We start from the raw sequence: 115,343 nt of genomic DNA on the forward strand, positions 1-115,343 counted from the left end.
AGCTCAATATAATAGGTTTCCAATCTGGACAAAGCTGCTTTCAAACGGGATTCATCATTAACGGAGACAATGGTCCAGTTGAATTTCTCCGTTGGTTTCTTCAAAAGAGAGACGGGAATACCATCCTTCGTATGCAGTTGAAGATTTGTTTCTGACGTATCCAAAATTTCTTCCGCTGACGTCTCCCCGATCGAAAACGTATGATCTTGAATACTCAGGGGTCCTTTATTTTCAGAAAATCCGGCAATGATCTTACCTGAGGCGGTGATCAGAGCCAGATTCATTTGTTCCTGTTTATTAATCTTGAACAAGGTTTCTTCAATGGCATTTAGATCCAGATCAACCGCAATGGCCATAGGAAACGGAGCACCGTTCAGATAACGAACCATCGTAACAGTCCAGCCGGAGTACTTTGATTTGTATGGTTCACTAACAAAGGTAGTCCTTCTATTTTTGTCAGCCGCATCATATAAAGATTCTCTTTCCGATAAAGGTTCATCGAATATTCGTGTAGGTGCACTTCCGCCCAGAATGGATAAATCGCTTTTGATCAAATAAATATTACTAACATAATTACTGTTGAGTTCATACAGTTCTCTTAATTGCTCTTTAATCACTTCGGTATGGTTAATATTGGCTTTCACCGAAGTTTCAACCGAGAAGAGGATCGTTTGGAAGGAGGAAAAGTTAACGGTGAAATACTGGTCCACCTTGTCTAATATTTGATTGGTGTAATAAATATCATTGGTTCGTATTTCTTTTTGGACATAGCGATAAGATAATTGGCTTATCAAGATGATGCAGCCCAATACAAACGCGAACACGATAAAAAACAATTTTAAAGGCAAGCTGATTCTTCTTCGCATCGATCATCTTCCTTTTAGTTCCGTTTTGTACTAAGAATAGCATATGCGAATAAAGAGAGGGGCTACGAATAGCCACTCTCTCTTTGTTTATTTTTACTTGATGAGGCCGGCGTCTTTAAATTGCTGGATGGCTGTTTCCTTATATTTCTGCATATCAAACTTGGTATCCAACGTTTGGAGGAAATTGTCCCAGTTGGAAAGAGGTTCTTTGCCCGTCATAAATTTGACCAAGCTTTCATTAATGAACCGTTGGCGGTCAGCATCCAAGGTGTCGCTCGGGTCTGGGGTCAATAAATTACCGGGTAACGTTGGCCCCACATATTGCTGATTGTTCTTGAAGGCTTCCGCTGTCTTCGGATTCTGGAAGCTGAAGTACTCCGCATCATCACCGCGCCGCGGCATTCTATAATGATCGACCCACAGGTACTTCTCTTTCATTTCCTTCGATAACTCGGAGGTTTTATTTTTGATTTTGCCATCCACCACATCCCAATGAATCCCTTTGATTCCGTATGCAAAATTCGGATAGGCTTCTTCATCCGTAAAGAGATAATTCAGCATGGACAAGATGCGAATGATTTTGTCCTCGTCCGCTTTTGCAGATATGGCCCATGAATTGCCCTGGAACGATTTTCTCTCTACAATCTGATCGCCGTAAGGACCTTTCATCGGAGGAATAACGATCCATTCCGGCACCTCTCCACTAATTTCTTTCATTTTCTGTTGATAATCCGGTTCCAGCCTGCGGGCATCTCTGATCATGAAGCCAACTTTACCCTTAAACATCTTTTGATCCAACAGATCAGGTGAATTCATCGTCACCCAATCCGGATCTACGACTTTGGCTGCCATCATTTTGTTAATGTAGGCAAGTGCCTCTTTCATTTTGGGATCGATAAACAGGAATACCGGTTCATTATCTTTTATCTCAACGGCCGAAGGAGGATTAACGCCAAACATCCACATCAGGCTATCAAAGCCGTAGGTTTGCAGATTGCCTTCTTTATTCATACCGCCGATGAATCCGTACGTATCGTTTTTGCCATTCCCGTCCGGATCTTTCTCTGTAAAGGCTTTCATAACTTCGAACAACTCGTCAGGTGTCGTTGGCACATCCATATTCAACTTTTTCAGCCAATCGTTACGGATGAAGAAGCTACGACTGATACCGTTTACATTATCATAGCCTGGAACTCCGATCGTTTTCCCTTGATAGGACATCGCCTCCCAGGAGTCATTGCCAAACCGTTTCTGTAATTCAGGAAACTGATCCAGATAAGGGGTCAAATCCGCAAGCACGCCTTGGTCGTAATATTGTGCAAGATCAGCACGACTCTTCAAGAAGATCAAGTCTGGAATATCCCCGCCTGCAATGAGCGTGTTCAGTTTGGTTGTTGCTTGACCCGCTTGAGGAATCATCATATCCAAGTCGATGTTCATCTCTTCTTCCAACATTTGGCGTTGAATATCTTCATCCCGTGGAGGTACTGGAGCAGCAGCATTGAACGTACCTTGGTTAAACATGGAGATCTTCATTTTGGTTGCAAACTGGCCAGACTGGTCTTGCACATTACTCGAGGTTGTCGATGTAACTTCTTCATTTCCCCCACAACCCGACAATAGCGTTCCAAGTCCTAAGATTGCCGACATAATAGCAAATGAAATCTTTTTACGCTGCATATTGACCTCTCCTTTGTTTGTATATTATCACGGTTTGCCCGTAATAAGTTAGGTTGGAACACCTTTTAACCTTTAACGGATCCCAGGAGCACACCTTTGGTAAAATGCTTTTGCAAAAATGGATAAACGATCAAAATCGGGACCGTAGTCACAACAACTGTAGCCATTTGCACAGCGAACGTACTGACAGCTCCGGAATTGGCGAGCGAATCAGCGCTTTGCGTTGCGACGTTAAGCAGGATATTGCGCAAAATCACTTGAAGTGGCATGTAGTTGGAATCATTGATATATACAATGGCATCGAAATAACTGTTCCAATGCCCGACTGCGTAAAACAAGGAAATGGTTGAAAGCACGGGTAACGACAGAGGTAAAATGATCCGCCATAACGTCTGAAGCTCACTGGCACCGTCTACCCTCGCGGATTCCTCGATTTCACCAGGTAGTTGCTCAAAAAATCCTTTAATGATCACCAGATTAAATGCACTAATGAGATTGGGAATAATCAATACCCACGGACTATTTAACAATCCGAGAGAACGAATTAGTAGATAGGTCGGAATTAACCCCCCGCTGAACATCATGGTAAATACAATGAAGAGTAAAAACGGACTTCTTCCGGGCAAATATTTTTTGGATAACGGATATGCCGCGATTACTGTAAAAAATACATTTAACGCAGTGCCTACAATCGTTCGAAACAACGTAATTTTATACGCCTGCCAGATCCCGTGAGAAACGAATACTTCTTTATAGGCCAGAAAAGTAAAGGATTCGGGTATAATCACAATCCCTCTTCTTAATACTTCCGATTCTGGCGTTACGGAGACAGCAACCACATAGAGGAAGGGCAGCACACAAAGTAGGGATAACAAAATAAGCATCACATAAACGACGGTTTGCCAGACTTTTTCACTGATTGTCATATGGATCATTCTAAAGACCACCTCACCAAATTTGCCCATCGAATTTTTTGGCGAGCTTATTCGCTGCCAACACCAAAGCAAATCCGATGACCGCTTTAAACAATCCTACAGCAGTAGCCAAGCCAATCTTGAGACGCTCCAACCCTTCCCGGTATACCCATGTGTCAATAATGTCGATCTTCTCCTGGTTAAACGTGTTGGCAAACATGAATATTTGGTCAAAACCCGCATCCAGGATATGGCTTAATTTTAGAATCAGCATCAGAATAATGACGCCTCGAATGCCAGGTAACGTGATATGCCAGAGCTGTCTCCATTTGGAAGCGCCATCCATTCGAGCAGCTTCATATAAGCTTGGATCGATTCCTGCCAAGGCGGCAAGGTACAATATCGCCCCCCATCCAATATCCTTCCATACTTCAGATAAGATGATCAGCAACCTGCCCCAGGCAGGTTCCGTTAGGAACGATATGGGTTCAAAACCAAAATCCTTCATAATCATGTTAAAGAGACCATCGCCTGGGGCCAGTAATGCCACCATAATTCCATACACAATGACCCATGACAGAAAATGGGGCAAATACGTGATGGTCTGTACGATTTTCTTAAACCATTGGCTATACACTTCATTGAGGAGTAAAGCAAGTACGATGGGAGCGGAGAAACCGAACAGTAGCTTATACAGCGATATGATGATCGTATTTTTCATGATGTCCCAGAAATAAACGCCATTCATAAAATCCGTAAAATTTTTGAATCCCACCCAGGGGCTATCCCATAGTCCCAGAGCGAGGTTGTAGTTTTTAAAAGCAATCATGATTCCCGCCATAGGAATGTATTTGAACACGGCAAAGTAAATTAAGGCTGGTAATAAGAGAGCATACATCACTTTGTGCTTTTGTATTGTCCTGATCCATGACTTTCGCTTTGTGGAGATGGGAACGGCGTCCGCTGCCAATTTTGCTTGCATTTCATCACCTCGTCTTTGTTTGTATTTGTATAATAGCACCCGTCTATCGGATAAATTTCTGAAATTTCAAGAATTTCTTATAAGATTTTAAGGAGTGTGCCAGGGTTCGTTTCAACAACTGAATCCAAGCAAGCTGGACAAGAACTTGTTCTAATAAAATAAAAAAAGCCGCTAAAATAGCGACTTTCAAATGGCGTTATATTCTTATTCCTTATTGATATGACTGGGTTTCATTAGGGGATCTATACTTCTCCCCAAAACATTTCAGTTTCATAGTCGAATGCAACAGTACCCTCTTGATTATTTTTATCAAATAAATTTCGCAGTGCTGATATCATAGGATCGTAATTTGCATGCCCTGGTGCAGGGCTATAGGAAGATGATAGCAACCTGCCTTTCAATCCTTCGAAATCGAACTCCTGACTCATTCTGAATCGCATTTCATGCATTGAACCTTCCTTGAAAAAAGAGAGCAGCATCGTTTGAGAGATATTTTTATGATTAACTTTTTGGTAGTCGGTTCCATATGTATGGAGCAGTTGATTGTATTCTTCACGAAACGGAGTACCGTGTGTAAGACGTGAATTCCAGATGAGTATTACTCTCCCGCCAGGCCGTAGGATTCTGCGAAACTCGATTTGGGCTGCGGATTGATCGAACCAGTGGAATGCCTGAGCACAGACAATAAAATCAACCGACTGATCAGGTAATCCCGTAGATTCTGCAGAACCTGCTATACTCACGAATTGCGGACTACTTTTTAACGTTTGCTCGGCGGCTTCCCGCATAGCCTGATTTGGCTCGACCGCTATTACATAGCTTCCGCGTTCCAGAAGTAGTTTTGAGATGATCCCAGTACCTGAACCGATGTCTGATATGGTACTGTTCGCACGTAAACCGACGACTTCGTACATATAGTCAATAGCCTCTTTTGGATAGCTCGGGCGGTATTTCAAGTACGAATCGACCCGACTCGTAAATCGTTCTCTATTGTTCATCGATCGTCACGCTCCCATCAATATTTTTCTGGTCCATGAGCTGCGCTTATCTTGGCTGTATTGATCATTGATTATATAATCCCTAATACATTCATCGGAATGGATTCCTCCTAAGTAGAAATAGCGGTGGCATATATGACTTTTTGATTGTGTCCATTACGTACATCTTCATATTGCCTTATGAAAAGAAAAGACCCCATATGGAGTCTTTTCTGTCGATGATTAACGCATCGCTCAAAGCATTCGTTATAAGAGACAACTACCTTACTTCTCCGATGGGAGCGGTGTAAAGAGCAGATTGACCGGCAGGTTGCTTCCTGGCGCGGCTGAGAACAGAATCGTTACGCTCTCTCCGATTGATCCGGTGCGGTAAAGAACGCTTTGTTCACTTGAATTGGCAACGGCAACGTTGCCTTCGGCAATCGATACCAACTGGTTGTTCACCAGCGCTACTCCGGAGTACTTCCCTCCACGAGGGTTAAAGGAGATAAGCGTACGCGGTGCAACATTGGTCAGCGTGATTTTGTACAATACGCCGAAATTACCCGCGTTGGATGCGTCTGTGTAAGCCATCGGATCTGTTCCTACCAGATTGGGATCGCTTGAATTGTCACCAAGTGGCAGACGAGCCGGTTTGAGTCCCACGTGCTCATCGTACTTTATGATGCGAGTTGCGTTCGGGTACGTCCCCCGGTTATGCACTCCGTCACGATCAAGCACGGGAAGCAATGGTAACGCTTCGAACGGATCTTTATTTTCTTCCACCAGGATAACGTTATAGTCTAAGGAATAATCACTATATGCATCCGAATAGAGAGAGATGACTTGTCCTTCTTTCATCGGCGTTTTATTAAGTTCGGTCAAAATCAATTTGCTTTCCCCAGGTTGAAGGTACTCTTTCTTTTGATCCGCTCCGGTCTGAATCGACTTGAACCATTTATCAATAGACAATTTCCCGGCTACAGTAGCATACGGTGTAGGTCCAGCAAAGCCCATATTCTGCTGTTCGAATAGAGCCGGATTCGGATTGTTATTGGTGGCAATCACATACATTTTTACTCGTTTGCCTGTATTGTTCACGTGGTGAATCATGAAACGGGTCTGTCCCGAAGATGATTCTTTATACACAATGCCTTCCGTATTCACCGTTTCCGGGCTGTTACTACGGATCAACAAACTTGGCTCATCCATATACGTATACGGCACTTTCTCCATTGTGGTCACTTCACCGCCGTTAAAGGTGAATTTCTGTCCTACTGGCGTGAAGAGTAAATTGAAGTCGGTAAATGAATATAAGGTCTCATTGGTTATGGTGATCACCTTGGAGTACGTGTTTGTAGCGCCATGATTATCAGTAACCGTAAGTGTTACCGTTTTTGGACCCGGTTCAAAGAAAGCAAGTGAATTGTTCTCCCACACAGCTTTGACAATATTATTTTCATCATCTGTGCTTTGGTCGGTGTATGTTATTTTTTCGCCCATTTTATATTGTTCTTTATCCGTGGCAAACATGGCTACAGGAGGAAGATTAGGAGTCATAACTTCAATGGTAATCGAGTAAGGATCACTCCATTGGCCGTTGGCATCCTGTACTTGATATGAAATCGTATATGTACCTGCTTGATCAAATGAATCCTGGCGACCTGTCCAGCGTTCGTCAACGATATCCAATCCATTGGGTGAACTGTTTGAAGTTACGTAGTCCACTGTATCGCCTGCAAAGATTTCCTTTTGGGTAATGGTGAAGCTTGCAACAGGTTTCGTATTCAGATTCAGCACAACCGTCTTGGCTGACTGATTCACTTTATAGGTGATGTTCAGGGCTTGAGTGATGGAAGTTAACGGCACCATGAACGTATTTTTTTGCTGATAAGCAGGGCCTTTCATCGTTCTGGTCTCTCCATTTACCGTGTAGTCCTTGCTGTTCGTCTTGAATCGGAGTTCATCGTCACCACTAATAATGATGGTTTCCTTGGTTTTGTTATCGTATTTGACCCCGTACCCCACACGGTCAACCAGCGCACGAATGGCAACATAGGATACACCGTTTTTGACAGCCATGGGCTGGCCAGCAAGATACGTTTTTCCATCCTGCTCCATTTTGTTGCTATTCATGTATAACGTCAGATTACCACCTGCTGCTACAGGAGACGTCCCGTCAATGGATGGTTGCTCTATTTCTGCTGGCGTAGCTGGCGTTTCAACCTTCTCAGGCACTTCCTCTTGAACCTCAGGTTTCGTGCCCGTTGCGTCAGTAGTGGCTTCTTCCCCATCCAATGCAGGTTTCTCACTATCTGTTTTAGTTGCTGCCTGATCGCCAGTCGAGGTTTTAGTTTCCTTGGCTTCAGAGGACGGAGTATTGATCGATTTGTTATTGCTCTCTGTCTTCACTTCACGCTCTGCAATCGGCTGCTCTTGTTTTAACACCTCTACGGATTCTACGTTTGCCGTGTTTACTGACGTGGTGTCACCTTGCTGTGTTGATTGCGCATTCACAGAACCAACTGCAAATGCCTGAAAAACGGCTAAAGCGGTAAAAATGGATAATTTCTTCTTCATATTCATGCGTTGTCTTTGGCTCCTTCTACTCTCTAGTTATTTATTTACAACCCCTCAAAAACTCATAGTATTAGACGCTAGATTCAGGGAAAAGTTTCTAAATCAATTGAAAATTATGGATTTTGCCAACGATCTTTCAAACTTTGGTTATAAGTTCTTGAATAAAAAGCCTCTTTTGAATAATCATCTTGATTCTGCACAACATAATCTATGTCTTTCTAGCAATCTATTGAACTATCTCACGTATGAAGCGAATATCCAACAAATTAAAAGAAAACTTACGGTTAAGGTGGAACCTGATAGCAAAATTGATGTGAGTCTCCGTCAACGCATAAAGTGCACCTCGTAGAATTTCATCGGATCAACCGTGGGTTAATTAATGTCCATTCTAATGGGTGCACTTCAAATAGTTTCGGACCTTATGATCTACTGTTCTTTAATTCCGTACTACAGGAATCCACATTTCACCATATACCAGACCGTTTTTCTGTCCCATTTCAACCGTTGTATTGGGTCCGCCAACATAGACGTAATCCTTTTCTGCGGGGAGAGCTTGACCAAAAGCAATGCCAGTAAGCATATTGCTGAGCGCTTCTGCCGTCTCTGCTTCGCCCTTCACAACCAGGTATTCTCCCTTAGGAAATTGGATCACTCTCGTTGCTTCTGGCAGAGATTCTTCTGTCATGACGCCAGCATAATGCATCATTTTGTTATTTACTGCTTCATTTACAGCAAAAATATAATCATTAGTAGCAAGGGACTTTAATGTGTCCAGGCTTCCATCCTCCCTCACGGTGGACCAAAAATCCGCCTTCTCTTTGTTGATGCCAGCATAGTCTGTGTAGTCGCTCTTAAGCTCCGTACCAATACCTAAAACGATAAAACTGTCTTTTTCTTCAAAATGATAATTACTCATTGCTACACCATCCTCTTTTAATTTTCAATTGATTTGTGTTTTCACTTGATGGGTTTATAATAACCTTAAATCATGTCAGAATATGATACTGTTTAGGGGGCCCAATGAAAAAAGTAGAACGCATTAATATCATCACGAGGTATATCAATAACCGAGCGCACTTTACCATTTCTGAAATCATGCGAGAATTTAATATTTCGCGTTCGACAGCCATTCGAGATATCAGAGAAATTGAAGCGATGGGAATGCCACTAGTCGCTGAAGTTGGGCGCGACGGGGGTTATTTTGTCATGAACAACTCCCTTCTGCCTACGGTCCGGTTTACCGATAATGAAATCAAAGCGTTATTCATTGCCTTTATGGCGACAAGAAATCAACAGCTTCCTTATCTGAAGAGTCGTCAATCTTTGGCTGAAAAATTGTTGGGCCTTATCTCAGAGAATCAGCAAGATGACCTTGTGCATCTGAATCAAATATTGCTTTTTGAGGGGACCAATCCCCATAATCCAGACTTGTTAGATCTGTCAGACCTGCCCCACCCTACCTTGGAGAAACTCATCCAAATTTTGCTTATCGAACGTTATTTGTTAGTTACTGTCCAAGAAGAGAAAAAAACAAAGTCCTATCCCATCGTGCTCTTACACCTTCATCATCAAAAAGGCCATTGGATCATTGAAGGTTTTGACTTGGAGGAAGAAAATAGACGAATCATATCTGTCGACAACCTCATCCGTGTAGAAGCATACCCAACGAAAAACAGACGGAGTACGAAAAAGATTGTAGAACAACTAAAACGAAATGCGCAGGAAGAGGTCATCAACCTTGTTCTGGAACTTGGCCCAAAGGCGATTGCCCAATATAAAAAGTACCATCCTTTAAAGTTTTCAATTGCCTATACGAATCCGTACCAAACTACAGCCCTTCTAAAGGCATTTATGAACGTTCATAACATAGACGAATTAACTGAAATCACCAATTGGTTGCTTTTTCTAGGCGAAGATATCAAAGTCAAGGAAGTTCCGGAGGAAGTCCTGAACGCTGTACAAGAGAGATTAAACCTATACCAGTTGAAGCAGTGAGCGCTCAGTACGAAAAACCAAAAAAAGCCGCTATGTTAGCGACTTGTAATGGAATCATATTCATTATGCCTCACGCCTCACGCCAATCCTTGGCGAGCTGTTCCTTCTATATTAAAAGTCAGCATTAGACTGGGCATGATTAGGTGTATGCTGCGAGATTTTTTTAACGAGTAGAAAATAAGTAACAATGGCAATGACACTGGTCATTAACAAAGTGAGTCCTAACGGGACGGCAGTGTCCTCACCTGCGATCCCGACCAGAGGAGCAACCAATGCACCCAGTAGAAAAGGAACAACGCCGAGCAGTGCTGCAGCACTTCCGGCCATCTTAGCTTGACTTTCCATAGCCAATGGGAATGCAGCTGTAGACGTAATACCGATTGAGCAAACGAAGAAGAACAATGGAATGACCAAAGCGAAAAGTGGACCATGAACCAAAGTTACCACCAAAGCCGCGACACTTGCTATTAAAGCAAGCCATAGCCCGGATAGTAGAAGCGTTTGCTCAGGGATACGTTTGGCCAATCGACCCACAATTTGAGAACCGATGATCAAGCTGATTCCATTCGAAGCAAACAATATAGCAAATACTGTGGGCGTAACACCATATATATTTTGGTAAATAAAAGGTGTTCCTGCTACATAAGCAAAGACCCCTGCCGTCATGATTCCCTGTGCGAGCATATAGCCAACAAACGTGCGGTCACGCATAAGCATTCTGTAATTACCCAATTGCTGTTTGAAGTCGGGAACCATACGTCTTTCGGCCGGGTGTGTTTCTTTTAAGCTCCACTTGGTCATGATCAATAAGAAAACTCCCAGGAATGAAAGCGAGATAAACACGCCAATCCATGTCGTGAAGGAAAGAATGCCACTTCCCGCAATCGGTGCTGCCAAAGGCCCCAAATTCCCTACAAGCAACAGCAAAGAGAAAAATTTAGTGAGTTCATGTCCACTATATAGATCTCTAGCTATCGCACGGGAAATGACAATTCCTGCTGATGCGGCAAATCCTTGCGTGAAACGAAACAAAATTAATAGTCCGATATTCGGAGCAAACGCACATGCCAAGGAACAAATAATGTAGGCTGCCATGCAGATCAACAATGGTCTCCGTCTACCGTACGCATCACTCAAAGGACCCATCACGAGTTGTCCTACACCTAGTCCTAACAAACAAGCAGTAAGACTAAATTGTACAAGTGATGCCGTTGTATTCATATTTTGTGCAATCTCCGGGAAAGCCGGTAAATACATATCAATCGTAAATGGACCTAATGTAGAAAATAAACCTAGTAGTATTGCGAGTCCAAAAACATTCCAATTCGTGCTCTTCGCCATGATAAATAAAATCTCCAATTCCTCATATAATTTTGCAAGCCTAATCGGAGTATAAGACATAGAGTTAACTGTAGGTCAAGTCTTGAGGTTACTAAAACAAAAAAAGCCGCTAATTAAGCGACTTTGGATGGAAGATTATTAAATTGTGTAACACTAATTAGAACCATTCGGAGGAATATTCCGGGATTGTTTGTTTCAGACACTATGTTTTTTTCGACAAACACTAATGATCGAAGGAGATAAAGGATTGAACGGTGTTTTATCCCAGTCCGAATATTAATGTTTGATCCAATCACGGAACGTGACCCAGTGCATAATCTTGTGACTTGTATCATACGTCTGTGTACCTGATACCTTGACTGTAATTCCATCTTTGTCAATAAACTCTCCCCAGGTGCTTTCCTCTTCGTTGGATAAATCGGTCCTTCATTATACCGGTTATTTCTAACTCTTACATAATCGCATGTACCCGATTATGTAATTTTGAATTTAAGTAGAGTATAGTAAGAGTGTTCAAAATATACTCTAGGAGGCTGCAGCCATGTCACAAAATATCTGGATTAACCTGCCGGTGAAAGACGTTGTGAAATCCACTACCTTTTTCAATGAGATTGGATTCCATGGGAAGAATGTTGGTAACGAGAGAGCCCAGCTTGTCATTGGCCAAACAACGATCATGCTGTTTCCAGATGCAGCGTTTGAGAAATTTACAGGTTCAAAAATCACAGATACTTCTCACAGCGCAGAAGTTATATTTTCCATTGGTGCTGACAGCAAAGAGGAAGTTGATGCTTTTATTCGAAAAGTAGAGATTGCCGGAGGAACCATCTTTGGCAAGCCGGGTGAAACGGATGGCTGGATGTATGGCGCAGGATTTGCCGACCTGGACGGTCACCGATGGAACCTGCTGTATATGGATGAGAGCAAAATGCCGAAGGGTAATTAAATTGTCGGTAACCTTTTTAAAATCACTGGCGTTGCAGCTTCCGATAGAATCATCATCTTGATCCTCGAACAACAAAGAATGATAACACCAACTAACCACTGTTTTAGCAGGTTGTTGTTATCATTCTTTGTTATTTTACCTATCTAATTACCACTCAGTAATCCTCGTTACTGTCTCCATTGCTTCACACACCTACTTCTCCTGCTCCTTGACCACTTGTTCGATCCCCAACAATATAAGCTTCAAGCCGAACTCGAACGCTCCGTCCGTTCCCATCACCTCAAACATACCGCTCTTATACATCCTGCTGAATATTCCAGCTTCCTTCTCACTCATGGCGTCCAGAAGGTGAATCATCTCTTCACCCTGAAGTTCCTCGTTGTCCTTAACAACAGCAGAGATATTACGCTGATGCTGGTAATTGTCCAGAACGAAGTAAAACACATAGTTCACAAGCGTGAGCACGGCCTGTAGTTTTTGTTCTTGCTCTAGTGGCGTCGATTCCATGCAGAGCAATATGCGGTTGGTGAACCGGATCATGTCCGGTTCGTGGGGTAGTGTCATCATCATGAGCTGGGTAGAACACGGGTATCGGCTGAGTACATTCCGTACAGTTATCGCAAGCCCTTCCATCTGTTCCTTCCAGTTCCCATCAGTCTGAAATTCATCCAAAATAATTTTGGATATCTGGTTGGCTAACCGTTGGTAAAGTGCCTGCTTGCTCTTGAAGTACCAATATAGAGATGGAGCCTGAATGCCCAGCTTGTCTGCCAAACGCCTCATGCTGAATTTTTCAATGCCCTCTTCTCCCAAAAGCTCCCATGAGGTTTCCAAAATCTTATCTTCCGAAATCTGAGGCTGTTGTTTTTTCATCGTTATCCGCCCTTTAATCTAACAGTGTAAGTTTATGCTTTACAGGTTCATAAGTTCATGATAACATCTAACACTGTAAGGTTCAATCTAACGGTGTCAGATTAAATCAAAAATTAATGATGAAAGTAGTGATCCACATGGATGCAGAAAACCTCCATTACTTTGAAAAAGCACCAATCGCCAAAGCTGTAGCTCACTTCGCTATCCCGATGATGCTGGGCACGTCAATGAGTGTCATCTATTCCATCTTGAATGCCTATTTCCTTGGTACATTGGGCAATACGGCCATGTTAACCGCGCTCGCCCTAACGTTGCCATTATTCGCAGTAATTATGGCGCTAGGCAACTTAATAGGCATAGGTAGCGGCACATTCATCTCTCGTTTGTTGGGTGAGAAAAAAGTGGATGATCTGAAGCATGTCTCTTCATTTGCCTTTTACAGCAGTTTAGTTCTTGGACTTATCGTACTAGCTGTTGGTCTCCCTTTGATCGGGCCTATTGTTCATGGGCTGGGGGCAACGCCCGACTCCTTCGGATTTACGAAAGAATATGTCACGATCATGCTTATCGGTTCTCCATTTGTCATCTTGTTTTTCACGTTGGAGAATATCGTGCGCTCAGAAGGTTCAGCAATCACGTCAATGATCGGCATGATGCTCAGTGTTGTGGTGAATATTATTCTTGATGCGCTATTCATCTTTGTGTTCCATTGGGGCGTGATTGGTGTCGCATCTGCAACAGTCATCTCCAACATGGTTGCAAGTGCATTCTACGCTTTCCAGATCAGTTATAAGAGCTCGTTCTTAACTGTCTCCTTGAAATGGTTCAAGGTTACCAAGGAGATTGTGAGCAATGTGTTCAAAATCGGAGTTCCCGTCTTTGTTATGAGTGTTTTCTTGGGTGCCATGTCGCTTATTCTTAACCTTTTTCTTGTCGAATATGGGGATCAGGCCATTGCAGGGTATGGGATTTCATCGCGTTTGTTGCAGTTTCCTGAGTTTATTCTGATGGGTCTGTGCGAGGGAGTCGTGCCGTTGATTGCCTTCTCATTTACAGCGAACAAATTACGCATGAAACAAACCATTGGATTCACGATTAAAACGATTCTGGCCCTGGCTGTCTTGTTCGGCGTTATCGTTTATCTGATTTCTGACCACTTGATTGGTTTATTTACGACTGATCCACAATTAATTGAAATGGGTAGCTACATTCTCCATGTGACCTTCTTATCCTTGTTTATTACAGGATTAACTTCGTTGTTTATTGGAATTTTCCAAGCTACAGCCCAAGGAACTGCCGCTTTTGTGATGTCCATCATTCAAGGAATTACGCTGATTCCTGTATTGTATATCGCGAATCAACTGAATGGATTTCATGGAGTGATCTGGTCACTTGTTATTGCGGATGCCGTCGCGTTTCTTGTAGGGGCCATCATGTTATATGCTTTGCGAACCAAATTACAGCCGGATATGGCACAATTGGTTCAGTAAATTTGCTGCTTGTATCAGAAAAAACCACGGTACCCATTTCGGTACCGTAGTTCAATAATGATCAATCTCTAATGGAGTTGTTTCATGTAAGATTTGAACTCTTCAGCGATCTCTTTATATTTCGTATGATGCAGGTAATGTGAACCTTCCATCGGGATCATCTTGCCCTGTGCAGACTGTTTCGCTTGCTCTTCGTGCAGCGGAATCCATTGTGGATTATGCTCGTTATTGGATTGAACGAATAGAAGCATTGGCATATCACGAGGGTAAGTGAGGTTTTCTCCATTTTTGAAATTGGAACCCAAGTGTTCCAGCTCATTGATCATTGTCGGATTAGTTGAGACTTGATTCGAGATCAACCTCATCTGTTCTCTGGTATGTTCGTCGTATGCAAGTGATGCATCTGAATCACCGCTTACTTTTGCAACTACTCTCATCAGCCCTGATTGTTTAAGAAATTTCATTAAGTTCAAAGGTAATTTAACATCCATCCCAGGTTGATTCGGAACACTGCTGTCGATCCCGACAAAAGCGGAAACTTCATCCGGATACGTGTTCACATACGTCGCTGCGTATAGTCCCGTGATGGAATGGCCCATCAAAATGTAGCGGTTAATCCCAAGCTGTTGTATAGCTTCATGAACTTCACTGACGATATTCTCCGTTGTTCTCTCCGAATCGGTTTGGTCACTTAATCCATAACCGAAAGGTTCGATTGCTACAACTCTGTAATCAGAAGTTAATTCATCGATTAACAATTTGAAGTCAATCACTGGTGATGGGGTTCCTTGCCCAGGCAAAAGCACAATCGTTTGTTCACCGCTGCCTTGAATGGATACATTCATTTTTTTTCCATCGACATTAACATATTGGCCATATGATTCAATTTTCTTTTTCTCAATCCCATTACTGATGGTATGAACAACAAACGTGATACCCATAAACAGCACCACTGCGCCGATAATACCACCCATTATTTTCAACCATAGCTTCCGTCTTTTACGCCCCTTAGTCCCCGTTATTGTTGTATCTTCTGTTTTTCCCACATCCATCTTCTCCTGTCTCTATATCTGTAGAGCCGCTCTTGCAGCATAGATATAGTGTAACCACGTAAGATGTCCCCTTCGTGACGGGAATATGAACGGAATATGAACTGCAAAAAAAGAGAACTGCTTGTTAGAGCAGTTCTCTTTAGGGTTTAGACCATTTTTAGTGGTCCAGGAATACAAGCTGAATGAAGAACAATACTGCAAAGATATAGAAGATTGGATGAACATCTTTACCTTTGCCACGAAGCAACTTGAGTACTGGATAGAAGATAAAGCCTACGCCAATCCCTGTTGCAATACTATGCGTGAGCGGAGTAAGGATGATAATCAGGAAGGCAGGAAATGCTTCTTCGAGATCATCCCATTTGATTTTGCTGATAACGTTAATCATAAAGTAGCCAACAATGATCAGTGCCGGAGAAGTGATCGCCGGAATGCTTGAAATTACACTTACGATCGGTGTGAAGAACAACGTCAGAGCAAGAAGCACACTTACCGTTACCGCCGTCAGTCCCGTTCTTCCTCCTGCAGCCACCCCTGTGCTCGACTCGATGTAAGCTGAGGTTGGGCTTGTTCCGAGCAAAGCGCCACTGGTTGTTCCTACGGCATCTGCCAATAGTGCGCCACGCGAGCGTGGAAATTTACCTTCCTTCAGCAATCCTGCTTGTTCGGCAACGCCGAGCATCGTGCCCGTCGTATCAAACAGTGTGATTAGCAGGAACGTAAATATGATTGTATACAAGCCATTCGAGAATACACCTGCCAGATCCAGTTGCAAAGCCGTTGACGTAAGACCTTGCGGCATGGATACAATGGATTCCGGCATTTGGAATAGTCCCATGATCCAGGAAAGTATCGCTGTAACCACCATGCCGATGAACAGGTAACCCTTCACTTTGTAAGCCATCAGCACAACGGTAATAATCAATCCGATAATAGTCAGATAAGCCATTGGCTCGGCCAGGTTGCCGATTGTAATCAAATTCGATTCCGAATCGGCAATAATGCCGGCATTTTGAAGACCTACCGTTGTAATAAACAATCCGATCCCTGCTGTTATGGCATGTTTTAAGCTTGCAGGAATGGCATCTAGCAACATGTAACGGAATGAAGTAAGTGATAAAATAATAAACAAAATCCCTGCGATAAATACCGCTCCCAGTGCAACCTGCCAAGACACGCCATACCCGGCAACGACGCTATATGCAAAGAATGCGTTCAGTCCCATACCCGGCGCGATGACGATGGGATAATTGGACCATATGCCCATAATCAGGGTTCCGACAATACTTGCCAGTACCGTTGCTATGAATACTCCGTTAAAGTCCATGCCCGTGCTGCTAAGTATACCTGGGTTTACGATCACTATGTATACCATTGTAAAGAATGTTGTAATCCCCGCGATAATCTCTGTGGGAATGCTCGTACCTCTTTCTTTTAGTTTGAACCAATTGTCCATGCTAAAGCCAGCCTCCAACTTTCAATTTATACTCCAAGCTAAAAACAAAAAATCCTAATCTTCATATAGGATTGTATTATTAACGCTCCCATATTCGTCGTTAGGATTAAAGATTTAACAGCTATGCTCTATACGAAACATAAAAACGAAACATAAAGATACTCATCTCTGTTTTAACCTGAAGTCCATTTCGTATTCTAATTAAAATAACATGCAATGTCAACGATTTGATAATTTGTTCACAGTTATTTACGAACTATATCTGCACTATATCTTATGTTCATTCGTTTTTAGGACAATGTGTATACACTTAGCACTCCATGTTTACAACGTATAAAAAGACTGCCAGCAATGTTCACTGGCAGTCTTTCGTTTAATTCGTAGTAGGTTTCTCTTCATACTCGCTGGATAATTCTTTTAGCGATTTGATTTTACCATGGGGATGCTGTTCTTGCTTTCGTGACTTCCAGGCAGCTTCTTTTCGTTTCTTCTGGTCAGCCATAAAAGAGATCCTCCTCTGGAAACTGAGATGTGTACTACCTCTTTATGATGTCACTATAAGGCAACTTTATTCTACGTTTTTAGCTACTAAGAGGATGAGAGTAGAAGCTAATTGGCAGGACCCAGATTAATCAAGCTGACATCGGACAAAGAGACAGTTGTGTTACCGTCTTCTGCGCCGTCGATGTTACCCAGATCAAATGAGATGCGAGTATTCGCATAGCTGGCTTCTGTTGCATCAAATGTAAACGTGAACTCCTGTTCTTCTGGAGTCAAATCAACTCGTGCCCCAAAGAATCCATGCCATTCATAGTTGGCAGCTGCGTCGACCCATCCAATTCCCAAACCCACTTTTCTGGACTTCTCTGCTTTGGCTTTAAACGTTAATTTGTATTTAAAACCTTGCTGTATGCCAAATCCTTCATTGATGACTTGACGATCCCAGGGGTTCTGTCCAGCATTACCAATCTTGGCAAGAAGCTGTTGATTGCTAACTTGCATCTCAAGATCAGCTGCATTACCATCCGCGTAGGTAAACCAACTGTCTTTACCTTTGGAGAAGTCTCCATTGGAAATAAGATTAACATGAGCTGGTTGCCCTCCTTGATCTGCATTCGGATTAACTTCATATAACTGAATGTTATGGATGTTAATCGAGTGTTCACCTGCAGGTAACGGATATCCTAGTCCGAATGCAAGTACGGCTGCCGAATCAGAAGTATCTCCCATGGTGACGGTATAACTATACGACTGTGGATCAGAAGTTAATTCCACTTCTTCTTCGAAATACTTCACAAAATCCCCTGCATTCTGAGAAAGGACCGCTTGCATAGATTTAGGACTGGAAGCAGATGCCTCGAAGGTAAGTCGATATGATTTATTTGCATCCAGTTCGATCTCACCTTGTTGCAGCAATGCATCCCACCAATGTTCACTTGTACCAGGCAAGTTGATCGTTAATCCTTCGCCCTCTTCATGTGAAGCTGTCAGATCATTAGGAATTAGCTCCCAATGATTCAGATCTGCTGTAAGCTGGCTGTTTTGAACTTTGTTTAGTGAGATATCCACCCAACGGGTATTATAATTTGCTCCTTCAAAATTCACATAATAGGATTTGTCTTCTGCCAAGTTGACCCCTGGGAAATACACGGTTTTGTACGTTTGCCATCCCCCTGTGTCTCCGAGATTCACTTCGGACTGAGCAACGATTGTACCTTGTTCATCCTGAATGCTGAATCGTACTTCAGAATCACTTTTACCACTGGCCATTCGGGCAGAGAGTACATATTCCCCCTCTTGGGCTACATCGATTTTATATTGCAACAGATCTCCCTGATCCATGTAGCTGACGTGTTTGCCGCCTTCGACGGAGTCCTCCAGTTGCAAACCTTGCATCATCCAGGCTTCGGTTGCAGGGATATGTGCGTAGCCATTCACGGACAGCGGTTTGCCTCGTTTGGTCAGACGCACATTGTCCACATATACCTTGCCGTTGGAACTTCCGAATAACAGTCTAAGTTCTGATTGTGCGATTGCTGGCCCATCTCCAACGATGATCTCTCCGGTATACGTTTTCATTTCTTGGCTCAATGAGAGGTTTTGTCTTTGATGAACCTGCACCGTATGCCCATTACTGCTGACAAGATCGATATCCATACTTCGTGGTGAATCTGCCTTGGCATCAAAGGAGAATCCATACGTTGAATTCGCCTCCAGTTGCAACTCCGGTTGGTTCACCGAAACCTGTTGTGGTTCACCATTTGTCTGCGTAACATCAACAACCAGTTGACGCTCCATAATCGGGAATTTCAAGAAGTTATTCACGCTGATTTTGGCTTCAGCATTTTCCTGAACACTGGTGGTCCAGAAACCGAGACGTTCCTTGCCTTGATCAAATGTACCATTGTAGATGAAATTGCCATCAGGCAGTGTATTTCGTTCTACAACTAATGAATCAGCCTCACCCACTTCAATCAGTCGAACATTGGCAAGCCAAACGGTTTTATCATCCAATCCCAAATTAAATTCGAATCTGGCATTATTATCTGATCCATCCCGCATATTGAAGGTATAGTCATAGGGTTGCCAATCAGTCGTGAGTTCAAAGGTGTTCTCACCCGAATAATTCGTCCAACTTTTTTCGAATTGGTTCACTTTGGACATAATCGTGCGGTTAGCAGAAGCCTTCGCATCAAACTGTATCTTGTACTTTTTGTTTTTCTTCATGTACATGGGCATTTGAGTAAGTTGAACCGAATAGTTCTCAGTCCCTGATGCATCAATACTAACTTGTGCTGCTTTGCCTTTCTGCTCATCCTCTACAACTTGCACACTGCCCGCTCCGTCAGCATTCGTAATAAATTTCCACTGCAGAGGCACTCCATTTTCTTCAGACCCTTCCGTAAAACGATCATTGTAGATTAGATTGCCATCGGCTTGTGGTTCACGCTGTTGTACAGGCTCGATGGGATTGGTTGTTACATCAGGCCATGTGTTGAGATTCTTATAAGAGTACACACGTACAAAATCAACATTCATCGTTTCAGAAGTGAAGTCGCTCTCGGGGGAACCCGGCCAGTCTCCGCCAATTGCCAGATTCAGAATCAGATAGAATGGACGATCGAATGGTGCAGGGAACGTATAATACTCAGGTTGGCCCGCGGCCTTGGTTTGCCAGTTAGTCACTTCATGATGCAGTTTACCGTCTACATAAAAGCGGATCATGCCCGGCAACCATTCCACCTGGAAATCATGATAATCGTCAGCAAACGTTTCTCCCTCCGGAAGAGTAAGGCTTCCCTGATCATGTCCATGGGAACCATCAGGCTTCACACTATCATAGTGCAATGTGCTATATACCTTGTTATTACTCTCATTGCCACCAATGAGCTCCATAATGTCGATCTCACCAGATGCTGGCCATCCGCCATAATGTGCTTCATCCGTAGGCATCATCCAGATGGCAGGCCACATGCCTTTTTCAATAGGAAGCTTCGCACGTACTACCACTTTCCCGTAGGTCCAGTCGCCTTTTCCCATAGAGATCAGTTTGCCGGAGCTGTAATCCTTACCATTTTTCGGACCTTTTTTCGCTTCAATCTGTAACACGCTTCGGTTCTGATCTTTCGTAATACGAGTGTTATCCGGGCTGTAATACTGCATTTCATTATTATAAACCAGACCTGTATCCTGCACGGTCCATTTGGAGGCATCAATCGCAGGCCCGTTGAACTCATCATTCCAGACCAGTTCCCATTGATCATGCGGAATCGTTGTAGCAGGCACCGGTTTTTCACCCGCAGGATTGCTTGGTGTCGATGGGTTGGATGGTGTTTGCCCTCCTGGAGCAGATTGCGTTGGCGTGTTTGCCACACTCGTAGAATCCCCAGGCTGTGACGATGCAGGTTGCTGAACTTCCCCTGCCATGGATGTACGCAAACCTTGTTTCACTTTCTCTCCATTAATAACAACATCATTCGCATCAACACTTAATTGTTGAATCGTACCTTTGGTATCCACTCGGGTCTGAGTCGCTTCTGCATGAATATTCATAGAATTAATGAGGCTGTCTGAAGAGATTTCCAGAATGGATTTTTGCATGACATGCAGATCCTGAATGTTACTTTCTCCCGCAATGGTAACTCTGACGGGTTCACCCCGTTTGTCAACGACCACTCGATTCAACTTGGAGTTGCTAATGTCGATGGAATGACTGCCTCCGCCTTTAATAATGACACTTCCTGTAACGGTTACGCCTTGGAGCACCACAGAACCCTCACCTATTCCTTCTGCCAGCAGAAGATTTCCATTGACGATCATATTTTTTAACGTGACATCCGTCGATTTAATAATCAAGTTGCCATCCACCCGGGACTCATATATACCAGGAGCACTTTTCAGATCGGTAATCATCGCCGACAACATGGCTGCTGTCTCTGCTCGAGTAATCGGAGATTTCGGATTTAATTTACCTTGGAAGCCATTTAAAATATTTTCTTTCACCAGATAGGTAAGCGCTTTCTTTGCATAACTGGAAATATCATCTGCATCCTGAAATTCCAATCGTTCATTATCTTCACTTGTAACCGTTGAAAGCTGAAACGCTCGATCTACCATAACTGCTGCATCTTGGCGGGTAATCGGTTGTTTCGGTGAGAGATGTTCACGGTCTGTGCCTTCGATGATGCCGGAACCATTCGCTCGTACCATTACGTCATAGTACCAATCGTCTGAAGTCATATCCGCATACGAATCAATCGTCGCTTTCCCCGTGAAACCAAAGGCCCGATCCAAAATCATAACGAATTCAGCTCGGCTAATTTCCTGATTAGGCTTGAATGTACCGTTCGTATAACCTTTCAATACATTCAACTCTTGCAACCGTGTAACTGCAGATTGTGACCAATGCCCGGTGAGGTCTGTATAGGGAACAGAGGAGTGCAGGCTTTTCGCCTGCACATTTCCCACCTCCGCTTGACCCTTTACACTTTCTGCTCCAGCAGTTGCTGGATAAACAAGTGAAGCCATTAAACTTGATGCGACCAACCATGCCAGTCCTCTTCTCATCGTACTTCCTCCCTCAGCTAGTTATCCTTGCATAGTCTAGCTATTCCTTGACTGCTCCAATAACAATTCCCTTTACGAAGAAACGTTGTAAAAACGGGTATACCATCAGAATCGGAAGCGCACCGATAAAGATCTGTGCTGCGCGTACGGTCCGCTGCGAGATATTCTCCAACATGGAAGGATCCACGTTGATTTTGCTGAGATCTTGCTGAACAATAATAGTCTGTAACAGAGAAGCAAGCGGATAGTTTTTAATATCAGACATGTAGATCATTCCGTCGAACCAGGAGTTCCACTGATACACCATTGTAAACAAAGACAAGGTTGCGATCGCCGGAAGCGACAGTGGAACGTAGACCAGAATCAACGTTTTGATATGACCTGCTCCATCCAGATAGGCTGCTTCTTCAAGTTCTTTCGGCAGACCACGGAAGAAGTTCATCATCAGAATGACGTTCCACACGGACAGCGCGCCGGGCAGAATAAGCGCCCAGATCGTATTCATCAGACCAAGCTTCTGAATCAGAATGTAACTGGGAATCAGACCGCCGCTGAACAAAATGGTGAATACAAAGAACCATGTATACAACGAGCGACCTTTAAAGCTGATATCTTCCTTCGACAACGGAAATGCGGTAATGAGCATGATGACCATACCGATGATCGTGGCAAGCACAGTCCGTTTAAGAGACACCAGAAGCGAGTTGATAAAATTTGAATTTCCGAAAGTTTTCACATAAGCGTCCGTTGTGAAACCAATGGGCCAGAAGCTGACCAGATTCGATGATGCCGGCGCCATACTGCTGAATGAAACAGCCAATATATGAATAATTGGTAAAATGCAGAGTAACGATAATATCCCAAGAAAAGTATAGTTAGCGATGCTAAATATGCGGTATCCTTTTGTTTTATAATACAAGCCCTTTTCTCCTCTCTAGAAAACTCGATAATTAGCCAGTTTGTAAGCCATTCTGTACGATATAACAATCAAAATGGTAGCTACCACTGATTTGAATAACCCCACTGCTGTGGCAAAACTCATCTTCCCGTTCAAGATCCCGAGTCGATATACAAAGGTGTCAATGATGTCGCCTTTGTCATACACAAGTGGATTGTACAAGTTGAACACCTGATCAAATCCGGCGTTCAGGATATTGCCGATAGAGAGCGTCATCAATACAATTGTGATTGGCATCAATGCTGGAATTGTAATGTGCAGCGTCTGTTTGAAGCGGTTGGCCCCATCCACCTCGGCAGCCTCGTAGAGCGCAGGATTGATTCCGGATAGAGAAGCCAGAAATACGATCGTACCAAAACCAAATTCTTTCCAGACATCGCTGACGATTAGCGTAATACGGAACCATGTGCCATCTCCCAGGAAGAAGATCGGTTCTCCTCCAAAGGCTACGACAAGCTGGTTCACCATGCCGCCCTGAGGAGACAGGATGTCGAGCAGAATCCCACCGAGAATAACCCATGACAGGAAATGTGGCAGATACACAAGCGTTTGACTCACTCTTTTGAATGCCGTCAAGCGAACTTCATTGAGCAAAATGGCAAACAAAAATGGGGCGAACAGTCCCGCGATGATTTTGAAAAATGCAATGACTAGTGTATTCCAGATCACCTGACCTACATCCGGATATAAGAATAAATATCTAAAATTGTCCCAACCAACCCATTTGGATTCAGAAAATCCCAAGTAAGGCTTAAAATCCTGAAAAGCAATTACAATGCCGCCCATCGGTATGTACTGAAACACCAGTGCCAGCAATACGGCTGGTACGAGCATCATATGCAAGGTCCAATTCCGTTGCATATTCCAGCGCTGTTTGACCCTGGTGGAGCGCCGTTTATGCGGCGTTTCTAACGTATGTTCCTTCACTCCTGCATCCCCCATGTTCTAAAATTTATATTTTACAAGTCATCGTGAACTTGTATATTAAAATTATAGCAATGGAAATTTGCGATCTATATCCTAATATTGCAACAACGATATCACTATTTTAATGAGATTAAGGAGGTTGAACTTTGCTCACACGCATGAATGTCTTTACCAAAATTACATTGTTGTTTGTGATGCTGCTTATTTTGGTATTGTTTCTCTACACGTACTCGAACCGGGAAAGCGTACGAGTTATCGAACATGAGATTCAGAACAACACGATGAATCATCTTTCGACATTTGCGGATTCAGTAGAATCCAATATATACCAATTGTCATTATATGGGATGTCTATTGGACAAGATTCCAGTATTCAGGAATATCAACGTCCCGACTACAAGGACATACCTTATGAACGTGTAAAAGTCGGAAGCGCCATTCTGGAGAAGATGAATCTGTATAACGCAGCGAGTAAATGGCACTCGACGATTACGCTGTACTTCCCCCGGATGAAGAAAGTGATATCAACGGATTATTATGCCTATATTCCCTATAGGGATAACGAATTCACGGAGCCGCTGTCCCAGTCGTGGACCTATGCCGATCATCAGTTTATCTGGTATACGACCGATCCAACGACAGCGATGGCGAAACCCGGCAAAGCTCGGTTAATTACCAAAATCAGTTTTCCGGATTACCATTTAACCGCACTGCTGAATCAAAACAAGTTAAACAACAAGGGTGATCCGTTTATGTTCCACCCGGATTATGGTTTAATCAGTAATAGCTCCGGAAAGGATACCTTGAAGGCCATCCTGCCCTCTCTGAAAGAAGCAGATCTGAAAACCAGTGGTGGATTCAGCACAACGTTGAACAAGACGGAATATTACGTCTCTTACATTCAATCCAAGAGCCTTGGCTGGTACTATGTTGACTATGTTCCCATGCAGCAAATATTAAAACCGATTACGAGCAGCCGGAATCTCTTTTACGCTTCAATTGCGGTTCTGATCGTGATGAGTGTTGTTGTGCTGTATACACTCTATCGCAGTGTGCAACTTCCACTTCTACAGTTAGTGAAAGGAACGAATCGTTTATCCACCGGGGATTTTTCCGTTCGGTTGCATCATACGGCGAGGAATGAATTTAGTCTTTTATTTGCACGTTTCAACATCATGGCACAACGAATTCAAGAGTTAATCGAGAATGTATACGAGGAAAAATTGAGAAGTCGCGAAGCCACGCTTAAACAGCTTCAATCGCAGATTAATCCGCATTTTCTCTATAACTGTCTCTTCTATATCAAGAACATGGCCCGAATGAAAAATGAGAAAGCTGTGGTAGCCATGGCACTTAATCTGGGAGAGTATTACCGATACATAACCAGGTCTGAAAAGGATCAAGCCACGCTTCGGGAAGAGTTGACGATGGTCAAAAATTATTTGGAAATTCAGTCACTGCGATTGGAACGAATGCATTTTACAATCGACGTCCCCCATGCTATTTTGGATAAAACAGTTCCCAGACTGACCCTTCAGCCTATTATTGAGAACGCTATTATTCATGGTTTGGAACCCAGATCCGAGAATGGTGAGATCAAAATTTATGCCGATTGCGAGAATGATGTGTACACGATTACAGTGGAGGATAGCGGGCTTGGCATGTCTGATGAACAGCTTGAACAATTAAGGAATAATCTTACCAAACCTCTGGATGAGAACATGGGATGTGGCACATGGAATGTCCACCAACGCTTGTCTTTTCTCTATGGTGATGGATCAGGACTGGCCTATGATCATTCTGAATCAGGTGGGATCAAAGTTAACATCGTATGGCACGACAATACTAACAAGTAGGTGAGCAACTCATGCTGCAATTATTACTAGTGGACGATGAACGATCAGTCGTGGAAACGCTGGCCGAGACCATTCCGTGGGAAAGCTGCGGGATTGGCACAGTACATGAAGCCTTATCCGGTTCGGTAGCGTTGGAAATCATGGAAAACCACGACATTGACATTGTCATTACAGATATACGAATGCCCGAAATGTCAGGTATAGCGCTTATTACAGCGATTCATGAAAAATGGCCCCATGTACAGACGATTCTGTTATCAGGTCATGCTGATTTTGAATATGCAAAACAGGCTATCGCCCAGGAAAGCTTTGATTACTTGCTAAAACCGGTTAGCGATGAAGATCTTATTGAAACGGTCCAACGCCTCGTTCATCGAATTAAAGAAAAGTGGGAAACGGCAGCCTCCCATCAACGAGCTTTACACGCCTTTCAGGATCACCTGCCCTTGCTTCAATCCACAATGCTGCATGAATTGCTGACTGGAAAAGTCTATGATCCGAAGACACTGGCAGACAAGCTTGATCTGCTGGAGCTTCCCTACTCCATAGGTGAAGATCTGGGTATGCTGGTTATTCGCATGGAGAAACATCTATCTGAAATGGCACACGGTGACCTGGCCCTAATGGAATATGCGATATGTAATATCATTAGTGAAGTCATGCATAATCATTTCCATATCTGGCACACACGAGACGTTCACGATTACATTGTTGTTCTGGTTAGCATGAAGCACTCCACAACGATGAGCTATAACAGGAACGAGACACCTCAGACCCTGCTTGAGCAGTATGCTGCTCAGATTCAAACGAATGTTAAGTTATACTTGAAGGGTGCGATCTCGATTTCTGTCTCTAACTGGGGCAAGTTCCCTTACGAAATAGGGGAAATCTATGAGCGGGCCGTTATGTCCATGCGTAAACGGATGGGGCAAGTTCAAGGCTTGTTTGTCACAGCTTCCGATGAAACGGACGCCAATCCGCTTCATACGATCAGGTCACTTTATCAGCCGCCAACGTTGATCAGTCTATTGGAAGCTGGGCGGTTTGAGGATGTGGAACAAAAAATCAGGCATATTTTTGAGGAATTGCTGCATTCGAGTGAACATCATGATATTGCGGAGTCAACCATTGAGGTGTATTTTGCGCTTGCTGGTGCATTTGCGTACATCATTCATAAAAATGGTAAACAAATATCATCATTGATTCCAGCAGAGTCCAATCGTTATTTTCATGCTCCTAGCTATTCTACTGCACAGCAGTTGCAGGACTGGTCCATACGTACACTTTATTACATACGAGATGATGCCGAACAAGAGCTCAAAGACAATCACAGCACTATTGTACGCAGCGTCAAGAGTTTCGTAGACCTTCATCTGGCCGGAGATGTATCACTGCCTGCCATTGCTGACCATGTGCATCTGCATCCAGTATACCTGTCCAAGGTATATAAGGCGGAGACCGGTGAAGCACTTACTGCCTATGTATACCGATTAAGGATGGAGAAAGCAGCCTATCATTTGCGAACGTCAACTGCCAAGGTATTTGAAATTGCTGAACTTGTTGGTTACAACAATACCGCCTATTTCATACGAGTTTTCAAGAAATTTTATGATCTTACTCCTCAAGAATATCGGGAAAATCTGCCGGTTTAGGCAATACTCCGACCAGATTTTACGTTTTGCCAGACTCACCGTTTTTCCCGTTTTCATAGTGCATAGCAAAAGGCATTGCCGGAGTTCATATCCAGCAATGCCTTTTGTCTGCTTATGTGAGCACGATGCATCGAAGTAATACTCGCGTCTCAGTCCTCGTACTATTTTCCGCTTTTCACGGAATCATACCACTCGTTAACTTCTTTCGTAATCTGATCTCCGCCGGAAGACTTCCATTTCTCAACAAATGAGTCGAACGCATCCACAGAGGTTTTGCCATATACAATTTGAGAGAAGGTATCTTTCTCCATCTTCGTCAAAATATCATTGTTCATCTGCATCGTCATTGAAGGTGCACCGGTAAACATCTGATTGAACACGATATCTTTTTGATCCAATACAATTTTGGCTGCATCAAGCATAGGTGTAGGTACACCTGATTTGATTTTTTTCTCAAAAGGCGTTGTTGGTTCTTCACCACTTGCCAGCTTCGCGAGTGTTGTCATGCTCAAACTCGGAATACGCGCTCCATCAAAAGTTAACGTGTACTTCTCGGGAGCGTAACCGCCCGTTAGACTTGCATCAGTTGATGGTTTCCCATCGACCATAACCCAATCGTATCCTTCGGCAAATCCATGTTCGAACTCGTCGCCTTCTTTAGGATTTGCATAGTGATCAAAGAGATAGTTCTGATAGGTGAAAAAGGCTTCCGGATTTTTCATGTCTTTGTTAATCAGAACTACGCCGTTTCCATTCGACGTACCATGTCTCCCTGCCTGACCATTCGGACCGGAAGGAATCGGGTACGCTTTGTATTCAGCCTCAGGATTGTTTTTCTTCACATCCTCCAGTGGCCAGGATGGCATCCAGTGAGGACCTACCACAATACCTGCTTTTCCAGCAGTAAATTCTTCGGCTGCCTTTGTCTCGTCATACACACCGGCTTCTTCCGGGATATATCCTTTGCTCATCCAGCTTTGTAATTTGGCTAAAGCCTGTTTCGCACCGGGTGTCACGGAGCCGTATTCAAGTTTTCCATCTTCCGTCAGATTCCATTGGTTCGGCATGGTACCATAAGCGCCAAATACCCATCCGGCTTCTGACATCCAGGTGTTAAGCCAGTTCTTGAAGCCAATGGTCAATCCGTAGGTATCCTGCTTCCCATTGCCATCTGGATCTTGGTTCGTAAACGTTTCCATAATAACTTCAAGATCATCTATGGTTTTAGGTGCTTCCAGATTGAATTTCTTCATCCAGTCTTCACGGATCCACATGACAGGATCGCCGTTATAGGCATAGTCCAGAATGGGAATACCGATTCTTTTTCCATCTTGCATGTATGGATACCATACAGAAGGATCTTCGTTTACGGCTGCTTTCCATGTATCGCTTGCATATTGGTCAAACAACTCGCCAGCATCGACAAATTTTCCAGACTCAATCAATTCACGTACCAGATTGAACTCGCCGCGATACGAAATGATGTCAGGCATTTCAGCATTGGACGCCAGTGATAGGCGCAGCTTTGTCTCAAATGCATTATTGGTGGAAGGAGATATCCACTGGTTTTTCAGCTCAATACCGAGTTTCTCCTTGGCCCATTTGGTATGCACGTTGTTATCCTGATCCTCACCCGGCTTAAACTTCACATCTGGACCCCATGGCCGTAAATATGTAATAGATACGGGTGGATCATATTTCCCATCTTTGAGCTCCAACGTTGTCGCCGGTGCACTCGTTTCTGTCTGTTTGTCGTTTCCGTTGCTGCATCCGCTCAAGGCTGCTGATAGGGCCAATACACCGATCATGACCAAGCTGCCTACGCGTCTCTTTTTACTTGTGTCCAACTTCGTTCCCCCAGTCTATGTAATGTTGCTTACACGTTAATCATAATGAATGAATGATATTTATGCCCATACTAATATTGCAACATTTATTGCATTAATTTAGGATATTGGATATTGAATATATAGATTGAATAATTACAACACACTTGAAGACAGTAAAAAAGCAGCCGCTAAGGGCTGCTTCAGTCTGCTTAATTACTTGTATACTTAACCCAATCGTACTCTGCATACAGCGGATTGGCACCGTTGTAAGGACCGAGCCAGCTATCTACACCCGTTCCATTCCAGAGATTCATCATAATTTTACCCGGTGTTTTTGGAATATTACTGGTTGCCGTATGCTTCAGGACACCATCAACATACCATTTGATATGTCCCGGCTGCCAATCGAATGCATACGTATGGAAACCTTGGGATGCATCAAAACCCAGATTGATAATCTGCTCATGATTGCCAACACCATTGGTATAATAATTAAACTGCACTTTGGTGGTGTCCTTCCCTAAAAATTCGATATCAATTTCATCCCATTGGGTGCCATGTGAGGGACCTGTGTATGTGAAAAATGAGGAAACCACACCTGTGTTCTTCGCAGGTTTCATACTGACTTCATACAAGCCGTACCCATACGTATTCGTGGATCGGTACTCTCCGCAATCGAACTTGTTTTGTGCAGAACTGGTCAACCCAAGCTTAAGCTTTCCATCACTTGTGAAATTGACATTGTTAGCCCGCCAGGTACAGTTGAACATTCCCCCATTGGAATACCCATCCGCCTTTTGCCATGTGCTCGCGTTGAAATAGGTTAGTGGTTCCCAGAACACATAACCCGCGAAAGCGCTTACCGAAAAAAACAACGAAACAATACCTGTTACCGCCAAAGTATACCAAGACTTCCTCTTCATCATACACCTCCATGAATGATTCCAACATGTAAAAGTTAATATTACTGAGTGCAGGTCAATAAGGTAAAGAGAACTGCACTGCAACTAATAGATGGCGCTTACATGGTTGGTATTTCCATTTTATCTGGAAGCAGAGTGGTACACTATAGAAAATTCCAAAGCAGAGATATTCATTTTTTAATATATTGAAGCGCCTGCCCCTCAGCATCGAAGGAAGCAGGCGCTCTATAAATACCATTTACATGTAGCTCAACATTTTGATTTCTTTATTGACACTAGATCATTTCTATTGGGCTCCAGCCCGTACCAAAATGTCTTCTATTTCCTTAAAACCTCTCTTCTTTGCATGACTGAGCGGTGACACACCATCACGATCTGTTATGTTTACGTCTGCTCCATGCTCAATAAGTAATTGAATGGTCTCCTGCTGTTGTGCATTGCCATCGTTTAATATGATCGCTTCCAGAAGCGCTGTCCATCCCAATTGATTCACATGGTCCACATTCACTGAAGTTTGGGTCAGGAGTTCCCGTACCACCCCCACATATCCATGCTCCGAAGCCGGAATAAGTGCCGTTCCTCTATATCGATTCGTTATCGCTGGGTCTGCTCCCGCCTCGATCGTCAATTTCAAAATGTCCAAGTATCCTTCAGCGCCAGCATACAGGAATGGGTTATTCTTCATATCATCTAGTACATTTACATCTGCACCAGCTTCAATCAATATTTTTGCTGAGGCTAGATCGTTGTTATAATTTGCCATCATGGTAGCCGTTCTTCCGTTCTGATCCTGAGCATTGATATGGGCGCCCGCTTGAATCCATTTTTTAATACTTTCGTTATCTCTATCCTCTACCGCCTTGAACAACTGTTCTTCCAGTGAAGTCATGTTCTTCTCCTCCACATTCGAGTCGTTTTTCAACTCAGGTACACAGCCTTGCAAGATAAACATACTACTTATTAGTATAGCGATGATCAGCGACTTACTCATACTGCCTCCTTTACTCCAGGGTCAGGGTAACCGAAGAAGAGACGCTCCAATCCCCAACTGGGTTTATTGTATAGGTCGTACCTGGAGTCAGCTTTCCGTCATTCGTAATGTCGAATACACCTGTAGATCCTTTTCGACTTGAGTATTTATAGGTGGCTGTCAGAACTTCCCCGCTAGGTGCTGTTAACGTTACACCACGACCAGAGAACAGTTCATCTCCAGGATCTTGGGCAAGTGTAACTTCAATGGAGGACTTACTCACAGCCTGAGCGCTTGCAACCTCCAGCGCATCAAACGATTTTGCAGTGAATGAAGCATTTTCAAGGTTTGCCCAGTCTGAAGAAACGGTATATGTTACACCTGGTTTCAATACTTGACCTTCAGGCAAACGGAACTTCGGTTCTTGTTTGCCGTCTGTCGATTGTGTGAATGGCACATATCTTGCAATGATGGGCTCGCCGCCTTCTGGCGTAATTACAACTTGCCTTGCCTGCATGGAAGAGATGATTTGAAACGTTTTGCCTCCGGCTTGTTCTTGATCATTCAGCACGAACGCATTCGCGCCTCGACCACCGCTGTAAGCCGAGATAATGTAACCGTAATCGACGACTCCGTTCTCTTGCAATGCTTCAATCTCGAATGTATCATTCGTGACTTGACTAGCTGTGGTCATGTTTATTTTCGTGCTACTGCCTTCAAAGGAACCAGCATCTTGACCTTTGTAAGTAAGGCTGTACACTTCACGAGCATCTTGTACGGACGTTGGAACGATGTAAGTGGCAATCGAGCCTGTTTTCAAACGGGGCATATTGGTCAAGGTCAGTCCACCACTAAACGCAAAGTCCGATTGTGCCTTGGCAAAAGCTTCATCCGTTGCTGTCAGTGGTTTGTCAAACGTGACGATTAACGTAATGGCATTCAGCGATCTAACGCTCTGGATTTGAGCTTGCTCCGAAGGAATGGCTCGGTGAGCTGTTTGCAATAGCACCGCTGCTTCGCCGCGTGTTGCCGAACCGTTCTCGGAGTAGAACTCGCTCATCCAATGCCTGACGGATTTTACGTCACGCTGCATCGCTCTGGATACAACCTGTTCGAGTTCCGCATCTGTCACTTGAGCTTGTGGCTGGAATTGTCCATTGTGTGCCTCCATGATGCCGAGTTCAACAAGCTTTGAGGCATATGGCGAATACCATGCATTGGGATTAACATCTGTTAATTCTAAGGTTTCTCCTGTTTTGCTCTCCAAATGAAACGTTTTAAAAACCAATGACGCTAACTCTGCACGGGTAATTGCTCGATGTTCACCCATGGATTGATCTGCGTACCCGTTCATGATCCCCATACTATTCAGTTCTTTGACAGCAGCATCAATCTGCTGTGGAGTAAGCTGTGCGGTTGTTGCCGCAATGGTATTAACGTATGTAGCTGCATGTACTTGATTCCCAGTTAGCGGGAATACTGCTGTACCTAATGCAGTTATGGTTAGAAATGTAGCGATTTTGCGGGTTGTCGAATTCATGGTTGAATTCCTCCTCTATAGGTTGTAGTTGCCTGTATCTATAGAATAGAGGACAAAAAGAAACTCCCAAGGATAAAGTTATTAACAAAATATAAACTGGCTCTAAATTTTTACGAAACTTATGCAGTAAACCGGTAGCCTGCGCCCCATACGGTTTCAATATACTCCGGATTTTTGGGATCTGTCTCCAGCTTGCCACGCAGTTTGCGAATATGGACGGTAACCGTTGCTATGTCTCCGGTGGAATCCATGCCCCAGATGCGCTCGAACAGATCGGATTTGCTGAATACACGATTGGGATGACTCGCAAGAAATACAAGTAACTCGAATTCCTTGGTTGTAATCGCCACCTCTTCTCCATTAACGAAAACACGGCGTGATCCTTTGTCAATGTGAAGCCCCCGAATGTGGATTTCATCCTGCTCAGCGGGTTTGTTTTTGCCAAGCAGTCTCTCGTATCGGGTCAAATGAGCCTTTGCTCGCGCAACCAATTCACTTGGGCTGAACGGTTTTGTAATAAAGTCATCCACGCCCAGATTGAATGTCCTGATCTTGTCGATTTCTTCCTTTTTCGCGGAAACGACAAGGATGGGCACCTCCTTCACCTCGCGAATACGCCTGCAACATTCGAAGCCATCGAGTCCCGGAAGCATCAGATCAACAATGATCAGATTGTAGTCCCCCTCCAATGCCTGCTTCAGACCTTCATCTCCATTGTGGCAGAGATCCACGGAAAATCCATTAAGCTCAAAATAATCCCGTTCCAGTTCCGCAATCGTTGTTTCGTCCTCAATGATCAAAATGTTTGCCATGACTCATTAGTCCCTCTCTTCATTTAGCCGTTTCAGTTTGATATATATGCTCGTGCCATTATGAGGCTTGCTTTCTGCCCAGATGAAGCCCCCATGTCCATCAATAATTTGCCGGGCAATAGCTAGCCCAAGTCCACTGCCACCCGTTGACGAGTTGCGGGATTGTTCTGCCCGATAGAAACGTTCAAATATATAAGGCAGTGCCTCTTCGGCTATCCCCTTGCCATTGTCTTTAAACGCCATCGTAATCCATTTCTCATCAGCTTGAAGTGTAATCTCGAATCGTTTGTTGTCATTCTCCATGTATTTGAGTGCATTATCCACCACATTGACAACGGTACGTTTTAACTTCTCCGGATCCACAGCAGACATAGCGGGACCAGACAACTGGTTATTCCAATGCAAGGCAACACCTTTGTCCTCCAGATCGTATCTCAACTCTTCAATGCTGTCTTCCAGGAAATCAGCGAGATCAACTGTTTTGAACAGGAAAGGTTCCTGGTTCAGGTCGAGCTTCGAATATAAAAACAGTTCATCCACCAGCTTATCCATACTAACTGCTTTGGAGTGAATGATATTAACGTAACTCTCCATTTTCTCAGGAGTATTGGCCACTCCGTCACGAATACCCTCAATATAACCTTTAATATTGGTAATCGGCGTACGGAGATCATGCGAAATGTTCGAGATAAGCTCTTTTCGGTTCGCTTCGTCCTGCTGTCGTAACGCATAGGAGCGCTGCAATTGATTCCGCATACTCTCAAATGCTTCGCTGAGTTGCCCAACCTCGTCATTGGAATTCAGCTGAATCTCAAAGGATAGATTGCCATCTTTAATATGTTCGGCTGAGCTTCGTAGTTGATTGAGCGGCTTAATAAAACTGCGCGTGATCCAGCGGAACAGTAGCAGATTGGTGATAATCAGGACACCGATTAGCAGAAGTGACATCACAGGCAGTAATTTGCGAGTAAGTTCCGCAAAGGGGCTTCGCTCCCGAATAACGAAGATACTTCCCCGTTCTCCATCCGAGTATTGAAAATCAAATTTCGCATACGCGTAGAATCGCTCACCTATATTGAAGGTGCTTCGAATCTGATAGTTGTTAAGATCGTAGGCAGGTAGAGCTTGTCTCAGTTCCGGCTGGTTGAAGGTCAGCGATTCGAAGATCTGACTATTCTCCCGTCTGACGTAGAGCCCTGACTTCTCAGCTCTCAGCTTCATGTCATATTCACGCAGCAAAACCTTGTTCTGCAGTTCGTCAGGATCATTTTTAGCCAGAAACTTCATCTCTTGAAAGATCGATTCTCCCTGGTCACTCAGTGGATTGATCTGATAATGTACCTTGTATATATCACGAAAACTCTGCAGATCCCCTGTGGCCGCAATCGTGTACAGGCTTGCTGTTAGCAGGATGAACAGCAGACTTATTACGAGCATACTCGTGAAAGATAGCAGCATTTTAATTCGAATGGACATGGGTTCCCCTTCTCAAACAAACATTTGGATTAGTTAGTGCACATGTTAACACAAGATCGATTCAATTGCCCAGATGTAAAAAAGAGGTTTCGTACTCTCGTGATTTTTGAAAAGGTCTTTGTTTAATATGTTGACATTGATAATGATTATCAATAGTGTTGTAGTAAGATCTACAGCCTTTTATCTCAACAGGACTGGCAACATTATTGAAACGAGGTACGGAATGTGAAAGTAGACGTTAATCAGTTAGCAGCGCATTTTGCACACATTCCTTTTCAAGTAGACGGAATATATCGATATGCTAGAAATCCAGGGGTTCCTCACGCTGACTATACCGATTCCTTCCCTGGATTCGTGTTCCCCCTTACAGGAAAAATACAATTTCAATTTGATGGGACGCCCTATATCTTTTCACCAGGAAAAGTTGTGCATGGGGGAGCAAAAATGAAACTGGATCAGACCGTGTTTAATAAAAATGACTGGGAGTATATCTTGGTTTTATACCGAATATGTAGTTCAGATCTGGAAGAGTCAAGCTTCTCCCATCAGCATTTTGAATTATCAACGGGCCAATCCCCTCGTATGATCGAATTAATTATGCGTCTTTGGCATGTGTATAACCAGCATGGAGGTATTTCAAGGTTTCAGACAGAAATGCTGTTTCGCGATGTGCTGAATGAAACTTTGTTATGTGTTGACCATAGGCAAAAAAGTTGTGAATCAGTTGTTTTATTTGAACGGGTCTCTGCCTATATTCAAAAATACTATGATCAAAGTCTGACGATCGCATCGCTTGCAGAACAAAATAACGTTAATCGTAATCGGCTTTCCTATGTGTTTAGAAGACATGCAGGTATGGGGCCAGCAGAATATATATTGAAATATCGTATAAAGATAGCTGAACAAATGTTATTGGCAAATGACGCTTCTGTGCAACAGATTGCTGAAACGGTGGGCATTGCCGATCCCTATTATTTTAGTAGAGTGTTCAAGAAACAAAATGGTGTCTCTCCTACTGCATATCGTCAGAGGTTCATCAATAATCCATCCTGATTTCAACAGTCATCCATGTTACGCCTAAATCTAAATCAGTATACTGAACTTAAACGAACATTACACAGGAGGAATTACGATGCACTATCAAGCTATTAAATTGAATGAGGAATTTGCTAAAATCAACGATCTGTGGTCCCCGAAACTCATTGGAGAAATGAATAATCATCAATTTAAGATCGTAAAAATTGCTGGAGATTTTGAGTGGCATGTTCATGAGGAAACCGATAAGTTGTTTTTTGTGCTCGAAGGGGAAATGATAATAGATTTTCGTGATGGGCAAGTGAAGATTCGTAAGGATGAGATGTATATCGTACCCAAGGGAGTCGAGATCAAGCCTTCCGCCGAAAAGGAATGTCATATCATGTTAATGGAGCCTGGAAGTGAAGTTGTCATGCCTAACTTATCCCCCATTGCCCCTAATTAAATGTTATCTTTGCCGCCGATCACTTTGATCAGCGGCTCTTTGAGATAATTGTTTTATTCAATAATATAAGAGCATGATAACTGGACATTATGTTATTATGACAATTCAGAATATCCGATCAGATATCGATTTAACGAGGAAGCACTTCAAGCACTTTACCACTTCCATCTTCGATAATACGTATACTGTTGTCATCAATGAGTTGAATGGTACTATCTTCATTTAAAATCTCATGCTGCCCCGTTACCCCGTGAGCAATGGATTTGCGAACCAGACCTTTGTTTTTGAATACCAACGTGTAAAGATCGTAGTCTTCCGTTTTTCGGTTGGTATGTTCTATGAGGACAATAAGTAGATTTTGAGGACTCCGCTTGAAATTGATCTTGAGATCATGGGTATTTACATTCATATCCTTAATACCTAATGGAATCAAACTCTTTTGTCCAGTAACTGCATTCGTAATCTCAAGATCACCTTTTGCAGCACGAATCATATAGATGTATCCCATGTTGCTGCCATAAAAAGTATCGGTATAATTGCTCAGCCCAGTCACGATTACCTTGTTCGTCTTCGTATCTTGATGAGTCATTTCCCCGTCCATAGCAGTTGCAAGAAAACTAATGGGTACATAAAGGTTACTAATATACCATACAGGTTCACTGCCCATATCTACTTTTTGACCATCCACTTCGGCAATTTTACTTCCCAAGTGCACTACAATATGCTTCTGACTGTTCTTCAGTACGGCCGTATTATCATCTTCCATCCCCCACGGCAGACCTGCCTTAATACCAAGTGAGAACAAGCTTCCGTAAGTGATTCCATCCTTGTTTAACGTCTCAACATGGTTAATACGGCCGTCCGCCCACTGAATTTCCAAATTAACGTATTTTTTTGCTGCTTCAGATTTTTGAGCCCCCAGTGGTAATAAGACGGACATCACGAATGCAACGACAACTACTTTTTTCAAATACTTCATTTTCACATCGACTCGCCCCATTCATGTGATTTTTAATCTTATAATAGTAACGTTAGATTCCAAATAAAGTTTGACTCCATTCTCATTATCATTTAACGAGTTAATCCGGTTCAACTAGAGTCGGAGACTTGGTTCCTGGTAACAAAAAAAGCCGCTAAAATAGCGACTTTTAAGGGGATTCATTTATAACCCGAGATCATCAGCGAGCCCTTCAACACCTGTGAAGATGGAATCTCCGTAGCCCCAGAAGTTGTTGAAATCAATAATGTAGATTTTCTTGTTTTTAACTGCATTGATGTTCTGTACCTGCTTGTTGGATAGCAGTTTTTCAATTGTCTGTTCAGGATCAATGCCACCAGCATACCTGGAAATAATCAGGGCATCCGGATTAATCTCGATTAGCTTCTCCAGACTGAGTGTGCCGGTTTCATTAATCAGCATATTATGCATATTGATTAATGACATTGCACTTTCAATAAACGTATCTCCATTTCCGTTGTAGATTCCAATCGTTCCATCACCATTATCCGAAAAAGATGCATAGTTGATCGTTTCAGCGCTAGCTCGGGCCGACAATGCAGTCTCGCGTGCTTTTAGCGTCTCAATATATGCGGCTGCATTCGCTTGTACGTTGAATATCTCACCTAATTCAGTAATATCCTGATACAGGCTATCTAACGATGCATCAGGAACACTGGTGCTTTGTACATACGTTTTGATCCCCATATCATTCAAGCTGCTTACTGTACCAACACCCCAATCCGCATCCTCAAACAATCCACCACGTCCCACAACCAGGTCAGGCGAAGCACCTATGGTCAGTTCCTTACCTACATAACCTTCAGCCAGCACAGGAATTTTTTTGAACTCATCAGCAATATCATCAGGCACACTGCCGAACAGCGCTGCTACACCTACAAGCTTGTCTGTCAAACCAAGGCGAATCATCAGTTCGGCTGCACCTTGGGTATTAGCAACTACTCGTTCAGGTGCCTTGTCAAACGTTTGATCCTTCTTCACCCATGTGCCGTTCTCTGTCGTATAATTTGAAACGGTTATCGGATACGTGGTTTGAGCTGCACCTGAAGCGTCTGCACCCGATGTCTTCTCATCTGCTGCAACCTCCTTCGTTGCTTCCTGTGAGCTATTGTTTGCCTCATTGCTTTCACCCTTACTACTGGAACAGGCTGCAAGTACAAAAACAAGTGCAGCAATAAAGCAAAATAACATTCCTTTTTTAAAGCGTGTAGACATTTGATTCTCTCCCTTTTCATTTTTATTTTTCTATTTGTGCATTATGTAAAATAGTTAATGTCAGTATACAGCAAATGTCGAATTACGTAAATGATAATCATAATCATTCTCATTTGATGACTGCACAGCTATTCTTTTCTTCGCCTTTTTGCTTGTATTTGTCAACAATAACCAAAAAGCCGATCCATTTTGTCTATGGATCGGCTTTGCTTGACACTATTCATACTCCAGCTGTTAAATCTACTCTTACCAACCGCGGTTGGACATGCGCTCTTCTGGAGCCAATTTGGAAATTTCGATCCCTTTCATAGGGGCGCCCAAGTTTTTGGATACTTCGGCAATCAGTTTGTAATCCGTGTAATGTGTTGTAGCTTCAACGATGGCACGAGCGAATTTCTCAGGGCTATCTGATTTGAAAATACCTGATCCTACAAACACACCGTCTGCTCCCAAGTGCATCATTAGTGCTGCGTCAGCTGGAGTAGCTACACCGCCTGCTGCAAAGTTTACGACAGGAAGTTTGCCATTTTCATGAATTTCGCGGAGTAACTCATAAGCTACACCCAGGTTTTTGGCTTCAGCATACAGCTCGTCCTTGGACATGTTTTGCACTTTTCGAAGCTGGCTGTTAATTAGGCGCATATGACGAACTGCCTCTACAATGTTGCCTGTTCCTGGCTCGCCTTTTGTACGAATCATGGATGCTCCCTCGCCAATACGGCGAAGAGCCTCTCCCAAATCTTTGGCTCCACATACAAATGGTACAGTGAACTCATGTTTATCAATATGGAACACTTCGTCTGCAGGAGTAAGAACTTCACTTTCATCGAGATAGTCCACACCCAGTGATTCAAGCACTTTGGCTTCTATGTAATGACCGATACGTGCTTTGGCCATAACTGGAATAGACACAACTTTCATAACTTCTTCAACGATCGTTGGATCTGCCATGCGGGCTACACCGCCGGCTGCGCGAATATCAGAAGGCACCCGCTCAAGAGCCATAACTGCTGTTGCCCCTGCCGCCTCAGCGATTTTAGCTTGCTCTGCATTCATAACGTCCATGATGACGCCACCTTTTTGCATCTCAGCCATTCCTCTTTTTACACGATCTGTACCTGTTTGCATAATTGTAGACCTCCTATTAACTTTTGGGTGATTTTCAATAAAGGCATCGCTCTAAACTATGATTTAGTATAAAATGAGAATGGTCATATAAAAAGATCCAATAATTTCGATTTTTATTGTACCACTTCAATGATAACTCTGGAGGGCATATGCAATTTCACGTAGCTTACAGTTCATATTTAAACCGAAAATATACCAAGATGAAGGCTCTTTATCATGCGATTCGTGATGCTATTCATGAAGGCCATCTTATACATGGCGAGAAGTTACCATCTACTAGAGAGTTAGCAGCGACGTATCACATTTCCCGGGGAACCGTGAATCAAGTGTATGATACGTTGACTGCGCAAGGTTACATTCTTTCTGAGCATGGAAGAGGAACCTTTGTCGCGTATCAGTTGGATTTGAACAATGATGCGTCCACCGAGAAAACGTGTACCCATCACTTATCAGCCTGGGGGAATCGTATTCAGCAGTTGGGACAGCAGACGATTCAAAGAAATGCATACACCAATAGTTCCAGTATGGAGCGCGACGAAGTGATCGACTTTAGCAAATACCAACCTGATTTCTCCAAGTTTCCTTACGATGAATGGAATAATCGATTGTATGCAGAGATAAGGCAGCGTGAGTATCACCTGGAAACAACCTCTGCTATGGTGAGTTCAACAGGTGAGCCTAGATTGAGAGAAGCCATTGCTGCCTATCTTCGGAGAATGCGGGGAATTCAAGTCGATCCGGATCATATCGCCGTGACTGCAGGTTCCATGCAAGCCATAGCTCTACTCACTCAGTTACTTGCAGATCCAGGGGATTATGTAGTAACAGAGAGTCCTTGTTATGTCGGGATATCTCAAGCTATTTGGGCTGCGGGTGCAAAGTTGATAGAAGCCAATCTTGATGGCCAGGGAGTTGTACCTCAAGACTGGGAAGCTCGCATGTTGTTTGTCACGCCGTCACGACAATTTCCTACTGGCGAGATGCTCAGCCTTGAGCGCAGACAAACCTTGCTGGACTGGGCACATCGGCATGATGCCATGATTGTCGAAGATGATTATGATAGTGAATTCCGATATCGTGGAATGCATGTTGAACCGCTAAAAACACTTGATAAAGCAGGTCGTGTTATCTACCTCGGCAGCTTCACAAAAACCTTGCCTTTAGAAGTACGACTTGGCTATGTGGTTCTTCCCCCTACCTTGGCGGATACCTTTAGAAAGGCGCAGGCATTATACGAGCCACGACCCGTCAACCTGATTGAACAACGAGCATTAGCAGCATTTATGACAAGCGGTCAATATGAGCGGCATCTGCGCAGGATGAATCGTCTGTACAGTCGTAAATTCCATCTCTTACTCAAACTGTTGAACCAGCAGCTCTCGACATGGTTTGATTGGGTAGAGAATGAAGCAGGTCTGCACGTGTTTGGCTGGTGGCGAGGTAATGTGACCACTTATGAGGCCTTTCGGGCATCAGCTAGATTACAAGGTGTGGTATACTCAGAAGTCAACAGTTCAACATCTGATGGTACGAAGTATGGGATCTATTTATCTTTTGCACATTTGTCAGATGAACAATTACAGGAAGGCGTATCCCGATTAAAAAATGCCGTGAACACTCCATTGTGAAGTAAATCGTCTCCAAAATGCAGTACAAGAAGATCATCATTCGGAAGGAGGGCGATCGTTATGAATTGGTTGAATGAACTCTATAAAAAAAATCAACGGGAACCGCAAAAGGAAATCGAACGTTCTATGGTTAACGCGATCTTCCGAATATATGACCGGTTCCCCCGAATCGGTCTTAGAGAGCGGATCGGACAGCAAGACATGTCACTCGATATCGCCGATGCTTATATCCATGGACATCATGCGATGATTGAAGCTGGTGTTGGAATCGGCAAATCTTTTGCGTACCTGATACCAAGTCTGCTCACGAATCAAATGTCTCAGAAACCTGTCATTATAGCTACATCCTCCATTCAGCTTTCGGAACAGATACATAAAGATTTAAGGATCATTGGCAGTCGGTTGGGATTCTCAACGGTTCGTTCCGTTGTGGGGAAAGGCATGGGTCAGTACGCTTGCCGAAGCAGGGCTGCGGAATTAATCAGGTCTGATGATCCCTACCCCTCCGTGTCTCCTCTTGCCCAGCGCATATTAGATTATGAGATTGATGAGCGAGCTGATATTAAAGCTGGAGTTAGTGATGCCGAATGGTCCCACGTTTCCGTGAATGATTGCAAATTTGAACGTTGCCAGCATAAAAATGCATGTTTATTTTATGATATGAGAGCAAAATTGAATGCAAAAGCTCACGAGATTGATTTTATTATCGTGAATCAGGATCTGCTCATACGGGATTTGATGAAGAAAAAAGAAGGAACCAAGAGCATCATCTCGGAACAGCCTGCTCTGATCATCATTGATGAAGCGCATAATCTGGAAGCAAAAGTTCGAGACGCCAGAACTCTGGAGTTCACTTACCGGGGAATCTGCCGCGTTCTGGATACCACAGTGCAGCTGCTCACGAAGCAGACCGGGGATAAAGAGCTCTTTTCACAATCCAATTTTATTAAAAAATGTGCCCGGCATATATTCAAACAGGTAAATGTGGATCTGCTCCACCACACCAAGCAGGATAACGACCGAATCAAAGTGTCGGAGATTATAGGAATACCGTTGAACCAAGCGTTGAGTGATTTGAAAGATTTCAGTCTACGCCTTTCCATTTTGACCTCACGCCACGAGCGGGAAATAGATGATGCTTTTGAAGCCATCAACGGGCTTATTGCCCTCATTCATGTCTTGATAGAAAAAGAAGATAACTATCTCTCATGGGCGAGTAGTCCCCTAGGTGTAGCCACGATCAGCATCTGTCCCAAAGATATAAGCCAATTTCTAAAATACGCTTTATTTAATGACAAGGTGCCCGTCATCCTAACGTCGGCGACGTTGTGCCAAGGCGGAGATACACTGGAGGAACAATACTCATATTTGACACATTCCCTCGGTTACAGAGGGGAGTTTATGGATCGCAAATCCTCCCCTTTTGACTACACCAATCATGCCATGATGTACATCTCGAACAACGTTCCATATTACGACCATGACCAGCGCGAAAACTATCTTGAAGCAGCTTATAAGGAACTGGTTGAACTCTGTAATCTGACTCACGGTAGAACCATCGTCCTTTTCTCAGCAAAGGAGGACATGAAGTACATTCACCAGAAGTTGACTTCAAGGGGAAGTGAAAATACATGGGCAGTCCATGTTCAAAAAGAGGGATCTTCCCAGGACAGTGTTATCGCTGAGTTCAGGAAAAGCAAAGGTGTACTCCTGGGTACCGGAGTATTCTGGGAAGGTGTGAATATCGAGGGTTCTGACCTGTCACAGATTATTATTTTCCGTCTGCCCTTCCCTGTTCCTTCCGATCCTGTGTATGAATATAAGGCATCTGTAACGAAGAATCCGTTCATGGAGGTGTTTGTACCGGACATGCTCCTTCGGTTAAGGCAAGGAACGGGTCGCTTGATTCGTAGTGAAACCGACCTTGGCATACTCAGCATACTTGACTCCCGTCTCAGCGCAGCGGCAAAAAAGAGTTACCGGGAACAAGTGCTGGACACGTTGCCCTTCAAAAATGTGACTGAGTCTTTGGAGGTCTTGGAGAAGTTTGTTCAGAAAAAAGGCATAGGACGTACAGATTAGACGTAGTCACCCCAACGATATATAATGTTCAAATCACATGAAACGGCCCTTCTGCCAATCAAGCGGATCGGCCTATCTTAATGCTGGTAGCAAGATATATGCTACAATATATTCCATAGTTATGAATACCGAAGGAGGCATTACCATGGTTGAACGACCTAACACAGATGAATATGGAGCTTTTTATGAAGGTTATATCCGGCTTGTGCCTGAAGGGAACATCATCGAACGCTTGGAACTGCAAGCCAATATCGTACCAACGTTGCTCTCTTCATTAACAGAGGAGCAAGCAAATTATCGTTACGACGAAGGCAAATGGAGCGTGAAGGAGGTCATCGGCCATCTTCTGGATAACGAACGCATTATGAGCAGCCGATTGCTTCGTATCGCCAGAGGTGACAAAACGAATCATCCCGGTTACGATCAGGACGTGCTTATGCAGAGCCATCCCTTCAATGCGTATACACTGGCCGATTTGAGCGAAGAATATGCCGTTACACGCCGCTCAACCATTCTGATGCTCCGTCGCCTCACGCCGGAAGCTTGGCTCTGTAGAGGACTCGTCAGTGAGAATCCTGCTTCAACTCGATCGATAGCATATGTTATGGCTGGACATGAGCTCCACCATTTATCCGTACTTCGCGATCGTTATTCGTTAGATTTGAAATTATAAAATTTGTGCAAAAGACTTTGAACCTACATTTTTCGTAGGATCAAAGTCTTTTCTTATCAGTCGTTTTATCGTGAAATTAGCGTTCAAAATGAATCAGATGTGCATCTTCTCGCAAAGATAACGTGGCATACTCCTTTAGAATGGGAATGTCCCCATTGAACTCAATGGGCAGTACCACATAGCTGGACTGAAAGTAGTCCGATCCGTTCCAGCGATCCGCAAAGTACAGGTACTCCTCTGATCGCTTCAGCACAAACGCTGGCTGCGTTCGATACGTCGTTTCATCCCCAAAGTCGCTGAGCATTCCCCATGGGCCATCCATCGTATCAGCTATCGCGAACTTCCCTTGATTGGGTTCCCAACCGGTGCAAAATGAACTCAGCATATAATACTTTCCATTCCGCTTGAATACGGCTGGCGCCTCCCGATACTCCCCCTGCCACAACGTTTCGACAAGACGTTCCACATTAAGATAATCCTCCTGTAGTCGATAGATATGAAGATCCGCATTGTCTCTTGCAGCTGAAATGAAATATGCCTTTCCGTCATCGTCCTGAAAGAGTGTGCAGTCACGCGACATATACCCATAGGGATTAAAGCTGCCATGATAAACAAAATGACTATCCGGATAATCCGAGGTGGCGATGGCGCATGCGGCATCGTTATAATTATCACCATTCTCATAGTGAACCCAAAGTACGAACTTCTTGGTCACCGCGTTGAACAGCACTTTAGGTCGTTCGAGATTGACCTTTCCGCCTTTGTCACTCATTAATCTCAGATTCGTCCGAACTCGAATGGATGCCACTGGAGTAGATATCGTAATGATATGGCTTCGAAACTCCCAGTTGAACAGATCCTTGGAACGATAACAACTCACATATATATCGTCTCTTCGATCTTCGCCATACCAGTAATAATAATCGTCATGGAATAATATATGTCCACCATGGGCGTGGATCGGCTGACCGCTTGAATCATACCAGATGCCACCATTGGTTAATTGACTATTCACACCGTTACCTCTCTTCTCTTCTTTTCTTTTCTTTTAAATACATCGTTTAATTTGTACCCGATCCAAATACCTTCACTTCCCATAACCTTGGGGTATACCAGTTGTTAGGGTTATTATGGAGCGTCGCATTTAACATATTAATCCGTACATACCTGGCGTCAGTGTTCGATATAGAATCTGAGGTGAAGCCATAAGATGTATTATTAGTTCGATCCAACGCCACGGTCCAGTTTACATTATCCGTGCTGGTTTCTATTTTATATTTGTAAAATCCTTCAGAGCCTTTTTGCATCCACCAGGAGATTTGTACATTACTCAATGCTTGAACGGAGCCAAGATCGACCTTCCACCAATGTGGCCAGGAACTGCCTGTGCCCACCCATTCGGTTTGATAGTTGCCGTCATTCGCATAACTTGCAGGGTTCGTTCCGGTAGCCGTTTGCGCTGTTGCCGGTTTACCTTGTGACAGGAGTTTTCCATTTTGGACTGGAACTAGCGTATCATCGCTTGTGTTGTACAGGACTTGATCAAAATAATCATAAAATGCATAACCATCGGAGAACCACACGGGAAGCAATCGTTCCTCTGTTGTTCCATTTTGTGTACCTGCCCAACCGAACATCCAGCGATACGCAACCATAACCACGTTGTCACCCGTGTTTGGCTTCACCCGCATAACGGAACCCGACTGCGCCGAGAAGGTTGATGTGTTGCCAATGGTCCGTAATTCAGACCAATCTCCGTCTATGTTTGCTGCGGAAGAATACAAAGGAATACTCGGATACCATCCTGCTGCTTGGGAAGAGAACAAATAATAAATGCCATCCTTTTTGATCATTTTAGGTAGTTCCCTGTGTTGATTTTCATATATAACAGATACTTGATGATCCACATCCAGCCAATCAGAGGTTAACTTATACAGAATCGTGTCCGAATTATTATTGGCGGTAGAGATCAGATAAGCTGAGTCATCGTCATCTTTGAAAATGGAGATATCTCTGGATTCGTTCCCTTCCGGCCGAAAGCTTTTGTGAAATGTAAAGTCTTCTCCAGGCGTTGCTGAAGCCACAGATACTCTGGCAAGCGTGTAGTCTGTACTGTTTTCATAGTGAGCCCAAAAAACAAATTTGTTCGTAGGCGCATGGTACAGGATGTTAATCCCTTCAAACTTGGAATTCGCCAGATCGGGGTGATCCGTGTAGGAAAGGACCACTTTGTCGTTACCGTATGTGATATCATCTGTTGACGTCTGTTGAATCATTTCGCCAAAACCGCCTGATGACTTTTGTACAAAGTTAAACCTATAGTAGGTATCCCCCACTTTAAGTTCATTCGGGAGCATTAGAGTGGATTGCGTTGTGTTATCAAAAGTTGTGAGGTTATCTGGAAGACTGTAAGGGGTGTATTCTGGCGAGATCGCAGAGGTTAACAAGGAAGTCCCACCGTATGCCTTCACTTGGTATTTATACGTGTTACCCAAGTTGAGCTCGTAATCATCCGTCGTTATACCTGTTAAGGTCTGTATTAACGTATATGGCGCATTGTTCTCGGATCTGTACAACTCGTATGCAGTCGCCCCCGATACAGGTGCCCAATGGATTTTGGCATTGGATACGTCAGATTCATTTTTCAACACAAATAGTGTTGCAGCTATCTTGGTCTCTTCACCAGCCGCATGAACGGTTTGTGCTGAGGACGTTAAATGAACAGTTAACAACATCAATGCAATGACGACAGCCATCCACGATTTACCTTTGATCATGTCTCATCATCTCCTTTTTTAGGAAACCAACCTCCCTGTTGTTGGAAGGCTGGTTCAGGTGAAAATTGACTTTATTTCAAATTCATCAGTGTCATAACATCCGTCTCGCTGGCTTGGTTGTACCATTCGTTAACTTCTTCGATAACCGTGTCTCCGCCTTTTTCGTGCCACTGTGTGACAAAGGTATCAAATGCCTCAAGCGGCTCATTGCCATATATAATTTTGGTGAAAGTTTCTTGTTCCATGGTGGTCAACTGTTCCCATACATTTTGCATCGTTGGTGTTGGTGGACCATTAAACGCATTGGGCAGCAAAACATCCTTGTTTTCATATGAAATCCGGTATCCGTCCTGGGTCGTTTGGTCCTTTGAAGCGCTTTGAATGAGGACGCCCGTGTCGGCTTTAACACCATTCGCCAGATCATAGTACGATTGGCCGGGACCATCAACACTCGGTGTGTTTTTGGTGAATGCCATCTTCCCAACGCCTTGTATAGCCTCTAATGGCTTATTAAATTTCGTTGGATCAAAAGTCACTTCGTCGTTGACGATATCGTAATCGTATCCCTGAGCGTAGCCGTATTTGAAATCTCCCGTGCTGAACGCTGCGTCGTACATTTTATCGTAGTATAGGAAGAAGGCTTCCATGTTCTGAAAGTCCTTATTAAACATGAACACACCATCGTTCAATTGGGCGGACTGATAGGTCTTATCACCGTTCACGCCTTGAATGGTCGGATAAGCACTAATTTTTGCACCCTCTACGTTCTTCTCTACGTCCTTCACACTGTCGTAAAGCCAAGGACGACCAATGATAATGCCAGCTTTCCCCTCCGTAAAATCGGACAGTGCGTCCCAAGCCCCTTGGGTGGCCAATTCTTTGTTCAAGTACCCTTTTGCATACCAATCGCGTAACTTGGCAAGTGCCTCTTTGTTGCCAGCAGCGACAGATCCATAGGTGAGTTTGCCGTTGTCATTATGCCATTGCCTTGGAAGATGTTTACCCGTGTATGCGCTGAAAATCATGACCGGATCGCTGACCCAGCCTGTGTTGTAGGAATCTTTACCCGAGAATGTAAAGCCGTATGTGTCTTTCTTGCCGTTCCCATCCGGGTCCTCATTGCTGAACGCAGCGATGACTTGCTCAAACTCCTCAATCGTTGTTGGCGCTTTCAAATTCAATTGGTCCAACCAGTCCTGGCGGATCAACATGACTTCGCCTTCCGTCAGATTGGGCGCGATGGCCATCCCGTACACCTTGCCATCCCTAACCACTGGATTGAAAGTGGTCGGGTATTGTTTGTATATTTCTTTAAGCCGGTCAGGCATGTAAGTGGAGATGTCTTCCGTAATCTCCTTGACCTGCCCCGACTCGATCAGATCATTGACCAGCATGGTATCATAGACGGGCAGAACGTCTGGCAGTTTTTCCGAACCCGTCAACGCCAGCCGCAGCTTGGTATTATACTGGCTGGCATCTCCGCCCAGCAGGGTGGTTTGGATCTTGATGCCCAGATTTTGTTCACCCCAACGGGTCAAGACATTGTCATTCAAGGTCTCCCCATTGATATACTTTCCCGCATTTTCATCCTGCTGTTTGGCGATGGTGATCGTCATTGGCGGATCATATTTTCCGTCTTTGAGTACCGATGCCGGTGCGGTCTCGGAAGCACTCTCCCCTTTGCTACAGCCAGCCACAAGCATGGTCGACAGTATGACCAGACTTACCGTTTTCCACAAATCATTTCTTTTTTTCATGAATTCATGTCCCCTTTACTCTAACTATTCTTTGACGGCTCCCAGTACGATTCCCTTCACGAAATAACGCTGCAAAAATGGATAAACCAAAATGATCGGTAGCGTGCTGACAAAAATTTGAGCTGCCTTGATACTTTGCTCCGACATGGCTGCCACCTCGGACTGGCTCATCGCCATGTTCTGCATGTTGCTCTGCACAACAACGGTTTGCAGGAACGAAGCCAACGGATACTTGCTGGCATCCGACATATACAAAATTCCGTCAAACCAGGAGTTCCAGTGCCCCACCATAATGAACAGGGATACGGTCGCTATGCCAGGCAGAGATAATGGTAAATATATTTTGCTGAGGATGACGAAGAAGGACGCTCCATCAATGAAAGCTGCTTCTTCCAAGGCTTTTGGAATCGTTTTGAAAAAATTGACGAGAAGAATCAGGTTATAAGCACCGAAAGCACCCGGCAGTACAAGAGCCCATATCGTGTCTTTTAATCCAAGGGCTGTGATTAATATGTAAGAAGGTATCAAGCCCCCCGAGAAGAGCATGGTGAAGATAAAAAACCACATGAGCACGTTGCGTCCCCGGAATTCTTTGGACAGGGCATATCCGGCACAGATTAGGATAAACATGCTGATGGTTGTACCCAACACGGTTCGAGTAATGGATGTCAGCATCGCACCGTTAAAATTGGAATTGTTGAACGTTTTGACATAGGCGTCCACGTTGAATCCGACCGGCCAAAATGACACCATATTCCCACTAATGGCCGCTTTGCTGCTGAGCGATTGTGCCAATAGATGAAGCAGTGGCAGAAAACACGCCAGACCAGCCAGTATCATAAACGCGTAATTAAAATATGAGAATACTCTATAGCCTGTCGTCTTATGGTACATGATCCCTCTCCCTCCTTGTTAGAATATTTTGTAATTGGCATATTTATAGGCCAGCCTGTAGGAGACAACGATCAAAATCAAGCTGATTCCCGATTTGAACAGTCCAACAGCGGTCCCGAACCCGTATTGCCCGTTTAACAAGGATGAACGGTAGACATAGGTGTCAATGATATCTCCTGTACTGTAGACAAGCGGGTTGTACAGATTGAATACTTGATCAAAGCCTGCGTCCAGAATATTGCCTAGACTTAGGGTAGAAATGACGATAATCATGGGCAACATGCTAGGCAAAGTGACGTATCGAATTTGCTGCCGGCGTGTGGCCCCGTCGATCTCTGCCGCTTCGTAATACGAAGGATTGATCCCGGCAATGGTAGCCAGATAAACAATCATGCCGAAGCCAAAGCTCTTCCACACGTCGCTGATGACAACCGTGAATCGAAACAGATCAGGATCACCCAAGAAGTAAATGGGATCGGTTCCGAAAATCCGGGTCAAGATGTGATTGATGCCTCCGTCTAATCCGAGAATGTCGATCATTAATCCAGCCACAGTAACCCAAGACAAGAAATGCGGCAGATACACTAGTGTCTGCACACTTTTCTTAATGCCCATATTTCGGATCTCACTCAGCAAAATAGCCATGACGATTGGAACGATAATGCCGACGATAATTTTGGAAACGGCGATAATCAGCGTATTCACGATTGCTTGTGTGGCTTCTTTGTACTGGAAAATTCGTTCAAAATTATCTAACCCGATCCATCGTGAACCTGTGATGCCAAGCCATGGTTTGTAGTCCTGAAATGCCATGAGCAATCCTACCATCGGGCCATAGGAAAAGATGCAGACAAACACAAAAGCGGGAATACACAGTACGTACAAAGGCCAGCTTTTCTTAAGTTCCTTTTTCAATGAAGATGGCTGGGGAATCTTTGTTTTTGTTTTTTTCGGGGATCTGGCGGGCACAGTTTCGTTAATGTTGCATACCTCCTCTATGATGGCTCTTCAAAAGCGATCCTTGAAGATAAGCTTAACAAAAGCGCTTTCATTCCAAAATGCCAAAATTTCAAGATCATCACCCCAACCTGAAGCAATTTAAAACCGCTTTCATGTATTGCCTATGCTGCCCTTCCGCTTTTCGAAGGTTTGGCTTATATTAAGGATAATCCGATCTGGAGTTTGCACTTCTACGTTTGGCGTTATGAAAGGAACCACATATGATCAGAAAAATGTATATGAAACGATTCATTTATTTTTTTGTTTTTTTTCTGTTGTTAACGTTGAGTTTGTTTTTCGTAATGAATCAATTGAGTTCCAAGACACTGGAAGAAAATCTGATCGGCGCTTCCAAAAACCAGCTTGATTATGTGAAAGGAATTCTTGATGGAGTGATGTACGAGGCAAATATGTACGGGGTTCAGTATGCAGCTGACAGTGATGTCCGGTTTTATCAGAGGCATGTGATCGAGCTGAGCAATTACGATTCGCAAATGAAGAAAAACGATATCGTTGATCGCTTGCGGCAAACGCTTCTATCCAGTCGCTCCATCGAGTCCATCGGCATCTATTGGAAGTCTGAAGAAACATTTCTGTCCACGAACAATACGCCAGAGGCACGAATTCCTTTCAAGGATGTTCATCAACGGGGTTGGCAAATCGTCGGCAATAGCTTGTATTACTTTGCCCTCTATCCTTACATCCAAAAATCCGGACAAAATGAACCGACTCAGTACGTTGTTGGGGTAAAGCTGAATACCGATTATTTGAAAAATCTGCTGAAAAAGGCTGTAAACAATGACAGCTCAAACGCTCTATTTCTGTTTAACACTGATCAGTTATGGAGTGAAAAAGAAGTCGATAACGAACTCTTGAAAGCGGTTACTGATATGGTTTCTCCACAGCCGGAGGTCACTTTAAAATATGATTATCACACCAATTCGGACGATTACTATGTTCTTTCCCGATATATTGAATCCATCGATGCCTATCTGATTACATATACACAGACGAATGATTTCCTGCAGCCGCTTGACCGCAATCGCAAGGTTTTTTTTGCCAGTATTTTAGCCGTTTTTACGCTTGGGCTGGTTGTGATCTTTACGTTTTACCGGAACTATTACCGTAATATTCGTTTGTTGGAGCGAAAGTTTTCACAGGTTGAACAAGGCAATCACAACACGCGTATTACCGAAAATACGGATAGAGAATTCTACAGCCTGTTTAAAAGTTTTAATCATATGGTTACCGAGATCCAGGATCTGTTCGTATCCTTGAAGACCGAAACGGAGCTCAGGCGAAGTGCGGAACTTCAACAACTCCAGGCTCAGATCAACCCTCATTTTTTGTACAATAGTTTGTTTTTCATCATGTCGGTGGCCCAGTTTTCACCTGATTCGGTCATGCGCATGAGCAAACATCTAGCTGAATATTATCGTTATTTAACCAAATTGGATCAGCATGAGGTCACGCTGGAAAGCGAGCTTCAGTTTGCAGAACATTTCCTGATTATTATGGCGCTTAGCAAAAAAATGGAGTACAGCATTGATCTTCCGCCGGAGCTGGCCTCCCTTTCTCTCACGCCGCTGATCATCCAGCCCGTAGTTGAAAATGCGATTCAACATGGGATTGAAGGACAACAAGGTGCCCATCGAGTAACTATTGATGTAAAACAGACGGAGGATGCGATAACGATCAAGGTCTCTGATGACGGGAAGGGTCTTTCACTGGACGATATCCGCAACCTGGAGACTCGGCTTGAGAGCGATTCCCCGCCTGAAGGAATCAAAGGTGTAGGGCTCTGGAATGTAAATCGACGTCTGAAAAATACGTACGGCGAATGTAGCGGGTTACATTTTACTACCAATGATTGGGGCGGCTTGTCCGTCCTGCTGCTCATCCGTATTCCCGAGATGAAAGGAGATAGCTGATATGCGTTTATTAATTGTGGATGACGGACATTATGTCGTGGAGTACATGAAGCATTTGCTCGATTGGAACACTTTCGGCATTGACCAGATCGAGACGATGACCAATTCGATTGAAGCAAGGGACATGCTGACTCAAAATCACATCGACATTCTGATTACTGACATCCGAATGCCCGAAGTCTCTGGTATAGATCTGCTTCAACATATCCACCAACATGGCTTGTCAACCAAAGTTATCATCCTCTCCGGTTACTCCGAGTTCGAATATGCGCAACAGGGAATTCGTCTGGGTGCACTCGACTATCTGCTCAAACCTGTCGATAAAGATGACGTGGAGAAAGCCATGTCCAAAGCCATTAACAATATTGCAAAGACAAGGCCCGCCCAATCTATCGTATGGGAAAACTTCGATGGATTGGCGTTTCTGCTCTCGCTGCTGGGTCATAACGGGACATTAAGTAAGGAGTATGAGGCTTATACTACATTTCTAGGGGGACGCCATTTTTGCTGTCTCAAGCTGGAGGGTTTCACACAAGAACAGGTGAGTGTTATAAAATATGCTGTCGGAGACAAATTGGATCGTCTCGTATGGGCTACTGGAACCCGACTGACTGCTTTTATTCCTGAAGAAGCTGCTGGAGAACTGACTATCAAACTGGAGCAATCGTTCGTGTCTCCTCCATTTTTGTTAACTGATCGAAACATGACCCGACAGATATTCTACAGGTTCTTCCTTAATGAAGATGTACACTCAGAAGACTTCATAGCCATATTCAACCATTCTCCATCATGTGGTGATGGGGAGTCAGCCGGACACATTATTAAAAAATATGATCATATCCGTTCCCGAAAGCAAAAAGTAATCTTTCTCATGGAGATCATTCGATATGCGTATCTGACGGATAAGGATCGTGATACCTCCGAGACCGTGGATTGGATATTCAACCAGTTACAGTATCCTGATGAACTATCGTCAACTCTCATGGAACGGGTCAGTCGGATCACAAACAACAAACAGATGTCCATTCAAACCATCATCGACAAAGTACAAACGTATATCGAAGAGCACCTGTCACATGGCCTTAGCCTGGATGAACTGGGGAAAGTTGCACATCTGCATCCGGTCTACTTTTCCAAACTGTTTAAACAGGAGACGGGCGAAAATGTGTCAAACTACATTTCCAGGAAGAGGCTGGAGAAAGCTTCTCAATTGCTTCAAGATTCGGAACTCCGGGTCCACGATATCGCGCAAATGGTCGGTTACAAAAAAAATCAATATTTTATCCAGTTGTTCAAAGTGGAATACGGAGTCACGCCTTATCAATACCGAAGAAATATGATCCATCAATGACTTCGTATGTATAGGTTGTTTTAATGATATGTGTAATGCAGTACGGAAAAAGCCCAACATCCTACTCTTGTGATTACAGAGTGAGTTGGGCCTATTTAGTGCCGTTTAACCTTGAGTTAGGTCGATCATCTTATCGAAGCAATATGAATCTCTGTCATAGCCGTTATGTTCATAAAAAGCATGGGCTTCGATTCGCTTAACTCCGCTACATAATATAATACTTGCTATTCCCCGTTCTTTAGCATAATTTTCAGTCTGCCTTAGTAATTTTGTTCCGATTCCCCTGTGTTGAACATTTCTTTTAACCGCAAGACCTTGAATATGTAGATAACCAATTAGGACGCCAACAGATAATGCTTGAACAATAGTTACAAATCCGACCACTTCATTTTCTATTAATGCGACAAATGTTTTATAATTCCCTTCTCTATTCATCTCTTCCATAGTCTCTCGAAAGTTTGCAATATTAACATTGCTCATTCCAAGCACATCGTTCCATAAAAAAACAACCTCAGCATAATCATCTGATATTATTTCTCGTATTTTAATATCCATATCTAACCCCCTCAAGATAATATAATCAAACAATCTTCCCTTTCCCTCTAATGGCGCTGTCTGTAACGGCAAGTTATAGGGCCATCCTTTGTGGGGATGACCCATACTATACGCTGAATTTATTCCGTTGTCTTCTTCGTTAATGCCTGCATTTCGCAAACATCAGTGCGTTATTTTTTCTTCACCGGTATCCAGATTTCTCCTGAAACATTTCCATGCCGTGCCATTCCATAATACATTTCGAAAGTAGGGCCCTCAACCTGTTCGTATTCAGATGTCGGAAACCACTCAGAATAGATTCGTACCCATAGTTTTTGCATATCACTTTGCGGCTCCGGGAAAACCGCCCACGTTAATGCTGGGACAGCAAGTTTTGTGAATCTCTCTGGAATCTCAAGTCCTTTAGGTGCATGATAACAGATCATGTATTTGAAAGATTCTTTCGTGTGATCATAGAGGGCGGAATGCAACATGGTATCACCAAAACGTCCCAGTAAGTCATTCATATGATCAACGCTGCCATCATCATCACATTTTATACGGAATTGAGGTACTTCAGCAAATGCTGTTTTCTGATCTGCATTGATAATCCCATATACTCCAAACATCTCAAACGAATCTCTTTGCTCAATACGGTAATTCATTTCGACATCCCCTTTGATTGAAATGTGAAAGGACATTCGAGGATAGGCTTTTAGAGAGTTGCCTGTATTGCGTGCAGATGTAGGCATAATACCATGAAGATTCTTAAAGGCTCGTGCAAACGCCTCCGGCGAATCATATCCATATTTCATAGCTACATCAATAACCTTTGATTCTGTTGTCTGCAGTTCGAATGCTGCCAATGTCAACCGTCGACGTCGAATATACTCCGATAATGATACGCCAGTAATAAATGGAAACATTCTCTGGAAATGATAGGTAGAGCAACAGGCTCTCTGTGCTATTTCATCAATTGAAATAATGTCCGCTAGATTTGATTCGATATATTCCATGGCACCATTCATCCTGTCCAACCAATCCATCGTAGTAGTCCCTCCCTTCAAGGTAAGCTTATGGGAAATACATAATGAATACCTTGCAATTTATGCACGAAAAAGTCACTCCGACAAAAGAGCAAATTTTCTAGGGATAAATCTTCAAATTATTTATTTGCCTCAATTGTAAATTTCCATTGGATATTTTCATTTTCCCAGTCACGATGCTCATCAAATTTTTTTATTCTGAAGCTAGGTGTAATTACGGAATTTATTATATCAATTAGGGTGTTTTGAAACCGCATACAAATATATGGAGTACATATGAGATTAAGCCCCATCATGTATAATCAATTCTACTCAATAACCCACAGAATTCCTTAAAATAAGAATATTCTCCTGAAGGAACATACGATTTTTTTCAATGCCTCTATTTTTACACCAAACAACTGCGCTGAAAGCATCGTACAGATCGTAAAATGGCAGCACTCTTTCCAGATCCAACATAGGTCGAATTGATTCATAGCCTTTAATATACGGGATCTTAGTTCTCGGATTGACTTTCCAAATATATCGATTCACTTTTGTGAAATCTATTTCCGAGGAACCGCTACGAGCGCTCTCGAAATCAATAATACCAGCAACCTCGTTACCATTCACCAATATATTACCTGGTCTAAAATCCATGTGAACAATGCATGGTCCGTCAGGATGCGGTAAAGCAGAGAAAACACCATCAAAGTGATGAATACATCTCTCATACAATTCAGAGTCGAGAATTTCTTTACAGGGCTCTTTCCACTTTTCAAAGTTACTTTTGATATATAATATCCAATTATTTTGGTCAAGTAACTTAAAACCATCAGTTCCATGGTAACCATACCCAGAAGTTTTAACCTCATGGAGCATAGCATGATACATGCCAATCTGATAAGAAAGACGCTCATCCATCTCTCCTGTAAAAGGCATACCTTGAAGTGCTGAAAGGAGCAACGCTCCAACAGCACTTTCATCCCCGTACCAAATGTCCAATACCTTAGGAACAGGTATTACCCCCTTTAATCGTTCGAGGATCTGAAATTCACGGTATAGTTTATCCTTATTAAATGGGATTTTCACAAATACATTTTCTCCACTGACAAGAGTAAGTTTGTATACATCAGAACTATATGACTCTGGAACATCTTCAATATGTAAGACCTTCAACTTTAGCTTTTCTATAACTTTCAAAATGGTATTCATATGTCGCCTCCTGTTTTGGAGAATACATGGCTTAAAAGGCTGATTATTTTTACTCATACTTACTGTTCTTTTCGTTTGAAAAACATCTTGCCAACCATAAGTCCCATAGCAGATGAAATGATCAGATATCCAAAGAACAAGAAAAGTAAATAAACACCATGAAGGTCTGCAGGAATCTGTTTTACACCTTCAAACCAAACCAAACGAAAAGGATAAAAAATGACTACCCAAATGATTAGCAAGAAGAGAAGAAAATTAATTATTTTTAGCACAATTACGATCCTTTCAAGTCTGAGTGGAAAAAGTTGAATGTACATGCTTCATTTTTCATTTCGCATTACCTCACCACTGCCCGCACTATAATAGTAAACATATGTATTGGAATTGCTATGTTAATCTATAAAACTACAAAATTATAACAGGAAAAATTAGGGGCATTTCTTATTTTTCATCAGATCCTAAATATACGTTAAATCCTTCCATAAATTCAACATAAATTAATAAGTTAACGTAGATATTACGATCTGCTATAACGTACAAGAAAACAAAAAAGTCGCTAAATTTAGCGACTTCAAGTTTGCACAAATTTATTGAGTAACAATAATTGGACCATTTTTAGTAAGAATAATCGTATGTTCAATTTGAGCGACATGGCTGTTTTTAGTAGCAAAGGTCCAGCCGTCTCCGGTCTGGAATACTTCTTCTTCTGAAGTTGAGACAAATGGCTCGAATGCAATAACCATGCCTTCTTTTAACAATTCATCATCCGATGGATCATTATAATTATAGATGTGGTCAGGGGCTTCGTGTATCGCACGTCCAACACCATGCCCCGTAAGGTTTTTAATAACCGTTAGTCCATGCTGTCTGGCCGTTTGGAATACCGCTTTTCCGATTCCACTTTTTTTGGAGCCCGGTTTTGCTTTCTTAAGTCCTGCTTCGAATGCCAGTTTAACAACGTCGCATATTTTCGTTAATACTTCTTCACCTTCGCCTACGACAAACGAAATTCCCGTATCTGCGAAATAGCTGTTCTTGGAGCCGGACACATCAATATTCACGATGTCCCCTTCTTGAATAACCCGCTCTCCCGGAATACCATGTGCCACTTCTTCATTAACACTGATACAAGTAAATCCCGGGAAATTATATTCACTTTTTGGAGCAGACACTGCACCAGCTTTCTCAAAAAGTGCTCCAGCTAGATCATCAAGCTCTTTAGTTGTTATGCCTGGAACTGTTTTTTGTACCAATTCATCTCGAATAGCACCAACAATTTTTCCGATTTCTTTCAAACCATTAAAGTCTTCTTCTGTTCTTGCGATCATTTTTTCTACCTCACTATCTTAATCATCAATTAATTAATCATATCCAAAGCAGCATAGCTTCGCAACTTTTTTATCAATATTGGGCTGTAGTTGCTCACTTATCGGTTTTCCTGAACTTGTTGATTATGTCTGTCAGAACTTGAATATCGCCACGGTTAGCAGCATCCAAATGTCATGAGTCATGATTGTCACATAAATTCAGTTTTATCAGAATGACTAGTCGGTGGAGTTCATCAAAACAGAAAAAAAACGAAGGTCAATGCCTTCGTTTTTTCTATTATGCTTATTTGGAAAGTGACTGCGAAAAAAGCCTCCAGTGATCCTACGTCCTCTTTAAAAACGGAGCCATACGCTCATCTCACCAGCCTGGCGATTCCCCCACAAATAATAGGGAATGGCCTTAAAACGTACAGCCTTTCTCTGATTAATATAAGAACGGTACGGTATCCCGTCTAACCATAAATTGCTGTCATCAGGCACTAGACCATCGCCTTCTATGATGACACAACCACCTAGTAGATCTGGATCAGCATACTCCGTTAATTGTGGCTCCGCAGCCAACGCGATTGTAGTGAGCGGGGCTCCATTGTCTGCTTCTTCGATGCAATACACGAGCGGGCCGCGTTGAATGGCTACTTTGCCAGCATCTGCCCGAATGGATGGGTGTGCAGCAATTAATTTTGGCTTAACCGGAAGGAACCACTCTACTATATTGCCATCTGACCAACTTCTCTTTATTTTTGCGTACCCATTCTCAATATGAAAATCTTGCCTTTCTCCATTCACCTTCAACACGGGCTGTTCCTCCTGGAACCAATTCGGTATACGTAGCGCAAGTTCAAATTCGACAGATTCGCTATCCTTGGGAAGCTGAACCGAGAATTCAACATGACCGTTCCAAGGCAGATTAGAACGTTGATGCAATGTGATTGTACTGTCGGCAAGTTGAAAGGAAACTTTGCTTCCAATATACAGATGAGTATAGATCGATCTCTCTTCTTCTGATATATCGTATATATAATCGTCCAATGAACTTAGTAAGCGTGAGACATTTGGAGGACAGCAGGAGCAACCGAACCATTTTTGTCGGACGGGCTTGACGTGATGTTTATCCGGATTTTTCAGACTTGCTTCTGGCCATACCTCAAGTGGATTGACATAGAAGAAATGCTTCCCATCCCTAGACATGCTACCGAGAACATTGTTGTACAGCGCTCGCTCCATAACATCTGCATATTCACTCTTCGCTTCCAATTGAAGCATGCGGCGCGCCCAGAAAATCAAACCAATGGAAGCACAGGTCTCTGCGTATACGGAATCATTCGGAAGATCGTAATCAAACGTAAAAGCTTCCCCGAGATGTGTCGAACCAATGCCGCCGGTAATGTACATTTGTTTGCCTGTTGTGTTCGACCAGAGTCGTTCACAGGCCTCCTTCAGTCCGTCGTCACCTGTTAATCTCGCAAGATCAGCCATCGCTGTGTACATGTAAACTGCCCGAACAGAGTGCCCAACCGCTACTTTTTGCTCACGAACAGGAAGGTGAGATTGATACATTTCCAGATTAGGCGTTCCATGGGACCAGATGTTTGTCCGGTTACCACCTTCCCACTCCTTGATAAAATAATTAGGCTGTTTACCACGTTCATCTATGAAGAACCGACTAAGATTCAGATATCGCTCTTCACCTGTAATGGTATGAAGCTTGACCAATGCTAACTCAATTTCCTGATGCCCGCAGTAAGCTCTTATCTGTCCGGGCTTGGGTCCGAACATACGATCAATCAGATCAGCGAATCGGCAAGAGATGTCCAGTAATCTACGCTTGCCTGTCGCCTGATAATACGCTACTGCGGCTTCAATTAGATGACCTGCACAATACAGCTCATGCGCTTCATAAAGATTGGTCCATTGTCTCCCAGGTTCCTGGATTGTGAAATAGGTATTCAGATAACCATTGTCATGTTGAGCTTGAGCGATCAATTCAATCGAATCATCGGCGATCTGCTCCAACCTCGGATCGGGATGGTGACGGAGCGAATAAGCAACGGCCTCCAACCATTTGTAGAGATCACTATCCTGAAATACCCAACCACCAAAATCGCCTTGCTCCAAGCTAGCAGCAATACGGAAATTTCGAATGGCATGACTAGGTTCAGCGTCCTCCACCCTGTCGTTCAGAGCTTCCCATTGATAGGGAATGACTGTTTCTCGTACAAGATCAGAATATGTATTCCAAAATTGGTCTTGAATTTCAATTTGCTTTTGTCCCATTACACACACCTCAAATTTATAAAATTTGACTCTTTACAACGTCGAGTATATGCTTTTTCGTAAAGCCATAATAGTAATGGAATGAGCTTTTTTCTATACAAAATGACACTGAAAATGAGGTTAATTCATTGGACAAAGAATTCATTGTTGCGTTACAAACCCCACCCCTTCCATATTACTGGGAATCTGGTCGTTCAACGTTTCGTGTAGGAGACCGTCATCCGAATCGAAGAAATTTCGGCCTGTTTGATGTGCTGCTCGTGGTCAATGGAGAACTACATATCGGTGAGAACGGGACGGAATGGACACTTGCTACAGGTGATGCACTAGTATTACTGCCGGAAGGTGAGCATTACTCGTTCAGGCCCTGCGAACAGGAAGCAACGTTTTACTGGGTTCATTTTGAGCATGTGGACTGGCATCAAGGTCCCTTAATAGAAGAGTCGGAAGCAGCAATTCCGCTATCGCCATTTGATAAGCCTAAGTCCATACGAATACCTAAGAAAACCACATTGCTAAACCCCCAGCTCGCATTTGATATGATGCACCAGCTTGTACTATTGCCCGTGGGAGAATCCTTCTGGGAGAAGCAACAGCTGCTATTCCGTTTTTTGGCTATACTCGAAAATGGCACCTCAGATATGGCCAAGACACCTGCTTCACGCCTTGCTGAGAGCGTAGCCTTATTTCTGCAACAGAACTACCAAGAGGAAATCACCAATGAAACTCTCTCGTCAGCATTGCACTTCCACCCTAGCTACATCGTTCGTTGCATGAAAATGAAGTACGGTGTGACACCTGTTCAATATTTACATCAATTCAGGATAGAGCGTGCCAAACAGCTTCTGGTTTCGACGGAATGGTCGATAGATCGTATTGCGACTGAAATAGGATTTCAATATTCTCCCTACTTTTCTACCTGTTTCAAGCGAAATGTTGGAATATCTCCCCTTCTGTTTCGCAAGAAATATCTTAACTAGTGAGACAAATTCATGAACTTATTAGGATACTGTGTGTAATTACGAACAGACCGAAAACAACCTGCACTTTTTTTCTATTTATTTTAAATAACATAAAATAACTTCATTGGGTAACACTACAAACAAATTTCCCAGTTTGGAGTGAAGCCTGTGAGGACATCCGCAACAACAATCAGTACCTCTGAAGTAATAATTGTAGTTATTAACTCCATCCTTGGTGCAGGAATACTAACGCTTCCTCGTACGATTGGCAAGGCGGTAAAAACACCAGATGTATGGATCTCCGTCATTCTGGCTGGTTTGATCGTAACGACAATCAGCCTTCTTCTTGTAACGTTATGTCGCAGATTCCCCGGTAAAACGGTGTTCGAGTTTATTCCTGAAATCACGGGAAAATGGATTTCTTATCTGTTAGGAATTCTAATTATCGTATATTTTATTGTTCTATGTTCATTCGAAGTCAGAGTCATGGCTGAAATTACAAGTATGTACATCCTTGAGCGTACCCCTAGCTGGGTCACCATTATGGTTAGTTTGTGGATTGGTATTTACATGCTAACGGGTGGTCTTATGGTCATCATTCGTGTCTTTTCAATCGTTCTGCCCGTTACGCTAGCATTGCTCGCACTGGTGTTCCTTTTGAGTACGAAAATGTTTGATATCAATAATCTCAGACCCATGCTAGGTGAGGGGATTATGCCTGTATTGAAGGGACTTAAGCCTTCTTGTCTCTCCTATTCCGGATATGAAGTTTTGCTCATCGTCACAGCTTATATGACAGACGTGAAGGCAAGTAATAAGACGGCTATTTTCAGTATACTTATATGTACAATTATATATATGGTAACAATTGTTACAGTCGTGGGGAATTTATCTCTGTCGGGTGTTGAGACACGGATGTGGCCAACGTTTGATATGGTTCGGAGTTTTGAAATTGAAGGATTTTTATTTGAGCGCTATGAATCGCTTTTCATCGTATTTTGGCTAATGCAAATTTTTGCAACCTATGCCTTCAAGCACTATTTTGCATCCATTGGTATACGAGATTTGTTTCGTCTCAAAAATATTACCGGAATACAATTTGCGATGTTACCCGTGCTCTATTTGATTGCTTATTTACCCAAAAACCTGGAGGAAACGCTAGCTTTGGGCGATTTTCTTGGTAATATGTCCATTTTTTTATTTGGTTTGTTACCACTGCTGCTGCTGATTCTTAGCTTTGTTCGTAAGAAAGGCGGGAAGCAAGCTGCTAGTGGAAACCTTAAGGTAAGTTAAATGTTGGGTTGTATAATGCATGGTGTGATTCGTACAAAAAAGAAAAAAAGCCGCTAAAATAGCGACTTTCAAGGAAAGCGTGATTATTTATTGAAAGTAACTTTCTCTGAACTGCCTTCAAAAATGATTGAAGTGTCCCTCGGTTTCGACTCCGCAATTTTACGACCGCCTCTGAAGGAATACAGTACACCGGCTTGTTTGCGAACAGCCTCATACTCGTTCTCTGCTTCAAGTACGATAAAGTTAGCGGGTTTGCCTTCTTCAATACCGTATACATCTTCAATGTGTAACGTTCTTGCGCTGTTTTTGGTAATGAGATCAAGCGAATTCACGATCTGGTCGTAACCAAGCAACTGCGACGCATGAATCCCCATGTGCAGCACTTGTAACATGTTGCCCGTACCCAGGGGATACCACGGATCGAAGATGTCATCGTGACCAAAACATACATTCAGACCTGCTTCCTGCAACTCTTTAACACGTGTCAGACCTCTTCGCTTCGGATACGTGTCGAAACGTCCCTGCAGGTGAATGTTGACTAGCGGATTGGAGACAAAGTTCAAATCAGCCATCTTAAGCAGGCGGAACAACTTGTACGTATAAGCGTCATTATACGACCCCATTGCTGTTGTGTGACTTGCCGTTGTGCGTGAACCCAATCCACGTTCGTAGGCTTCCTTGGCAACGACTTCTACGAAACGAGATTGCTCGTCATCGATCTCATCGCAATGAATATCAATGAGCCGATCGTATTTTTCAGCCAGATCAAACGCAACTTTCATGGAATCAACGCCGTATTCCCGCGTGAATTCGAAGTGTGGAATACCACCGACCACGTCAACGCCCATTTTCAGTGACTCCTCCAGCAATTCCGCACCGTTTGGATAAGAGTGAATGCCTTCCTGTGGGAAAGCAACAAGCTGAATGTCCATATATGGAGCCATTTCTTCTTTGACTTCAAGCATCGCTTTAACTGCGATCAAGCTTGGATCTGTAACGTCCACATGAGTCCGTACATGCTGGATGCCCTGTGCCAATTGCCACTTTAGCGCCGTTTTGGAACGTGTTTTGACATCCTCAAGCGTCAGGGATACCTTGCGCTCTGACCAGCGTTGGATGCCTTCGAACAGCGTTCCGCTTAGATTCCACTCCGGCTCGCCTGCTGTTAGCGTTGTATCGAGATGAATATGAGGTTCGATAAATGGTGGCAGTAGAAGTGATCCGTTGACATCAAGGATCTCTTCATTGTTGGTCACTTCCAGTGATTGTGTGATTTGTTCGAACTTCCCGTCTTTCACAACAATACTCCATAATCCTTCTTTACCCCGCAATTTTGCGTTCTGTATAATCATTTATTTTCCCCATTTCTTTGGATTCTTTGGCAGGAACAATCAACATCAAGATGATATAAGCTACTGCTGTACCAAGCAGTGCATTCAATGGTGTTACGCCAGGAGCCAGTTGAGCGAATGCCACGCCGATGGCCCAAGCGACGAGCGCTACCCAGTTTACATTTTTGAAAGACATATCCGCAAAAGGCTTATAGTTTCTACGTTTCACAATGAAGTAATCTGCAATAATAATAGCTCCGATGGATGGTATCGCCGCGCCAAGTACGTTCAGGAAACTGACGAAGTTGTTGTACATCCACATGGCGAATACGGTACCGACGATGCCATTAACAACGACGAAGAATTTCTTTGAAATTTTGGTGATGTTGGCAAAACCAAGACCTGAAGCGTACAGTGCATTATCGTTGGTCGTCCAGATATTCAAGCCCAGAACGATGATCGCCGGGATGATCAATCCTTGCAGGAACATGACCTCCGAGATATCAGCCAGGTTATACGCCATTGCGCCAACTGCTCCGAACAGAAACATAAGCGAGTTGCCCAGGAAAAAAGCAATAACGGTTGCGGTAACTGCCTGTTTGGATGTCCGGGAGAACCGGGCAAAATCAGGTGTCAGTGTTCCGCCACTGATGAATGATCCGATACAGATCGTTAATGCTGCCGCAGCAGTAAGTGACTGAGTCGGCGTGTAATCTAGCAACCCTTGCAGACCACCCAGCGAACCTGCACCTTCGAACATGGAATAACCACCGAGAATGGCAATCGCAGGAACTGCGATATAACCGAGAATGACGAGTGACTTCATACCGAAGATGGCCGATGCCGTCATGGCAAGTCCAAATATGATAATCAACAGATACACGTTCCAGTCCATCGCTTTCGCGACTGGAATGGCGAACATGGCTACGCCGACTCCGAACCATCCGACCTGTGTGAAGCCTAGCAGGAACGAAGGCAGATACGACCCTTTTGCACCGAATGCATACTTAGCGAGCAAATGTGTGGACAAGCCTGTTTTGGCAGCGATATGGGCCAGTGCCCCTGTATAGATACCAAGCACCAGATTGCCTGCAAGCACGATGCCAATGAACTCCATGAACGTCAAGCTGACGCCCAATGTGCCTCCTGCCAGCATGCTTGCTGAGAAAAATGTAAAACCGAGCATGACGGATAACGTCTTCCAAAAGTTGTTTCTTTGTCCTTTCGGCACCGCTTGCCATGAAAACTCTTGATCTTGTTTGCTCATCAGAATACCCCCAACATAAAGTGTATCTGATACCAAAAAAAGCAGAAAAAAGAGGCTACTTCATCAGGTTTTACACTGACAAGTAGCCTCTTTTTGTATCATAACCCGCGCGAAGACACAGAGCATCCCATGACGGGATATGCCCTGATTCTCGCGTGATTATGAAATCCGCTGCCCTTGCCAGCCTCTCTGGACTGAATTAAAGGTACCAGTATTCAATTACATTCTATTATTTTGGAAAAACCTGCGGTTGTCAATGTCATTATTATCCAACGGTTATTAATCCCTTATACAGCATGCTGTTTTTTTGTCGTAATCACCTCTCGGCATTAGCTCAGCCGAATTCGTATAACAACTGATTATTCATGTCATACCTCGGATCCATATCAATTAAGCTCCACATCAGAGTTTGGTTGGAGAATCCTGAAATTCCGACTAGATTTATTAATACAACAGCCAATACAACAAACAGGATGTCTCACAAGTCATAAATAAGACGGAGGACATCCCTACTTAATGTGATTTTGTGCTAATGAACCTGTAAATAAATAAATTTTATTTATGTGTGCTTAATAATTCTTCAAAAGCTTTTATATTCGTGTCAAAATCAGGAACGGTTTGTGTTTCTTCAGCAGATTTGACCAGCTTTACAACCAAATCATTATAAGGTGTCGCAATTCCGGTGCCTTCTGCTTTGCTTGAAACTACCCCGTTAATATAATCAATTTCCGTTTTGCGGTTCTTCTCCAGATCTTGAAGCATGCTTGCTTTGAGCAGTCTGGATGGCTCCATCACGTAACGTAATGTTTTCACCCGTTCAGGGATATCGGCTTCGCTGTTCAGTTCGAGTGAAGCGATATCGAATCCATTCATTTTAACCAATGTGACCCCATTAGCACGAGCAACTTTAATCGTCTCGTCTGCAATATGAGCTGCACTCACAATGCCGGCTTCATGATCAATAATGTCCCCATATTCCCCATTCAATGCAGCTGACAACCCACTGAATGCATTGTTGATCAGCAATTTGGACCATTTGGTTCCAACCAGGTTATCGGAAATATGTGTTCCGCCCACAAGGTCCAACACCGATTTCACTTGTTGAATTCGTTCAGTGATGTCACCATTCAATTCACCAATTTGAAAAGCATACTGCTTAAATTGCGTGTACTCCGTTGTGAGACTGGATACACCTGGTTCAATAAACGTAGCGCCAAACTCAACAGAGCCTGCGATGACGCGTTTTTCACCAACAATAGAAGCGACTTTTTCTTCCGGAATCCCGTTCTGCAACGAACACACCATGCTGTCTTCTTTCAAGAATGGAAGTAATTCCTGAAGAATGGAGTCGTTATAGAGTTGTTTGGTCAAAAGTAAAACGAGGTCATATTGTCCCGATTTCTGATCAGGCGTAATGGCTTTTACTTTTGCCTGAAACTCCGTAGTACCCGTCACTTTAGCACCCGTCTGATTTAAAGCTTCAACGTGCTTCTGATATGCATCAATTAACTCAACGTCCATTCCGCCATCCGCCAGGTATGCACCTACGATGGTTCCCAATGATCCTGCTCCTACAATTGCAATTCTCATTTTATTTTTCCTCCTTATTTCTCTTCCAGGTAGTTGTATACAGGTTGTGCAGCGTTCAAGGTTAAGTTGGTAAGGATATGAGAAGCGGACACAACTTCCAACACAGGCAGATCTGCCAGAGGTGCCAATGCATGTTCGAACAGTTGAAGCCGCGCAGGTCCTGTCCAAGCCTCTTTTACTTCGATGTCCGTAATCTGAGTTCGGATCAGATCACATACTCTTAAATTCCCGGTATAGTCTGTCGCAATCTTAATCATGAAGTTAGGTCGGCATATCTCACGTTTGGCGAGTTCTTTATTCATCTCCACATGTTTATATCCCATCGTTGCCGTGGCTACACGCAGCGTTCCATAATCAAGTGTGCCGACAAGTGTATCTGAATCGGTATACAACTTCGGTGCGCCCAGCTTTTTCGGATAGGCGGTGAGTTCTCGACCACTTGCAATCGCGGGGAAATTGTCTACATACATCGAATGCACATAATCGCCCTCCTCCCCATTGAATTGCACAGGGATAACTTGTCCAGCTTCCGTGTAGGCGCCCAGTCCAGATACATCGGGCATCCACATCACTTCGAATTTAACCAAAGGTTCAGTAATTTCCAAAGGCTCGGGCACGGCTGCCCGCAACGCTTTTTCATCAGTTCGATAAATAATGTTCAAGTATTCACGATTCACGAATTTGTACGGTGGCATTGGATATGCCGGAGCCGTTAGGGGTGTATTCAGATTTTTAGCTATGTTATTCACATCGATTTTCATCAAAGACACCTGCCTCATACATTAATTAAGTTTTGTTATATAAAAATTTGAACTGTATCTCATAAAAAAATTCTACATCAATATTTAAATTTAATATAATACATAATAAGTACTATATATATTTATCAAAATAAATAAGGGGTGCAGACAATTGGAATTGCTTCAGCTCAAATACTTTCAGACCGTTGCCTATACTGAACACATCTCCAAGGCAGCTGCACAATTGAATATTGCTCAACCTTCCCTAAGCTTGACGATTAAACGACTTGAAGATGAACTCGGTACGCCTTTATTTCACAGGAGAGGACGAAACATTCAATTAAATGCCTCAGGTGCAATCTTATTGAAACACGTAAACCGAATTTTTATTGAAATTGAAAATGCAGAGATGGAGATTAAAGCGGAGGAACATCATATATCCAATACGATCAGGATCTCCATTACGAATACCCGCTTCCTCACCGGTCTCATAAGTGACTACATCAACGCTTCTCCTGATACCAAGCTCCATCAAGGCATTGGAACGCGCGCTGAGATTATTACAGGTTTGAAGAAAGGTGAGTTGAATCTGGGCATTACGGGGCATCCGATTCAGGATGAGGAAATTGAGAGTGTTGTGCTTGTCGAGGAGGATATTGTTCTGGTTGTGCCAACAAATCATGCATACGTCGGAGAGACAAGCATCTCATTGAGTGTTGTTGCAGATGAGCCCTTTATTTCGCTTGCAGATAATAAGGAATATAGCCGGTTTACAACCACCCTCTGTGAGAAAGCAGGCTTCCTTCCCAACCTTGCATTTGAGGTCGATTCTCATACCCTGCTCGAAATTATCAGACTTGATCAGGGTGTTGCATTACTTCCTATCTCCGTATGTAGAACACTCGGGTTAAGCTATGTAGAAATTGCTGATGATTCAGCGATATATCCAATTAGCCTCTCCTGGGTCAAACAAAAATGGTTATCCCCTTCTGTTGGAGAATTTCGTGATTTTATTACTTCGTACTATGAAGACCATGCTGGCTTGTTTAAAGTGCAATAGAATATCTTCCTAAATGACATATGGTAATGATAAAAAACAAAGACCACGTTAATCCTTTTGAAGGAAACGACGTGGTCTTCTATCGATATCTGTTCCTAGTTGAACTGTAGTCTATCCTTGTACCAAACGTCTGGAATCATCTGACGCTCCAGTTCCAACAATTCACGGATGATCTGGTCCGCGTCATGGATGGAACTCACGAGCGGGTCAGTGAGCATCGCTCTTCGCAACTTCTCATAGCTCTGTTCTAGCACAGCTTCCACCGTAAGCTCATGCGTATCCAGTACAATTTCTTGCATCCCTCTGATCCCACGCGGCATCTCGCCTACATGGAGTGGTCTCACACCATTCATATCTACATCGCATAGTAGTTCCAGGAAGGAATCTGCATTCATATTGGTTACCGCACCTTGATTGAGTGTATTGACAAAGAACTTCTTGCCCAAATTTCCCACCATATTTTCAATGATATCGGTCGCATGATCCGGGCCAAATGTGTTCATATAGTCGGCAATCGGTATAGTACCTGCAAGGAAGTCATCCACCTGCTGCCACATCTCATCATGCCGCTGATACCTGTCCTCTGTCTCCCAGATTGATAACGGTGGAATCGTGTCCGTTGTCTTGCCAAGCCCTTGCCAATATCGAACGTATTCCTTCGTATGTGCCGTGCAAGTAGGAATGATTCCGAAAATATTATACAGTTCGTAGGTAATGGCATCGTTAAAAAGAGCTTTGGCTCCCCGATCACCGCCGTTGTTCTCTTCACCTGCCATCTTGCGCATGGCTTCAGCGATCGTGGGCATCACATTGTTTCCTTCATACTCGGCTTTGAGCAGCCAAGTGAAATGATTGACTCCAGCGATCCGAAAATCGAATTTTCGGTCAATTTCTGTGGTGAACTGACTCTTCTCTTCAATGATGCCAGCTCTTACCGCGTAATAGGCTTTTTTATGCGGCATATGATGACTATCGCACAGCGCAAACGACTTAAGCTTCGGTGCATAGCGATGTAATGCGATGCCATGAACGGTTGACGGGTTAATATAGTTGATCACCCAGGCCTCTGGACACAGTTCCTCAATATCCTTGGCACATTCCATAATCACCGGCAATTCTCGCATCGCGCGAAAGATCCCACCCGGGCCGATCGTATCACCAGAACACATGCGAATCCCATATTTTAGAGAGACTTGGCAGTCGATGCCACGATATTTCACCGATTGCTCCGCAAAGCTGAGTACAACGAAGTCAGCTCCTGGAAGTACCTGTCTACGATCGACCGAGCCCTCAATCTTTAAAGATACGTTGTTCTGCCTAGCGACCATCTCCGCCAGAGTTACCATTTTCGAGAGCCGTTCCTCGTCTGTATCGACCAAAGCCAGCGTGCCCTGATTCAAATAGGGGGAGTGAACCATCTGCCAGATGGACTGACGACCAAAAAACAGGCTTCCTGCCCCAATAACGACTACTTTCGGATGCTGTGTGCTTATATCATTCATTAAGTACCCCTCCTTGTAACGATATAAGTTCATTATAGGGGAGTGAGATGGAATCGGAATGTGTGATAGTTTTCAAAAGATGTCAAATCGTACGATAGTTAACAAAGGGTAATTCCTTTGGTATGATAGGGGAAAATGAAAGATGTCATAAAGTAGAGAGGATTCGGCTGAATTCGATGCAATCGGGAACTGTAAATATGAGTATAATCGACGAGCTTTCGGAGTATGTCACGCTTCACATGAGCTCTTATCTGGAACAAACGCATGACAGTCATTGGATTGAACACAAGTCACATTCCGATTACGATCTGTGGTTCATTACATCAGGGTCTGTCAAGATTACCATCGCTGGAGTCGAGCATATGGCGGCCACGGGAGACGTCGTGTTTTTTTATCCGGATATGCCCTACACTGCTTCCACGACAGGAGAGCTTTGCCGGTTCATATACATACACTTTGATTTCAGCATCGCTGATCAAAAACGGATTCTTGGCGAGTTTCAACTCCCTGGCATCGTACCTGGTAACCTGATTCAGGAGGAATCAACGCTGTTCATCTCGTCCTATCGAAGGTTCAAGCAGAGTAGCGGCGCTTCCGGAAGTCCACTGTACATGAAAGCCGCTCTTCTTCTCGTGATCGCCAAAATTTTTGAATTACATGGGCAAGGCTTCTATCACGGTGAATTCTTGAAAGACCGAAAACCGAGGAAAATTGAAGCAAGTCTGGAAGTTCTACAGAACGTATTCCCCTACGTGGATGCGAATCTGCATCGTGCCATTCGAGTGAATGAACTTGCTGTAATTGCTGGCGTCTCTGAGAAATATTTTATTTCTTTGTTCAAAAAAATTCTCGGTATCACACCGGGGCAGTACATCAATCAAATCAAAATGAACCGGGCTAGAGATTATCTGTATGAGAAAAAATATACAATCCAGCAAATTGCCGGATTTCTGGGCTATCCTGATCCCTTTACGTTCTCCAAAGCATTCAAAAAATTCTACAATGTGCCTCCTTCCAAATTCGAATAGCAAATGTAGACAAAAAAAGAGGCAACCTGTCAATCCGGCTGCCTCCATACCTTGGTGAATCATTAGAATCATTGGTTATTCATGGGTTTAATTAGGGTCTAGACCCTTCAGCGCTCCTCATATTCAAAGGGTGCTTCACTCGAATAGATTTCATGGAAAAATCCCTTAAATGGTATATCCTCTTCCAGACATTTAATGAGATACAACAGCTCTTCGTCAACTTCCGGTTCTTCGCCTTCGCGCTGCGCCACCTCAAAATGATCCACAATATTCTCCAGAAGACTGACTTGAATAAATAAAGGCAGCTTCTCCATCATGGCAGCAGAAATTTGGGTTTCTGATGTGTATCCGGAGAGCGCGGTTTGAAAATACTCATCCATGAACTGTTTACGTTTGTCTGCATCAGCTTCAAATTGAACCCAACCGACTCCGTTCATCCACAGACTTGCGAGGTCAAACATGTACCAGCCATAACAGGAATTGTCGAAGTCATATACCGTGATTTGTCCCGTATCAAAATCGATCGAATAATTCCCGTCATTATAATCAAAATGGATCATGCCAAACGTCTCCTGACTCGAACCCAATTCTTTTACCGCTTGGAGAAGTTCCACCATTTTGCTTCTGAGCAGAGAGAATGATTCAGGGACCAACCTTTCGATATGCTCCTTGTTATATTTGTCCACAAAATGATGCCTGCGATAAACGGGTACATAGCTTTTGGATAGCTGATGCATTTTGCCCAGGACTTTACCGCTATTATAGTAGTATTCCGTAAGTGGTGCCCCTTCACGATACTGATAATGGTTCTCTACCAGCAACTTTCCCTTGGCCTTCACAAACATACAAATAAAGAACGTATGCTCATCATAAGTGATCTCTTCCAGCAGAAGGCCATTCTTGGAATTCACTACATTCGAAACGCTGGCTCCATGATCAAATAAATACCGAACATACTCCAGTTCGGCAATGTAATCTTCATGCTTTCTGTCAGGCAAAAAAGACACTCGGAGAATTAGCGATTCACACCCCTCTTGCTCACAGGTGTATACGACATTCCGTCCTCCCTCATGAGGCGGAATAAGCTGAATATTGTAACCCTCCAGATGAAACAACTCGGTTACCACCGACAGTACATGTATATTGCTAATGTTAACAACCTCGTTAAATTTAATAATGATCTCCTCCAGTAAACATTGTTGGGACGGTTTCCCGTACTGCAATGTTCACAAAAGGAATCTCTGTAACCCAAATATCCTTTTGTGAACCTAAAGCACAATCACCTTGTTAGACATTGAATTCACTCCTCTTGTTTGAATATCACAATTTTACATAATTATCCCTTATTTTACTAGTGTAAAATAAAGAACCGCCCATACGGGCGGCGTATAAGAATTTTTTATACTTACAGGGTTTCTCCGTTCGTTTCAATAACTTGTTTGTACCAGTAGAACGAGTCCTTGCGGGTTCTTTCCAGTGAACCATGTCCTGCGTTGTCCTGATCGACGTAAATAAATCCGTAGCGTTTGCCCATCTCTGAAGTTGAACAGCTAATGATATCAATAGGACCCCAACTGGTGAAACCCATCAATTCCACGCCATCAGCTACCGCTTCTTTCATCTGCTCGATATGACTGCGCAGGTAATCAATCCGGTAGGTGTCATGTACGCTTCCGTCCTCTTCCAGTGTATCCTGAGCACCCAGTCCGTTCTCCACGATGAAGAGTGGCATCTGATAACGGTCATACAACCGGTTAAGCGCAATACGCAGACCGATTTGGTCGATAGGCCATCCCCACTCGGTAGCTTTGAGATGCGGATTTTTAATCTGGCTGACCAGCATGCCGGAATTGCTGTTGTCATTCGGATCATATTTTCCAATATACGTCATGTAGTAGCTGAATGCGATAAAGTCCACTGTATTATCTCGGATAATCGCATCATCCTCGGGTCCTTTGACCAGTTCGATACCCTGTTCTTCAAAGTAACGTTGCATGTATGACGGGTATTCTCCCCGCACCTGTACTTCAGGATAGAACAAGTTCATCTGATCTTCCTTCAGCGTTTGCAGAACGTCTTCCGGTTTGCTGGAGGCAGCGTACGTTTCCAGGCGGCAGATCATACAGCCGATTTGAGCATTCGGCATTTTCTCTTTACCGCTCTTGACAGCGAGTGCGCTTGCGACAAATTGATGGTGAGTCGCCTGGTATGCCACCTGTTCCTGTGAACCTTTAATTTTATCTTCCAGAATGCCGCCGCCAGTGTACAGACTTGTCAGCATCATATTCATTTCATTGAAGGTAATCCAGTATTTCACTTTATCTTTGTAACGGTCAAACAGCGTGTTGGCAAATTTCAGATACAGATCGATCATCTCGCGGCTTTCCCAGCCGTTGTATTTACGAGTTAATTCTACAGGCATTTCGTAGTGCGAGATCGTTACGAGCGGCTCAATGCCGTATTTCAAGAGTTCGTCGAGCACATTATCATAGAAGGCAAGTCCAGCTTCATTGGGAACAGCTTCTTCTCCTGTCGGGAAGATGCGTGTCCACGCGATCGACAGACGAAACACTTTGAAACCCATCTCTGCAAACAATGCAATGTCTTCTTGGTAGCGATGATAGAAATCAACACCATTCCGTTTCGGAAAGTACACGCCTGAGTTACCGCTCAGATATTCTTCCAACTGAACGGAATCCACGTCGAAAGTGAAATCTTTCCCGTTACGCTCTTCATGAGGGATATAAGGCGCCATATCTGAAGTAGAAAGTCCTTTGCCATCTGCGTCATAGGCCCCTTCGAGCTGATTGGCCGCGGTAGCTCCGCCCCATAAGAATCCTTCAGGAAATGAGTGTTTAATTGTTTTTGTCATGTGGTTTCTCTCCTTTTTTGGGTGAATACAAAGTTGTTTTATATTGCTCGTAAGTCCTTTTTAAAAAAAGTACGCCTTCATACAGCTGTTAGCGAACAGTGAGGAGAAGCAATTCATTCATCGGAATCACCCCCTTCACCTGAACCGGTACCACATCAAGGTAATCTGGTGTATTGGTTACGATGACCGGTGTGACCGGATTAACCCCAGCATCCCGGATGCCATCCAGGTCGAACGACAACAGCAGATCACCCTTCTTCACTTCTTGTCCTGTAGTAACCTTCACGTCAAAAAATTTCCCTTTGAGCGACACACTGTTCAATCCAACGTGAATAAGAATTTCAATCCCGCTTGTCGACGTTAACATGACCGCATGTTTGCTTTTGGCAACCATGGTGACGATCCCGTCAAATGGGGCTGTCACGCGTCCTTCTTGCGGAAGAATGGCAATACCTTTTCCGGTCATCTCCTCAGCAAAGGTTTTGTCCGGTAGAGATGCAAGCGGCACGACTTCACCAGTGAGCGGGCTGAATACTTCGCCTTTCTTTTCCTCAATTGAATGTACGGTTACAGCTCTTGCCTCTTCATCAGTCACAACAGTGGTGGTGGCTTGATGCGGCTGGGATAGATGCTGAGATGAACCGGATACCACATTACTATGTGTGTTCGGCTCATCCCACTTGAGCAGTAAAGTCAGTATGAATGAAACGGTAAAGCTGATGCCGATACCGATCAGAGCATACCAGAAGTTAGACATGCCTCCGCCTGGGCCAATATATAACGGAAGGGCCAGCAGTCCCGGCACGGCAAAGCCAAAGCACTTCAAACCAACTGCAGTAATAAACCCGCCGCCAGCGGCCCCACCGATCAGTGAAGCATAGAATGGTTTTTTCAACTTCAGTGTTACCCCGTACAATGCTGGCTCGGTGATGCCGAGCAAGGCAGAGATGCCGCTAGATAAGGCTATGGACTTCATGGACTTGTCTTTTGTTTTGAGAAACACGGCCGCCACGGCACCCGCCTGACTCATATTGGTCACAAGGTTGATCGGCAACAAAAGCACGTCATATCCAAGTTTGCTCAAATTCTGCAACGTACCCGGGAAAAACGCATAGTGCATGCCTGTCATGACGATCAATGGCATTAATCCACCAAGAACAATTCCCGTTAACGGACCTGAATGAGCAAAAAGCCAGGAGGTACCCATTTCTAGATAGATACCGATGTAGTTCCCGAGTGGCCCAATGGCAATGAGCAGAATGGGAACCGTGATGACTAATACAATCATCGAGGTGAAGATCACCTTGACTGGGCCAGGAATGAATCGATCCACCCAGCGATGAACATAACTCAGAAGCCACACACCCAAAATGATTGGAATGACAGACTGGGTATAATTCACAATGGACACGGGCAGTGAGAGAAAACGTATCGGCTCCAGCTGATTTGCCAAATATGCATTCAGGATGGTTGGATACAATAATGTACCCGCGAGGGTCAAGGCAATATATTCATTGACTTTGAACTTTCGAGCAGACGAGACAGCAAGCAGAAAAGGTAAAAAGTAAAAGGCTGCATTCCCTATAGATGACAGAATCTGATACTCTCCACTTGTCTCCTGGATTGCTCCGAGTGTAACCAGCAAAGCCAGAATACCCTTCAGCATACCTGTACCTATGATGGCAGGAAGGATGGGAGTGAAGATACCCGAGATGGTATCCAATACAGCATTAATGCCTTTGGAACGTGGAGCACCTGCTTCGGGTTGCGGCTTGCCATCCGGTTTCAGTTGAACCTCAATCTCTTCATACACGGCCGCGACCTTATTTCCGATGACGACTTGAAACTGGTCACTCTGAAATTGGGCTCCGAGCACACCGTCCAATGCTCTGATCTGCTCAAGCTGAACCTTGTCTTCATCACGAACATTGAATCGTAGCCGTGTGATGCAATGCCAGGCTTGCGTTATGTTCCCTTGCCCTCCTGTTAAGTGAATGATTTCTTTCGACAACTCCCGATGATTCATGCTGCTTCCTCCTTTTTTGGGCGAAAAAAAACCAAATGCCAACCCGGCTCGCCGTAGATAGCGGAGTCGGAAACATTTGGTGGTGCCTGATCGAATCAGTAACACTCCATATTCATAATCATGTGGTATAGCTCCAAGCTGGTTGTATTGAGATCAACCCGTGTCGGAACGGGATGTCACTCTCTCGATGTGAATCATGAGGTATACCATCTCATCGGGAGTAATTGCGAATCCGCGCTGCTGCTCCATCTCTTCCTTTATCTTAAGTGCGCACTGGAAGCTGGATGGATATCGCTCCGACAATACGTCATACAGAAACTGCTGATCCTTGAAGGAAAGCACTTCCCTGTTCAATTGTCGAACGATGAAATATCGGAGATGGGTAACGAAACGGGAAAAATCAGTGGTTTCCTGATCCAGTGTCATTCCAAAATGATCCGTCATGATATCTAATATGTCATTAATCATCTGGGTTATCTTGATCGTTTGATTCATACTGCCGGAATCAAACTGCGAATTCACAAAATGAAGAGCGATGGAGCTTGCCTCTGTTGACGGCAAACTTACCTCAAAAGCTTCGTTAATTAGCTCGACGGCATAGGCTCCGATACGGTATTCCACAGGATACAGATGACGGATATCCCAGTGAAGCGGATTCTGCACGTCCACACCGCTCTTGAAGCGATCCAGCGCAAAGTGAATGTGATCAGCTAGGGTGAGCAGAATGGAATCATTCAACTTTTTACCGATTTGGTTCCGGCCATGCTCAATGATTTGATCGGTGACGTTAATGACTTGCAGCGGGATATCATTAAAAAATTGCTCCAATCGCTGGTATTTGTCATCTGAGCCGATTCGAAATGTTTTTTGAATCTGCTCCCGTTCAATCCATTGTCCTTTCACTTTTTTGAACCCAACTCCGGTCCCGATCACAATGACTTCGTAGCCTTCGGCATCTTCTGCCAGAGCGATGTTGTTGTTTAACGATTTTTTGAACCTCATGATGTTCTCACCCCCAATATGCAAAAAGCACCACCATGGTCCAGAGCACAAGTCAAACAAACTTGTGAAATCCAGACTGTGGTGGTGCCTGATCGAATCAGTGACACTCCTTATTTAGCTGTATCTTATACCACCCATGTAATCGTTGTCAATACCAATACTATGGAATTTACATGCAATTCGTCTATGTGTGCTTTGTCTTATTAAATTGACATAAAAGAAGGAATTTTATACATCAATAGGCGTAGATTCCCTTGCATCCTCGTAATAGTATCGAATCAAAATGTCCTGATCGTAGTTACCGAACCCTTTCCCGAAAAGTGTCAGACCACCACGCCCGGGCACCCCTTCTTCCGGCCTTAATGCAAACGTCCAGTAGGTCGATGAATCGAGTTGCAGATCGTGGATACACACATCCGAGATACGCTGGCCATCCATAAACGTTCCTTCTCTGTTAATACGAAGTACCTTCAGAACACCATACTGGTTAACGTCCAATTTCCACCACAGCGGTGTATGCTTGCCTTTCCGATCCCCAAAGTCCCCGGGGCTTGTCCATGTTCCCAGGTGTTTTCCATTAAGCGAGAAACGGATGTCGGAAGGCCAGTTTTCATTAACTTGAGGTGCTTCCGAACTGAGTTCGAGTGAAATCTCAATCTCTTGGAGATGCTGTTCTGTATTCAGATAATTAGGGACTTTATATTCCAAGAACCCGCGTGCCAACCAGAGTATACCCGCATTAACCCGATCCGGGTCCATAAAGCACGCCGGCGTATCATATTGCCCAATCATTTGTGTTGTTGTTGCAATTCCACAGGTGGGCCAGGCTTCGTAATCCGTGTAGTGACCAACTGGAATAGATATTTCATGATACGGAGCATCAACGGGTTCAGGAGAGAGATTGATCGTCATGAATTCTTGCAGAATAAAGCAGTACTTATATGTGCCACCATTCTCCCGCTTCATGCGACTGCCTACAATCCCGGCTTTTTGCAGCTTGCTCACATGAGTACTCACGATGGCTTTGCTCAGATACAGTTCTTTGGCCAGCGCATTAATGTGCATTTCTCTGTTCTGCAATAATAAGCGAACGATATTTAGACGGGCCTCGCTTGCGAGGGCCTCGTAAATGATTAAGGACGCGGCATCCGTGCCAAGCATCATGAACTTCACTCCCATATCTCTATAAAATCCATTATATTTAGTGATTTAGGATTCGTTTTTTAGCGAACCCTGTAAAATGAACTTGCTCAATATAATAGCATTATGATACACATTAGATAACAAATCAATGAGTTGATTTTGCTTTTATGCGAATTCAACGTGAAATAAAGTCCATGACGCACCTAAAATTAATTCTATGGAGGTTTTCCCATTGCTTACATCCAAAATGCTTATCGATAAAGACTTTCAGATTGCTGAAGTAGATCCACGTGTCTATGGTTCATTCATAGAACATCTGGGACGGGCCGTATACGGCGGAATTTATGATCCAGGTCACCCTACTGCGAATGCTCAAGGTTTCCGTCAGGATGCTATTGAAGCGATCAAAGCGCTGAATGTACCCATCGTTCGTTACCCAGGTGGCAATTTCGTATCCGGTTACAACTGGGAAGATGGTGTGGGCCCGGTAGCCGAGCGCAAACGCAGACTTGAACTCGCATGGTGGACGATTGAAACGAATGCGGTAGGTACGAATGAATTTGCAGATTGGGCCAAACTGGTTGGAACCGAAGTGATGATGGCTGTAAATCTGGGTACACGCGGTATTGATGCGGCCAGAAACCTGATTGAATACTGCAACCACCCATCCGGCACATACTGGAGTGATCTGCGTATCTCTCACGGTTACAAGGACCCGCATAAATTCAAAACCTGGTGTCTTGGCAACGAAATGGACGGCCCTTGGCAGATTGGTGCAATGACTGCATATGAATACGGTCGTATTGCGAACGAAACAGCAAAAGCGATGAAATGGGTTGATCCAGAGATTGAACTCGTTGCATGTGGCAGCTCCAGCCGTGACATGAAGACATTTGCAGATTGGGAAGCAACTGTACTCGATCTCACCTATGAAAATGTAGACTACTTGTCCCTGCATCAGTATTACAATAACAACAAAGACAACACGTATGACTTTCTGGCAACATCGCTGGATTTGGATCAATTTATTGATAGTGTGGCTTCGATCTGTGATTTTGTACAAGCCAAAAAACGCAGTAAAAAGAAATTGATGCTGTCCCTGGATGAATGGAATGTCTGGAAATCCATTGGCACAAGCCGTATGGAAGAACGCTGGCAGATTGCTCCTCCTGAATTTGAAGATGTATACACGCATGAAGATGCATTAGCCGTGGGTTGTTACCTGATTACCATTCTCAAGCACGCCGACCGTGTAAAAATGGCTTGCCTTGCTCAGTTGATTAACACCATTGCACCAATCATGACGGAAAATAACGGAGCGATCTGGTTCCAGACGACATATTTCCCGTTCATGCACGCATCCAACTTCGGTCGTGGTACAGTGTTGCGTTCCATCACTACTTCACCTAAATATGATTCCAAAGACTTTACAGATGTTCCTTATCTCGAAGCAATCAGTGTGCATGATGAAGAGAATGGCACAATCACGATCTTTGCGGTGAACAGACATCTGGATGAGAAATTGGAACTGAATGTGGATCTGCGTTCCTTCGGAGAAACCACATTTGTGGAGCATATTGTATTGGAGAACAACGACTTAAAAGCAACCAATACCAAGGAAAACCCACGCAACGTTCTTCCTCACAACGGCGGGCACACAACCGTAGATCAAGGTAAAGTGCAAGCTGTACTGAACAAAGCGTCGTGGAACGTCATTCGTCTTAAAACCAAACAAGCTTAATCAGAGCGGAATAGAACTTTCTCTTACTCTGCAACATCAGCATTGTTTTTCGCACCGCGTGCAGCTCCCTGCGCGCGGTGCTTTTTGCTGCATAAGGGTAGTCGGCCGAACTACATGGTATCAAAGATAAATGTTAGACGCGTATTGAAAATCTCGGTTTTTATTCCTCGCAACGAAGGAATTTAATGAACACAGGGAGTCTTATTAACCCGATTCGGGCGAATTTTAATGGCTTGATATTGACCCGAATAAGGTTTCTGAGGTTCGTTAGCACTGAGCAATCATGCGAAATCGAGCTGGTTCAAACCTCATATACAGCATAAGCAAATAAGCCACCCCCCGTCTGGCGCACGGAGAGCAGCTTGCAGTTAAGCATCTAGCTGAGAAGATAAGAACAGATCAGAAAGAGATCAGATCACCCAACATACTAGCAATCCTTCCTTTCCATATGCAACGAAGGTTGTGTTCATTTCACTATTTCACGATTTTCATTTCAAGTATTATCCTCGTTGTGCTTCCTCTTCACCTTCGGCATCTGCCGCAGCCTGGCTTGCTGGAGTCATCAGCCCTTGAACCGCCCCCATAAATGGCTGAATCTGCTTAATCATGCCATACCCCATTTTGACCACAGGTGTAAACCGCTGGATCATGCCAAACAACCGCATACCACCGCCTAACATACCTCCAATCGAGCCTGCACCGCCAAGTCCGCCAAAGCCACCACCTAACAATGAACCTAACATAGGCATGAATGATGATACCTGAGCTTGCCGAGAGATTGAACGAGAAGACATCGACCGGGATCGTACCTGCGACTTACGAGTATTGTTCGTCCGTTTACGCTTTCGAGAGGTTACTGTTTTTCTTGTAGCCTCTGCTTTAGGTTTGCTTTTGCGAGCACTTCCTTCAGATGAGGGTGCTGAGATTGCGGCCTGAGTAAGCTTTCCGCCTCCGGTAATCACTACCCCTGCGTGATTGACACCAGAGATATAGCCAACGTACGTTTCCCCATTATGAAGAGTCACGCAGACTGGACGATCTTTGAGCCGTTTTGCCTTGACGTGTATTTCATTGGTCTTAACCATGGAATTCACCTCACTTGACTTGATCTACTTTAGTCTACGCAATGGGTGGACGACTTGCCTGTGCGAATAACACAACCGTGTGCCGAAGCAGGAAGATTCTGTTAAGGATAATGTGCTGCTACAGATTTCTTGTTTTTTCTCAGATATGCTTAATATACATCTCATTCAAAATATGACCCACATGATAGGTGTGCTCTGCCAATTCAGATTTCACATATGATGCAACATCACTCTTATCGATATCGTACATGACCTCTACTTCTTTAGAAAAAAGAAGGTGTCCCTCCTTCAATTTCTGCTCCAAGGAGGTAATCTGTTTGGGTTGCAGATCAGCTCCGAGCACCTGCTGAAGTGCTTGCACATATGTTTCAAGAGAACGTGCTCCGACAATTTTCATCCCTTGGTTCTCTTCATTTACAATGATAATGGATGGGAAACCTCTAACTCCCAAACTGGCGACACGCTCAAAGTCTTCCTCTAATAACTCTTGTGCAGATTGCTGTGCAGCCGCCTCAACCACTTCTTTTCCATTCAAACCCAGTTGATTGACGATATCCGTCAGCACATCATCTTCTCCAATATTTTGATTAAATGCAAACACGGCTTCACGCGCGCGTCTTAAAAATTCATGTTCTTTACCAGGATGTGTACTCTGAATGACCTTAAATACGCGAGATGGCGGATAGGAAGAAAGTATTGGATTATCGTGCCATAGGGAACCATCAATAGGCATACGTGAATGTTCCCCCACTTCTCTCCAATGCCCTGCAACGTCTGAAGGTTTCTGAATTCCGTTAGCGCCATCCGTGAAACCGTTCCAGTTAGCCAGTAGCCCCCCCATTTTGATTTCCAACGTAAAATAATGACCGTATTCCTCAACAAACCGATGAAGCACCGGCTCTAGCGCCCAGCAGTGAGAGCAAATCGGATCTGTTGCGTAATAAATGGTTACCTTTTTCCCAACGTGATTCAGATTAATTTCTTGCATAGCCTCTTCTTCGCTCACACCACATATACCGGTTTCCAGATCACACATCATAGATTCGTTACTCACATGTATCCCGCCTTTAACTTTATGAATTGATTTCCTTGTGTTAGTTTGATTATAATGTCTACAATCTTCTGAACAAGTACGATTCTTTTTCTGACTTAGTATCAAAAAGTATACTATTGGAGGCTATCAAGTGAAATACGAGTTTAATTTCGATCAGTTATGTCCAGCGACTTATGCATTTCAGGTCATTGGAGGCAAGTGGAATCTTCCGATCCTGGCAATTCTCAGTGAAAATGACTGTATACGTTACAATGAATTAAAAAGAAGATTGCCTGGCATTACCGGAACGATGCTAACGAACTGTTTGAAGGATTTGATTCATTCCGGTATCGTGCATCGGGAGCAATATAACGAGATACCACCGAGAGTGGAATATTCACTCACCGAATCAGGCAAGGAATTGGTTCCTTTAATTGAATCCATGGTCATGTGGGGTCAGAAACATATGACAGCAGGTGTGAAGGAACAAGATATGTAACACCTCACTTTGGTGGGCCTTGCCTTATGTAACCCCTTAGTCTAGGGTTATTTTCGAATCGATCAGTACACTTTGTTCAACGGCAAAAAAGGCTATCTCACTGGACCCTCACGTCCTTTGAAATAGCCTTTCCTTATATAAATAAAAGACTTCCGCTTGTTTATGCATCACTTCATATTCATTCTCGGCTTCGATGTGTTAGACACGACTAACCATACAGTTCCTCATCTTCCTCATTTCCTAAATACATAACCGTGGGTTCTCCCCCAACCAATCTAAGAATCTGCTTTCGTAATTTTGAAGGGAATAAGGGTAGTTCGTTTATGTTTTTAATTTCGAGCCATTCATATTCCACTTGATTTTCGTCACTTGGCAGAATAGAACTATCTGTGTCCATCAAACCTATGTACTCGCACAAAAAAACAAAATCTACACGATGAAGAGCTTCACCGTATACCCCTTCAATAACGAATTCCAATGATAACGGTTCTACCTCTACTCTGATTTCTTCTCCGACTTCACGCTTCACAGCGTCGGTCAATGTCTCCCCTGCATTCTGGCTCCCGCCCGGCAGGATATAGATCACTTCATCATGATCATCCTGCTTCATTGCAAGCATCCTTCCATCGTTGATGATCAATGCTTTTGCAGAATTTCGAATCTTTCTTTCCATTGTTAATCCCCCATATATGTCTGTGAAGAATATTTTAACACATACATCTAAACAAATTCTGAACAATCAACTTAGCTCACGCTTGGCGACCTGGATGAAAGCAGCGATGGATGGAGATATCCATTTTTCTCGATGCCAAAGCATTTGTGCAGAAAACGATACATCTGTTAAATCCCAAGGCAATGCAACCAGTTCCCCTTCGCTTAACTCTTGTTTCAAAGCCATTTCAGGCAATAAAGCGATCCCGAGACCTGCCACTGCGCATTGTTTAATGGCTTCTACACTATGAAACTCCAGCTCTGTCAGCACATCTGCGCCTTTCTTCAGCAGAGATTGTTCAAAATAAGCACGATAAGAACAGTTCTTTTCGGTCAGCAAAAAATGCTGTTTGTGAAAGTCATCGATAACTAACGCGGAACGCGATGCTAACATATGATCGGGTGAAACCACCATTTGAAAGGTCTCGTTCTTCAAAAACGTGGAGTGAAGATCTTTGGCACCCACGTGCTCATCCAATACAAAAACGACATCCGTATGCCCTTCCCTCAGACTTGATTTAAGCTCTTGACCAGACAACGGGCGGAACAATAACCGCACACCAGGATAGTCCGCTCGGAAACGTTTGAACAAGGCTGGAAGAAGATAAGCACACAGCACTTCGTCCGCTCCAATAACTACCGTTCCCGCCAATTCCCCGTGTTGACTAGATATGCACTTCGCTTCCTCTACATCGTTTAAGATTTTAGTAGCGTACGGCAGGAATTGCTGCCCAGCATCTGTTAATACAACCTTTTTACCTAATCGATCCAGCAATTTCACGCCCAACTCTTCTTCAAGCGATTTGATTTGCATGGTTATGGTAGACGGGACATAACTCAATAATTCAGCATTTGACTAAAGCTGCAGGTCGATGCAAGTGTCCAAAAGGTTTTTAGCTGGCGTATTTCCATGAGTTAGGCACCCCCTAAGTTCAAAATAAATGAATGTTATATTCAACAACGTTTCGTTGAATTGATGATAGACGTATTGTAGAGTGAAATCAAGTTATCACTACTTTTATAAGGAGAATCCATCCATGAACGATTATGAAACATATCACCTTGGCAATACATTACTTCAATCGGGACAACAGCTCCCTCAAGCTTTTATTGCATACAAGACTTATGGAACCTTAAATCTGGCAAAAGACAATGTTATTGTCGTTCCAACATGGTTTGCTGGACTTCACACAGATAATGAATGGTTAATTGGAGTGAACAAGGCACTGGACCCCAGTCGGTATTTTATCGTTGTGCCCAATATGTTGGGTAACGGATTATCGTCGTCTCCGAGCAATACCCCTGCCCCATTTGATAGAGAGAACTTTCCTCTCATCTCCATGTATGACAATGTGCGTGCCCAACATCAACTCATCACTGAGAAATTCGGTATCTCCAAAATTAAACTCGTTGTTGGCTGGTCTCTGGGAGCCATGCAGGTGTTTCAGTGGGGCACGAGTTATCCGGAGATGGTCGAACGAATTGCCCCCTTTGGCGGAACAGCAAAAAGCAGACCCCATACACAGTTGGTATTCGAAGCAATGATCGCAGCGTTACAGGCAGATTCCAATTTTAAAAATGGCAGATATGAGCTCCCTCCGGTTGCTGGTCTCGCTGCAATGGGGAGAGTTTATGCTCCATGGGGGTTTTCGCAGGCGTATTATTTGGAGAAATTGCATCAATCTGAAGGTTACGATACCTTGAAGTCTTATGTTGAAGATTACTGGGACCAGGTGTTTCTATCCTTTGATGCTAACGACTTAATCACCATGCTTCGTACAGGAATATATGGAGACATTAGTGATAATCCCACAGATGATCGCAACTTTGAACAGGCACTGCGTAAGATCACCTCTCCTGCCCTCGTTATGCCTGGGTCCAGTGACTTGTTTTTTACACCAGAAGACAGTGCGTATGATGTTCAACATATGCCGAATGCTGTTTTTCAGCCCATTGAGTCCAAGTGGGGACACTGCTTCGGGATTGGAGCTAACGAAGTGGATTCACTCCTTATCGATCGTCATCTAAAGCAATTTTTGGAGACATGAGTAAAAAAAGAAGGCGTATAGAGTAAAAAAAGTGCACTACGCTTATTTAGCTTTTCTTCGCTACAACTCAAAAGTAAAAAAACGTATGGGTTCTCGTCAATAACCTTTATATCCCCTTTCCCCTTTCTCGTTTAGAATATTTTCAAGAAAGCATTATTGAAATATGACTGATAAGGGGGAAAAGAAATGAACAAGAAAACGAAAGCTTTACTCTTGTCTGTGTGCATGTCAACCTTATTACTTGCTGCCTGTAGCAGTGGAAGCGGTGCCGAGAAAGATCCAACGACGAACCCGGATTCCAACGAGGGTGGAACGACAACCATTCACACCGTAACGTCAGAATACTCTTCTGCCAAATATCCAAAGGGCGATGATATCACCAACAATGTGTGGATTAAGCGATACAAAGAGAAGTTTAATATCGATGTCAAAACAGACTGGGTCAGCGATGAATATGATACCAAATTGAATTTGGCTATCGCATCGAACGATCTTCCTGACGTATTCAGAGTTAATCCATCACAACTGAGACAGCTGGTCGAAGCAGATATGGTCATGGACCTCTCCGAAGTATTTGATCAACACGCTTCGGATCGTCTCAAAGGTTACATGGAAGCAGATGCGGACAGTTACGAGTCTGGAAAGAAGGACGGCAAGCTGTACGGGATACCGCAGATGCATTGGGGATTAATTGAACAACCAGACTTCATCTGGATTCGGAACGACTGGAAAGAAGAATTGGGACTCCAGGATCCAAAATCTGTGGAAGACATCAAGAATATTGCACTGAAATTCATGGAAAAACACGGCGGTTACGGCATAGCAGTAGACCAATCGTTGGACTACCTCAACCTGCTCGCGATTGCATGGAATGCACATCCGGATATGTGGATGGAAGATGCCAGTGGAAAACTCGTATACGGATCTGTACAGCCTGAGATGAAGAATGCGCTGGCGGAGTGGTCGGAATGGTACAAGCGAGGCATTATTGATCCGGAATTTGCAATCAAAGACTTCAACGCGATGAACGCGGACATTGTCGCCGGCAAAGTGGGAATGCAGCCTTATTACCAATGGTGGGGTTATAATCCGGGTGTCGATACCGTATCCAATCTGGGTAAGGACGCCATCTTCTACCCTTATATCATCCCTACCGTTGATGGGAAGGAAGCCACACAATCCATCTTTTTCGCCAACAACAATTATATTGTCATGAAGAAGGGATTCAAGAACCCCGAGAAAGTAATCCAGATTTTGAACGACTATGCTTATATCGTGGATGAAGGCAATGGCAAGGAATCTACAGAAACGCTATCTGCCTTGCTGGATAACGATATTGCCCATGTTGTTGGAGCCTTCCGTGTACTTAACCCCAATTCCGATTACGAGCAATTCGAGGCGGTGTCGGCTGCCCTTGAGTCCAAGGATACCAGTGGACTCACGACTTCGGGTATGTGGCAAAAATATAATAACAGTGTTGAATTCATGGAGAACGCAACCCCTGGTGCAGTCGGTGATTATTTGCAACAAGGTGCTCCCAAAAATGCATATGGCCTAGCCAAAAAAGTACTCGACAGCGAAAACTATACGAAGACAGCCTTATGGGGTGTTACACCAGAGATCCTGTCAAGCTATGGAACAACCTTGGATGATATCCTGACAGAGGGCTTTACCAAGATCATTATGGGAAGTGAAAGTATCGATTATTTCGATGTGATTGTCCAGAATTGGCGTGCAGCCGGAGGCGATGATGCAACCCAGGCAGTCAATGAGGCATACGGGGCAAAATAATCTCGTTCATAAAGAGGGGATGAGGGTGATCTCACCCCTCTATTTGATAGCGATTACATTTCCCGCACGATGAACGGAGGAATATGAATGTTGAGAAAATGGAAACAGCAGAGTCCTTACCATCTCATGTTGATCCCAAGCCTGGTCTTGGTCTTCATCTTTAGTTACATTCCTTTCTACGGACTTATTATCGCGTTTCAGAAATACAATCCGGGACTCGGCTTCAACTCGCCATGGGTGGGATGGGATAATTTTACGCACGTATTCAATCAGCCGAACTTCGTAAGAACCATCTGGAATACACTGTACATGTCTGTCTTCAAGATTATCGGCGGGATAATCGTGCCCGTTATTTTCGCATTACTCCTTAACGAAGTCCTGCACAGTGGAATCAAACGTACATTTCAAACGCTTGTATATATTCCAAATTTCCTCTCTTGGGTCATTATGGCTGGCATCATGCTGGACATACTGAGCGCTGACGGCATTATCAATACCTTTTTAGGCGTATTTGGGATTGCACCGATCTCATTTCTTGGCACCCCCTCTATATTTCCCTGGACGATGATTGTAAGTGACATATGGAAAGGCTTTGGTTTTGGCACGGTTGTTTATTTGGCAGCACTGACCAGTATTGATCCAGGACTCTACGAGGCCGCAGTAATTGACGGCGCCAAACGCTGGAAGCAAACCATCTATATTACCTTGCCTCTCCTCATGCCAACGATTGTCTTAATGACTGTATTGTCGCTAGGAAATGTACTGAATGCCGGCTTTGACCAGATCTATAATCTCTACTCCCCTGTTGTCTATCAGACCGGTGATATTATTGATACCTATGTATATCGGTTGGGAATTCAACAGGCTCAATATTCGATCGGAACAGCTGTCGGGTTATTCAAATCCATCATTTCCAGTGTTCTCGTTGCTGTATCGTACATTCTGGCTTACAGAGTGGCTGGCTATCGTATCTTCTAAGAAGGAGGAGGAACTCACATTATGATCCATGATAAAAGTATGAGCAGACGTGTATTTCTTATCTTAAACTACACTATATTGCTTCTAATTTCTCTCTTATGTATCCTGCCATTTATTAACCTGTTGGCTGTTTCATTCAGCAGCAGCGCAGCTGTATCTGCGGGGAGTGTTACATTCTGGCCTGTGGAATTTACGACAAAAGCCTATGAATTTGCGTTAACGGGAGGGTCATTTTTCTCCTCTCTCTGGGTGGCCATCCAACGAACCGTTCTCGGAACATTGGTGAATCTGGTTCTGATCGTACTCACGGCCTATCCCCTCTCCAAATCCAAACAAAAATTAATGGGGCGTAACATCTATATGGGATTTTTCATTGTAACCATGTTATTCAGTGGAGGATTAATTCCAACCTATCTCGTGGTTGTCAAAATGGGACTAATCGATTCCATATGGTCTTTGATCCTGCCTGGGGCTCTCCCCGTATTCAGTATGATTATCCTCATGAATTTCATTAGAGGGTTGCCCGAGGAGATTGAAGAATCAGCCATTATCGATGGTGCTGGTCCAGTACAGGTATTGCTTCGGATTCTGCTCCCACTTCTTAAGCCCGCTCTCGCAACCGTTGGTTTGTTCAGTATCGTTGCCCACTGGAATTCGTGGTTCGATGGCATTATTTATATGAACAATCCAGCCAATTATCCATTACAAAGCTACCTGCAGACCCTTCTGCAAAGTTTTGAGCAAATCATGCTGAAATCCGGCTCGGATTATACGCAGCTATTATCCATGATGAACGCCAGAACGGGACGCGCAGCTCAAATGTTCTTGGGAGCCATTCCAATTTTACTCGTATATCCGTTCCTACAGAAATACTTTACCAAAGGTTTGGTGCTAGGAAGCGTCAAGGGGTAAACCAAAGGGCTTGCAGTTCATACTGCAAGCCCTTTGGTTCTATCTAAACTCTGAAATGGCAGGCAGCAAAATGGAGAACTTGGTACCTTCACCTACTATACTCTCCACCTGTATTCCATAAGGTTTCCCAAAATGAAGTTGAATTCGTCGCTGCACATTATGCAGTCCAATTCCATTGGTTCCTGTACCTGCACCGGACTTTTCTTCCATGAGGTTCTGCATCGTATGTTGATCCATACCCACGCCATTATCGCAGATTTCAATGACAACTTCATCCATTCGCAGTTGAATCCGAATGGTGATGATTCCGTCTTCCTCTAGCTCGGCCAGGCCATGAAAAATTGCATTCTCCACAATGGGCTGCAGGATCATTTTGGGCATCCGATAATCCAACACTCTATCCTCAATTTCATATCTCATCTGAATACAATCATAGTACCTGACATTCTGGATCGTTACATAATTGGCTATATTATCGAGTTCCTCACGAATCGTTACGAGGGTTCCATCAGATTTTGTGGCATAGCGGAGCATCGAGATTAGGGCATCAGTCATATCCACGATTTTGTCAGCTTGTTGCATTGAGGCGATCCATTTCACCGACCCAAGGGTATTATATAGAAAATGAGGCTTGATCTGGTCATGGAGCGCACGCATCTCGGCCTTGGCTTTTTCTATCTCTTCTTGCTGCATCCGTTCGACCAACCGCTTCAACTCGTGAGACATTCTATTAAATCGAATGGATAAGTGTCCAATCTCGTCTCTTGAGCCAATAGGTTCAACTTGTTCAAACTGACCTTTCTCAACTAACGCGATATTCCGTAGCAGTTTTTTAATGGGCGTTGTGATCACGTGAGATAGAAAGATGGATATGACGGCAGCAAAAAGAACAATGACTATGGCGAGCGTCACCAGATTACGGCCCAATATTTTTCCATCCGCAGTCAACTCATCCAAAGGCATATATAAGTAAGTTGTCCATTTTTGCTGGCTAAGGGGACTGGTCACCACGACATTGAATGTTTCAGGTGGACGCACGTTGTCCCTGAACAATGTCCCAATTAATCGTTCGTTCACGTTATATACGATTTTGTCATCCTCATCAACGATCATGAATCTGGAGCGTAACCCTTCCTGCAAATTTCGATTGACAATCTCGATGAATTTGATATCAATACTGACAACGATTACACCAAGCAGCTCTCCACTAGACACATCATGAATTTTGCGAGCGTGTGACACTGCCAGTATTTTATTCTCCAATTGCTCGTCGATTCGTGTTGTGAGGGTAATGGTTCGATCATTATCATGCATGAACTTTTTAAACCATAATTCATTCGCTACTTTGTAGTTCGGATCAATGGGTTGATGCGGACTGACAAAAAGGTCCTGTCCCCCGTTCATATTGTAGAGGTAGATGGAGAATACACGATCTTTCATCATGATATAATTCATCAGAATGTTGTATGCGGCAATCTCATGCTGTTCATCACCCGTTCGCAGGAAATCCTGGATTGGAAAACTTCCTTCATGAGTGGCAGACAGATTGTCACTAAGGCCATTGCTAGCCAGTAATGAAATTTTTTCAATCTCCTTGAGGAACTCGTCAATGCGAATATTCGTCTGTTTGGCTAGATCATTGAGCAGCGTTGTATAGTTCTGTGCCAATAACCGCTCTGAGGAGTAATACGAATTGATCGTCATCACCAATACCGGAAGGATAATGACGGTCATACAGATCACCATAATTTTGTACTTGATTCGGAAAGGCCGAACATGCTTCATATGCTGCACCTCTATTCACCGATTACATTCATCCCTGCTGTAACTCTCGATATTCCTCAGGGGTGACACCTACCGATTTTTTGAAAATCTTACTGAAGTACGTGTAATTATGGTAGCCTACCTTTTCTGCGATTTCATACACTCTCATTCCTCTGCTCGATAGATACGTTTTAGCATGTTCAATGCGAACTCGGGTCAAATACGTGATAAAGTTCTCTCCTCGTTCCTGCTTGAACACCCGGCTTAAATACGACGGATTAACACTGATTTGGCTTGCGATGCCTTGCAAGGAAATATCCTCAGCATAATACTTGTCGATCAATTCAGTGGCCAGATCGGTGTAGGTGCTTTCCTGTTTGTTTTGGGAATCGGTTTGGAAGTAATACGCAATATGGGCAAGCATATCTTGGTGAATATCCTCCCAATACTCCCCCTTTAGAACGATTTCATATGGCGATTTTTCTGTTAAAGAAGCTGTACCTCTTTCCGTAGCTCGGGAAAGATGGGAATGTATCATTTCCAGTACCATGATATATTGCTTGCGAATGCTATTCTCATCCGCTCGTAGCTGCTCCAGATTGAATCGGATTCCTTCGAGGAACTCTTTCGCTTTATTGTTGTCTTTGCTTACCCATAACTTCAACAAATCTCGTTCTTGTTGCGGGCTTAAAGCCCCCTTAATTTCCTGTCGATCTGGGGATTCGACCATATACTCGTAATACAATACCTTGTTGCTACCTGTGAAGAACCCATGTTGTAGAGCCATTTCCGCCTCTTGGCAGGCCTTCTTAATGTGAGGGAAGCCCGAAACCATCGTACTTACACCTGCGGTGAGGGACAGATTCATAAAGTCCTTGATGGAAGACAGCATTTTGTTACATAGTTTATTTATATCGGTGTGTACAGATTGGCTCTCAGGATGTACATTGACGATCACCCAATAGTCAGAAGAACTTTCAACAAAAATCTCCTTCTCCCACTTCGAGGGAATAATTTCTTCCATAATATTAAGAATTGAAAATCGGAGTAGCTTTTCCCCCTTCTCAACATATTTCCTCTTTGCGTCCTCGTAATAGTTCACGATGAACTTGATGACAACCAGCTGGTCCGAATGGATACGAAAATGCAGTTCTTCTGCTCTGGAGATGATGTCCTCTCCACTTATGAATCCGCTTACAATATCTTGAAAAAAACTATCCTTTAGATATCTTAGATTCTTGGAATAATCTTGCGCGATAGAGGGTGAATTGGTTAGATGAACATGTTCACTTTGCAGTTTCTGTCCAACCGTGCTCAGGAGCTCAATAAGGGAGGATTCGGTGATCTCGCTTTTAATCAAGTAATCTGTAGCGCCAAGTTTCAGTGCCTCTTTCACATAATGAAATTCGTCAAAATTACTCAGGATGACATACTTACAGGTTTTTAGTGAGCCGGAGGCCTCTTGTATAAGCTGCAGTCCATCCATAACCGGCATCTTGATATCTGTAATAATTAGGTCCGGCATTACATCAAGTGCCAGGCTCAATGCCTCTTTACCATTTCCAGCTTCACCAACAACATGGAAATTGTACTCTTCCCAATTCAGCATAGAACGAATTCCAACCCGCATGAGCAATTCATCATCGACGATCATCAGTTTATACATGCGTATCCCCCAACATGAACCATTTTTAGATATTTTACCATTAAACGAACTCCTGCGAAGGAGTCTAACGAACCTTCTTCGATTATGGTTTTCATAAATACCACTTTTACAGAACGTATGTTCCCGAAAAAGAATACATGGGAATATCATGTAAAGCCATATTTCTATGATCGAACCCTGTGGAAAAAGCCGCTTGCGAAGAAAAATAAAACGGCTGAATCATCTGCTGTGATGTAAAGGTATTGAAAATACGTTCTTAAAACCAAAAAAACCGCAATCTATTTATGCGGCTTTTTAAGTAATCATCTGTTGTATAGTTGACTATGTTTCCTTTCTAAATGCCTCAACGATGCTCGTTTGGTTCAATCGATACATCGGCCAAGCTGTTGCAACGAGTGTTGTTGCCATGGCGCCTGCACAAGCAAGAACAATACTAGACCATGGAATGACCCAACCTACATCGACAGCACCTTTGAAGAGATGATGTATCCCATAGCTGAGTACTGTTCCGAGTATACTACCGTATACTGCAGCGTACAGGCCGTATATAACACCTTCTAATAGAATCATTTTCCCGATATTACGCTGTGTCATGCCGATCGCTTTGAGCACCGCAAATTCTTTGGTGCGTAGAATGAGGTTGGTGCTGACAGTGTTCAGTATATTCAGGAAGGCAATCAGGACAATGACACCAATAAATCCGTATATAAAGATCTTGGCAGTTGTCGCGTCGTTTTTTGCTTGGGCCAGTTGCTCCACCTTATCTGTGTAGCTGTAACCTGCATCTTTTTGGGGTAAGGATTTGAGATAGTCCGTAATTGGTTTGTTGGAAACATCGGTTTTGGCAAGAATAAAGATTCTGGAGTACGTATCGTTTCCTGTGACCTTCTCTACGACTTCAGGCGTCGTTATGAATTCAAGGATAGCACTTTCATTATAGTTGCTCGACAACAAGCCTTGATCAACAATTCCAGTTACCGTCACAGTCTTATATTCTTGATTCTCACTATCCATACTGCGTACTTTGATGTGATCCCCAACCTTAAATTGAGTTTGATCGGTAACTATCTGTTTGCCATCATCGGTTACTACTCTTAGTTTTTGATTAATGATAACACCATTTTCCTTGTTCATCTTCTCTATGTTGACCGTACCGGCGGTGAGTTTGGATTTCAGAGCGTCAAGGCCATTATTACCAAAAGATTCTATAAAGTTGTTGCTTGTTCGATACTCTTCTCCTATGGCTACAGGATACATACCTGGACTGATTTCAAAATATTTGGGGTTAACTTTTTCCTTGGGATATATCGCCATCATCTGATTGCTATAAAACCTGTAAGCCTGTTCTACTGCATCAAGCTTAACAATGTCAGAATATACGGAATCATCGATCCGTTTGGAAGGTCCTTCATACATAACCGAGTAGGAATAATCGATACCTGATTCCGATGGCTGCCCCAGTAAACCAGCTAGTCCGCTAAAGACAATAAATAGAATCATACTGACCACTATTGAAAAGGCAGTGATGCGGAAGCGTTTTTTGTTCCGCCTGATGTTTCGACTAGCAAACTGCCCTTCGATACCTAACAGTTTTCCCAGCAGCTTTGATTTTCGGACAGATGATATGTCCTCCACCTTTGTACTTCCCGAGCTATGAATCGCCTCAAGTGGGGATACCTTCGCTGCCAGTCTCGCAGGTCCGATTGCCGACAGATAAACAGTCAATAATCCCAATACCCCGGCGATGATCAAAATTGGCAGGGAGATGACCATTTGCATATCATTCAGAAATCCCAACGCCAAAAAGCTGATATTATAAAACAAAAGTTTCATAAAGACAGTTCCCGTCAGTAATCCAATAGGAATGGCAATTAGACAAAGTATTGTCGCCTCTTTGAGAACTAGTTTACGTATTTGCGATGGTGTAGCCCCAATGCACCGCAGCATTCCGAATTGGGAAGTCCGCTCCAGAACAGAAATATGAAACGTATTATATATCACTGCACTCGTACAACCCATAATAATAATGATGATTGCTGCGAATGCATATAACAAACTATGGTTTACACCTTCATAGGTGCTTTTGCCATATAACTTAAGCAGTTCATTATTATATTCGACTCGAATATTTTTATATTGAATTTCCTTATCCAATGCTACGGCAGAGCCTTGATCCACTTGGTCAAGCTTTAATGAAGATATTATCGCTTCCGCCTTCGCCTGAATCTGATTCATCGATTTCATTTTGACATATATAAAATAATTTTTATCTGCATCTATTTTTACATTATCTTCATACGTGATGGCTGGAAAGATGAAGTTGGAAGACCACGAAGCGTTACTACCTGTCTTCATAAATCCCACAACGGTGAATTCTCTCTCTTTTTGGGGACGAAAGCCTTCATCAAGATCCCAGCCAAAATCACCCAGACCATTGATGGGTTTGATCTCCCCGGTTGATGCGACAGTTCGTTCTCCCAGACTCAGGGTAATCGAATCTCCAAGCTTTGGTTTGGTCACAAAACGATCCAGACTCCAGGTCGAAAGAATAACTTCATGCGAATTTTTCGGCAGCCTCCCTGAATCCAGCTGAACCTGAAGCTTGTCCATCGCATCGGTATCATAACCTTTGAGATTCAAATACCGATAAGGTGCAGCAAACGGATTTTCCTTCTTTTCTTTCTCACTCGTTTTGCTGATGACCGAATAACCTTCTCTGCTAATGATCCCAGCACTCTCTACCGATGCATTATTGACAACTCTTGAGATTGCTTCTCCAGGTAATCCGTTAAAAGAAACATGGTAACCCCCGTACTCTTGAACGGTTTGCCGAACTACTTTGTCTCTGAAGCTAAGACCAATGGTTCCGATTGCTGTAAGTAGAGTCACAGATAAAATAATGCCAACGATCGTTAGTATTGATCTTTTTTTCTGCCCTAGCAAATATTTTTGGGTAAGACTGGTATACCTATTCACGATCTTTCACCCCTGTTTGCTGCAACAGTGTACCATCTTTTATATTTACAACTCGGTCCGCTCTCTGGGCTACATTCAAATCATGCGTGATCATAATCAAGGTTTGATTGTATTTTCTGACGGAATAGGTAAGAAGATCCACAATTTCTTTACTGTTCTTGCTGTCCAAATTGCCGGTTGGTTCATCCGCCAGAATAATCGATGGTTTATTAATCAATGCACGTCCAATGGCAGTTCGCTGCTGTTGCCCGCCGGATAATTGGGACGGAAGGTGCTGCCTTCGATCGCTGAGTCCCAGCACGCTCAATAATTCCTCAAGATAACCCTCGTCCACCTGTTTATTCTCAAGCAGCATTGGCAATTTAATGTTTTCTTCCGCAGTTAACACCGGGATCAGATTGTATGATTGAAAAATAAAACCGATTTTGCGTCTTCTGAACACAGCCAATTCATTTTCAGTTTGAGAATACAGGTCCATACCGTCAATAATGACTTGGCCACTTGTCGGTTGATCCACTCCTCCGAGCAGATGCAGCAATGAGCTTTTGCCAGATCCGCTGGCGCCCACGATTGCAACGAATTCTCCTTGATTAACGGTCAGGTTAACATCTTTCAATGCTTCCACCCTAGACTCAGCACTTCCATATATTTTACATAAATGTTCGGTCCTCAAAATTTCCATCCTGTTGTACCTCCAGTTGTATGATTAACATTGCTTGATTGTTATTATAGGTGTGGAATCTTACGTTGAAGTGAAGAAGAAGCTTACATTATCGTAAGCTTCTTCTTAAGTCCACTCTTTTTTGAAAAACGAAATCCTGAATGTCGTTCCTTCTTGAAGCACACTCTCCACCGTAATGATCCCGTTTTGTTCCTCAATGATTGATTTGGTCAAAGCCAGACCAACCCCTATACTGTTGGGCTTGTTATGGTTCTTGCCTTTATAGAATCGCTTGAAAATGTGAGGCATATCATCGGGATGAATACCTTCGCCGTTGTCCTGAAAAATGATTGTATCAAACAGTGCGTTTTCTTCCAAATAGATTCGAACCTCCCCTTCTGGCGGGGTGTGTTCCAGTGCATTTTTTATCAAATTCATGACAGCTTCCTTAAGCCATTCTTCATCTGCTTGCACATACGTATTCTCACTTCCGAGGATGATTATGTTTTGCCGTTTCTGGTCTGCTACCGTCCGGAGTGAATAGACAGCGCTCTCCATCATCTCCCTTAGCTGGATCCTCTCTTTTCGAAATCCAATTGCTCCCGCTTCGACTCGTGCCAGCTTGAGCAGACTTATGATGAGCCATTCCATTCGATCAAGCTGCTGCCGACTTCGTTCCAGAAAGGTCTTTCTCATTTCTTCTTTCATCCCGGGATCATTCAGCAGATTTTCATTGAACACAATCAGAGAAGCCAGGGGTGTTTTGAGCTGGTGGGAAATGTCGGATAACAGATTGCGCAGGAAGGTTTTTTCCTGCCGGAGTAACTCCAGGCTGTTGGATAATCTCCCAGCCATTGCATTAAAGCTCCTGCCGAGCGAGCCGAAGTCTCCATCCTCCGTTTCAGGCAGTTTTTGATCGAATTGTTGTTCCACAACCTGCTCCGCCGCATGGGAAATCGTTCTGATTTTTATGAAAAATTTACGATACTCCCACAGAAGTACAATAAGGAGTGGAATCAGGAACATCAGTAATTGAGTCGCTGTTTTCAAGGGTAATGCTCGTCCTGTAAGAGCAGGTTGCTCTTCTAAAGGCATGCCTGTCTGATAACCGTATTGTGCAAGAATGCGTTGCCCCTCTGCGATTTCATCGGCCTGAGCTCCTTGGGTAACAAAGTGAATCACCTCATTCTCCAACTGGGGATCTTTCATCAACAAATGTCCGATTAGGGCGCTATTCTGATTAACTATGGTTGTATTGATGCCATCAACTTGATGCTGCATGTAAAAGAACATCATAAACGACAAAAGAACTTGCAGAGCAAGTACTTTAATGGCGAGGGACTTCCACTCGGGATTTCGCAAAACTTCAATCATTTTCATTTCCCTATAACCTCTACATTCCATTTATATCCGATCCCCCGAACAGTTACGATATACTGTGGTGCTGCAGGAATATCTTCGATTTTCTCTCTTAACCTGCGGATATGGACAGAGAGCGTATTATCATCAATGAAGTCGCCAGAGAGATCCCAGAGATGATTCAGAATTAAACTTCTGCTGCATATCTGCTTTGGATGAGAGACCAACATCAATAGTAGTCGATATTCAAGTGCGGTCAGTGTAACTTCACTATTGTTTTTGAGTACAGTTCCTTCTAAAATACGCACCTGGATGTTATCGGATATCCACAAGCTCACATCTTGTTTTCCCTTGTTGTTACGTCGTAATACGGCCTTGATTCGTGAAATAAGTTCTTTGGTTCGAACAGGCTTGGTTACATAGTCGTCTGCTCCGAGATCAAGCCCAGCGACCACGTTTGCTTCCTCATCCAAAGCCGTCAAAAAGATAATGGGCACTTGCGACGTTACCCTAATCTCACGGCATAGTTGATATCCCGATCCATCAGGCAAAGTGACATCCAACAAAATCAGATCGATCAACTGTGCCTGCAGTGCCTGTCTGGCTTCTACCAAGCTACTCGCCACAACGACCTCATATCCTTCATTGGACAATGTGTATTGAATACCAAACACCAGGTTCTCATCATCTTCTACGAGTAATAAGCGATTCATCGTACACCTCAGCTCATGCTATTTTGAATTTATATATATTTGATTTTGATTATAGAGTTCCTGCGTCATTATACATCATTTGAGTTTCTACGCTATAACATTATGATTAATGGGATGTTCCATGAACATACTAAAGATAAAAGCCTGCTCCTATGTGGAACAAGCTTTTATCCGTGTCAGTTGTAATAGATAACAAGAAAGATTTCTGTTCACCATTTAGTATTTCTCTGATTCCTTAAATATCATATAACGATGGACACCTCTGACAGCACGCATGGCTTCTTGAGCTTGCTGAATCGCAATTTCGCGGTGACCCGATCTTAGTTCGATCGCTGCAAGAAGCGTGGATCTCATCCAGAGCTTACTAATGGGTTTCAAGTGTTCACTCGCCTGATCACTTCTTCCTTCTTCCATAAGCAAATACGTTTCATAATATGTACGATAATCCGATCTACGCATATTCTGCACCGCAGTACGAACAGCTACCAAGTCATTGTGATAGATGCCATAAGCTGCATCGTAGACTGCTTGGGTTCTTTTATTCGTGTCTTCATTTCTGATGCGCTCTATTGTGCGTTCCAACTCATCATCAAGTCTGTTTGCGAGAACGTAATAGATATAAAGCCTTGGATTATTTTCCTGTCTGCGTAAAAAAGCCTCGACGCGGTCCATACGTGTTTCCCAACCCAGAGGATAAAAAATACGAATGGTAAACATAATCAGAGTAGCGGTGAGAACGACCCCAAGTATTAAAAACAGAGATTGTTCATTCATCTTCATGTACACAACAAACAAAAATACGGCCAAATAAAAAACAATATCCCACTTATATTTTCCCATCATCCATCTCCTTTATTGACATAAAGAACTATTATATCAAATAAAACCCCAAGGAGCATATGCATCGCATCCTTTGGGGTTTATAAGTATTTATAAAAGTTAATTTATTAAATTGTTCGACAACCGACAGTATTTTCTACGTAATAGACTATATTTCACGCCCCGGCGTCTCCAATCATTTGTCGTTCAATTTGCTTCATTTTATAAAAATAACCTTTTTGATCCATTAACTCGGAGAAAGAACCCGATTCTACAATCTTGCCTTGGTCCATGACGACAATCCGATCCATCTCTTCCAATCCCGTCAGTCGGTGACAGATCAGGAGAAGTGTATCTTCGGTCGCCTGTACCAGAAGATGCTGTAATACACGTTGCTCTGTGACGTAATCCAGAGAAGAAGTCGGTTCGTCCAGCAGCCATAACCTTCCGTTGCGCAACATGGCGCGTGCCAGTGCTAGCCGCTGCTTCTCGCCATCCGACAGATTCTCCCCTTTTTCATACACCATGTCGTTCAACGACTTATTTGGCAGTTGTACTTTGTCCAGAACAGCCATTAGTTTTTCATCCGAATGTTCTTCTCCATTCAGCAGCAGGTTATCCCGAATGGTTCCTCGGAAGAAATGACTTTGCTGCAACACAACATTTGCCCTTTGCCAAATACTCTCTTCATTCAATTCCTGCACCGGAATATCGTTTAACCGTATATCACCAGACGTTGGTGTACGCAGCTTGAGTATTAGATCAATAATCGTTGACTTACCTGACCCGCTCGGCCCGACAATCGCAGTTTTGGAGCCTGCTGTAAGCTGCAGGGATAGCTCCCTCAGCGCCGGTCTCCATTCTCCTTCATATTGGAAGTTAACATGAGATAACTCGATTGAAACTGCATGATCGCCTGACAATTCACCCCTTGGCTGTGCAGGATGTACATCGGAGGTTGGCACCGTTTCCGTCAGTCGCTGAGCTGCATGTTCGCTGTCCTGCTTATATAGAGGTAATACAGCCATTCCCGCAGCTTCTTCGAACACAGTCTGCGTAGCCAGGATCAGCATGGCGAGGAATACACCAGCGAACACTCCGTTCATAATTAAGAAAGCGCTCAGGGCAAGCACTCCCCATGTCACGAGATACGTCACAAAAACGTGCATGGATTGCCCTCGTAGCAAGTGCGAAGCGGCTTGTTTCTGTTCTGTTGCCAATGTAGCGGAAGCCTGCTGAAGCTGCTGCTCGCGCTGTTCCAATTGGCCGTATACTTTCAGATCCCGGAAACCATACAACACTTCGGTCACTTCCGTGGACAGCAAAGCCCGTTGCTGGCGGACACGTCCGTGGATTTTTCGCTGTCCCAACAAAACAATGCCAGGTACAACAAAAGCCGTGATCAGCATGCCAAGTACCAGCAAACACGCAATCCAGATTGAAAAAGCCGAAGTGAACAGCATGGTAGCCAAAAACACCATAACAACAATGATCGGTGGATAGGCGACACGCAAAAAGTAATTTTGCAAGCTTTCCACATCACCCACGATCCGCGCAAGCAGATCTCCGCTTCGGTTTTTGTTCATGATACCCGGTGTCACCGGGATCAGTTTGGCAAAAAAGGATGTCCGCAAACGGCTGAGCATGGAGAACGTCGCCCTATGAGAATACAAGCGTTCTGCGTAACGACTCGCCGCCCGAAGGAAACCGAGCAGTTTGACCATCGAGGTAAGTACGATTAAGGTGTATAGCGGTGGCGCAAATACCGTTTGCGAAATCATGTATCCACTCGCGGAAAAGAGCGCTACCCCTGCTATGCCGGCGATGAATCCGCCCAAAATGGAAAGCAAGATATCCTTGCGCTCCTGAATCATCGCTTTTGACAGAATCGTCAGCTCATTCATGCTAACCCTCCTTTCCGTTGTACATCCACCATCTCCGCATATTGAGGCAGGCGCATCAGAAGCGCTTCATGATGTCCTGAGTCAACCAAGACCCCATTGTCCATGAACAAAATGTTGTCCGCATGTTGAATCGTATATAAACGGTGTGCCACCGTAATCATCGTCGCTGTTTTGGCTAATGACGCAATGGACTGTTGCAGTACCCGTTCGGTGTGAAGATCCAGTCCTACTGTGGGTTCATCGAACAAAATAACGGCTGGTTTCTTCAGAAAAGCTCGTGCCAAGGCAAGTCGCTGCTTTTCCCCACCAGATAACCCCCGACCACCCTCACCAACAAACGTATCCAATCCCTGCTCCAACTGAGCGACAACGCCAGCAAGTCCTGCTTCCTCTGCCGCCTGCTCTATTTCAGCTCTGGAGACGTTTCGACCTGCTCCAATCGCTATATTTTCAGCAAAGGTACCTGCAAAAATATACGGATGCTGTGTAATGTAGCTAACTTGCTCAAACCATGCAGTTTCATCATGTTGCGAAAGCTCCATTCCGTTAACCAGAACCGCTCCCGAATCTGGTTTCAACAAACCGGCAATGAGATGCAACAGCGTTGTTTTACCGGAGCCGCTTTTGCCTACAATGGCAATCTGTTCTCCCGGTCCAATCGAGAGCTGTCCTGTCTCAAGTCCAAAGGAATCCGGTGTGTACCGGAAACGAACGTGGTCCAGTTCAATGGTTGGTGGCATCAGAGTCAACTCGGCACGACTTGTGCGTAACTTGTCCTGCTGCACCCTTAAATCGTTTGTATCACCGATATGTGTATCCTTCTCGGCTTTCTCATCTATGGTAGGCTTACTTGCGCCACTCGTCTCCTCAAGCATCTCTTCCACCTTACGAATGGCCCCCATACTGGTTCGCCCGCTGTGAAAAGCCGTTCCTGTATTCTTCAATAGACTGTAAAACTCAGGGACGAGCAACAACACAAGAAAGGCCGTGTGGAAGCTCATCGATTTGAACACGAGTAACTGTATAGCCAGTTCGAGCGCAACGATACCGATGCTTAACATTACGATCGATTCCAGCATAAACGTATTTGTAAAGGCAATCTTCAAAATGCCCATCGTGGCATCCCGATAACCCAGACTGCTGCTTTCAATCTCCTGCTGCTGACGTTTAGCCCGTCCGAATATTTTCAACGTAACCAGCCCTTGAAGCGAATCCAGAAATGTACCTGAAAACTCGGCCAGCTGCGCGTATTTCTCTTCGGATTTGTTCTTTGTCTTGAGTCCCACCAAAATCATGAACAGCGGGATAAACGGAGCTGTAAACAGCATAATGTAGCCTGTGTTGGCGTGCTGGGTAAACGTAACGATCAGAATCAGTATCGGAATCATTGCAGCTTCCATCATACGCGGCATGTACTGACTGAAATAGCTGTCAGCTTCATCCACAGCATCCAGAGCAACGCTGACCTTTCCTCCCGTCTGTCCACGAAGGGTTGAAGGCATGGAAGCGCGGGTAAGGTTCTGCAACACAGAAGCTCGCATATTTGTCTTGGCACGTGCTGCCATATGCAATCCCACTTTCCCGTTGCCGTACGTCAACAGTGTGCGCACAGCCATTACTGCCAGCAATAGCCCAAGCAGCAGCATCACCGATGAGAAGGAAGCTTTCTCTACAAAAATCCGTTGGACTGCTTCAGCCACCAATGCCGCCTGACTTATAATAGTCACACCAAGCGCCAGCGAAATGATCGCAAGGAGCAGCCTGTTTGTTCGTTGTAACGACATTTGCTGCGAGATCAGATTGGATTTGGCTTTTCTCTTCACAGAAAGCTCCTCCTTTATTTTTTCCCTTTCACATAATCCGCATCAAACAGGAACAGTTTGAAGACCAGAATAAGAGAAGGAATTAACAGGCACAGCCCACCGATAAACACAACCACTAGCGCAAAACCCATTGCTGGCGGTGTGGCACTGCTCTGAATCGTGATATATGGATCAAGAATATAAGGATACTGCCCAATGCCGTAAGCGAAAAAGGCTGTGAAAAATTGCAGCATAATGAAAATAAAAGCTAATCCGTAACGGCGACCGTTATATAACAGCCACATGGCAATCATGAAAAATGCAACGGATAGCGCCAGCAGCCACCATAAATCCATCATGTTTTGAAAATGACGCTCATTGTGTTGACCCAAATAGATAAATGCAGTCAGCGCGAGAATAATGGTCGGTGTACTCCAGAACAGAGCATAGTTACGCATCAGTTTTAATGCCGCATGATCCTCTGCCCGAGAAGCGTAAAATGTAAGAAATGATCCGCTAATGAACAATACGGATACGATGGCGAGTCCAACGATGCTCCACGATAACGGATTGGTGAACAGCGCCCAATAATCCAGGGAAACCGTCTCCCCCTGCTTTAGAATAAAACCACCTTCAGACAGTGTCAGTGCCACTGACAACGATGCCGGGATAAGCAAACCCGTAGCTCCGTATAAAAACAAATATACAATGTTATTTTTGGAACCGTAATTCTCAAAAGCATAAAACGACCCCCGAATAGCAAGCAGAATGACGGCAATACTTCCCGGGACAAGCAGCGCGGAGCCATAATAATAAGCGGTATCCGGGAAAAACCCGACGATGCCAATATAGAAAAAGACAAAAAATACGTTGGTGATCTCCCACACCGGTGATAGATAACGGGAGATCAGACGATTAATCAGATGATCCTGCTTTGTCAGGCGTGCATAAAAGGCGAAAAAACCTGCTCCAAAATCAATCGAAGCTACAATAAGATAGCCATACAAGAACAGCCAGAGTACCGATATACCAATTAATTCATAACTCATCAGGCCTGCTCCCCTCCCTTGGCTGATTGATCACGCTTCTCTTTCAACCATTTCTCCATCTCAAGCTCAGCAGGATTGTTATTGAACAAACGTCTCAGCACGAGCACACAGATGACGCCAAGCACGATGTACAGAAGCAAGAAGACGAAAAATAAAATTCGTACACTCGGTGACGAAGTGGCGGCCTCTTCTACGCGCATATAACCTCGGATGATCCAGGGCTGCCGCCCGATCTCTGCATAGAACCAGCCCATCTCAACGGCCAGAAATGCAAGCGGTGCACTGAGTGCAACCATGCGTAGCATCCACTTGTTAAACTGGTTGCGTTTCTTCCAGAACACAAACAGGAAATACAGAGATGAGATCGCAAGCAGTGCGAAACCGATTCCAGCCATCAGATCAAACAAGTAATGCACAAGTAACGGCGGATGCTCATCGGGTGGAAATTCATTCAGCCCGGTTACCTCGGCGTTAAAGTCTCCAAAGGCAAGAAAGCTGAGCACTTTCGGCAAATGGAGAGCACCTATGATTTCATGCTCAGCATTCAGCCATCCTAATAAGATCAGATCCGCGCCGCTTTCCGTCTCGAAATGCCACTCGGCAGCCGCGAGCTTCTCCGGTTGATGCTCAGCCAAAAACTTGGCAGATACATCTCCTGCTAAGGAGTTTAATAAGCTGAAGACCAGAACAACGGCCATCATGAGGTTCAGGCCCTTTTTGTGGTAGGCTGACACCCCTTTTCTCAGCATCGCCAAGGCTGCAATTCCAGCTAACAGAGCAGCTCCTGTCAAATAGGCCGAGCTTAATACATGAAATACTTTGGAGAACGTCGCCGCATTCAGCATTGCTTGTACAGGATTCACTGCCAAGAATTGACCTGCTTCCATGACAAAGCCTTCAGGCTGGTTCATGAATCCATTTACTGTCGTGATAAAGACAGCAGACATCCCTGCCCCGGCAACAACTGGTATAGTCAGCAACCAGTGGATATAAGGATTTTTGAACCGATCCCACGTGTACAAATAAATGCCCAAGAAGATCGCTTCAAAAAAGAACGCGAATACTTCCATAAATAGTGGCAGTGCAATAACATTCCCGGCCAATTTCATGAAATTCGGCCACACCAGTGCCAATTGCAGCGATATCGCTGTACCTGTCACCACACCAACCGCCACAGATATGACAAATCCTCTGGACCACCTCTTTGCCATAAGTATGTAATGGTGATCCTTCTTCCGAATACCGATGAACTCTGCAATAGCAATCATCAAAGGTACACCAACACCAAGCGTTGCAAAAATAACGTGGAATCCGAGTGTCAAACCAGTCACCAGTCTGCTCCATAACACCGTATCAATAGCCATTCTTTATGTTGCCTCCTTTCAAAATCTGTTGATTTTTAGTGATAAATATTTGCTTATGATCAGGTCTGCTACTCACTGGTTGCATTTAATATCAGATTAGGACGTTCCTGTAATTCGTGTGTTTAGGATAAGAGAAAATTTTCACAAAGTACGCTACAACGATATGTTGTCACATGTACTTTGCGATTACTCCTGTTGATTCCTGATATTAAATGCATAGAAAATGCTATGCGAGACCTAATAATCAAAATTATTATATCTTTATTTTTACCTAATTCAATCAACGTCACGTCTTCTACCCTAAACGTTCAAGAAAGGATCAACTCTTTCTGACAACTTGGTGAAAAACAAAAAATACACCCAATAGAGCTATTGATTCATTGGGTGTAAACGTGGTATTGCACGTGGATTCACTATTTTATTTGCTTGCTTATTTGCTCTGGACTCACCGCATCTGCCTCGCCGCGTACGCTCATGATGATCAGTGATGCAGCCAATACCGTAAGGATAATTCCAAGCGTCTGAAATCCTGTCACATTGAATGTATCCCCCATAACGATACCAATCAATAACGATGATATGATGGTCCCCAGGTAGCGTGATGTATTAAAAATCCCCGATGAAACACCTATCATTTCTTTGGGTGTGCTTTTGAACAGAGCTGCTTGCATGCCAACCGCGTTTAGACCGTTACTTATGCCAAATAAAGCCAAGGCAACAATGACAACAAAGATTGGAGAAGTTTCATTCATGAATACGATGAGTACAGAGCCAATGGTCATTAACCAAGCTGATACGATTAAAGCTGGCCGTGATCCCGATCTGTCAATCCAGCGCCCTGCGATCGGAGCAATAATGACTGAACATAATCCCAAAGCCAGCATGCTCATTCCTGTATGAACTTCGTTGAGATGACGTACCTGCTTCAAATACGTTGGAACTCCAAAAAAAAGTGCGTAAAACAGGATGTTCACCAGCATGTATTGCACATTCACCCAAGTCATCTCGGGATATATGGCAAACGTTCGCAGAGGGATGAATGGCTTGGCTGCTTTTAATTCATGCCGGATGAACATGACAAGTGTAATTAACCCGATCCCTCCTGTCAGCAGATGCCATGTAGAAATATCTCCTGTAGAATTTACTGACAGTAATCCGATGAGCAGAGTCACCAAAGCTACCGTAAACATCAAGATGCCTGATGCATCAATTAATGCAAGCCATTGCCGAACCGACATGTGACTAGAGATCGATGGAGAAGACTCGTCCTTCGGAATTGTTTTCCAGGCGAACGCAAAGCTTGCCATGACAAATGGAATATTAACGATGAATATGCTGTGCCAGTCCCACCAATGTATCAATACTCCACCAATAAATGGCCCGATGGCAGCTGCTCCAGAGAGAAATATCGCCAAAGTAGACAATGCGGAGGCTTGCTTGTCAGTCACGTTAACTCTTACAATCGCCATTCCGACGGCCACCATCATACTTGTGCCAATCGATTGAACGATCCGGAATACGATGAGCCACGAAAAGCTCGAAGACCACGGAGCAAGCATGGACGATACGAAAACAATAACAAGACCCATGAGGAAGATCTTCCTGCGGCCAAACAAATCACTACACTTGCCCATGACGGGTTGAGCAACAGCACTGGCAATGTAAAATGATAAAATGATCCACGAAACGGCTGTAAAACCAAGTTGGTACACTTGTTGTAGCCTGGAGATTGCCACCGAAATCATGGAGGAATTCAACGGATTCAACATAATTCCGAGTCCAACAGCCAACATCAATCCTTTATTTCGAACGTTCATCGGTGCATCACTCCTTCTTCTGCTGTCATCTTACTTGAAAGTATTCATTTATTCCAACGCATTGTATGTTATGATTTGATGAACTTGAAGGAATGAAGGGATGTTGCATATGGAGCTTCTTCAACTAAAATATTTCCTGACGGTGGCCCGATGCGAACATGTTACGGAAGCTGCGGGAAGGCTACATGTTACGCAATCCTCTCTGAGCAAAACGATACAACGATTAGAGGAAGACCTGGGAGTCCCTTTATTTGATCGAATCGGGAGAAAGCTGCGACTAAACGACTTTGGAAGAACATTTCTTCAGCGAACTGAAAAAGCCCTATTTGAATTGGAACAAGGAAAGCGGGAAATCGCTGACCTCTCCAACAAAGATCAGGGTATACTGCAATTGGCGGTAACTACGGCAAGTACTTTGCCAGGTATACTACGAGAATTTCGCAAAAATCAACCGGACATTCAGTTTCATGTACAAATGGTTTCGTTAGAAAACATGTCCAGGCTTCTATATCGGGGCGAGGTGGATTTTGGTCTCTCCTCCCCTCCGATGCAAGGTGACGACATCGAATGTCAGATACTTTATGACGATCCGATCGTAGTCGCTGTTCCTATGGGTCATCGATATGCAGAACGAAGCAGCATTCAACTAGCCGAGCTTAAGGACGAGTCGTTTGTTGGGGTAAAACAAGGCTATGGTGTTCGTGATATGGTAGATTCTACATGTCAATCCGCTGGTTTTGTACCGAAGTATGTGTATGAAGGTGATGAGCCTGCACGATTAACAGCCCTTGTTGAAGCGGAGATCGGTCTTGCATTTATACCAAGCACAGCCAGAAACCCGCATGAACGCATTAGATATCTTCAGGTAGAGGAACATAGACTCGTTCGGGAAATCGCTCTACTTTCACATAAAAACAGGTATATTTCCAAAGCCGCTTTAGAGTTTCGCGGCGTGGTTATGGAGTATTTCAATGCTATGCCATGAATAAAAATTCAATTCAAAGGAGATGGCATTTTGAAATTAAAAGCAGAAAAGTTTGATCATATTTCAGAGACAGAACGATTAGTCATCAGACCATTACAGAAAAACGATTATGAGAATTGGTTAAATGAATTTGAAAAACGCTTGCCCTCCCAGCACCGCCATGATAAAGGGAAAATGGATATGAGTGAATGTACACTGGATTGGTTCCATCATCTGGTGGATCGACACCAGGAGTTAGCGCGTACAGATGCGGTTTATGTATTCGGTGTCTTTAGCAAGGAAGATGGCACACATCTGGGTATGGTTGATATTGCAACCTTGGCGAGAGATGATTTTCAATGGGGAAGCTTCGGATATACGATCCATAATCAGTATTGGCGAAAAGGTTACGGCAAAGAAGCTGTGAATGCAGCTCTTCATATTGCATTTGAACATCTGAAATTCCACCGTATAGAAGCCCATATTAATCTGGATAATACCCCTTCTGTAAAGTTAGCTGAAAGCGTGGGTATGGAATTTGAATGTGTCCGTAAAGGTTTCATACACGAAAATGATGAGTGGACCGATCATTTGGTGTATTACAAAAATTTTAATTAAACAACTCCTCCGATAATCTAAAGAGCGAACAAAGCACACTTAAGTGCCCTGTTCGCTCTTCTTCATTCAATCGTATCTCCGTGTTCTCCTTACTCGCCCAAGCTGTTCCAGAAGGATTGAAACGCGCCTTTTTCAACTTCGAGAAATGCAGGAACATTACCGTAACGAACCAAACCTTCACCGAACAAAACCAGTGGGACTTGTGTCGTATCTTTCAGCGTGAGGTAGATGATCTTGCGATCTTCCTTACCGTAGAGGCTCTCTTCCAATTCCGGACTCGTTGCAATTGGTTTAGCAGCAGATAACGCAGAGATGAAGCTTTCCAGTGATTCATCCGCTGCTAACGGCTGAAACTGCTGCTTTCCATTGTTCCAGCTATCAAACGTCTCCCATTGTGCCGAGGCAACGTTACCTTCGAGATGTAGCTTACCGATCAGGTCGGCACCCGTACCAATGGTGATCCCGTTGTTCTTGTCGAATAGTTGAGCATACACCTGACCATCGATCTCGGTGTAAGACATGATGCGGAAGTCTTTATCGTAACCATTCACCGCATAGATGTCTGCTTCGCCAATATTGGAAGCAAGTTCTGTGTATTTATCCTGACCGCTCAGCTCATGGATGCCGCCAGTTGTTGTGCCAAGCTTCTCGCCACGCAGGTTGAGTGCATGTGTGCCTTCAAGCAATGTTGGGGACTGTGTATAGATGTTTCCTCCATACACAACCAATTGCAGCATATCTGCCATCGCGCCTTTACCCTGTGAATCCGGCAATTCCATCTTTGGAATCACAATCGGATCAAACGACGCGCCCGGAGTCACCTCTGCCACCTGAGGAGTTGGTGCGGCTGGTCCATTGAATTGTTGCCACACACTCGGCGCAGCCAATCCAATGCTGGCAGCGATAACGACACTTGCTGCGATATATAGTGGTTTGCGTTGACGTTTTGGCCCCTGATGTTGCGTATTCAAAGCTTGCTCTACCCGTTTTTTCATTTGCTCGTTTGTTTTCATATGATTCACCGCTTTCTTGTAGTCTTGTTTGAATTGTTCTTCCTTCATTACAGTTCCTCTCCTTCCAGCTCCAGTTTTAACAGCTCTCTTCCTCGTTTTAATCTCATTTTCACTGCTGACTCGCTAATCTCCAGAATCTCGCTGATTTCTCGGATTGCATAATCTTCGTAATAATACAGATGAACCACCGATCTATACTTGAGGGGCAGTGACAGCACGAGTTCGATCAGCGCGTGATCTTCCGGGTTGTCCGCCGTAAGAGCATCGACACCCTCCAGCTTGACCTCCCGTTTGCGCCAGCCTCTGCCTAATAAGGATTTGCAATGATTGGTGATGACCCGAATCAACCATGCTTTTTGATGCTCTGCATCGTTGAATGTAGGGGCTTTTTCTATTAGTTTGATGAAGGTATCCTGAGTGGCTTCCTCCGCGTCTTCCCGTCTGCCAAGGTGCACCATGGCAATTCGGAACAGCGTATCCGCATATGTCTCATAGACTTTCATCACATGATCGCCCAGCTGGGGCACTGATCGCTGCATGGTTGTTATGCCCTCCTTTATACCTCTAACACTCCTAAGGACGGCATTTGGTCACATTTTGTTTTGGATTTTTTATTTATCCATTTTATTTAAAATGCAAAAAAAAGAAAGCAGCTCCATGGAGAGAGTCGCTTTCTTCATCTTTTTCGTCTTTATCTTTATCTTGTTATAATCGTATATCTTCTCCCCGACTAGAACTTCTTCTGTAAAAGCTCAATATTATCTTCCAAACTGCTGTCCAGTTCCACGCCTACCTTCTGCAGTTTGTTTTGGTAATATGTCTTCACATCATCCCATTTATAGTATGGGTAGGTCTTTGTTTCGATCGGAAAGGCGATTTCTTCCTCATTTCTAAGCATCTTTACGAGGACATCCTTACCATTGGAATACAAAATCCATTGGATGTTTGCTCCCATCGGTGAGATGACTGAGCCATTCCAGTTTTGGGTCACGTCCTGCGGTTTGTCGATACTCACATTAGCTCCGGCGATATCCAGGAATGAAGATAGTGGAATAATGGTTTCTGCGTGAGCAAAACGAAATATACCAGCCGTGTCCTTCTGCTGAATGGATTGTTCGGTAGACACGATTAATTCTTTGACCAGGGGTGCGATGATATTCTGCGGCAGATCCGTGGATTTTAAGGATGGACCTTTTTCATAAAAGTCATTGATATTATCAACGCTCTCATACCACTTTAACTGGTTGTTCGTAAAATACCGCCCGAATTCGAAGTCACCTTCTCCTTTAATATTCGAAGATATAATGTACAGTTCGTATAAATTAGAAGCAGCTTCCGTTGGGTTACTGAGTTTCACTTTCCCTTTTTCATCCTTCAACTCGAACTCTCCAGAATTCAATCGCTGATAAAAGTCTTCAGAGAAAAATTGCAAAAGGACGTCTTTTGCATACCGCGTTCCAGTGCTCTGTGTGACATAATCCTCGTATAACTTAACCCAGTCTCCATCTTCCACGTATTCGTTATACTTCGTAGCCAAGTCGTAGGGCCGCAGATAAGGGTCTTTCCCTTCTTCAAAGGCTGAAGCCACAATGTCTACCTTGTTATCTCGCAAACTTTCCTTTAATCCATCAATAAACTGATCTCTGCTCTGGGGCGTTCGATCTTTGAAGGTGGCCTGAGCGATTACTTTTTTATCTGATGTGAATAGTTCTTTGAAGTTCTGTCCGACTCTGCTTCCTATTCCTTTCAGTTCTTCTCCACCCGTAGTGGATAACAAGCCATAATGGTCTTTTTCGACTTTCATAAGCTTACCAAATTCCTTCTTCAGCTCTTTGCCCAGATTGGTAGCCTGCCCATCCTTCTCAGCGATGTCGAGCAGTTCATAGAGCGTCTTGTCGTACTTGGAACTGGATAGATGTCTGGAACCATGTCTGCCTATGTAATTAATAAATACGGGTTCATATCCATTAGGAGCTTTAGTATAACTCGTTTCCTTAAAAGGGTATGGCGTTTTGGTACCGCGGTATCCCTGCTGATCGTTAATTTTTGCTCCAACAAACACCGATTGGGTGTTGTTATCCCAGTCTACGTCTTGTCCCAGTGCCTCACCAACAGCTCTTGCCGGCACGTAAGTAACTCCATTGTAGAGAAAAGACTCTCCTTCCACCCTTTGTCCGTTCACGACTACATTAGCCGATTGTTCAGCAACTTCGATCATGCGTTTGGAACCTGCACCATATACGTCAAACATACTCGCAGATGTTAGCATGGTGAGTGATACGACTGAAATCCCGATTTTTTTGATCATCATATTGTTTAGTCTTCTCCTTAATCCGCCTATTATTGGTTTATTTTCGCTCATCATACTATAGGGGAGAAGTGTCTGCGCTGTATCCACCCTTTGTTAAATAAATGTAAAGGAATACATATAAAGATGGACATAAAATCGCATAACGAAAAAAAGAGCCGCTCCTTAGCGACTCTATCTCTTCATAACAGCATGTGATTTATCCGCGGCACACGAATAAAACAGTTTTCCTCTGTTCCGTGTATCAATGTGTCCTATATATTTTTATATCTACTCCGGACTCCGTTGGATACCCCTCTCCAACAAGTGTCTCACGGTTCAAAAAGGATAAGGCTCTACTGTCCGTAATCATTTTGGGAGAAGTCCGAAATAAAGCAGTGTTCAGCGTTTTATCGATGTTTCCGTTGTTTTCGATATAAATTTTGCAGCTATCTCCTGTGTGATCTGTCCCTTGAAGCATGTATCTTGCCGATAGCGTATGCGGGTCACCATTCTTCCCGATAATCTGAGTATCCACGCCTCCATCCAGCACTATTCCCTCAAAGTACTTTCCGGTTACACGACCTGTAAAAGTAATCATGACAACTGAATTACCTTCGCTATTCTGTAAATCAAATGTTTTCTCGATGTTCACATGTACCGTAAACAGTTCCTCCAAATTCACGCGTTCCCACCTCCATATGAATTTAATTATAGCTCTACTCACCTAAAAAAGATTTACATTTACATATCTCATTCGAATCATTTAAAATGGTTTCCATACTGTAAAGGTTAACACAATGTTAATGAAGGAGCTTACGACAAGCATGAGTACATTACCAAAATCAATTCGCTTTCCACTATTCATTCTGATGTTAAATCTGTTTATCGCTTTATTGGGGCAAGGGATGCTTATTCCCATTTTGCCGGAGTACTTGAAGCTCTTTCATGCGGGAGGTACCGTCGCCGGATTTCTAGTGGCAGCCTTCGGGGCAGCTCAATTCTTCTTTTCACCACTGGGAGGAAAATTATCTGACCGCTTTGGACGTAAAAAGTTGATCATGGCCGGCATGTTTCTTTCCGTTGTCTCGGATGTGATCTTTGCACTTTCAACCGCTCTGCCTCTCTTGTATGTCGCACGAATTATCGGGGGAATCAGTCTTGGTTTAATGGTTCCTGCGAATCTCGCTTATGTCGCGGATATCACAACGCCTGAGACCCGTGCGAAAGGCATGGGTTATTTTGGTGCAGCCATGAATTTGGGAATGGTGCTCGGGCCTGGTCTGGGTGGTCTCATCGCCGAGATGGGGATTCGTATGCCTTATTTCTTCGCTGCTGGTCTGGGACTTGTTGCTGCACTGATGACGCTGCTACTGCCTGAGACACTTCCCCCGGAAAAAAGAACCGTCTCCATCCGACTTCAAAAGGGAGATCACTTGGGTAAGAAAATCTGGAGTTCATTTAAAGTACCGTATTTTAAATACTTGATTGTGCTGCTCGTCATGACCTTTGGCCTCATGAGTTATGAGACCGTATTCGCGCTTTTTGCAGAACAAAAATACGGATTCAACGCTGCAACGATCTCCATCATTATTACCATGGGCGCAATTATCGGTATTGTTGTGCAAATCTGGCTTTTGGATTGGTTCGTACAGCGAATCGGTGAAATTAAGCTAATCCGTCTTTCCTTAATTATTACGCCCATCGCTTTATTATTAATGTTAATTAAAGTAAACCTGACCTTTCTGTTATTCGCTTCTGCGTTATTCTTTGCCTTTAACTCGTTTTTGCGGCCTTCACTCAGCACGTTAATATCCAAAAATGCAGGAGATCGGCAAGGCTATGCATCGGGTCTGAATACGACATTCTCCAGTCTCGGGACGGTGATTGGTCCGCTGATCGCAGGACTATTGTTTGACAAAAACATAAACTTCCCGTATATTTTTGGTGCAATTATGCTCCTCGCTTCTCTCGGACTTACCTTGAACGCATTTCGTTCGAAGAAAGGACAACGGTATACAAGTGAATGAAAACTGGCATCAACAATTGGGAAATAAACATCGTGATGATTTGATTGCAGCAGGTAAGGAGCTTTTTTTGAAGTATGGATTGATGCAAGTAAAAATTAAAGATGTATGTACGAAAGCTGAACTTAGCAGAGTGACATTTTATAAACATTTTCAGTCTATGGATGAGCTTCTTCTGGCCATTCAGATGCAACTGATTGAACATTTAACGGATGAGGTTAGCCTTACATCGGTGAAGGACATGAACGGGCGAGAACAACTCACGGTGATGTTGAATGCATGGGTTGTTTATGCCCAGGATCATCCAGACTACATCCGGTTTATTCAATTATTTGATATCAACTATGAGATGTATGATTTTAGTCCTGAATTAAGAGAAACATACGATCGATTCAACCAGAATGGGAAAGAAAATCATTTCCTGATGGGCGCTTTATCCCAAGGTGTTGTTGACGGCAGTATTAAGAATCCGTCCCCTCCGCTCGATCTGGCTCAGTTTATCTTCACCACGATGATGGCCATGCTCCAACGTATGGTAACGATTCGTGCTGCTCATGATCATGCATTGGATATGCGGATGACGGAGCAATTTGTGAAGATGCTGCTCCAATTTGTTTGCAGCGAAGAAATATTCGAGTGATGGCGTGGTAGATGAATCGTTGAAATCAACGTTTAGTTTAAAATAAAAAGACGGATTCCGTATGCTGGGATCCGTCTTTTTTCTTCATTTTCTCTACATTGATTGACCTTTAATCCGTTTGAACGGGCAACTGTCCTCCAGCTTTCAATTGACCAAGTAAAACTTTGATCCCGGCAGACGTATTTGGCTCCTGCTTTCCATACACCGCAAGCCCTGAGCGCACGTTCTGAAGATAGATCATCTCGTAAGGGTTACCCAATGACAACAGCGTATATCGCAGATTACTCTTGTTCAGTGCATTAATCAAGGTTTGATAATCGCTCCAACCGAACTGGCTGGCTACATTCCGGAATTGGTAAGAAGCAAGAATGACATAATTCGCTTTGCCAATCGCCTGGAGCGTTTCATTCATTTTGCCTTGTCCAACAAGTGCAATTTCAGTCTTTAACGACAGGTTATTAGCAGCTTGCAACAGTTGTTTTTCAAGCTGATTCGCCTGATCCTGCTCGGCTGCGACAATCACAACCCGATCGCCTTGCTGAATTTGATCTGGAAGCATAACTTCGCGACTGCTGAGTACGGTGACCGCTCGTTCTGCGATTTTCTGCTCCACCGCTCGATGCTCCTTCGATCCAATAATACCGTTAAGCAGATTTAGCTTTTGCGCAAGAGTCTGGTTACGTTCAAACAAACCATATTTCGCTTTCATCTCCAGGATTCGTTTCACAGATGCGTGTATAGTTTCATCCTTGATCGTTCCATTGTTCACCGCATTCACCAGCGTTTGATGGGCCACTGCTGAATCTTTTGGCATA

91 protein-coding genes (2 of these 91 only partly in view) are annotated in these 115,343 nt (G+C 43.7%); 26 read left to right on the forward strand and 65 right to left on the reverse strand.

Going from position 1 to position 115,343, the window contains the following annotated elements:
• The 7 genes from ACX9NY_RS08330 to ACX9NY_RS08360 form a co-directional block, all read right to left on the reverse strand.
• A protein-coding gene (locus ACX9NY_RS08330; RefSeq protein WP_339242842.1) for a sensor histidine kinase crosses the window boundary here: on the reverse strand, positions 1 to 866 show its 5' end (the start). It extends 874 nt beyond the left edge of the window; 866 of the gene's 1,740 nt are visible here — the first part of the coding sequence; it begins with the start codon at positions 864 to 866; its stop codon lies beyond the left edge, outside the window.
• Between the two features lie 93 nt (positions 867 to 959).
• Positions 960 to 2,546, reverse strand: coding sequence for an extracellular solute-binding protein (locus ACX9NY_RS08335; protein ID WP_339255252.1), 1,587 nt, complete (start codon positions 2,544 to 2,546; stop codon positions 960 to 962).
• Between the two features lie 65 nt (positions 2,547 to 2,611).
• Positions 2,612 to 3,481: a carbohydrate ABC transporter permease gene (locus ACX9NY_RS08340; protein ID WP_339255251.1), complete on the reverse strand. Its 870-nt coding sequence runs from the start codon at positions 3,479 to 3,481 to the stop codon at positions 2,612 to 2,614.
• A 13-nt stretch (positions 3,482 to 3,494) separates the two neighbouring features.
• Positions 3,495 to 4,442: an ABC transporter permease gene (locus ACX9NY_RS08345; protein ID WP_091018885.1), complete on the reverse strand. Its 948-nt coding sequence runs from the start codon at positions 4,440 to 4,442 to the stop codon at positions 3,495 to 3,497.
• Between the two features lie 242 nt (positions 4,443 to 4,684).
• On the reverse strand, positions 4,685 to 5,440 hold the full coding sequence (locus tag ACX9NY_RS08350) for a class I SAM-dependent methyltransferase (RefSeq protein WP_472478063.1): 756 nt from the start codon (positions 5,438 to 5,440) through the stop codon (positions 4,685 to 4,687).
• Between the two features lie 264 nt (positions 5,441 to 5,704).
• Positions 5,705 to 8,005 (reverse strand): copper amine oxidase N-terminal domain-containing protein, encoded by a 2,301-nt coding sequence (locus ACX9NY_RS08355; protein ID WP_472478065.1) that lies wholly within the window; start codon positions 8,003 to 8,005, stop codon positions 5,705 to 5,707.
• 430 nt (positions 8,006 to 8,435) lie between these two features.
• Entirely contained in the window at positions 8,436 to 8,915 is a 480-nt protein-coding gene (locus ACX9NY_RS08360; RefSeq protein WP_339255244.1) for a GyrI-like domain-containing protein, read from the reverse strand.
• A 104-nt stretch (positions 8,916 to 9,019) separates the two neighbouring features.
• Here ACX9NY_RS08360 and ACX9NY_RS08365 point away from each other — a divergent pair, with 104 nt between their 5' ends.
• Positions 9,020 to 9,994, forward strand: coding sequence for a helix-turn-helix transcriptional regulator (locus ACX9NY_RS08365; RefSeq protein ID WP_339255242.1), 975 nt, complete (start codon positions 9,020 to 9,022; stop codon positions 9,992 to 9,994).
• 111 nt (positions 9,995 to 10,105) lie between these two features.
• Here the strand turns inward: ACX9NY_RS08365 and ACX9NY_RS08370 are convergent, their stop codons facing one another.
• The gene (locus ACX9NY_RS08370; RefSeq protein WP_472478068.1) at positions 10,106 to 11,335 is read right to left on the reverse strand and encodes a multidrug effflux MFS transporter; all 1,230 of its coding nucleotides are present in this window, start codon (positions 11,333 to 11,335) and stop codon (positions 10,106 to 10,108) included.
• 541 nt (positions 11,336 to 11,876) lie between these two features.
• On the opposite strand from ACX9NY_RS08370, the gene ACX9NY_RS08375 reads away from it, so the two are divergent.
• Positions 11,877 to 12,281: a VOC family protein gene (locus ACX9NY_RS08375; protein WP_339255238.1), complete on the forward strand. Its 405-nt coding sequence runs from the start codon at positions 11,877 to 11,879 to the stop codon at positions 12,279 to 12,281.
• A gap of 192 nt (positions 12,282 to 12,473) precedes the next feature.
• Here the strand turns inward: ACX9NY_RS08375 and ACX9NY_RS08380 are convergent, their stop codons facing one another.
• Entirely contained in the window at positions 12,474 to 13,154 is a 681-nt protein-coding gene (locus tag ACX9NY_RS08380) for a TetR/AcrR family transcriptional regulator (RefSeq protein ID WP_339255236.1), read from the reverse strand.
• A 137-nt stretch (positions 13,155 to 13,291) separates the two neighbouring features.
• On the opposite strand from ACX9NY_RS08380, the gene ACX9NY_RS08385 reads away from it, so the two are divergent.
• Positions 13,292 to 14,644 carry an MATE family efflux transporter gene (locus tag ACX9NY_RS08385; protein WP_339255234.1) on the forward strand — a complete coding sequence of 451 codons (1,353 nt, stop codon included), beginning with the start codon at positions 13,292 to 13,294 and terminating at the stop codon, positions 14,642 to 14,644.
• Positions 14,645 to 14,712: 68 nt separating this feature from the next.
• On the opposite strand, the gene ACX9NY_RS08390 is transcribed toward ACX9NY_RS08385, so the two are convergent.
• From ACX9NY_RS08390 to ACX9NY_RS08415, 6 genes are all read right to left on the reverse strand, one after another.
• Positions 14,713 to 15,696, reverse strand: coding sequence for an alpha/beta hydrolase (locus ACX9NY_RS08390; protein ID WP_472478071.1), 984 nt, complete (start codon positions 15,694 to 15,696; stop codon positions 14,713 to 14,715).
• Between the two features lie 157 nt (positions 15,697 to 15,853).
• Entirely contained in the window at positions 15,854 to 17,152 is a 1,299-nt protein-coding gene (locus ACX9NY_RS08395; RefSeq protein WP_472478073.1) for an NCS2 family permease, read from the reverse strand.
• 373 nt (positions 17,153 to 17,525) lie between these two features.
• A complete protein-coding gene (locus tag ACX9NY_RS08400; RefSeq protein ID WP_219845137.1) occupies positions 17,526 to 17,654 on the reverse strand; it encodes a DUF6254 family protein in 129 nt (42 codons plus the stop codon).
• Between the two features lie 107 nt (positions 17,655 to 17,761).
• Complete coding sequence (locus ACX9NY_RS08405) at positions 17,762 to 22,219, reverse strand: carbohydrate binding domain-containing protein (protein WP_472478075.1); 4,458 nt, start codon at positions 22,217 to 22,219, stop codon at positions 17,762 to 17,764.
• Positions 22,220 to 22,259: 40 nt separating this feature from the next.
• Positions 22,260 to 23,138 carry a carbohydrate ABC transporter permease gene (locus ACX9NY_RS08410; RefSeq protein ID WP_253435956.1) on the reverse strand — a complete coding sequence of 293 codons (879 nt, stop codon included), beginning with the start codon at positions 23,136 to 23,138 and terminating at the stop codon, positions 22,260 to 22,262.
• Positions 23,139 to 23,153: 15 nt separating this feature from the next.
• The gene (locus ACX9NY_RS08415; protein WP_421889768.1) at positions 23,154 to 24,104 is read right to left on the reverse strand and encodes an ABC transporter permease; all 951 of its coding nucleotides are present in this window, start codon (positions 24,102 to 24,104) and stop codon (positions 23,154 to 23,156) included.
• 146 nt (positions 24,105 to 24,250) lie between these two features.
• Here ACX9NY_RS08415 and ACX9NY_RS08420 point away from each other — a divergent pair, with 146 nt between their 5' ends.
• The gene (locus ACX9NY_RS08420) at positions 24,251 to 25,960 is read left to right on the forward strand and encodes a sensor histidine kinase (protein ID WP_472478077.1); all 1,710 of its coding nucleotides are present in this window, start codon (positions 24,251 to 24,253) and stop codon (positions 25,958 to 25,960) included.
• An 11-nt stretch (positions 25,961 to 25,971) separates the two neighbouring features.
• A complete protein-coding gene (locus tag ACX9NY_RS08425; protein ID WP_472478079.1) occupies positions 25,972 to 27,612 on the forward strand; it encodes a response regulator in 1,641 nt (546 codons plus the stop codon).
• 161 nt (positions 27,613 to 27,773) lie between these two features.
• Here ACX9NY_RS08425 and ACX9NY_RS08430 read toward each other — a convergent pair whose 3' ends face one another.
• The 6 genes from ACX9NY_RS08430 to ACX9NY_RS08455 form a co-directional block, all read right to left on the reverse strand.
• Entirely contained in the window at positions 27,774 to 29,459 is a 1,686-nt protein-coding gene (locus tag ACX9NY_RS08430) for an extracellular solute-binding protein (protein ID WP_339255226.1), read from the reverse strand.
• Positions 29,460 to 29,650: 191 nt separating this feature from the next.
• Complete coding sequence (bglS, locus tag ACX9NY_RS08435) at positions 29,651 to 30,364, reverse strand: beta-glucanase (RefSeq protein ID WP_253442587.1); 714 nt, start codon at positions 30,362 to 30,364, stop codon at positions 29,651 to 29,653.
• Between the two features lie 286 nt (positions 30,365 to 30,650).
• Entirely contained in the window at positions 30,651 to 31,355 is a 705-nt protein-coding gene (locus ACX9NY_RS08440; protein ID WP_472478081.1) for an ankyrin repeat domain-containing protein, read from the reverse strand.
• A gap of 10 nt (positions 31,356 to 31,365) precedes the next feature.
• Positions 31,366 to 32,874 (reverse strand): S-layer homology domain-containing protein, encoded by a 1,509-nt coding sequence (locus tag ACX9NY_RS08445; protein ID WP_472478083.1) that lies wholly within the window; start codon positions 32,872 to 32,874, stop codon positions 31,366 to 31,368.
• Between the two features lie 119 nt (positions 32,875 to 32,993).
• Complete coding sequence (locus ACX9NY_RS08450) at positions 32,994 to 33,686, reverse strand: response regulator transcription factor (protein ID WP_472478085.1); 693 nt, start codon at positions 33,684 to 33,686, stop codon at positions 32,994 to 32,996.
• Between the two features lie 6 nt (positions 33,687 to 33,692).
• Positions 33,693 to 35,162, reverse strand: a complete 1,470-nt coding sequence (locus ACX9NY_RS08455) for a sensor histidine kinase (RefSeq protein ID WP_472478087.1) — start codon at positions 35,160 to 35,162, stop codon at positions 33,693 to 33,695.
• A 225-nt stretch (positions 35,163 to 35,387) separates the two neighbouring features.
• Between ACX9NY_RS08455 and ACX9NY_RS08460 the strand changes: the two genes are divergently transcribed.
• Together ACX9NY_RS08460 and ACX9NY_RS08465 are read left to right on the forward strand one after the other, a co-directional pair.
• Complete coding sequence (locus tag ACX9NY_RS08460) at positions 35,388 to 36,215, forward strand: helix-turn-helix domain-containing protein (RefSeq protein ID WP_472478090.1); 828 nt, start codon at positions 35,388 to 35,390, stop codon at positions 36,213 to 36,215.
• Between the two features lie 79 nt (positions 36,216 to 36,294).
• Positions 36,295 to 36,642, forward strand: coding sequence for a cupin domain-containing protein (locus ACX9NY_RS08465; RefSeq protein ID WP_472478092.1), 348 nt, complete (start codon positions 36,295 to 36,297; stop codon positions 36,640 to 36,642).
• 130 nt (positions 36,643 to 36,772) lie between these two features.
• Here the strand turns inward: ACX9NY_RS08465 and ACX9NY_RS08470 are convergent, their stop codons facing one another.
• The 3 genes from ACX9NY_RS08470 to pdxS form a co-directional block, all read right to left on the reverse strand.
• Positions 36,773 to 37,621, reverse strand: coding sequence for a stalk domain-containing protein (locus ACX9NY_RS08470; RefSeq protein ID WP_472479247.1), 849 nt, complete (start codon positions 37,619 to 37,621; stop codon positions 36,773 to 36,775).
• Between the two features lie 183 nt (positions 37,622 to 37,804).
• Positions 37,805 to 38,875, reverse strand: a complete 1,071-nt coding sequence (locus ACX9NY_RS08475; RefSeq protein ID WP_472478094.1) for an ABC transporter substrate-binding protein — start codon at positions 38,873 to 38,875, stop codon at positions 37,805 to 37,807.
• Positions 38,876 to 39,121: 246 nt separating this feature from the next.
• Entirely contained in the window at positions 39,122 to 40,006 is an 885-nt protein-coding gene (gene pdxS / locus ACX9NY_RS08480; protein WP_339308700.1) for a pyridoxal 5'-phosphate synthase lyase subunit PdxS, read from the reverse strand.
• A gap of 146 nt (positions 40,007 to 40,152) precedes the next feature.
• Between pdxS and pdxR the strand changes: the two genes are divergently transcribed.
• The 3 genes from pdxR to ACX9NY_RS08495 all read left to right on the forward strand — a co-directional run bounded on the left by pdxR (position 40,153) and on the right by ACX9NY_RS08495 (position 44,386).
• Positions 40,153 to 41,631: a MocR-like pyridoxine biosynthesis transcription factor PdxR gene (pdxR, locus tag ACX9NY_RS08485; RefSeq protein WP_472478096.1), complete on the forward strand. Its 1,479-nt coding sequence runs from the start codon at positions 40,153 to 40,155 to the stop codon at positions 41,629 to 41,631.
• A gap of 60 nt (positions 41,632 to 41,691) precedes the next feature.
• Entirely contained in the window at positions 41,692 to 43,713 is a 2,022-nt protein-coding gene (locus tag ACX9NY_RS08490; RefSeq protein WP_472478098.1) for an ATP-dependent DNA helicase, read from the forward strand.
• A 145-nt stretch (positions 43,714 to 43,858) separates the two neighbouring features.
• Complete coding sequence (locus ACX9NY_RS08495) at positions 43,859 to 44,386, forward strand: DinB family protein (RefSeq protein WP_339242808.1); 528 nt, start codon at positions 43,859 to 43,861, stop codon at positions 44,384 to 44,386.
• A 76-nt stretch (positions 44,387 to 44,462) separates the two neighbouring features.
• Here ACX9NY_RS08495 and ACX9NY_RS08500 read toward each other — a convergent pair whose 3' ends face one another.
• From ACX9NY_RS08500 to ACX9NY_RS08520, 5 genes are all read right to left on the reverse strand, one after another.
• Positions 44,463 to 45,401: a family 43 glycosylhydrolase gene (locus tag ACX9NY_RS08500; protein ID WP_472478100.1), complete on the reverse strand. Its 939-nt coding sequence runs from the start codon at positions 45,399 to 45,401 to the stop codon at positions 44,463 to 44,465.
• Between the two features lie 46 nt (positions 45,402 to 45,447).
• Positions 45,448 to 47,163 (reverse strand): discoidin domain-containing protein, encoded by a 1,716-nt coding sequence (locus ACX9NY_RS08505; RefSeq protein ID WP_472478102.1) that lies wholly within the window; start codon positions 47,161 to 47,163, stop codon positions 45,448 to 45,450.
• 71 nt (positions 47,164 to 47,234) lie between these two features.
• Entirely contained in the window at positions 47,235 to 48,920 is a 1,686-nt protein-coding gene (locus ACX9NY_RS08510; protein WP_472478104.1) for a type 2 periplasmic-binding domain-containing protein, read from the reverse strand.
• Between the two features lie 24 nt (positions 48,921 to 48,944).
• A complete protein-coding gene (locus ACX9NY_RS08515) occupies positions 48,945 to 49,814 on the reverse strand; it encodes a carbohydrate ABC transporter permease (protein ID WP_215077778.1) in 870 nt (289 codons plus the stop codon).
• Between the two features lie 18 nt (positions 49,815 to 49,832).
• Complete coding sequence (locus ACX9NY_RS08520; protein ID WP_339255194.1) at positions 49,833 to 50,627, reverse strand: ABC transporter permease; 795 nt, start codon at positions 50,625 to 50,627, stop codon at positions 49,833 to 49,835.
• Positions 50,628 to 51,115: 488 nt separating this feature from the next.
• Between ACX9NY_RS08520 and ACX9NY_RS08525 the strand changes: the two genes are divergently transcribed.
• Both ACX9NY_RS08525 and ACX9NY_RS08530 read left to right on the forward strand, forming a co-directional pair.
• Positions 51,116 to 52,744: a sensor histidine kinase gene (locus ACX9NY_RS08525; protein ID WP_472478107.1), complete on the forward strand. Its 1,629-nt coding sequence runs from the start codon at positions 51,116 to 51,118 to the stop codon at positions 52,742 to 52,744.
• Position 52,745: 1 nt separating this feature from the next.
• Positions 52,746 to 54,095: a response regulator transcription factor gene (locus tag ACX9NY_RS08530; RefSeq protein WP_472478109.1), complete on the forward strand. Its 1,350-nt coding sequence runs from the start codon at positions 52,746 to 52,748 to the stop codon at positions 54,093 to 54,095.
• 105 nt (positions 54,096 to 54,200) lie between these two features.
• Here ACX9NY_RS08530 and ACX9NY_RS08535 read toward each other — a convergent pair whose 3' ends face one another.
• The 5 genes from ACX9NY_RS08535 to ACX9NY_RS08555 form a co-directional block, all read right to left on the reverse strand.
• Entirely contained in the window at positions 54,201 to 54,650 is a 450-nt protein-coding gene (locus ACX9NY_RS08535; RefSeq protein ID WP_472478111.1) for a GNAT family N-acetyltransferase, read from the reverse strand.
• A 170-nt stretch (positions 54,651 to 54,820) separates the two neighbouring features.
• Complete coding sequence (locus ACX9NY_RS08540) at positions 54,821 to 55,675, reverse strand: AraC family transcriptional regulator (protein ID WP_472478113.1); 855 nt, start codon at positions 55,673 to 55,675, stop codon at positions 54,821 to 54,823.
• Between the two features lie 312 nt (positions 55,676 to 55,987).
• A complete protein-coding gene (locus ACX9NY_RS08545; RefSeq protein WP_472478115.1) occupies positions 55,988 to 56,869 on the reverse strand; it encodes a phosphotransferase family protein in 882 nt (293 codons plus the stop codon).
• 587 nt (positions 56,870 to 57,456) lie between these two features.
• Complete coding sequence (gene map / locus ACX9NY_RS08550) at positions 57,457 to 58,197, reverse strand: type I methionyl aminopeptidase (protein ID WP_339242788.1); 741 nt, start codon at positions 58,195 to 58,197, stop codon at positions 57,457 to 57,459.
• 333 nt (positions 58,198 to 58,530) lie between these two features.
• Positions 58,531 to 60,471: a glycoside hydrolase family 127 protein gene (locus ACX9NY_RS08555; protein ID WP_472478117.1), complete on the reverse strand. Its 1,941-nt coding sequence runs from the start codon at positions 60,469 to 60,471 to the stop codon at positions 58,531 to 58,533.
• Between the two features lie 128 nt (positions 60,472 to 60,599).
• Between ACX9NY_RS08555 and ACX9NY_RS08560 the strand changes: the two genes are divergently transcribed.
• The gene (locus ACX9NY_RS08560) at positions 60,600 to 61,451 is read left to right on the forward strand and encodes a helix-turn-helix domain-containing protein (protein ID WP_339242785.1); all 852 of its coding nucleotides are present in this window, start codon (positions 60,600 to 60,602) and stop codon (positions 61,449 to 61,451) included.
• Between the two features lie 150 nt (positions 61,452 to 61,601).
• Positions 61,602 to 62,726 (forward strand): GerAB/ArcD/ProY family transporter, encoded by a 1,125-nt coding sequence (locus ACX9NY_RS08565; protein WP_339242782.1) that lies wholly within the window; start codon positions 61,602 to 61,604, stop codon positions 62,724 to 62,726.
• Positions 62,727 to 62,809: 83 nt separating this feature from the next.
• Here ACX9NY_RS08565 and ACX9NY_RS08570 read toward each other — a convergent pair whose 3' ends face one another.
• The 4 genes from ACX9NY_RS08570 to ACX9NY_RS08585 form a co-directional block, all read right to left on the reverse strand.
• Positions 62,810 to 64,078, reverse strand: coding sequence for a cytosine deaminase (locus ACX9NY_RS08570; protein WP_472478120.1), 1,269 nt, complete (start codon positions 64,076 to 64,078; stop codon positions 62,810 to 62,812).
• Entirely contained in the window at positions 64,047 to 65,324 is a 1,278-nt protein-coding gene (gene codB, locus ACX9NY_RS08575) for a cytosine permease (RefSeq protein ID WP_339242779.1), read from the reverse strand. Before codB ends, ACX9NY_RS08570 begins: the two co-directional genes overlap by 32 nt.
• Positions 65,325 to 65,879: 555 nt before the next feature.
• Complete coding sequence (locus ACX9NY_RS08580; protein ID WP_472478122.1) at positions 65,880 to 66,914, reverse strand: ketopantoate reductase family protein; 1,035 nt, start codon at positions 66,912 to 66,914, stop codon at positions 65,880 to 65,882.
• 14 nt (positions 66,915 to 66,928) lie between these two features.
• A complete protein-coding gene (locus ACX9NY_RS08585) occupies positions 66,929 to 67,675 on the reverse strand; it encodes an acetoacetate decarboxylase (protein WP_472479250.1) in 747 nt (248 codons plus the stop codon).
• A 151-nt stretch (positions 67,676 to 67,826) separates the two neighbouring features.
• Between ACX9NY_RS08585 and ACX9NY_RS08590 the strand changes: the two genes are divergently transcribed.
• Positions 67,827 to 68,714, forward strand: a complete 888-nt coding sequence (locus ACX9NY_RS08590) for a LysR family transcriptional regulator (protein ID WP_342573215.1) — start codon at positions 67,827 to 67,829, stop codon at positions 68,712 to 68,714.
• Positions 68,715 to 68,809: 95 nt separating this feature from the next.
• Here the strand turns inward: ACX9NY_RS08590 and ACX9NY_RS08595 are convergent, their stop codons facing one another.
• Complete coding sequence (locus ACX9NY_RS08595; protein ID WP_472478124.1) at positions 68,810 to 70,216, reverse strand: family 4 glycosyl hydrolase; 1,407 nt, start codon at positions 70,214 to 70,216, stop codon at positions 68,810 to 68,812.
• Between the two features lie 197 nt (positions 70,217 to 70,413).
• On the opposite strand from ACX9NY_RS08595, the gene ACX9NY_RS08600 reads away from it, so the two are divergent.
• On the forward strand, positions 70,414 to 71,244 hold the full coding sequence (locus tag ACX9NY_RS08600) for a helix-turn-helix transcriptional regulator (RefSeq protein ID WP_472478126.1): 831 nt from the start codon (positions 70,414 to 70,416) through the stop codon (positions 71,242 to 71,244).
• A 107-nt stretch (positions 71,245 to 71,351) separates the two neighbouring features.
• On the opposite strand, the gene ACX9NY_RS08605 is transcribed toward ACX9NY_RS08600, so the two are convergent.
• The 5 genes from ACX9NY_RS08605 to ACX9NY_RS08625 all read right to left on the reverse strand — a co-directional run bounded on the left by ACX9NY_RS08605 (position 71,352) and on the right by ACX9NY_RS08625 (position 78,308).
• Positions 71,352 to 72,359 carry a phosphotransferase enzyme family protein gene (locus tag ACX9NY_RS08605; RefSeq protein WP_472478128.1) on the reverse strand — a complete coding sequence of 336 codons (1,008 nt, stop codon included), beginning with the start codon at positions 72,357 to 72,359 and terminating at the stop codon, positions 71,352 to 71,354.
• Positions 72,360 to 72,649: 290 nt separating this feature from the next.
• Positions 72,650 to 74,116 (reverse strand): glycoside hydrolase family 1 protein, encoded by a 1,467-nt coding sequence (locus tag ACX9NY_RS08610; protein ID WP_472478130.1) that lies wholly within the window; start codon positions 74,114 to 74,116, stop codon positions 72,650 to 72,652.
• Positions 74,117 to 74,204: 88 nt separating this feature from the next.
• Entirely contained in the window at positions 74,205 to 76,142 is a 1,938-nt protein-coding gene (locus tag ACX9NY_RS08615) for a beta-glucoside-specific PTS transporter subunit IIABC (RefSeq protein WP_472478132.1), read from the reverse strand.
• A gap of 153 nt (positions 76,143 to 76,295) precedes the next feature.
• The gene (gene licT / locus ACX9NY_RS08620) at positions 76,296 to 77,144 is read right to left on the reverse strand and encodes a BglG family transcription antiterminator LicT (protein ID WP_339242765.1); all 849 of its coding nucleotides are present in this window, start codon (positions 77,142 to 77,144) and stop codon (positions 76,296 to 76,298) included.
• A 228-nt stretch (positions 77,145 to 77,372) separates the two neighbouring features.
• Positions 77,373 to 78,308: an ArsR/SmtB family transcription factor gene (locus ACX9NY_RS08625; protein ID WP_472478134.1), complete on the reverse strand. Its 936-nt coding sequence runs from the start codon at positions 78,306 to 78,308 to the stop codon at positions 77,373 to 77,375.
• A 196-nt stretch (positions 78,309 to 78,504) separates the two neighbouring features.
• Here ACX9NY_RS08625 and arfA point away from each other — a divergent pair, with 196 nt between their 5' ends.
• Positions 78,505 to 80,028 (forward strand): arabinosylfuranosidase ArfA, encoded by a 1,524-nt coding sequence (gene arfA, locus ACX9NY_RS08630; protein ID WP_472478137.1) that lies wholly within the window; start codon positions 78,505 to 78,507, stop codon positions 80,026 to 80,028.
• Positions 80,029 to 80,528: 500 nt separating this feature from the next.
• On the opposite strand, the gene ACX9NY_RS08635 is transcribed toward arfA, so the two are convergent.
• Positions 80,529 to 81,113, reverse strand: coding sequence for a hypothetical protein (locus ACX9NY_RS08635; protein ID WP_342573200.1), 585 nt, complete (start codon positions 81,111 to 81,113; stop codon positions 80,529 to 80,531).
• A 139-nt stretch (positions 81,114 to 81,252) separates the two neighbouring features.
• Positions 81,253 to 82,167: a DsbA family oxidoreductase gene (locus ACX9NY_RS08640; protein ID WP_472478139.1), complete on the reverse strand. Its 915-nt coding sequence runs from the start codon at positions 82,165 to 82,167 to the stop codon at positions 81,253 to 81,255.
• A 130-nt stretch (positions 82,168 to 82,297) separates the two neighbouring features.
• Between ACX9NY_RS08640 and ACX9NY_RS08645 the strand changes: the two genes are divergently transcribed.
• Positions 82,298 to 82,645, forward strand: a complete 348-nt coding sequence (locus ACX9NY_RS08645; RefSeq protein ID WP_339242759.1) for a winged helix-turn-helix transcriptional regulator — start codon at positions 82,298 to 82,300, stop codon at positions 82,643 to 82,645.
• A 208-nt stretch (positions 82,646 to 82,853) separates the two neighbouring features.
• Here the strand turns inward: ACX9NY_RS08645 and ACX9NY_RS08650 are convergent, their stop codons facing one another.
• Positions 82,854 to 83,318 (reverse strand): NUDIX domain-containing protein, encoded by a 465-nt coding sequence (locus ACX9NY_RS08650; protein WP_339242757.1) that lies wholly within the window; start codon positions 83,316 to 83,318, stop codon positions 82,854 to 82,856.
• 66 nt (positions 83,319 to 83,384) lie between these two features.
• Positions 83,385 to 84,137 carry a LysR family transcriptional regulator substrate-binding protein gene (locus ACX9NY_RS08655; protein WP_472479252.1) on the reverse strand — a complete coding sequence of 251 codons (753 nt, stop codon included), beginning with the start codon at positions 84,135 to 84,137 and terminating at the stop codon, positions 83,385 to 83,387.
• 256 nt (positions 84,138 to 84,393) lie between these two features.
• Here ACX9NY_RS08655 and ACX9NY_RS08660 point away from each other — a divergent pair, with 256 nt between their 5' ends.
• From ACX9NY_RS08660 to ACX9NY_RS08675, 4 genes are all read left to right on the forward strand, one after another.
• Positions 84,394 to 85,404 carry an alpha/beta fold hydrolase gene (locus ACX9NY_RS08660; RefSeq protein ID WP_339261244.1) on the forward strand — a complete coding sequence of 337 codons (1,011 nt, stop codon included), beginning with the start codon at positions 84,394 to 84,396 and terminating at the stop codon, positions 85,402 to 85,404.
• A 186-nt stretch (positions 85,405 to 85,590) separates the two neighbouring features.
• Positions 85,591 to 87,195, forward strand: a complete 1,605-nt coding sequence (locus ACX9NY_RS08665) for a type 2 periplasmic-binding domain-containing protein (protein ID WP_339242752.1) — start codon at positions 85,591 to 85,593, stop codon at positions 87,193 to 87,195.
• An 87-nt stretch (positions 87,196 to 87,282) separates the two neighbouring features.
• Complete coding sequence (locus ACX9NY_RS08670; RefSeq protein WP_472478142.1) at positions 87,283 to 88,173, forward strand: ABC transporter permease; 891 nt, start codon at positions 87,283 to 87,285, stop codon at positions 88,171 to 88,173.
• A 21-nt stretch (positions 88,174 to 88,194) separates the two neighbouring features.
• Positions 88,195 to 89,085 carry a carbohydrate ABC transporter permease gene (locus ACX9NY_RS08675; protein WP_339242749.1) on the forward strand — a complete coding sequence of 297 codons (891 nt, stop codon included), beginning with the start codon at positions 88,195 to 88,197 and terminating at the stop codon, positions 89,083 to 89,085.
• A 39-nt stretch (positions 89,086 to 89,124) separates the two neighbouring features.
• On the opposite strand, the gene ACX9NY_RS08680 is transcribed toward ACX9NY_RS08675, so the two are convergent.
• The 12 genes from ACX9NY_RS08680 to ACX9NY_RS08735 form a co-directional block, all read right to left on the reverse strand.
• On the reverse strand, positions 89,125 to 90,870 hold the full coding sequence (locus tag ACX9NY_RS08680) for a cache domain-containing sensor histidine kinase (protein ID WP_339261240.1): 1,746 nt from the start codon (positions 90,868 to 90,870) through the stop codon (positions 89,125 to 89,127).
• A 28-nt stretch (positions 90,871 to 90,898) separates the two neighbouring features.
• The gene (locus ACX9NY_RS08685; RefSeq protein ID WP_472478145.1) at positions 90,899 to 92,515 is read right to left on the reverse strand and encodes a helix-turn-helix domain-containing protein; all 1,617 of its coding nucleotides are present in this window, start codon (positions 92,513 to 92,515) and stop codon (positions 90,899 to 90,901) included.
• Between the two features lie 321 nt (positions 92,516 to 92,836).
• Entirely contained in the window at positions 92,837 to 95,491 is a 2,655-nt protein-coding gene (locus ACX9NY_RS08690; RefSeq protein ID WP_472478147.1) for an FtsX-like permease family protein, read from the reverse strand.
• Entirely contained in the window at positions 95,484 to 96,173 is a 690-nt protein-coding gene (locus ACX9NY_RS08695) for an ABC transporter ATP-binding protein (protein WP_472478149.1), read from the reverse strand. The genes ACX9NY_RS08690 and ACX9NY_RS08695 overlap by 8 nt, the downstream gene beginning before the upstream one ends.
• A 105-nt stretch (positions 96,174 to 96,278) precedes the next feature.
• Positions 96,279 to 97,532 carry a HAMP domain-containing sensor histidine kinase gene (locus ACX9NY_RS08700; RefSeq protein ID WP_472478151.1) on the reverse strand — a complete coding sequence of 418 codons (1,254 nt, stop codon included), beginning with the start codon at positions 97,530 to 97,532 and terminating at the stop codon, positions 96,279 to 96,281.
• A complete protein-coding gene (locus tag ACX9NY_RS08705) occupies positions 97,529 to 98,224 on the reverse strand; it encodes a response regulator transcription factor (RefSeq protein ID WP_472478153.1) in 696 nt (231 codons plus the stop codon). Before ACX9NY_RS08705 ends, ACX9NY_RS08700 begins: the two co-directional genes overlap by 4 nt.
• A 216-nt stretch (positions 98,225 to 98,440) precedes the next feature.
• Positions 98,441 to 99,067 (reverse strand): hypothetical protein, encoded by a 627-nt coding sequence (locus tag ACX9NY_RS08710; RefSeq protein ID WP_472478155.1) that lies wholly within the window; start codon positions 99,065 to 99,067, stop codon positions 98,441 to 98,443.
• A 152-nt stretch (positions 99,068 to 99,219) separates the two neighbouring features.
• Positions 99,220 to 100,947: a thiol reductant ABC exporter subunit CydC gene (gene cydC, locus ACX9NY_RS08715; RefSeq protein WP_472478157.1), complete on the reverse strand. Its 1,728-nt coding sequence runs from the start codon at positions 100,945 to 100,947 to the stop codon at positions 99,220 to 99,222.
• Positions 100,944 to 102,731 (reverse strand): thiol reductant ABC exporter subunit CydD, encoded by a 1,788-nt coding sequence (gene cydD, locus ACX9NY_RS08720; RefSeq protein ID WP_472479254.1) that lies wholly within the window; start codon positions 102,729 to 102,731, stop codon positions 100,944 to 100,946. The genes cydC and cydD overlap by 4 nt, the downstream gene beginning before the upstream one ends.
• Before the next feature lie 53 nt (positions 102,732 to 102,784).
• Positions 102,785 to 103,798: a cytochrome d ubiquinol oxidase subunit II gene (locus tag ACX9NY_RS08725; RefSeq protein WP_472478159.1), complete on the reverse strand. Its 1,014-nt coding sequence runs from the start codon at positions 103,796 to 103,798 to the stop codon at positions 102,785 to 102,787.
• Positions 103,798 to 105,162, reverse strand: coding sequence for a cytochrome ubiquinol oxidase subunit I (locus ACX9NY_RS08730; protein WP_339242739.1), 1,365 nt, complete (start codon positions 105,160 to 105,162; stop codon positions 103,798 to 103,800). Before ACX9NY_RS08730 ends, ACX9NY_RS08725 begins: the two co-directional genes overlap by 1 nt.
• Before the next feature lie 413 nt (positions 105,163 to 105,575).
• The gene (locus tag ACX9NY_RS08735) at positions 105,576 to 106,979 is read right to left on the reverse strand and encodes an MFS transporter (protein ID WP_472478161.1); all 1,404 of its coding nucleotides are present in this window, start codon (positions 106,977 to 106,979) and stop codon (positions 105,576 to 105,578) included.
• A gap of 109 nt (positions 106,980 to 107,088) precedes the next feature.
• Here ACX9NY_RS08735 and ACX9NY_RS08740 point away from each other — a divergent pair, with 109 nt between their 5' ends.
• Both ACX9NY_RS08740 and ACX9NY_RS08745 read left to right on the forward strand, forming a co-directional pair.
• Positions 107,089 to 107,964 carry a LysR family transcriptional regulator gene (locus ACX9NY_RS08740; RefSeq protein ID WP_472478163.1) on the forward strand — a complete coding sequence of 292 codons (876 nt, stop codon included), beginning with the start codon at positions 107,089 to 107,091 and terminating at the stop codon, positions 107,962 to 107,964.
• Between the two features lie 30 nt (positions 107,965 to 107,994).
• Positions 107,995 to 108,561 carry a GNAT family N-acetyltransferase gene (locus ACX9NY_RS08745; protein ID WP_472478165.1) on the forward strand — a complete coding sequence of 189 codons (567 nt, stop codon included), beginning with the start codon at positions 107,995 to 107,997 and terminating at the stop codon, positions 108,559 to 108,561.
• Positions 108,562 to 108,650: 89 nt separating this feature from the next.
• Here ACX9NY_RS08745 and ACX9NY_RS08750 read toward each other — a convergent pair whose 3' ends face one another.
• From ACX9NY_RS08750 to ACX9NY_RS08765, 4 genes are all read right to left on the reverse strand, one after another.
• The gene (locus tag ACX9NY_RS08750; RefSeq protein WP_472478167.1) at positions 108,651 to 109,622 is read right to left on the reverse strand and encodes a hypothetical protein; all 972 of its coding nucleotides are present in this window, start codon (positions 109,620 to 109,622) and stop codon (positions 108,651 to 108,653) included.
• Positions 109,622 to 110,113 carry an RNA polymerase sigma factor gene (locus ACX9NY_RS08755; RefSeq protein ID WP_339302434.1) on the reverse strand — a complete coding sequence of 164 codons (492 nt, stop codon included), beginning with the start codon at positions 110,111 to 110,113 and terminating at the stop codon, positions 109,622 to 109,624. The genes ACX9NY_RS08750 and ACX9NY_RS08755 overlap by 1 nt, the downstream gene beginning before the upstream one ends.
• 191 nt (positions 110,114 to 110,304) lie before the next feature.
• Complete coding sequence (locus tag ACX9NY_RS08760) at positions 110,305 to 111,885, reverse strand: histidine-type phosphatase (RefSeq protein WP_472478169.1); 1,581 nt, start codon at positions 111,883 to 111,885, stop codon at positions 110,305 to 110,307.
• Between the two features lie 241 nt (positions 111,886 to 112,126).
• Positions 112,127 to 112,546: a DUF3237 family protein gene (locus ACX9NY_RS08765; protein WP_472478171.1), complete on the reverse strand. Its 420-nt coding sequence runs from the start codon at positions 112,544 to 112,546 to the stop codon at positions 112,127 to 112,129.
• Between the two features lie 142 nt (positions 112,547 to 112,688).
• Between ACX9NY_RS08765 and ACX9NY_RS08770 the strand changes: the two genes are divergently transcribed.
• Together ACX9NY_RS08770 and ACX9NY_RS08775 are read left to right on the forward strand one after the other, a co-directional pair.
• Entirely contained in the window at positions 112,689 to 113,891 is a 1,203-nt protein-coding gene (locus ACX9NY_RS08770) for an MFS transporter (RefSeq protein WP_472478173.1), read from the forward strand.
• Positions 113,884 to 114,528, forward strand: coding sequence for a TetR/AcrR family transcriptional regulator (locus tag ACX9NY_RS08775; protein WP_472478175.1), 645 nt, complete (start codon positions 113,884 to 113,886; stop codon positions 114,526 to 114,528). Before ACX9NY_RS08770 ends, ACX9NY_RS08775 begins: the two co-directional genes overlap by 8 nt.
• Before the next feature lie 109 nt (positions 114,529 to 114,637).
• On the opposite strand, the gene ACX9NY_RS08780 is transcribed toward ACX9NY_RS08775, so the two are convergent.
• A protein-coding gene (locus ACX9NY_RS08780) for a glycoside hydrolase family 3 N-terminal domain-containing protein (protein WP_472478177.1) crosses the window boundary here: on the reverse strand, positions 114,638 to 115,343 show its 3' portion. It continues 1,556 nt past the right edge of the window; only the last 706 of its 2,262 coding nucleotides appear in the window; its start codon lies beyond the right edge, outside the window; the stop codon is at positions 114,638 to 114,640.

The sequence above is a fragment of the Paenibacillus sp. CB74 genome (assembly GCF_055687625.1).

Coding starts and splice junctions, on each gene's coding strand:
- ACX9NY_RS08335 (WP_339255252.1), bottom strand. CDS start 2,546: ATGCAGCGTAAAAAGATTTCATTTGCTATTATGTCGGCAATCTTAGGA.
- ACX9NY_RS08340 (WP_339255251.1), bottom strand. CDS start 3,481: ATGATCCATATGACAATCAGTGAAAAAGTCTGGCAAACCGTCGTTTAT.
- ACX9NY_RS08345 (WP_091018885.1), bottom strand. CDS start 4,442: ATGCAAGCAAAATTGGCAGCGGACGCCGTTCCCATCTCCACAAAGCGA.
- ACX9NY_RS08350 (WP_472478063.1), bottom strand. CDS start 5,440: ATGAACAATAGAGAACGATTTACGAGTCGGGTCGATTCGTACTTGAAA.
- ACX9NY_RS08355 (WP_472478065.1), bottom strand. CDS start 8,005: ATGAATATGAAGAAGAAATTATCCATTTTTACCGCTTTAGCCGTTTTT.
- ACX9NY_RS08360 (WP_339255244.1), bottom strand. CDS start 8,915: ATGAGTAATTATCATTTTGAAGAAAAAGACAGTTTTATCGTTTTAGGT.
- ACX9NY_RS08365 (WP_339255242.1), top strand. CDS start 9,020: ATGAAAAAAGTAGAACGCATTAATATCATCACGAGGTATATCAATAAC.
- ACX9NY_RS08370 (WP_472478068.1), bottom strand. CDS start 11,335: ATGGCGAAGAGCACGAATTGGAATGTTTTTGGACTCGCAATACTACTA.
- ACX9NY_RS08375 (WP_339255238.1), top strand. CDS start 11,877: ATGTCACAAAATATCTGGATTAACCTGCCGGTGAAAGACGTTGTGAAA.
- ACX9NY_RS08380 (WP_339255236.1), bottom strand. CDS start 13,154: ATGAAAAAACAACAGCCTCAGATTTCGGAAGATAAGATTTTGGAAACC.
- ACX9NY_RS08385 (WP_339255234.1), top strand. CDS start 13,292: ATGGATGCAGAAAACCTCCATTACTTTGAAAAAGCACCAATCGCCAAA.
- ACX9NY_RS08390 (WP_472478071.1), bottom strand. CDS start 15,696: ATGGATGTGGGAAAAACAGAAGATACAACAATAACGGGGACTAAGGGG.
- ACX9NY_RS08395 (WP_472478073.1), bottom strand. CDS start 17,152: ATGGACAATTGGTTCAAACTAAAAGAAAGAGGTACGAGCATTCCCACA.
- ACX9NY_RS08400 (WP_219845137.1), bottom strand. CDS start 17,654: ATGGCTGACCAGAAGAAACGAAAAGAAGCTGCCTGGAAGTCACGAAAG.
- ACX9NY_RS08405 (WP_472478075.1), bottom strand. CDS start 22,219: ATGAGAAGAGGACTGGCATGGTTGGTCGCATCAAGTTTAATGGCTTCA.
- ACX9NY_RS08425 (WP_472478079.1), top strand. CDS start 25,972: ATGCTGCAATTATTACTAGTGGACGATGAACGATCAGTCGTGGAAACG.
- bglS (WP_253442587.1), bottom strand. CDS start 30,364: ATGAAGAGGAAGTCTTGGTATACTTTGGCGGTAACAGGTATTGTTTCG.
- ACX9NY_RS08440 (WP_472478081.1), bottom strand. CDS start 31,355: ATGAGTAAGTCGCTGATCATCGCTATACTAATAAGTAGTATGTTTATC.
- ACX9NY_RS08445 (WP_472478083.1), bottom strand. CDS start 32,874: ATGAATTCGACAACCCGCAAAATCGCTACATTTCTAACCATAACTGCA.
- ACX9NY_RS08450 (WP_472478085.1), bottom strand. CDS start 33,686: ATGGCAAACATTTTGATCATTGAGGACGAAACAACGATTGCGGAACTG.
- ACX9NY_RS08455 (WP_472478087.1), bottom strand. CDS start 35,162: ATGTCCATTCGAATTAAAATGCTGCTATCTTTCACGAGTATGCTCGTA.
- ACX9NY_RS08465 (WP_472478092.1), top strand. CDS start 36,295: ATGCACTATCAAGCTATTAAATTGAATGAGGAATTTGCTAAAATCAAC.
- ACX9NY_RS08470 (WP_472479247.1), bottom strand. CDS start 37,621: ATGAAGTATTTGAAAAAAGTAGTTGTCGTTGCATTCGTGATGTCCGTC.
- ACX9NY_RS08475 (WP_472478094.1), bottom strand. CDS start 38,875: ATGTCTACACGCTTTAAAAAAGGAATGTTATTTTGCTTTATTGCTGCA.
- pdxR (WP_472478096.1), top strand. CDS start 40,153: ATGCAATTTCACGTAGCTTACAGTTCATATTTAAACCGAAAATATACC.
- ACX9NY_RS08490 (WP_472478098.1), top strand. CDS start 41,692: ATGAATTGGTTGAATGAACTCTATAAAAAAAATCAACGGGAACCGCAA.
- ACX9NY_RS08495 (WP_339242808.1), top strand. CDS start 43,859: ATGGTTGAACGACCTAACACAGATGAATATGGAGCTTTTTATGAAGGT.
- ACX9NY_RS08505 (WP_472478102.1), bottom strand. CDS start 47,163: ATGATCAAAGGTAAATCGTGGATGGCTGTCGTCATTGCATTGATGTTG.
- ACX9NY_RS08510 (WP_472478104.1), bottom strand. CDS start 48,920: ATGAAAAAAAGAAATGATTTGTGGAAAACGGTAAGTCTGGTCATACTG.
- ACX9NY_RS08515 (WP_215077778.1), bottom strand. CDS start 49,814: ATGTACCATAAGACGACAGGCTATAGAGTATTCTCATATTTTAATTAC.
- ACX9NY_RS08520 (WP_339255194.1), bottom strand. CDS start 50,627: ATGGCATTTCAGGACTACAAACCATGGCTTGGCATCACAGGTTCACGA.
- ACX9NY_RS08525 (WP_472478107.1), top strand. CDS start 51,116: ATGAATCAATTGAGTTCCAAGACACTGGAAGAAAATCTGATCGGCGCT.
- ACX9NY_RS08530 (WP_472478109.1), top strand. CDS start 52,746: ATGCGTTTATTAATTGTGGATGACGGACATTATGTCGTGGAGTACATG.
- ACX9NY_RS08535 (WP_472478111.1), bottom strand. CDS start 54,650: ATGGATATTAAAATACGAGAAATAATATCAGATGATTATGCTGAGGTT.
- ACX9NY_RS08540 (WP_472478113.1), bottom strand. CDS start 55,675: ATGGATTGGTTGGACAGGATGAATGGTGCCATGGAATATATCGAATCA.
- ACX9NY_RS08545 (WP_472478115.1), bottom strand. CDS start 56,869: ATGAATACCATTTTGAAAGTTATAGAAAAGCTAAAGTTGAAGGTCTTA.
- map (WP_339242788.1), bottom strand. CDS start 58,197: ATGATCGCAAGAACAGAAGAAGACTTTAATGGTTTGAAAGAAATCGGA.
- ACX9NY_RS08555 (WP_472478117.1), bottom strand. CDS start 60,471: ATGGGACAAAAGCAAATTGAAATTCAAGACCAATTTTGGAATACATAT.
- ACX9NY_RS08570 (WP_472478120.1), bottom strand. CDS start 64,078: ATGATTATACAGAACGCAAAATTGCGGGGTAAAGAAGGATTATGGAGT.
- codB (WP_339242779.1), bottom strand. CDS start 65,324: ATGAGCAAACAAGATCAAGAGTTTTCATGGCAAGCGGTGCCGAAAGGA.
- ACX9NY_RS08580 (WP_472478122.1), bottom strand. CDS start 66,914: ATGAGAATTGCAATTGTAGGAGCAGGATCATTGGGAACCATCGTAGGT.
- ACX9NY_RS08585 (WP_472479250.1), bottom strand. CDS start 67,675: ATGAAAATCGATGTGAATAACATAGCTAAAAATCTGAATACACCCCTA.
- ACX9NY_RS08595 (WP_472478124.1), bottom strand. CDS start 70,216: ATGAATGATATAAGCACACAGCATCCGAAAGTAGTCGTTATTGGGGCA.
- ACX9NY_RS08600 (WP_472478126.1), top strand. CDS start 70,414: ATGAGTATAATCGACGAGCTTTCGGAGTATGTCACGCTTCACATGAGC.
- ACX9NY_RS08610 (WP_472478130.1), bottom strand. CDS start 74,116: ATGACAAAAACAATTAAACACTCATTTCCTGAAGGATTCTTATGGGGC.
- ACX9NY_RS08615 (WP_472478132.1), bottom strand. CDS start 76,142: ATGAATCATCGGGAGTTGTCGAAAGAAATCATTCACTTAACAGGAGGG.
- licT (WP_339242765.1), bottom strand. CDS start 77,144: ATGAGGTTCAAAAAATCGTTAAACAACAACATCGCTCTGGCAGAAGAT.
- ACX9NY_RS08625 (WP_472478134.1), bottom strand. CDS start 78,308: ATGATGCTTGGCACGGATGCCGCGTCCTTAATCATTTACGAGGCCCTC.
- arfA (WP_472478137.1), top strand. CDS start 78,505: ATGGAGGTTTTCCCATTGCTTACATCCAAAATGCTTATCGATAAAGAC.
- ACX9NY_RS08635 (WP_342573200.1), bottom strand. CDS start 81,113: ATGGTTAAGACCAATGAAATACACGTCAAGGCAAAACGGCTCAAAGAT.
- ACX9NY_RS08650 (WP_339242757.1), bottom strand. CDS start 83,318: ATGGAAAGAAAGATTCGAAATTCTGCAAAAGCATTGATCATCAACGAT.
- ACX9NY_RS08660 (WP_339261244.1), top strand. CDS start 84,394: ATGAACGATTATGAAACATATCACCTTGGCAATACATTACTTCAATCG.
- ACX9NY_RS08665 (WP_339242752.1), top strand. CDS start 85,591: ATGAACAAGAAAACGAAAGCTTTACTCTTGTCTGTGTGCATGTCAACC.
- ACX9NY_RS08670 (WP_472478142.1), top strand. CDS start 87,283: ATGTTGAGAAAATGGAAACAGCAGAGTCCTTACCATCTCATGTTGATC.
- ACX9NY_RS08675 (WP_339242749.1), top strand. CDS start 88,195: ATGATCCATGATAAAAGTATGAGCAGACGTGTATTTCTTATCTTAAAC.
- ACX9NY_RS08680 (WP_339261240.1), bottom strand. CDS start 90,870: ATGAAGCATGTTCGGCCTTTCCGAATCAAGTACAAAATTATGGTGATC.
- ACX9NY_RS08685 (WP_472478145.1), bottom strand. CDS start 92,515: ATGTATAAACTGATGATCGTCGATGATGAATTGCTCATGCGGGTTGGA.
- ACX9NY_RS08695 (WP_472478149.1), bottom strand. CDS start 96,173: ATGGAAATTTTGAGGACCGAACATTTATGTAAAATATATGGAAGTGCT.
- ACX9NY_RS08700 (WP_472478151.1), bottom strand. CDS start 97,532: ATGAAAATGATTGAAGTTTTGCGAAATCCCGAGTGGAAGTCCCTCGCC.
- ACX9NY_RS08705 (WP_472478153.1), bottom strand. CDS start 98,224: ATGAATCGCTTATTACTCGTAGAAGATGATGAGAACCTGGTGTTTGGT.
- ACX9NY_RS08710 (WP_472478155.1), bottom strand. CDS start 99,067: ATGATGGGAAAATATAAGTGGGATATTGTTTTTTATTTGGCCGTATTT.
- cydC (WP_472478157.1), bottom strand. CDS start 100,947: ATGAATGAGCTGACGATTCTGTCAAAAGCGATGATTCAGGAGCGCAAG.
- cydD (WP_472479254.1), bottom strand. CDS start 102,731: ATGTCGTTACAACGAACAAACAGGCTGCTCCTTGCGATCATTTCGCTG.
- ACX9NY_RS08725 (WP_472478159.1), bottom strand. CDS start 103,798: ATGAGTTATGAATTAATTGGTATATCGGTACTCTGGCTGTTCTTGTAT.
- ACX9NY_RS08730 (WP_339242739.1), bottom strand. CDS start 105,162: ATGGCTATTGATACGGTGTTATGGAGCAGACTGGTGACTGGTTTGACA.
- ACX9NY_RS08735 (WP_472478161.1), bottom strand. CDS start 106,979: ATGAACGTTCGAAATAAAGGATTGATGTTGGCTGTTGGACTCGGAATT.
- ACX9NY_RS08740 (WP_472478163.1), top strand. CDS start 107,089: ATGGAGCTTCTTCAACTAAAATATTTCCTGACGGTGGCCCGATGCGAA.
- ACX9NY_RS08750 (WP_472478167.1), bottom strand. CDS start 109,622: ATGAAGGAAGAACAATTCAAACAAGACTACAAGAAAGCGGTGAATCAT.
- ACX9NY_RS08755 (WP_339302434.1), bottom strand. CDS start 110,113: ATGCAGCGATCAGTGCCCCAGCTGGGCGATCATGTGATGAAAGTCTAT.
- ACX9NY_RS08760 (WP_472478169.1), bottom strand. CDS start 111,885: ATGATGATCAAAAAAATCGGGATTTCAGTCGTATCACTCACCATGCTA.
- ACX9NY_RS08770 (WP_472478173.1), top strand. CDS start 112,689: ATGAGTACATTACCAAAATCAATTCGCTTTCCACTATTCATTCTGATG.